Annotated in this window: 98 protein-coding genes and 4 tRNA genes (1 of these 102 cut by a window edge); 69 read left to right on the top strand and 33 right to left on the bottom strand. The window is 62.1% G+C overall.

The window, feature by feature from the left end:
* Positions 1 to 2,145: the 3' portion of a cyanophycin synthetase gene (gene cphA, locus IGW03_RS10185; RefSeq protein WP_194722443.1), read on the top strand. It extends 423 nt beyond the left edge of the window; 2,145 of the gene's 2,568 nt are visible here — the last part of the coding sequence; the start codon falls outside the window, past its left edge; it ends in the stop codon at positions 2,143 to 2,145.
* 329 nt (positions 2,146 to 2,474) lie between these two features.
* Here cphA and IGW03_RS10180 read toward each other — a convergent pair whose 3' ends face one another.
* The 3 genes from IGW03_RS10180 to IGW03_RS10170 form a co-directional block, all read right to left on the bottom strand.
* The gene (locus IGW03_RS10180; RefSeq protein ID WP_194722442.1) at positions 2,475 to 3,629 is read right to left on the bottom strand and encodes a PQQ-dependent sugar dehydrogenase; all 1,155 of its coding nucleotides are present in this window, start codon (positions 3,627 to 3,629) and stop codon (positions 2,475 to 2,477) included.
* 67 nt (positions 3,630 to 3,696) lie between these two features.
* Entirely contained in the window at positions 3,697 to 4,008 is a 312-nt protein-coding gene (locus tag IGW03_RS10175) for a hypothetical protein (protein WP_194722441.1), read from the bottom strand.
* 30 nt (positions 4,009 to 4,038) lie between these two features.
* A complete protein-coding gene (locus tag IGW03_RS10170) occupies positions 4,039 to 4,551 on the bottom strand; it encodes a hemerythrin domain-containing protein (RefSeq protein WP_194722440.1) in 513 nt (170 codons plus the stop codon).
* Positions 4,552 to 4,706: 155 nt separating this feature from the next.
* On the opposite strand from IGW03_RS10170, the gene IGW03_RS10165 reads away from it, so the two are divergent.
* On the top strand, positions 4,707 to 5,621 hold the full coding sequence (locus IGW03_RS10165; protein ID WP_194722439.1) for a DMT family transporter: 915 nt from the start codon (positions 4,707 to 4,709) through the stop codon (positions 5,619 to 5,621).
* A gap of 110 nt (positions 5,622 to 5,731) precedes the next feature.
* Entirely contained in the window at positions 5,732 to 6,040 is a 309-nt protein-coding gene (locus tag IGW03_RS10160) for a YkvA family protein (RefSeq protein ID WP_194722438.1), read from the top strand.
* Between the two features lie 86 nt (positions 6,041 to 6,126).
* Here the strand turns inward: IGW03_RS10160 and IGW03_RS10155 are convergent, their stop codons facing one another.
* Positions 6,127 to 6,945, bottom strand: coding sequence for a metal-dependent hydrolase (locus IGW03_RS10155; protein ID WP_194722437.1), 819 nt, complete (start codon positions 6,943 to 6,945; stop codon positions 6,127 to 6,129).
* Between the two features lie 130 nt (positions 6,946 to 7,075).
* On the opposite strand from IGW03_RS10155, the gene IGW03_RS10150 reads away from it, so the two are divergent.
* Both IGW03_RS10150 and IGW03_RS39255 read left to right on the top strand, forming a co-directional pair.
* Positions 7,076 to 7,690 carry a TetR/AcrR family transcriptional regulator gene (locus tag IGW03_RS10150; protein ID WP_194722436.1) on the top strand — a complete coding sequence of 205 codons (615 nt, stop codon included), beginning with the start codon at positions 7,076 to 7,078 and terminating at the stop codon, positions 7,688 to 7,690.
* Positions 7,691 to 7,728: 38 nt separating this feature from the next.
* Positions 7,729 to 8,145, top strand: coding sequence for a DUF1294 domain-containing protein (locus tag IGW03_RS39255; protein ID WP_194722435.1), 417 nt, complete (start codon positions 7,729 to 7,731; stop codon positions 8,143 to 8,145).
* Here IGW03_RS39255 and ligD read toward each other — a convergent pair.
* Positions 8,123 to 9,688, bottom strand: coding sequence for a non-homologous end-joining DNA ligase (gene ligD / locus IGW03_RS10140; RefSeq protein ID WP_194722434.1), 1,566 nt, complete (start codon positions 9,686 to 9,688; stop codon positions 8,123 to 8,125). The two genes, IGW03_RS39255 and ligD, sit on opposite strands and share 23 nt — an antisense overlap.
* A 234-nt stretch (positions 9,689 to 9,922) precedes the next feature.
* On the opposite strand from ligD, the gene IGW03_RS10135 reads away from it, so the two are divergent.
* The 6 genes from IGW03_RS10135 to IGW03_RS10110 all read left to right on the top strand — a co-directional run bounded on the left by IGW03_RS10135 (position 9,923) and on the right by IGW03_RS10110 (position 16,688).
* Positions 9,923 to 10,888 (top strand): Tim44 domain-containing protein, encoded by a 966-nt coding sequence (locus IGW03_RS10135; protein ID WP_194722433.1) that lies wholly within the window; start codon positions 9,923 to 9,925, stop codon positions 10,886 to 10,888.
* A gap of 410 nt (positions 10,889 to 11,298) precedes the next feature.
* A complete protein-coding gene (locus tag IGW03_RS10130; protein ID WP_194722432.1) occupies positions 11,299 to 12,378 on the top strand; it encodes a porin in 1,080 nt (359 codons plus the stop codon).
* 106 nt (positions 12,379 to 12,484) lie between these two features.
* Positions 12,485 to 13,525, top strand: coding sequence for an ABC transporter substrate-binding protein (locus IGW03_RS10125; protein WP_194722431.1), 1,041 nt, complete (start codon positions 12,485 to 12,487; stop codon positions 13,523 to 13,525).
* A gap of 254 nt (positions 13,526 to 13,779) precedes the next feature.
* The gene (locus IGW03_RS10120) at positions 13,780 to 14,565 is read left to right on the top strand and encodes an ABC transporter ATP-binding protein (protein ID WP_194722430.1); all 786 of its coding nucleotides are present in this window, start codon (positions 13,780 to 13,782) and stop codon (positions 14,563 to 14,565) included.
* 61 nt (positions 14,566 to 14,626) lie between these two features.
* Entirely contained in the window at positions 14,627 to 15,382 is a 756-nt protein-coding gene (locus IGW03_RS10115) for an ABC transporter permease (RefSeq protein WP_194722429.1), read from the top strand.
* 169 nt (positions 15,383 to 15,551) lie between these two features.
* The gene (locus IGW03_RS10110; RefSeq protein WP_194722428.1) at positions 15,552 to 16,688 is read left to right on the top strand and encodes a metallophosphoesterase; all 1,137 of its coding nucleotides are present in this window, start codon (positions 15,552 to 15,554) and stop codon (positions 16,686 to 16,688) included.
* A gap of 23 nt (positions 16,689 to 16,711) precedes the next feature.
* Here IGW03_RS10110 and IGW03_RS10105 read toward each other — a convergent pair whose 3' ends face one another.
* From IGW03_RS10105 to IGW03_RS10090, 4 genes are read right to left on the bottom strand one after another with little or no spacing between them, the layout of a single operon-like run.
* Positions 16,712 to 17,143: a GFA family protein gene (locus IGW03_RS10105; protein ID WP_194722427.1), complete on the bottom strand. Its 432-nt coding sequence runs from the start codon at positions 17,141 to 17,143 to the stop codon at positions 16,712 to 16,714.
* Positions 17,144 to 17,152: 9 nt separating this feature from the next.
* Entirely contained in the window at positions 17,153 to 17,440 is a 288-nt protein-coding gene (locus IGW03_RS10100; RefSeq protein WP_194722426.1) for an AzlD domain-containing protein, read from the bottom strand.
* On the bottom strand, positions 17,437 to 18,177 hold the full coding sequence (locus IGW03_RS10095; RefSeq protein ID WP_194722425.1) for an AzlC family ABC transporter permease: 741 nt from the start codon (positions 18,175 to 18,177) through the stop codon (positions 17,437 to 17,439). Before IGW03_RS10095 ends, IGW03_RS10100 begins: the two co-directional genes overlap by 4 nt.
* The gene (locus IGW03_RS10090; RefSeq protein WP_194722424.1) at positions 18,167 to 19,258 is read right to left on the bottom strand and encodes a hypothetical protein; all 1,092 of its coding nucleotides are present in this window, start codon (positions 19,256 to 19,258) and stop codon (positions 18,167 to 18,169) included. Before IGW03_RS10090 ends, IGW03_RS10095 begins: the two co-directional genes overlap by 11 nt.
* 299 nt (positions 19,259 to 19,557) lie before the next feature.
* Between IGW03_RS10090 and IGW03_RS10085 the strand changes: the two genes are divergently transcribed.
* Together IGW03_RS10085 and IGW03_RS10080 are read left to right on the top strand one after the other, a co-directional pair.
* Positions 19,558 to 20,469, top strand: coding sequence for a LysR family transcriptional regulator (locus tag IGW03_RS10085; protein ID WP_194722423.1), 912 nt, complete (start codon positions 19,558 to 19,560; stop codon positions 20,467 to 20,469).
* Between the two features lie 231 nt (positions 20,470 to 20,700).
* Entirely contained in the window at positions 20,701 to 21,507 is an 807-nt protein-coding gene (locus IGW03_RS10080; protein WP_194722422.1) for a hypothetical protein, read from the top strand.
* 56 nt (positions 21,508 to 21,563) lie between these two features.
* Here the strand turns inward: IGW03_RS10080 and IGW03_RS10075 are convergent, their stop codons facing one another.
* Positions 21,564 to 22,670, bottom strand: coding sequence for an NADH:flavin oxidoreductase/NADH oxidase (locus tag IGW03_RS10075; protein WP_194722421.1), 1,107 nt, complete (start codon positions 22,668 to 22,670; stop codon positions 21,564 to 21,566).
* Positions 22,671 to 22,788: 118 nt separating this feature from the next.
* On the opposite strand from IGW03_RS10075, the gene IGW03_RS10070 reads away from it, so the two are divergent.
* Both IGW03_RS10070 and IGW03_RS10065 read left to right on the top strand, forming a co-directional pair.
* Entirely contained in the window at positions 22,789 to 23,802 is a 1,014-nt protein-coding gene (locus IGW03_RS10070) for an AI-2E family transporter (RefSeq protein ID WP_194722420.1), read from the top strand.
* Positions 23,803 to 23,900: 98 nt separating this feature from the next.
* The gene (locus IGW03_RS10065; RefSeq protein WP_194722594.1) at positions 23,901 to 24,179 is read left to right on the top strand and encodes a hypothetical protein; all 279 of its coding nucleotides are present in this window, start codon (positions 23,901 to 23,903) and stop codon (positions 24,177 to 24,179) included.
* A 66-nt stretch (positions 24,180 to 24,245) separates the two neighbouring features.
* Here the strand turns inward: IGW03_RS10065 and IGW03_RS10060 are convergent, their stop codons facing one another.
* Complete coding sequence (locus IGW03_RS10060) at positions 24,246 to 25,715, bottom strand: diguanylate cyclase domain-containing protein (protein WP_194722419.1); 1,470 nt, start codon at positions 25,713 to 25,715, stop codon at positions 24,246 to 24,248.
* Between the two features lie 168 nt (positions 25,716 to 25,883).
* Entirely contained in the window at positions 25,884 to 26,483 is a 600-nt protein-coding gene (locus IGW03_RS10055) for a short chain dehydrogenase (RefSeq protein WP_194722418.1), read from the bottom strand.
* A 157-nt stretch (positions 26,484 to 26,640) separates the two neighbouring features.
* On the opposite strand from IGW03_RS10055, the gene IGW03_RS10050 reads away from it, so the two are divergent.
* Together IGW03_RS10050 and IGW03_RS10045 are read left to right on the top strand one after the other, a co-directional pair.
* Positions 26,641 to 27,597: a LysR family transcriptional regulator gene (locus tag IGW03_RS10050; protein ID WP_194722583.1), complete on the top strand. Its 957-nt coding sequence runs from the start codon at positions 26,641 to 26,643 to the stop codon at positions 27,595 to 27,597.
* Positions 27,598 to 27,634: 37 nt separating this feature from the next.
* Positions 27,635 to 28,618 (top strand): 2-dehydropantoate 2-reductase, encoded by a 984-nt coding sequence (locus tag IGW03_RS10045; RefSeq protein WP_194722417.1) that lies wholly within the window; start codon positions 27,635 to 27,637, stop codon positions 28,616 to 28,618.
* Between the two features lie 18 nt (positions 28,619 to 28,636).
* Here the strand turns inward: IGW03_RS10045 and IGW03_RS10040 are convergent, their stop codons facing one another.
* Positions 28,637 to 29,104 carry a hypothetical protein gene (locus IGW03_RS10040; RefSeq protein ID WP_194722416.1) on the bottom strand — a complete coding sequence of 156 codons (468 nt, stop codon included), beginning with the start codon at positions 29,102 to 29,104 and terminating at the stop codon, positions 28,637 to 28,639.
* A 68-nt stretch (positions 29,105 to 29,172) separates the two neighbouring features.
* Positions 29,173 to 29,793 (bottom strand): 3'-5' exonuclease, encoded by a 621-nt coding sequence (locus IGW03_RS10035; RefSeq protein ID WP_194722415.1) that lies wholly within the window; start codon positions 29,791 to 29,793, stop codon positions 29,173 to 29,175.
* Between the two features lie 199 nt (positions 29,794 to 29,992).
* Between IGW03_RS10035 and IGW03_RS10030 the strand changes: the two genes are divergently transcribed.
* From IGW03_RS10030 to IGW03_RS09985, 10 genes are all read left to right on the top strand, one after another.
* On the top strand, positions 29,993 to 30,742 hold the full coding sequence (locus tag IGW03_RS10030; RefSeq protein WP_194722414.1) for a c-type cytochrome: 750 nt from the start codon (positions 29,993 to 29,995) through the stop codon (positions 30,740 to 30,742).
* Between the two features lie 10 nt (positions 30,743 to 30,752).
* Complete coding sequence (locus IGW03_RS10025) at positions 30,753 to 32,033, top strand: cytochrome c (protein WP_194722413.1); 1,281 nt, start codon at positions 30,753 to 30,755, stop codon at positions 32,031 to 32,033.
* A gap of 144 nt (positions 32,034 to 32,177) precedes the next feature.
* Entirely contained in the window at positions 32,178 to 33,251 is a 1,074-nt protein-coding gene (locus tag IGW03_RS10020; RefSeq protein WP_194722412.1) for a 3-deoxy-7-phosphoheptulonate synthase, read from the top strand.
* 282 nt (positions 33,252 to 33,533) lie between these two features.
* Positions 33,534 to 34,679, top strand: coding sequence for a sensor histidine kinase (locus tag IGW03_RS10015; RefSeq protein WP_194722411.1), 1,146 nt, complete (start codon positions 33,534 to 33,536; stop codon positions 34,677 to 34,679).
* A gap of 59 nt (positions 34,680 to 34,738) precedes the next feature.
* The gene (locus IGW03_RS10010; RefSeq protein WP_194722410.1) at positions 34,739 to 35,338 is read left to right on the top strand and encodes a DUF924 family protein; all 600 of its coding nucleotides are present in this window, start codon (positions 34,739 to 34,741) and stop codon (positions 35,336 to 35,338) included.
* Positions 35,339 to 35,442: 104 nt separating this feature from the next.
* On the top strand, positions 35,443 to 36,681 hold the full coding sequence (locus tag IGW03_RS10005; RefSeq protein ID WP_194722409.1) for a DNA topoisomerase IB: 1,239 nt from the start codon (positions 35,443 to 35,445) through the stop codon (positions 36,679 to 36,681).
* A gap of 44 nt (positions 36,682 to 36,725) precedes the next feature.
* On the top strand, positions 36,726 to 37,028 hold the full coding sequence (locus IGW03_RS10000; protein WP_194722408.1) for an antibiotic biosynthesis monooxygenase family protein: 303 nt from the start codon (positions 36,726 to 36,728) through the stop codon (positions 37,026 to 37,028).
* 193 nt (positions 37,029 to 37,221) lie between these two features.
* Complete coding sequence (locus tag IGW03_RS09995; protein ID WP_194722407.1) at positions 37,222 to 37,812, top strand: hypothetical protein; 591 nt, start codon at positions 37,222 to 37,224, stop codon at positions 37,810 to 37,812.
* A gap of 373 nt (positions 37,813 to 38,185) precedes the next feature.
* On the top strand, positions 38,186 to 39,238 hold the full coding sequence (locus IGW03_RS09990) for an SRPBCC family protein (protein ID WP_194722406.1): 1,053 nt from the start codon (positions 38,186 to 38,188) through the stop codon (positions 39,236 to 39,238).
* Positions 39,235 to 40,404, top strand: a complete 1,170-nt coding sequence (locus tag IGW03_RS09985; protein WP_194722405.1) for a zinc-dependent alcohol dehydrogenase — start codon at positions 39,235 to 39,237, stop codon at positions 40,402 to 40,404. The genes IGW03_RS09990 and IGW03_RS09985 overlap by 4 nt, the downstream gene beginning before the upstream one ends.
* 48 nt (positions 40,405 to 40,452) lie before the next feature.
* Here the strand turns inward: IGW03_RS09985 and IGW03_RS09980 are convergent, their stop codons facing one another.
* On the bottom strand, positions 40,453 to 42,744 hold the full coding sequence (locus IGW03_RS09980) for a putative bifunctional diguanylate cyclase/phosphodiesterase (RefSeq protein WP_228535307.1): 2,292 nt from the start codon (positions 42,742 to 42,744) through the stop codon (positions 40,453 to 40,455).
* A gap of 110 nt (positions 42,745 to 42,854) precedes the next feature.
* Positions 42,855 to 43,448, bottom strand: coding sequence for a putative pterin-binding protein (locus IGW03_RS09975; RefSeq protein ID WP_194722404.1), 594 nt, complete (start codon positions 43,446 to 43,448; stop codon positions 42,855 to 42,857).
* Between IGW03_RS09975 and IGW03_RS09970 the strand changes: the two genes are divergently transcribed.
* Complete coding sequence (locus IGW03_RS09970; RefSeq protein WP_194722403.1) at positions 43,441 to 43,659, top strand: hypothetical protein; 219 nt, start codon at positions 43,441 to 43,443, stop codon at positions 43,657 to 43,659. The genes IGW03_RS09975 and IGW03_RS09970 overlap by 8 nt on opposite strands.
* 13 nt (positions 43,660 to 43,672) lie before the next feature.
* A complete protein-coding gene (locus tag IGW03_RS09965) occupies positions 43,673 to 44,212 on the top strand; it encodes a superoxide dismutase family protein (protein WP_194722402.1) in 540 nt (179 codons plus the stop codon).
* Between the two features lie 121 nt (positions 44,213 to 44,333).
* Here the strand turns inward: IGW03_RS09965 and lpxO are convergent, their stop codons facing one another.
* From lpxO to IGW03_RS09950, 3 genes are all read right to left on the bottom strand, one after another.
* Entirely contained in the window at positions 44,334 to 45,233 is a 900-nt protein-coding gene (lpxO, locus tag IGW03_RS09960; protein ID WP_194722401.1) for a lipid A hydroxylase LpxO, read from the bottom strand.
* Between the two features lie 111 nt (positions 45,234 to 45,344).
* A complete protein-coding gene (locus IGW03_RS09955; protein ID WP_194722400.1) occupies positions 45,345 to 46,160 on the bottom strand; it encodes a substrate-binding periplasmic protein in 816 nt (271 codons plus the stop codon).
* A gap of 111 nt (positions 46,161 to 46,271) precedes the next feature.
* Positions 46,272 to 46,595: a hypothetical protein gene (locus IGW03_RS09950; protein WP_194722399.1), complete on the bottom strand. Its 324-nt coding sequence runs from the start codon at positions 46,593 to 46,595 to the stop codon at positions 46,272 to 46,274.
* Between the two features lie 33 nt (positions 46,596 to 46,628).
* Here IGW03_RS09950 and IGW03_RS09945 point away from each other — a divergent pair, with 33 nt between their 5' ends.
* Genes IGW03_RS09945 through IGW03_RS09935 form a run of 3 tightly spaced genes read left to right on the top strand, consistent with a single transcriptional unit; the run spans position 46,629 to position 48,456 of the window.
* Positions 46,629 to 46,838 (top strand): hypothetical protein, encoded by a 210-nt coding sequence (locus IGW03_RS09945; RefSeq protein ID WP_194722398.1) that lies wholly within the window; start codon positions 46,629 to 46,631, stop codon positions 46,836 to 46,838.
* Positions 46,839 to 46,869: 31 nt separating this feature from the next.
* The gene (locus IGW03_RS09940; protein ID WP_194722397.1) at positions 46,870 to 47,565 is read left to right on the top strand and encodes a class I SAM-dependent methyltransferase; all 696 of its coding nucleotides are present in this window, start codon (positions 46,870 to 46,872) and stop codon (positions 47,563 to 47,565) included.
* 39 nt (positions 47,566 to 47,604) lie between these two features.
* Complete coding sequence (locus tag IGW03_RS09935; RefSeq protein WP_194722396.1) at positions 47,605 to 48,456, top strand: DUF4198 domain-containing protein; 852 nt, start codon at positions 47,605 to 47,607, stop codon at positions 48,454 to 48,456.
* 75 nt (positions 48,457 to 48,531) lie between these two features.
* Here IGW03_RS09935 and ettA read toward each other — a convergent pair whose 3' ends face one another.
* The 6 genes from ettA to IGW03_RS09905 all read right to left on the bottom strand — a co-directional run bounded on the left by ettA (position 48,532) and on the right by IGW03_RS09905 (position 64,100).
* Positions 48,532 to 50,199: an energy-dependent translational throttle protein EttA gene (gene ettA, locus IGW03_RS09930; RefSeq protein ID WP_194722395.1), complete on the bottom strand. Its 1,668-nt coding sequence runs from the start codon at positions 50,197 to 50,199 to the stop codon at positions 48,532 to 48,534.
* A gap of 245 nt (positions 50,200 to 50,444) precedes the next feature.
* Entirely contained in the window at positions 50,445 to 51,347 is a 903-nt protein-coding gene (rarD, locus tag IGW03_RS09925) for an EamA family transporter RarD (RefSeq protein WP_194722394.1), read from the bottom strand.
* A 315-nt stretch (positions 51,348 to 51,662) separates the two neighbouring features.
* A complete protein-coding gene (locus IGW03_RS09920) occupies positions 51,663 to 55,244 on the bottom strand; it encodes an indolepyruvate ferredoxin oxidoreductase family protein (RefSeq protein WP_194722393.1) in 3,582 nt (1,193 codons plus the stop codon).
* A 379-nt stretch (positions 55,245 to 55,623) separates the two neighbouring features.
* Positions 55,624 to 62,310, bottom strand: a complete 6,687-nt coding sequence (locus tag IGW03_RS09915) for a hypothetical protein (protein WP_194722392.1) — start codon at positions 62,308 to 62,310, stop codon at positions 55,624 to 55,626.
* A 376-nt stretch (positions 62,311 to 62,686) separates the two neighbouring features.
* Positions 62,687 to 63,634: a LysR substrate-binding domain-containing protein gene (locus tag IGW03_RS09910; protein WP_194722391.1), complete on the bottom strand. Its 948-nt coding sequence runs from the start codon at positions 63,632 to 63,634 to the stop codon at positions 62,687 to 62,689.
* Between the two features lie 19 nt (positions 63,635 to 63,653).
* A complete protein-coding gene (locus IGW03_RS09905) occupies positions 63,654 to 64,100 on the bottom strand; it encodes an Lrp/AsnC family transcriptional regulator (protein WP_194722390.1) in 447 nt (148 codons plus the stop codon).
* A gap of 131 nt (positions 64,101 to 64,231) precedes the next feature.
* Between IGW03_RS09905 and IGW03_RS09900 the strand changes: the two genes are divergently transcribed.
* From IGW03_RS09900 to IGW03_RS09890, 3 genes are all read left to right on the top strand, one after another.
* Entirely contained in the window at positions 64,232 to 64,861 is a 630-nt protein-coding gene (locus IGW03_RS09900; RefSeq protein WP_194722389.1) for a LysE family translocator, read from the top strand.
* Positions 64,862 to 65,017: 156 nt separating this feature from the next.
* Entirely contained in the window at positions 65,018 to 65,584 is a 567-nt protein-coding gene (locus IGW03_RS09895; protein WP_194722388.1) for a hypothetical protein, read from the top strand.
* Between the two features lie 81 nt (positions 65,585 to 65,665).
* On the top strand, positions 65,666 to 66,289 hold the full coding sequence (locus IGW03_RS09890; protein ID WP_194722387.1) for an SEN1982 family lipoprotein: 624 nt from the start codon (positions 65,666 to 65,668) through the stop codon (positions 66,287 to 66,289).
* Between the two features lie 30 nt (positions 66,290 to 66,319).
* Here IGW03_RS09890 and IGW03_RS09885 read toward each other — a convergent pair whose 3' ends face one another.
* Positions 66,320 to 67,351: a GGDEF domain-containing protein gene (locus tag IGW03_RS09885; protein ID WP_194722386.1), complete on the bottom strand. Its 1,032-nt coding sequence runs from the start codon at positions 67,349 to 67,351 to the stop codon at positions 66,320 to 66,322.
* A 371-nt stretch (positions 67,352 to 67,722) separates the two neighbouring features.
* Between IGW03_RS09885 and IGW03_RS09880 the strand changes: the two genes are divergently transcribed.
* The 9 genes from IGW03_RS09880 (at position 67,723) to IGW03_RS09840 (ending at position 79,504) form a co-directional block, all read left to right on the top strand.
* Complete coding sequence (locus IGW03_RS09880; RefSeq protein ID WP_194722385.1) at positions 67,723 to 68,355, top strand: ANTAR domain-containing response regulator; 633 nt, start codon at positions 67,723 to 67,725, stop codon at positions 68,353 to 68,355.
* A 203-nt stretch (positions 68,356 to 68,558) separates the two neighbouring features.
* Complete coding sequence (locus IGW03_RS09875; protein WP_194722384.1) at positions 68,559 to 69,224, top strand: hypothetical protein; 666 nt, start codon at positions 68,559 to 68,561, stop codon at positions 69,222 to 69,224.
* 217 nt (positions 69,225 to 69,441) lie between these two features.
* The gene (locus IGW03_RS09870) at positions 69,442 to 72,363 is read left to right on the top strand and encodes a sensor domain-containing protein (RefSeq protein ID WP_194722383.1); all 2,922 of its coding nucleotides are present in this window, start codon (positions 69,442 to 69,444) and stop codon (positions 72,361 to 72,363) included.
* 101 nt (positions 72,364 to 72,464) lie between these two features.
* On the top strand, positions 72,465 to 73,505 hold the full coding sequence (locus IGW03_RS09865) for a Bug family tripartite tricarboxylate transporter substrate binding protein (RefSeq protein WP_194722382.1): 1,041 nt from the start codon (positions 72,465 to 72,467) through the stop codon (positions 73,503 to 73,505).
* Between the two features lie 18 nt (positions 73,506 to 73,523).
* A complete protein-coding gene (locus IGW03_RS09860) occupies positions 73,524 to 74,645 on the top strand; it encodes a PAS domain-containing sensor histidine kinase (RefSeq protein WP_194722381.1) in 1,122 nt (373 codons plus the stop codon).
* A complete protein-coding gene (locus tag IGW03_RS09855) occupies positions 74,638 to 75,276 on the top strand; it encodes a response regulator (RefSeq protein ID WP_194722380.1) in 639 nt (212 codons plus the stop codon). Before IGW03_RS09860 ends, IGW03_RS09855 begins: the two co-directional genes overlap by 8 nt.
* A 303-nt stretch (positions 75,277 to 75,579) precedes the next feature.
* Complete coding sequence (locus IGW03_RS09850; RefSeq protein WP_194722379.1) at positions 75,580 to 77,964, top strand: DUF6351 family protein; 2,385 nt, start codon at positions 75,580 to 75,582, stop codon at positions 77,962 to 77,964.
* Between the two features lie 140 nt (positions 77,965 to 78,104).
* Entirely contained in the window at positions 78,105 to 79,091 is a 987-nt protein-coding gene (locus tag IGW03_RS09845; RefSeq protein WP_194722378.1) for a tripartite tricarboxylate transporter substrate binding protein, read from the top strand.
* A 242-nt stretch (positions 79,092 to 79,333) separates the two neighbouring features.
* The gene (locus tag IGW03_RS09840) at positions 79,334 to 79,504 is read left to right on the top strand and encodes a hypothetical protein (RefSeq protein WP_194722377.1); all 171 of its coding nucleotides are present in this window, start codon (positions 79,334 to 79,336) and stop codon (positions 79,502 to 79,504) included.
* 191 nt (positions 79,505 to 79,695) lie between these two features.
* Here IGW03_RS09840 and glmS read toward each other — a convergent pair whose 3' ends face one another.
* The gene (gene glmS / locus IGW03_RS09835; RefSeq protein ID WP_194722376.1) at positions 79,696 to 81,513 is read right to left on the bottom strand and encodes a glutamine--fructose-6-phosphate transaminase (isomerizing); all 1,818 of its coding nucleotides are present in this window, start codon (positions 81,511 to 81,513) and stop codon (positions 79,696 to 79,698) included.
* A gap of 153 nt (positions 81,514 to 81,666) precedes the next feature.
* Between glmS and IGW03_RS09830 the strand changes: the two genes are divergently transcribed.
* Positions 81,667 to 82,131, top strand: coding sequence for an Lrp/AsnC family transcriptional regulator (locus IGW03_RS09830; RefSeq protein WP_194722375.1), 465 nt, complete (start codon positions 81,667 to 81,669; stop codon positions 82,129 to 82,131).
* Positions 82,132 to 82,238: 107 nt separating this feature from the next.
* On the opposite strand, the gene glmU is transcribed toward IGW03_RS09830, so the two are convergent.
* Positions 82,239 to 83,597 (bottom strand): bifunctional UDP-N-acetylglucosamine diphosphorylase/glucosamine-1-phosphate N-acetyltransferase GlmU, encoded by a 1,359-nt coding sequence (glmU, locus tag IGW03_RS09825; RefSeq protein ID WP_194722374.1) that lies wholly within the window; start codon positions 83,595 to 83,597, stop codon positions 82,239 to 82,241.
* Positions 83,598 to 83,615: 18 nt separating this feature from the next.
* Between glmU and IGW03_RS09820 the strand changes: the two genes are divergently transcribed.
* Entirely contained in the window at positions 83,616 to 84,503 is an 888-nt protein-coding gene (locus IGW03_RS09820; RefSeq protein ID WP_228535304.1) for a DUF6279 family lipoprotein, read from the top strand.
* 62 nt (positions 84,504 to 84,565) lie between these two features.
* On the opposite strand, the gene ttcA is transcribed toward IGW03_RS09820, so the two are convergent.
* From ttcA to IGW03_RS09805, 3 genes are read right to left on the bottom strand one after another with little or no spacing between them, the layout of a single operon-like run.
* Positions 84,566 to 85,486 (bottom strand): tRNA 2-thiocytidine(32) synthetase TtcA, encoded by a 921-nt coding sequence (gene ttcA / locus IGW03_RS09815; protein WP_228535302.1) that lies wholly within the window; start codon positions 85,484 to 85,486, stop codon positions 84,566 to 84,568.
* A gap of 14 nt (positions 85,487 to 85,500) precedes the next feature.
* A complete protein-coding gene (locus IGW03_RS09810) occupies positions 85,501 to 85,893 on the bottom strand; it encodes a dihydroneopterin aldolase (RefSeq protein WP_194722372.1) in 393 nt (130 codons plus the stop codon).
* Positions 85,894 to 85,905: 12 nt separating this feature from the next.
* Positions 85,906 to 86,691: an SDR family oxidoreductase gene (locus tag IGW03_RS09805; RefSeq protein WP_194722580.1), complete on the bottom strand. Its 786-nt coding sequence runs from the start codon at positions 86,689 to 86,691 to the stop codon at positions 85,906 to 85,908.
* 145 nt (positions 86,692 to 86,836) lie between these two features.
* Between IGW03_RS09805 and IGW03_RS09800 the strand changes: the two genes are divergently transcribed.
* From IGW03_RS09800 to IGW03_RS09780, 5 genes are all read left to right on the top strand, one after another.
* Positions 86,837 to 87,988 carry a class I SAM-dependent methyltransferase gene (locus IGW03_RS09800; protein ID WP_194722371.1) on the top strand — a complete coding sequence of 384 codons (1,152 nt, stop codon included), beginning with the start codon at positions 86,837 to 86,839 and terminating at the stop codon, positions 87,986 to 87,988.
* Between the two features lie 63 nt (positions 87,989 to 88,051).
* A complete protein-coding gene (locus tag IGW03_RS09795) occupies positions 88,052 to 88,246 on the top strand; it encodes a DUF2905 domain-containing protein (RefSeq protein ID WP_194722370.1) in 195 nt (64 codons plus the stop codon).
* A 13-nt stretch (positions 88,247 to 88,259) separates the two neighbouring features.
* Positions 88,260 to 88,475, top strand: a complete 216-nt coding sequence (locus tag IGW03_RS09790) for a DUF2905 domain-containing protein (protein WP_194722369.1) — start codon at positions 88,260 to 88,262, stop codon at positions 88,473 to 88,475.
* A 131-nt stretch (positions 88,476 to 88,606) separates the two neighbouring features.
* Positions 88,607 to 90,052: a DHA2 family efflux MFS transporter permease subunit gene (locus IGW03_RS09785; protein WP_194722368.1), complete on the top strand. Its 1,446-nt coding sequence runs from the start codon at positions 88,607 to 88,609 to the stop codon at positions 90,050 to 90,052.
* Positions 90,053 to 90,227: 175 nt separating this feature from the next.
* The gene (locus IGW03_RS09780) at positions 90,228 to 91,856 is read left to right on the top strand and encodes a tetratricopeptide repeat-containing response regulator (RefSeq protein ID WP_194722367.1); all 1,629 of its coding nucleotides are present in this window, start codon (positions 90,228 to 90,230) and stop codon (positions 91,854 to 91,856) included.
* Positions 91,857 to 92,040: 184 nt separating this feature from the next.
* Here the strand turns inward: IGW03_RS09780 and arsC are convergent, their stop codons facing one another.
* Positions 92,041 to 92,397: an arsenate reductase (glutaredoxin) gene (gene arsC / locus IGW03_RS09775; RefSeq protein WP_194722579.1), complete on the bottom strand. Its 357-nt coding sequence runs from the start codon at positions 92,395 to 92,397 to the stop codon at positions 92,041 to 92,043.
* A gap of 166 nt (positions 92,398 to 92,563) precedes the next feature.
* On the opposite strand from arsC, the gene IGW03_RS09770 reads away from it, so the two are divergent.
* From IGW03_RS09770 to rpoC, 14 genes are all read left to right on the top strand, one after another.
* Complete coding sequence (locus IGW03_RS09770) at positions 92,564 to 93,547, top strand: gamma-glutamyl-gamma-aminobutyrate hydrolase family protein (RefSeq protein WP_194722366.1); 984 nt, start codon at positions 92,564 to 92,566, stop codon at positions 93,545 to 93,547.
* A 146-nt stretch (positions 93,548 to 93,693) separates the two neighbouring features.
* Positions 93,694 to 93,779 (top strand) — tRNA-Tyr (locus tag IGW03_RS09765).
* 55 nt (positions 93,780 to 93,834) lie between these two features.
* Positions 93,835 to 93,908: transfer RNA gene (locus IGW03_RS09760), tRNA-Gly, on the top strand.
* Between the two features lie 83 nt (positions 93,909 to 93,991).
* Positions 93,992 to 94,066: transfer RNA gene (locus IGW03_RS09755), tRNA-Thr, on the top strand.
* A 75-nt stretch (positions 94,067 to 94,141) separates the two neighbouring features.
* Positions 94,142 to 95,332: an elongation factor Tu gene (gene tuf, locus IGW03_RS09750; protein ID WP_194722355.1), complete on the top strand. Its 1,191-nt coding sequence runs from the start codon at positions 94,142 to 94,144 to the stop codon at positions 95,330 to 95,332.
* Positions 95,333 to 95,410: 78 nt separating this feature from the next.
* Positions 95,411 to 95,486 (top strand) — tRNA-Trp (locus IGW03_RS09745).
* Positions 95,487 to 95,525: 39 nt separating this feature from the next.
* Positions 95,526 to 95,909, top strand: a complete 384-nt coding sequence (secE, locus tag IGW03_RS09740) for a preprotein translocase subunit SecE (protein ID WP_194722365.1) — start codon at positions 95,526 to 95,528, stop codon at positions 95,907 to 95,909.
* Positions 95,910 to 96,488, top strand: coding sequence for a transcription termination/antitermination protein NusG (gene nusG / locus IGW03_RS09735; protein ID WP_194722364.1), 579 nt, complete (start codon positions 95,910 to 95,912; stop codon positions 96,486 to 96,488).
* A gap of 160 nt (positions 96,489 to 96,648) precedes the next feature.
* Positions 96,649 to 97,080 carry a 50S ribosomal protein L11 gene (gene rplK / locus IGW03_RS09730; RefSeq protein ID WP_194722363.1) on the top strand — a complete coding sequence of 144 codons (432 nt, stop codon included), beginning with the start codon at positions 96,649 to 96,651 and terminating at the stop codon, positions 97,078 to 97,080.
* A complete protein-coding gene (gene rplA / locus IGW03_RS09725) occupies positions 97,080 to 97,775 on the top strand; it encodes a 50S ribosomal protein L1 (RefSeq protein ID WP_194722362.1) in 696 nt (231 codons plus the stop codon). Before rplK ends, rplA begins: the two co-directional genes overlap by 1 nt.
* A gap of 296 nt (positions 97,776 to 98,071) precedes the next feature.
* Entirely contained in the window at positions 98,072 to 98,569 is a 498-nt protein-coding gene (gene rplJ, locus IGW03_RS09720) for a 50S ribosomal protein L10 (protein ID WP_194722361.1), read from the top strand.
* A 68-nt stretch (positions 98,570 to 98,637) separates the two neighbouring features.
* Positions 98,638 to 99,018, top strand: a complete 381-nt coding sequence (gene rplL / locus IGW03_RS09715; protein WP_194722360.1) for a 50S ribosomal protein L7/L12 — start codon at positions 98,638 to 98,640, stop codon at positions 99,016 to 99,018.
* A 411-nt stretch (positions 99,019 to 99,429) separates the two neighbouring features.
* On the top strand, positions 99,430 to 103,536 hold the full coding sequence (gene rpoB, locus IGW03_RS09710; RefSeq protein ID WP_194722359.1) for a DNA-directed RNA polymerase subunit beta: 4,107 nt from the start codon (positions 99,430 to 99,432) through the stop codon (positions 103,534 to 103,536).
* Positions 103,537 to 103,767: 231 nt separating this feature from the next.
* Positions 103,768 to 108,015, top strand: coding sequence for a DNA-directed RNA polymerase subunit beta' (gene rpoC, locus IGW03_RS09705; protein WP_194722358.1), 4,248 nt, complete (start codon positions 103,768 to 103,770; stop codon positions 108,013 to 108,015).
* Positions 108,016 to 108,122: 107 nt separating this feature from the next.
* On the opposite strand, the gene IGW03_RS09700 is transcribed toward rpoC, so the two are convergent.
* Entirely contained in the window at positions 108,123 to 109,916 is a 1,794-nt protein-coding gene (locus IGW03_RS09700; protein WP_194722357.1) for a phosphoethanolamine transferase, read from the bottom strand.
* Positions 109,917 to 110,343: 427 nt separating this feature from the next.
* Here IGW03_RS09700 and rpsL point away from each other — a divergent pair, with 427 nt between their 5' ends.
* The 4 genes from rpsL to tuf (IGW03_RS09680) all read left to right on the top strand — a co-directional run bounded on the left by rpsL (position 110,344) and on the right by tuf (IGW03_RS09680) (position 114,865).
* Entirely contained in the window at positions 110,344 to 110,727 is a 384-nt protein-coding gene (rpsL, locus tag IGW03_RS09695; protein WP_151632679.1) for a 30S ribosomal protein S12, read from the top strand.
* Between the two features lie 159 nt (positions 110,728 to 110,886).
* Positions 110,887 to 111,357, top strand: a complete 471-nt coding sequence (rpsG, locus tag IGW03_RS09690) for a 30S ribosomal protein S7 (protein ID WP_119769701.1) — start codon at positions 110,887 to 110,889, stop codon at positions 111,355 to 111,357.
* 125 nt (positions 111,358 to 111,482) lie between these two features.
* Positions 111,483 to 113,585, top strand: coding sequence for an elongation factor G (gene fusA / locus IGW03_RS09685; RefSeq protein ID WP_194722356.1), 2,103 nt, complete (start codon positions 111,483 to 111,485; stop codon positions 113,583 to 113,585).
* Between the two features lie 89 nt (positions 113,586 to 113,674).
* The gene (gene tuf / locus IGW03_RS09680) at positions 113,675 to 114,865 is read left to right on the top strand and encodes an elongation factor Tu (RefSeq protein ID WP_194722355.1); all 1,191 of its coding nucleotides are present in this window, start codon (positions 113,675 to 113,677) and stop codon (positions 114,863 to 114,865) included.
* The last annotated feature ends 3 nt before the right edge of the window (positions 114,866 to 114,868 follow it).

The raw sequence follows: 114,868 nt of genomic DNA, 5'->3' as shown, positions 1-114,868 counted from the left end.
CTCGATGAAGACATCCGGCTCGGCCCCAGCACAGGTTCCATCGTGCAGGCCGCAGTGGCCCGCGGCATTCCCTACCGCCGCCTGACCGAGGGCAGCATGGTGCAGTTCGGCTGGGGCAGCCGCCAGCGCCGCATCCAGGCCGCCGAAACCAGCCGCACCAGCGCAATCGCCGAATCCATCGCCCAGGACAAGGAGCTGACCAAGATGCTGCTGCATGCGGCCGGCGTTCCCGTGCCCAACGGCCGCTCGGTCACCGACGCGGAAGATGCCTGGAAGGCCGCCTGCGAGATCGACGGTCCGGTCGTGGTCAAGCCGCGCGACGGCAACCAGGGCAAGGGCGTGGCAGTCAACATCCGCACCCGCGAGGAAGTGCTGGCTGCCTTCGATGTCGCGTATGCGATCAGCACCGACGTCATCGTCGAGCGCTACATCACCGGCCACGACTTCCGCCTGCTGGTGGTCGGCGACCAGCTGGTCGCCGCCGCGCGCCGCGCGCCGCCGCAGGTCACCGGCGACGGCAAGCACACCATCGGCCAGCTGATCGAGCAGGTCAACAAGGACCCGCGCCGCGGCGACGGCCATGCCACTTCGCTGACCAAGATCCGCGTCGACGACATCGCCCGCGCCACGCTCGCCAAGCAGGGTTACACCACCGACAGCGTGCCTCCCAACGGCCAGCTCATCGTGCTGCGCAACAATGCCAACCTGTCGACCGGCGGCACCGCCACCGACGTCACCGAAGATGTGCATCCCGACATGGCGGCGCGCGCCGTCGAAGCGGCGCAGATGGTCGGCCTCGACATCTGCGGCGTCGACGTGGTCTGCGAAACCGTGATCAAGCCGCTGGAAGATCAGGGCGGCGGCATCGTCGAAGTCAATGCCGCGCCCGGCCTGCGCATGCACCTGCAGCCGTCGTTCGGCAAGGGCCGCCCGGTCGGCGAGGCGATCATCTCCACGATGTTCAAAGGAGACGACGACGGCCGCATTCCGGTGGTAGCGGTGGCCGGCACCAACGGCAAGACCACGACCGTGAAGCTGACCGCGCATATCCTCGCCGAAAACAAGTACCGCGTCGGCATGACCGGCACCGACGGTGTCTACATCGGCGACCAGCGTATCGATACCGGCGACTGCAGCGGCCCGCGCAGCGCCCGCAACGTGCTGATGCACCCCGACGTCGATGCGGCCGTGTTCGAAACCGCCCGCGGCGGCGTGCTGCGCGAAGGCCTCGGCTTCGACCGCTGCAATGTCGCGGTCGTCACCAACATCGGCGCCGGCGACCACCTCGGCCTGAATTTCATCACCACGGTCGAAGACCTGGCGGTCGTCAAGCGCGTGATCGTGCAGAACGTGGCGCCGAACGGCATGGCCGTGCTCAATGCCGTCGACCCGATGGTGGCGGGCATGGCCGCCGTCTGCCCGGGCTCGGTGACCTACTTCGCCAAGGACGTGCATCATCCGATCATGACCACGCACCGCGCGCAGGGCCGCCGCGTGGTCTATGTCGACGGCAATGCGATCGTCGCCGCAGAAGGCAAGCGCATCCACCGCATTCCGCTGGCCAATATCCCGCTGACCCGCAACGGCACCATCGGCTTCCAGGTCGACAATGCGATGGCTTCCATCGGCGCGGCCTGGGGACTGGGGCTGGACTGGAAGGTGATCGAAGCCGGTCTGAAGTCATTCGTCAGCGATGCGCAGAGCGCGCCCGGACGCTTCAACCTGTTCTCCTACAACGGCGCAACGCTGATCGCCGATTACGGCCATAATCCGGATGCGATCCAGGCGCTGGTCAATGCGATCGAGAGCATGCCGGCCAAGCGCCGTTCGGTGGTCATCAGCGGCGCGGGCGACCGGCGCGACATCGACATCGTCCGCCAGACCGAAATCCTCGGCGACGCCTTCGACAGCGTGATTCTTTACGAAGACCAGTGCCAGCGCGGCCGCGAGGACGGAGAAGTCATTGCGCTGCTGCGCCAGGGGTTGGCCAATGCAAAACGCACCAAGGCAGTCCAGGAACTGCGCGGTGAATTTGTTGCCATCGATGCGGCGCTCAAGGACTTGTCGGAAGGCGATTTGTGCCTGATCCTGATCGACCAGGTCGACGAAGCGCTGGCTTATATCGGCGAGCGCGCCACGAAGTAAAACCTTGACCTGCGGCGTGCCGGGGTACGCCGCAGGCAAGTGCCGAGCCTAAGCGGGGCAGCAGAGGCTGTGTCACGCGTCGTGTCTTTCTCCCTTCTCCCGCAGGCGGGCGTAGGCAGGGTTTCGCAAACCACAGGTTTGCGCTGCTGAAGCCGACATGGCTTGCAAGCCATGTCGTGGGGCGCGCAGCGAGGGGCGGAGATAACGGGGATAGCGAAACCTTCTGCTGGCTTGGCAACCGCCCTCACCCCAACCCTCTCCCGCCTGCGGGAGAGGGGGGGCGAAATAAAAATGCGCTGAGGTCTCGTCAAAAAGTACTGCGTACTTGCTTAAGTACCCGGGCGCAGCCTGATCAGCTGGCCGTCATCATGATCTGTCAGCAGGTAGAGCAGGCCGTCCGGCCCTTCCCGCACATCCCGGATGCGCTGCTTCAGGTCCTGCAGCAGCTTTTCTTCCTTCACCACCTTGTCGCCTTTTACTTCCAGCCGCGCCAGGTATTGGAACTTCAGCGCGCCGACGAACAGGTTGCCCTGCCAGTCCTTGCCGTAGCGGTCGCTGCGCAGGAAGGTCATGCCTGAAGGTGCAATCGAAGGGTTCCAGTAATAGACCGGTTGCTCCATGCCTTCCTTCTCGGTCAGGCCTTCCCCGATCTTGCCGCCGCCGTAGTCGAGGCCCCAGGAAATCACCGGCCAGCCGTAGTTCTTGCCGGCCTGCGGAATATTGACTTCATCGCCGCCCTGAGCGGCATGTTCATGCGTCCAGAGCTTGCCGTCGGGAGCGAGGGTCGCGCCCTGAGAATTGCGGTGGCCGTAGCTCCAGATCTCGGGCAGCGCACCCGACTTGCCGACGAAGGGATTGTCCTTCGGCACCGTGCCGTCCTTGTTGATGCGCACGACCTTGCCGTGATGATTGTCCAGCGTCTGCGCATCAGCCTTGCGCTGGTAGCGATCGCCCAGCGTCAGAAACAGCTTGCCGTCCCTGGTTTCGACGATGCGGCAGCCGAAGTGCGCGTTGCTGCTGAATTTGGGTTTCTGGCTGAACAGCACCTTGACCTGTTCCAGGCGCGTCGCATCGGTCGACAATTTCGCCGACGCCAGCGCGGTGGAATTGCCGGAGCCGCGCTGCGCCGGCTCGGAGAAGCAGAAGTAGACCGTGCGGTTGCGGGTGAAATCGCTGTCGACCTGCACATCCAGCAGACCGCCCTGGCCGCCCGCATCGATCTTCGGCAGGCCGGCAAGAGGAGCGCCGAGCTTGCCGTCGGCCTGCACCACGCGCATGCGTCCCGGGCGCTCGGTGACCAGCATGCGGCCGTCGTCGATGAAGGCCAGTCCCCACGGATGCTCGAGACCGCGCGCAACGACTTCGGTCTGCAGCTTCGGTGACTGCGCCAGGCTGGCAGCGACGGCGGTCAGGCCGGTGATGCCGGTCAACAGCAGCAGGCCGGCGCGAAGCGGCGCCGGCCGGGCCGGGTTTGCTTTTTTCATGAATTCCCCTTGTGAGCAAGAACGCCGGAGCGGCATGCCGGCAGCGGGGCAATGCACTCCTGGGCGTTTATTTCGCATCTTTGTCTTGCGACTTCTCGGCATTCTTCTTGTCGATGTCCGGAGTCGCATCGTCGATTTTCGGGTCGACGCGCCGCGGCGGTGCGGTCACCATGGCATCGGAAGCCGTCTTCGGCGGCACCACGACGATACCGGAATTCGACGGCGCCTTCATTGATTTGTCCGGCATGCTTTTCATGCCGGGATCGGACGGCGTCCTGATCGACGGATCGGATTTGCCGCCGGTCTGCGCATGGGAAACGCCGAGGCAGCCAAGTGCTGCGAATACGGCGGCCAGTGCGGCAATCGGATGTCGGATCATGGTCATCTCCTTGGCTGCCGGCGAGGCCGGTCAGGGCAGCGGCGCAGCCGAAGCGGTCTCATCCTTGACCTCGGTGCGCGGCTTGCCCTGCATGGCCAGTTCTTCCTGCCGCGCCAGCATCTGGCCGCCGAGTTCCTTGCGCTGATCTTCGCCGATGATCTTCAGCACCGCGGGGAACAGCTTTTCCTCTTCTTCCTCGTGGTGATGTTCGGTCTGCTCCTTGAGCACCTTGAACTTCGCTTCGAAAGCCTTGTCCGCCGGATCCATCTCGAGCAGATCGGCCAGCAGGCGCTTCAGCGACAGGTGCTCTTCCAAGGACTCCAGCAGATCGTCTTCGGTACGGGCGCGATGCACCGCCGGGTAAAAGATTTCCTCCTCCGACTTGATATGCATGGTGAGCTTGTCCGCTGCTGCGGCGAACAGGGATTTCCTTTGCGCATCGTCTGACTCCTTCACCTGCTTCAGCATGGCTTCCATCTCCCTGTGCTGGGCGGTCAGCATTTCTACGGCATCGGTTGCATTATTGCTTGTTTGATCGCTCATGGCCTTATGCTCCGGTATGTTTAACTGACAAGCTTAGAGAAACTGCAAGGGCACAGGTTCAGGATGCTTGGCATAAACCTGATGCCACGCAAAAAGGCGACCGACATGAAAAAGTTGCCGCGCTTAAAATAAGCGTTTGCTTTGCTATGAGGATCATGATGGCCGACCGCAAACCGCTCGATGCCTTCGCCGTTACCGTGATGCTGACGCTCTGCGTGCTGTGGGGACTGCAGCAGGTGGCCGTCAAGCTCGCCGCGCCGCACATGGGACCGATCATGCAGATCGGCCTGCGCTCGGTGGTCGCTGCGGCGCTGGTCTATCTGCTGGTCGCCGTTCGCGGCGGCAAGATGTCGTTCCGCGACGGAACGCTGGCTCCCGGACTGGCCGCCGGCGTGCTGTTCGCGCTTGAATTCCTTTGCGTGGCAGTCGGCCTGCAGTACACGACGGCTTCGCACATCTCGGTATTCCTCTATACCGCACCCATCTTCACCGTACTCGGCCTGCACTGGTCGATCGCCGGGGAGCGGCTGGGCAAAGTGCAATGGGCAGGCATTTTTGCAGCCTTCGCAGGCATTGCCTTGGCATTTTCAAACGGCTTTGCGGTGCAGGGGCGCGACTGGGCCGACATGCTGATCGGCGATGCATTGGGCGTGCTGGGCGGCATACTCTGGGCGGCGACTACGGTGCTGATCCGGCGCTCCACACTGTCCGAAGCGCCGCCCGCGACCACTCTGTTCTACCAGCTCGGCGTATGCGGACTGATTCTCGTGGTGATCGCCGCCGCAGCAGGCCAGGGACACGGCATCGAGATGACCGGCATTGCCTGGGGCAGCCTGGTTTTCCAGGCGGTGATCGTTGCCTTTCTCAGTTACCTGGTGTGGTTTTGGATGCTGCGCAATTACCTAGCTTCGCGGCTGTCGGTGTTTTCCTTCCTTACGCCACTGTTCGGCGTTGCGTTCGGCGTACTGCTGCTGCACGATCCTCTTGATCCCCGCTTTGTCGCAGGCGCTGCGCTGGTCATGCTCGGCGTGGTGATGGTCAATGTCTCGCCGCGCCGGAAACATGCCTGATAAATGCAGTGCATTGGCCTGCATGAAAGTTTCTATGGCACTTTCCGCCCATGTTGCAGCCTAAGTCTGCTGGCACGATGATGTGCTTAGCCTATTGATGGAGTGTTGCCATGTTCTTACGTTTGGGTCGCCTGTTCCGTACCGTTGGCCGTGAAATTCTGGTGTTGTGGTACGCATGCCGCAATCCTGCAACACCCGCAGTGTTTAAGTTCGCTGCACTGCTGCTCGGACTCTACGTGCTTAGCCCGATCGACATCCTGCCCGACTGGCTCGCATTGCTTGGCCTGACCGATGACGTGGCGTTGCTGGCCCTGGGCGTTCCCGCGTTGCTGCGCATGATGCCTGCGCATGTGGTGCAGCAGGCGCAAGCTGCAGCAGATGGCTTGATGTCGCGCTCCCGCGCCGGTTCGCGCGGCTGATACCGCAAGTATACGATTCGCAAAGCAACAGGTCCTGATGCGGCGCCATGCCGCTCAGGACCTGTTGTCGTTTCAGGGAGATAATTTCATGCGCCGACCGGCGTGAATTCGCGGACATTGTCTTCCAGCCAGCGCTGCGACAAGTCGCTTTCCTGCTGGCTCGGGTGAAAGTCGCGGCGCAGATAATCCTTCCACGGCTTGTAGCTTTGCCGGATCAGGCCGCGCTTGCCGAACAGGTATTCACCGGCGCTCTTCCAGGTGCTCCATTTCCACAAGGTGCCGTCGCGCCGCAGGTTGTTGACGGTCTGGCGCATCGTGTCGCCGAGGAAGATCAGCGTCACGCGGCGGAACCAGATGATTCTCCATGCATGCGAGCCGCCGAGCGCCTGGTACAGGTCGAACGCCGTGCTCTTGTGTTCGGACTCTTCCGCACTGTGCCACAGCCACATGGTCTTGAGGCGCGCCTCGCTGCCGTCGAGCCAGTCATGATTGCGCAGCATCCATTCCGCGAAGATCGCGGTGAAATGTTCATTGGCCGCGGTAATCGCCAGCCAATGCCGGGGATCGGCCCCTTCCAGCAGTTTCAGCCGCTTCAATGCGCGCGGCGCCCATGCATTGACCAGACCCTGCTTTTCCAGATGCCCGTTGAACAAGGCATGGATGCGGCGGTGCGTAGCTTCCTGCCCGACGAAGCCCTGCACTTCGCGCTTGAAGCTTTCCTGGCGGTCGGCCGGCAGCGCCTTGAATCCGTTGCGCACCGAGTCGATGAAGAACTGTTCGCCCACAGGGAAGCTCATCGACAAGGCATTGAACAGGGCGGTGCGGAAGGCATCGCCGCCGCACCAGTGACGGGCGAAGGGCGTTTCCAGATCGATCAGCAAGCGGCGCACGACGAGTTCGGTCATCAGCAGGCTCCAGCAAAAAGTTAACTAGGTACCAAAATGTACCGTTACCATCATGGTGGAACAGGAGTTTGGTACTGTCAAGTACCGATTCTTCAAATCAGGCACCTCCTCAGCGTAAAAGAAAAATCAGATGGTTTTTGCATTGAAAGAACAGCAACGAGAACCGCAAGGCAGTCCGCCGACGCACCGCCATCGCCTGCTCGAGGGCATGGCGCAGGCCGTGGCGGTCAAGGGCTATGCGGCCACCACCATTGCCGATATCGTGCGCGAAGCCGCCGTATCGCGCCGTACCTTTTATGAGTACTTCAGCACCAAGGGAGACTGCCTGGTCGCCCTGTACACCGCCGCCAGCCACAATGCACTGGACGTGCTGCGCAACGCCATCGATCCGGCGCGCGACTGGCATGAACAGGTGGAAAGTGCGATGCAGGCCTATTTCGACTGCCTCGCGCAGAATCCGGTCCTGATGCGCACGCTGTTCATTGAAATCCTCGGTCTGGGTGCAGGCGGACTGGCTGCCCGCCGGCGGGTCAATGAGGAGATTGCCGCCTTCATGCTCAAGGTCATCAACGAGCATGCCTCCGCACCGCGCCGCCGTACGCCCTTGTCCGCTGAAATGGCGATGGCCGTGGTCGGCGGCATCAATGAACTGATTCTCCAGGCAATCGAGCAGGACCGCGTCGCCGACCTGTGCAAGCTGACCGTTCCCGCCATCGAACTCGTTCACGCGGTCACCCGGGAATGAGCCGTCTCGAACGCCAATAGCCAGTCCAAAAACGCCTCTTGAAACAAGCTGCCACCAGAACACGACGCAGGCCTGCCGATCCGGCACGCCGGGAAGGCAAGGCTCCCTTGCTGTTCGCCGCGCTGTTCATCGTCTGTCTTGCCGGTGCGGCATGGTTCGCCTATCTTCCGCCGGTGGTGCCGGCGGCCTACGGCATCTTCAGCATCAGCGCTTTTGCCGTGTATGCAATCGACAAGTCGGCGGCGCGCCACGGCCGCTGGCGCACGCCGGAAAAAACCCTGCATCTGCTGGCGCTGATTGGCGGCTGGCCCGGCGCATTGCTGGCGCAGAGGACCCTGCGCCACAAGTCGCAGAAACCCGCCTTCCAGACGGTTTTCCTGCTGACCGTGCTGGCCAACTGTGCACTGCTGGGCTGGTATGCCTATGCGAGTTTCATGCTGCCCGCGTCTTCCTGATGCCCAGCCTGTCCTTCATCGCCGCGGTCAGGTTCTGGCGCGTGCCGAAATAGTCCTGCCAGGGGTCGCTCTTCAACGTGTCCAGCCTTGCCGGCAATGTGCGTATCGTCCATTCGGCCGCGCCGCCGATACTGTCCAGTTCATCCCAGCCTATCGGCACGGCGACGCCCAGCCCCGGCCGCGCGCGCAGGGAATAGAGCGCAACCGTGCTGGCATGGCGCCGGTTGCGCATGTAGTCGATGAAGATCTTGCGCACGCGGTTCTGCTCGCCCATCTTTGCGCTGAATAGCTCGGGCTGCGTGCTCGCCAGCTGCTCGGCGACCGCCTGCGAAAATGCGGTCACGTCATCCCAGGCATGGCGGCGCGACAGCGGCACCACAATATGCAACCCCTTGCCGCCGCTGGTTTTCAGAAAGCTGGCCAAGCCGAGCTCGTCGAGCAGCGCTTTGACCAGTCGTGCTCCTTCCGCGACCCTGGCCCAAGGCAGGCCCGGATCGGGGTCGAGATCGAAGACCATGCAGTCCGGCCGGTCGATGCGGTCGGCAGCCGCATTGCAGGCATGCAGTTCGACCGTGCCCATCTGGGCGGCACCGACCAGCGCGTGTGCGTCCTCGATCGCCATCAGCGGACCATGGCCGGGGTCGAGCGAAGGATCGAGCTTGCGGATGCCGGCAATCGCCAGCCTGTTAATGTGCTTCTGGAAGAAATGCTCTCCCGCGATACCTTCCGGGCAGCGCAGCAGGTACACCGGGCGCTTGCGCAGAAACGGGAGCAGGCAAGGTGCAACGCGCTGGTAGTAGCGGGCGACGTCGAGCTTGGTAGCTCCGCTTTCCGTATCCATGACGCGGTCGGGATGGGTGATGTCGACATCCTCGATGCGCTCCCGCCGCTTTTCCTCTTTCCGCGGGGAAGCCTTGCGGGTTCTGGCTGCCGGTGCCGGTTTGCTGCGGGCAGGGGTTTCATGCGGGGCATGCCGCCGGCTGTTGCCGGAGCGGACATCCTGCAACACGCTGTCAGGCAGCGCCTCGGTGATGTCGTATTCCTGCGCCGAACGCGCAACGCCGTCCCTTTCCTTGATCAGCAGCCATTGCTCCTTGCCGCCGCTGCCGCCGAGACGGGTACGCACCAGCGTCCAGCCGCCCTGCAGCTTCTCGCCGTCCAGGCGAAACTTCAGCTTGCCCGCTTCATAGTCCCGCTGCGGATCGCCTTGCGGCTCCCAATGGCCGATATCCCAGACCTCGACCCGGCCTGCGCCGTACTGCCGCTCCGGTATGTCACCTTCGAAATCGATATAGCCGAGAGGATGGTCTTCCACGTGCACCGCGAGGCGCTTGTCGGCGGGATCAAGGCTGGGACCTTTCGGTATGGCCCAGCTTTTCAACGTGCCGCCGATCTCGAGCCGGAAATCGTAATGCAGGCGTCGTGCATCATGTTTCTGCACCACGAATCGCAAGCGTTCCCCCGGCATGGCAATTTCACCTGCCGGCTCCGGCGTGAGGCGGAAATTACGCTTGGCATGGTAGGCGGAAAGTTTATCGGGCATGGCTTCCTCGGATGGCTAGGGCTGACCGTGTTGTCTTGCAATGTTAATGGTTCGACATCTCCTGATATGTCGAGTTCGACCGACCGTTCAAGGCATAAGTATCAGTTTTTATCGAAGAAAAAATCAAGATTAATTCGCTTTTTCTAATTTCTGACCTTGCGTAACATGGCATGCGTTGTGAAGGGTGTGGAAATGCCTCCGCCTCTCGCACAATGACTAACTTCTGGAGGAAACATGAAAAAGTTCTTGGCCACAGTGATGATTGCTGTGAGCGCGCTGTCGATGGTGGTGTCCGAAGCCCAGGCCAAGCGTCTCGGCAGCGGCAACTCCGTCGGCAAGCAGTCTTCGCAGCCATACAGCCGTCAGTCCACAACTCCCGCGCAGAACCAGGCGCCGGCCGCATCGCAGGCCGCCGCGCCTGCAGCCGCCGGCTCCGCCGCTGCCGCGGCAGCCAAACCGTCCAGCCCGTGGAAGGGCATCCTGGGCGGCGCCCTGCTCGGTCTGGGTCTTGGCGCACTGCTCTCGCACTTCGGTCTAGGCGGCGCACTCGCCAGCGCAATCAGCACCATGCTGATGATCGCCCTGCTGGCCGGCGCGGCGTTCTTCATCTACCGCATGGTGACACGCAACAAGCGCAACGGCGCGGCGCAGGCGCACGGCGGCATGCAGCCTGCCTACGCGGGCGCGGCTTCCGACAACGGCATGGCACGCACGGCCACGCCTGAAATCGGTTCGCGCATCGAGCCCGCGCAGCCTTCGGCACTGCAGTCGCCGGTGAGCTCGGCCTCGGCGTTCTCGGCGGTGAACGATGCGCCGCAGGGAAGCATTCCTGCCGACTTCGATACGGCCGGTTTCCTGCGCCATGCGAAGACCTACTTCATCCGCCTGCAGGCGGCATGGGACAAGGGCGACGCCAACGACCTGCGCGAATTCACTTCGCCCGAGATGTACGCGGAGCTGAAGATGCAGCTGCAGGAACGCGGCGCATCGGCCAACCACACCGACGTGGTCTCGCTCAATGCCGAGCTGCTGGGCATTGAAGACGCAGGCAGCGATCACCTGGCCAGCGTGAAGTTCAGCGGCATGATCCGCGAGTCGGAGAACGTGCCGGCCGAACCCTTCACCGAGATCTGGAACCTGTCCAAGCCGAGGGCCGGCGAGGGCGGTTGGGTACTGGCAGGCATTCAGCAAGTAGCATAACGAGGCGCATGATGCGCTTCGCCTGAAGCGCATCGCGTCTCTTCAAGAGAAGAGGAAAGGGCCGGGAAACCGGCCCTTTTTTCATCCGTATCAAGCCGCAGCGGATAGCGCATCAAAGCCGCGCCGGCCCAAGCGCTGTTTTGGTGCGCGTCTGCATCGTCGTTTTCAAGCTTGCACCAGAATCAGGCGCGGCCTGCTCCCTTACCTCATTTTGTGTACAAAAAAAGCGTACTAAAAACGTGCCCAAAGCAGGCACGAGATTTGCTGTCCGGAAAGGATGTCGTCGTCAGCACTGCCCGCAATCATGCGCGGCGCGCTGCCACGTCGCTGTTTATCGCGCTGCAGAGATAGAGACGGCGCAACAGATAAAACAGACAAAACAGACAATCATCCATCATCGAAGGACAGAAATGAAAAAAGCGCAAGTAGCAATGGGACTGATCGCATGCATGACCGCCGGAGGCGCCCTTGCCCAAAGCAATGTCACGGTCGGCGGGCTGGTCGACAGCTTCGCAGGATCGCTGAAATACAGCGGCGACGCCGGCCGCCGCGCGGTGGTCGGAAGCGGCGGCATGACGACTTCCTGGTTCGGTTTCAAGGGCGTGGAAGACTTGGGCGGCGGCCTGCGCGCCGAATTTGCGCTCACCGGTTTCTACCGCGCCGACACCGGCGAAAGCGGACGCTTCGGCGGCGACAACCTGTTCTCGCGCGACGCCAATGTCGGCATCGCCGGCGGCTTCGGCAAGATCCAGCTGGGACGCGGCCTGGCGCCCAACTTCCTGCCCACCGTGCTGTTCAATCCCTTTGGCGATTCCTTCAACTTCTCGCCGCTGGTGGTACACATGAACGTGCCGTCCGGCGCTTTCGGCGCGCGCACCTGGACAGCTTCCAACGCCGGCGATACCGGCTGGAGCAACCAGATCATCTATACCACGCCGAAGCTGGGCGGCCTGACCGCCAACGTGCACTACCAGTTCGGCGAGGTCGCAGGTTCCACCGGCCGCAACAACATCGGCATCAATGCGCTGTACTTCAGCGGTCCGTTCGCCGCGACGGCCTTCTACCATGACGTGCAGATCGCCAATCCGAATCCGGGCGCGATCATCGACACCACCGCGCCGATCGCCGCGATCAACCGGCAGAAAGCCTACTTCGTCGGCGCCAGCTACAACTTCGAAGTGGTCAAGCTGTTCGCCACCTACCAGCGCAACAAGAACGACACGGCGACCGCCGCCGAGCTGACCGACAAGGTCTACAGCGTCGGCGCCAGCGCCCCGGTCGGACCGGGTGCCGTGCTGTTCAGCTATGCACGTACCGACCGCTCCGGCTCGCTGATCGGCGGTGCCGAGCGCGAGCGCGACACCTTCTCGATCGGCTACGACTATCCGTTCTCCAAGCGCACCGATCTCTACACCGTGGCGATGAACGACAAGATCACCGGCGCCTCGCGCGCGACGAGCTACGGCATCGGCCTGCGCCACAAGTTCTAATTTCTATCCAGGTGCAATGCGGCGCGCACGGCTCTTGCATGCGCGCCCCTCATGACGTCGCCGTGGTGCGGCAGTCGCGCACAAAAACGCACAGAAAGGAATCCACATGCGTTCATCACGCCCATCCCTCATTTCGCGCTGGGCAGCCGGCCTGCTGGCCGGTGCGCTGGCCTTGCCCGCACTGGCCCAGGAAACCAAGGTCAAATTCCAGCTCGACTGGCGCTTCGAAGGGCCGGCCGCGCTGTTCCTGGTCGCCAAATCGAAGGGCTACTTCGCACAGGAAAAGCTGGACGTGACCATCGACGCCGGCAACGGCTCCGGCAATGCCGTCAACCGCGTCGCCTCCGGTTCCTACGACATGGGCTTCGCAGATCTCGCGGCGCTCATGGAGTTCACCGCCAACAACCCGACCGCGCCGAGCAAGCCGGTCGGCGTGATGATGGTCTACAACGACACCCCGGCCGCCGTGCTCGCGCTGAAGAAATCCGGCATCAAGTCGCCCGCCGACCTGACGGGCAAGAAGCTGGGCGCGCCGGTATTCGACGCCGGCCGCCGCGCTTTTCCCATTTTTGCCAAGGCCAACCAGCTCGACGCCGCCAAGGCCAACTGGATCAGCATGGACCCGCCGCTGCGCGAAACCATGCTGGTGCGCGGCGATGTCGACGCCATCACCGGCTTCACCTTCACCTCGCTGCTCAACCTGAACGCGCGCGGCATCAAGGACGAGGACGTGGTCGTCATGCCTCTGCCGCAATACGGCGTCAAGCTGTACGGCAATGCCATCATTGCCTCCGACGCATTCGTCAAGCAGAAACCGGAAGCGATCAAGGGCTTCCTGCGCGCCTTCGCCAAGGCGGCCAAGGATGTGATGGCCAATCCGGAAGAGGCGATCAAGAGCGTGAAGGAACGCGACGGCCTGATCGACGAGAAGCTGGAGCTGCGCCGCCTCAAGCTCGCCATCGGGAGTTCGATCGCGACCGCCAATGCGAAGGCGGAGGGTTTCGGCCAGGTTTCCGCACCGCGCATGTCGCTGATGGCGTCGCAGGTATCGGATGCGTACAACACCAAGACGCGCGTCGATCCGAATGCGATCTGGAATGCTTCGTTCCTGCCGAATAAGTCCGAGCTGAATGTCTTTCCGAAGTAAGAGTATTGATCTACGTATCCTGGAGTCTTGACTCAGGAAGAACCCCTCTCCCGCAGGCGGGAGAGGGGCAGGGGTGAGGGCGGTTGCAAAACCGCAGTAGGTCTTGCCATACTCCCTCATCCCCAACCCTTCTCCCGCTTGCGGGAGAAGGGAGCCGGTCACATCGGCGAAATGTTTAAAGGTTTTTATTAGTCAAAAACCTCACCCGCCCCCGCAATGAAGCGCGGGCGTTTTCACGAATACACAAGCCAACCATGTCCGCCACTTTTGTCGATTTCAACCATGTCTTCCTCGCCTATGACGGCTCATCCGAGTTCGCGGTGGAGGACATCAACCTGCAGACGCGGCAGGGTGAATTCATTGCCATCGTCGGCCCTTCCGGCTGCGGCAAGTCCACCTTCATGAAACTGGCTACCGGCCTGAAGCCGCCGACCCGCGGAAAGGTCGCCATCGACGGCGCACCGGTGACCGGCCCACTCAAGATCGTCGGCATGGCTTTCCAGGCGCCGACGCTGCTGCCCTGGCGCACCACGCTGGACAATGTGCTGCTGCCGCTGGAAATCGTCGAGCCCTACCGCAGCAACTTCAAGCGAGACAAGGCCAAGTACGTCGAGCGCGCGCTGGCGCTGCTCAAGACCGTCGGCCTCGACGGCTATGCCGACAAGTTTCCCTGGCAGCTGTCGGGCGGCATGCAGCAGCGCGCATCGATCTGCCGGGCGCTGATCCACGAGCCGAAGATGCTGCTGCTCGACGAACCCTTCGGCGCACTCGACGCCTTTACCCGCGAGGAGCTGTGGTGCGTGCTGCGCGATTTGTGGACCGAGCGCAGGTTCAATGTCATTCTCGTCACCCACGACCTGCGCGAAGCCGCCTTCCTCGCCGACACGATCTACGTGATGAGCAAGCGCCCCGGCCGCATCGTCGCGCGCAAGGAAAATCCGCTGCCGCAGCCGCGCGATCTCGAGATCACCTATACCGAGCCGTTTTCCGAGCTGGTGCACGAGCTGCGCACCCATATCGGCCGCGTGCGCAGCTCGTAAGCTCGCAATCATCGGTCTGCCTCGCAGGTACAACGCAATATTGCAATACGAGTAAACATCCATGACTTCCAAATCCATCAAGACCTTCGCCCCCTGGATACTGCTGATCGCCATCCTGATTCTCTGGCAGGTCATCTGCAGCGCCTTCTCGGTGTCCGAGTTCATCTTTCCCAGTCCGTATGCCATCGGCCAGTCGATGGTCGAATTCGCCGGCCCGATCGCCGGCCATGCGCTGAGCACCTTCTGGGTCACCATGGCCGGCTTTGCGATCGCGGTGGTGGTCGGCGTCGTGCTCGGCTTCGTCATCGGTTCCTCGCCGGTGATGTACGCCGCCTTCTATCCGCTGATGACCGCCTTCAACGCGCTGCCCAAGGCGGCCTTCGTGCCCATCCTCGTGGTCTGGTTCGGCATCGGCGCCGGTCCCGCGATCCTCACCGCCTTCCTGATCTCTTTCTTCCCCATCATGGTCAATATCGCTACCGGCCTGGCGACGCTGGAGCCGGAACTGGAAGACGTGCTGCGGGTCCTCGGCGCCAAGCGCATGGATGTGCTGCTGAAAGTCGGCCTGCCGCGCTCGATGCCGTATTTCTTCGCCTCGCTCAAGGTGGCAATCACGCTGGCCTTCGTCGGCTCGACGGTGTCGGAAATGAATGCCGCCAACGAGGGCATCGGCTACCTGCTGGTGTCGGCCGGTTCCTCAATGAAGATGCCGCTGGCCTTCGCCGGACTGGTCGTGATCGGCGCCATGGCGATGGCCATGTATGAACTGTTTGCCATCATCGAAAAGCGCACGACCGCCTGGGCGCACCGCGGATAACGCAGGGCAATGTGCCGTCAAGGAGAGACGCCCGTTCTTTCCTCAAGTTGTTTTGCTGCCATTGAAGCGGCAGCTTTGATCCCAAGATAGGAAGACACTCTGCAGCCGGACTCGGACGGGCCGGCTGCGGCCCCGTTTCCGATTTCTTGACATCAACTGCTCAGCCACCATGCGCATACGCGGTTCCACACTCTTCGTGCTGGCCTTGCTCGGCCTGCTGCACTTCTACATCGGCTGGCGCATCCTGCCGGTGCTCCCGGTTGCCATCGGCTGGAAGGCGCTCGGCGCCGCATGGCTGGCAGTGTCCTGGTTCCTGATTCCCGCCAGCATGATGGCCCATGCCATCACCAACCGCGAAAAGGCCGATCACCTGTCCTGGGCGGGCATGCTGGCGCTCGGCCTGTTTTCCTCGCTGTTCGTCTCGACCCTGCTGCGCGACATCCTGCTGGCCGCGCTGGGCATGCTCGGCTTGTACAGCGCGGACGCGGTGCTGTGGTCGGCGGCCGCGGCGCCCGCGCTTGCCGGCATGGCAACGCTGATCGGCTTCTTCAATGCCCGCCGCGTTGCGCGCGTGGTGCAGGTGGATGTGCCGATCGCCGGATTGCCCCTTGAACTGGACGGCTTCACCATCGCGCAGATCAGCGATATCCACGTCGGTCCCACCATCAAGCGCGGCTATCTTGATGCCATCGTCGATCGCGTCAATGCGCTCAAGCCCGACGTGGTGGCCGTCACCGGCGACCTGGTGGACGGCAGCGTGCGCCATCTCGCGCCGCATACCGCGCCGCTGGCGCGCCTGCAGGGCAAACATGGCGCCTACTTTGTCACCGGCAACCACGAGTACTACTCCAACGCCCATGCCTGGATCGAGGAAGTACGCCGGCTCGGCTTGAAGGTACTGATGAACGAACATGTCGTACTGCCGCACGGCGGCGCTTTCCTGCTGCTGGCGGGCGTCACCGATTACACCGCGCATCACTTCGACCCTTCGCACCGCAGCGACCCGCATGCGGCGATCGCGGGCGCGCCAAGCGATGTCGGCGTCAAGGTCCTGCTCGCGCATCAGCCGCGCACGTCCACGGCAGCGGCGGATGCCGGATTCGACCTGCAGCTGTCTGGCCACACGCACGGCGGCCAGTTCTTCCCCTGGAATTTCTTCGTGCCGATGCAGCAGCCGTATGTCGCCGGCCTGAAGCGGCTGCGCAACATGTGGGTGTATGTGAGCCGCGGCACCGGCTACTGGGGACCGCCGAAGCGCTTCGGCGCGCCGTCGGAAATCACCCGGGTGCGTCTGACGCGGGCTTGAGTTCGGATCCGGGCGCTTTATGTTCAGTCGGCGTCGATGATTACGTTGCCGAACCACATCTGCCGCCAGCGCTCCATCTTTTCTTCCACTGACAGCATCTTCGGCGACACCCTAGCCGGATCGCCGAAGGCGGCCATCTCGTCGAGCGTCCGGCTGTTGAGCGTGCCGCGCAGGCGGCCATCGATGCGGCAGACCATGCTCGCCAGCACGCCGCATCTTCCGCAGAAAAGACATTCCGCATTGCCGCTGCCCTGGCGATAACGCCTGAGGCTGTCGTGCCCCTCCGCCCGGATGACCAGGCGGCCTTCCGCATCGGACAGGTAGGCTGCGCCATGCCTGGTGCAGAACGAGCAGTCGCAGGCGCGCGGACGATAGCGGCTTGCGTCATTGCACAAGGCGGCTTCGACGGAAATGGCGCCGCAGCCGCATCCGCCGCGATAGGTGAACAATGACATGAAGTGTGGTCAGCCGCGCAGAAGATGTGCGGAAAGGATGAAGGCCGCCGACGACAGCAGGATGTTCAGCAGCAGGTTCTGGCGCAGCAGGGCGATGATCACCAGGAAAGCCAGCGCCGCGGGTATCGTTTCCTTCAGCGCTTCGGAAAAGAAGCAGTACACGAACATGTTGATGAATACCGCGATCGAAATGATCTCGATGGCGCGCGGCGGGATATCGATGCGCGTTCCGACCAGCGAAGGAAAGACGCGCACGATCAGGCTGATCAGCAGCAGCAAGGCAATGCCTTCCATCATGGCATGACTCCATGGTTTTCATTGCTTCTCTCCTCGCCCCAGCGGCACAGGTAGAGGATCAGGCAGACGCCGACTATGCCGGGAATCCAGAACGCATCCTTGCCGAGGAAATGGATCGTGGCGGCGGAAAATGCGGCGCAGGCCGACATCAGCACCAGCTTGGCGGCAAGTCCAAGCTGCAGGTTGCCGGCAATCGCGCCGTCGATGCGCTTGACGGCGAGAATTGCGAGAATGGCCGTGGCCGGAAACAGCAGGTACTGCGAGAATGAACCTATCCATGCAGCGGGAATGAGCCGGCCCGCCACCACGCCGCATACCGTCGACAGCACCCAGCTGGCATAGATGATAGCCCTCACCGTGGCCCGCAGTTCCAGGCGGCCGTAACGGGGCTCGATGGCGAACGATTCGTCGCTGATGAAATGCGACAGCACCAGGCGCAGCAGCCGCCTGCCGTTGTCGGCCGCATTCCATGCGGCGAGCGACATCGGCACGTAGCGGATATTGAGCATCAGGATCACGAAGAACATCGACAGCAGGCTGGCCTGCTCGTTGGCCAGTTTCAGGTAGAAGAACTGTCCGCTGGCCGAGAAACCGAACATGCTCAGCAGCAGCACGTCGCTCCAGCTCCAGTGATTCTGCTGGGCGACCACGCCGAACAGCACGCCGATCGGGAACAGGCCCAGCGCCACCGCCGCGGCCTGCATCAGCAGCTTGCGGTTGATAGTCTCAGGCTGCATGGCAACCGCATCCGAGCTCGCGTTCGCGGCGCATCCTGGGCTGCGCTTCTCCGAAGATGATGTCATTGCGATGGTTGTGGATCACGGTTCCCGGCGTAATGATGTCGAGGTGGTACTGGGTATAAGGCGTCAGGCCCAGGCCCCAATGCATGGCGCCGTTGCGCCCGCCGTAGACTTCATTCATCGCATGGTTGCCGCGCCGTATCTGCAAGCCGCAGTTGACCGCAAAACCGATTTCCCAGATGACGCTGTAGCGGGAATCGACTTCGAACATCGCTTCGAGCATCTTCCGCGCAGGCAGGGCGCCGGGATGCGTTTCCCGCAGCGCGGTGATCTGTCCCTTGTTCACGTCCGCGATCAGCGCATGTTCATGAATGGCGTCGAGCGCTTCGAAGATGCGCTGCTGGTCGCTGCGCAGGTACGACGGCGTGCCGTTGTGGAGCACGCACTGGCCCTGCAGGGCCAGCCTGCCGTTGATATCCAGCCTCAGGTCTTCATTGAATTGCTGGATGTCCAGGGGAAGCACGCTGATTTCCCCGGCCGGCGCAATCTGCTGTTCGCCCCAGTCGATGTAGCCGGTCTGTTCATTCCACAGATAGCTGTCGTCCAGATGACGGAAAACGGCTTCGGTATCGTGCTGGCTGTTCCGGAACAGGAAATGCTCGCTCGCCTCGCCTTCCTCGAAGAAGCGGTCGGTTCTGCGCTTCTGGTCTTCCGGATCGGTGTCCTCCTCCATCGTCTTGATGAAGTAGGCGATCGTATCGATCGATGTCGGCGTGGAATTGCAGGCCATGACCATCAGCTTGCGATGCGGGCCGAGCAGCTCGGGGCGGGGCGACTGGAAGAATACGTCCGGCGCAATCACCAGGATATGAGAGCGCTCGGGAATCACCGACGATGCGAGCAGGACTTGAAAGTCTTCCATGCTGCCGATGATGTTGACTTCACGCGATGCATAGGCATCGTCTCCGGCGATGACGATATGCGATGCGATGGAGGCCGAGGTCACTACGCGGAAATGCAGGCCCTTCGTGTCGCCGAACTGTCGCAGGCGGCCGGGATTCAATTTGATCTCGCTCATGGTCTCGTGTGGTGAGAGGTCTTCGTGAAGATTGGGTCCGGACTATGCGGACTGCCGCGTCCTTCCGGAGAAGGGCGGCGAACCGCCTTCCCCGGAAGGGCTCGATCAACCCAGCAGGGTGCCGAGGTACTGTGCGTTTTTCTTGCGCTGTTTCATGATGTTCTCCCATGAAGACATTGAAAGACCACTGACGTGGGCGGAGTCGCTTGCCGTTTCGGCAATCGACGGAGCCCATGCTAATATCGTCACGCCTCGCCGGTAACCACCATTCCGGCACTACAGTCCTTCCTTCTTCGCACATGGCGACAAACTCTCTCGACGATCTGATGGTCTTTGTGCGCGTCGTTGAACTGCGGTCCTTCGCCGCAGTGGGGGAGAGCCTCGGCATGCCGGGCTCGGCTATCAGCAAGCAGATCAAGCGGCTGGAGAAGAACATCGGTGCGCGCCTCCTGAACAGGACCACCCATGGCGTGAGCCCGACCGAAGTGGGACGCGCCATCTTTGACCACGCCTACAACATTTTGCTGGAGGCGAAATCAATCGATGGCGTGGTGAGCGGCTTCCAGAATGAGCCGCTCGGACTGCTGCATGTCGCCGCGCCGGTGGCGTTCGGTAACGACCACATCGTTCCGCTGCTTCCCGAATTCCAGCTGCGCTATCCCGATGTAAGAATTTCTCTCGACTTGAGTAACCAGTATGTCGATGTCGCGGAAAACGGCATCGACCTGGTGATCCGCATCGCCAACGATCTCAAGCCCAACCTGATGGCCAGGCCGCTGGCGGCGGTGCGCTATCTGCTGTGCGCGTCGCCCGCCTATCTCGGCGCGAACGGCAAGCCCCGGTCTCCCGCCGACCTGCAGCAGCATCGCTGCCTGATCTACGGCCGGCTGCGCACCCAGGACACCTGGCATTTCACCGATGCCGCCGGGGACAGGCTCAGCGTCAGGGTCAGCGGCCCTGTCGTGGTCAACAGCACCCAGTCGCTGCGGCAGCTGGCGCTGCAGGATCAGGGCATTGCGCTGCTGCCGTCGTTTTCGGTGGCAGCCGACCTGAACGAAGGAAGGCTGCTGCAGGTTCTGCCGGAGGTGGAAGCCCAGGGGCAATTCGGCGATACGCTGTATGCGGCCTATCTGCCGAATCCTTTTCTGTCGCCGAAAGTCAGGGTCTTCATTGATTACCTGGTGGAAAAGTTCGCAGTGGAAAAGGTTTAGCACTCTTTCGAATACGCAACGGCTGTTGCCGCCGCTTGCATTTGCCGCCGCTTTTTACTGCGCTGCAACAAATCGATACATATCGACAGGAAAAAGGTTTTTGAGAAACGAACCTGAGGTTACGCATCGGGTCGAAATCCAGCAAGCCAATGACATTGACATGCATCGCTGCGATGGCGGCATGATCGGCATTGGCGCATGTGGAAACTGGGAACCTGTAAGGAGATTGACGTGGGCATACTTGGCACCCTCATGGGAAAGCGCGAACCGGAAGTCAACTATCGCACCATCGACGGCGGCCATCCGGCACCTTATCCCGACATGACCGACGAGCAGCTGTACAACTATGAAATGACATTCAACGTGCCGCGGCGCACATTCGACAAGCCTCCGATGCCCTCCAGGCCGAGGGAAGACGAAGTCACCATCCGCCGTGAACCCCGCTTGACGGCGAGGCCTTTTCCGGATGAAGCGACGGTGGCTCCTTCGCCGCCGTTGTCACCTTCACCTTCGCCCGCGCCCGGCAGAAACTTCGACGCGCCGCGCTATACCGCGCGTCCAGCGCGGGAAGCCCAGGCTGCCCCTGACGCCGCTTACACCGCGGGCACCACCACTGCTGAAGCCGCCGGCAGCGCAGCCGCCGTGCAGGAGCAGGCACAGCTGCAGCCGACGCAAATCCCGCCCACCCAGATGCCGCCGCCGCTGGACTTCAGCAAGCCGGTGCGCCTGATCACGACCAAGCAGCCGGTGGAAATCATCACCACCCGCGCACGCCACCCGGTCTACAAGGTGCACGGCTACATCGGCGACGATGACGTGGTGACGGTGTTTACGATCGACGGCCGCCTGTCCGAGACCGGGCTGCGCTACCTGGAAAACGTGCCGCAGCAGGCGCGGCTGTATGTGAACGTGTATGCCAACACCGATCCGCTGAGCCGGGAACGTTACCTGCTGACCCAGCACGAGAGCCGGGAGGATGCGGATGCGGCGCAGCACCCGGGCAGGCTGGCCTGCGTCGCGGTGGAACTCGACAAATAGCAGCCGGTATCGGCGCAGCGGACAGGGCGCCCGGCGCCGGCCCGCTCCCCCGCAAGTCAGCCCAGCTTCGCCCCGGCGAACAAGTCCTTGAACTCCCTCGGCTGCGAGCGCCAGTACTGCGGCGGCGCATCGACCTGCGCGCCCAGCTTCGCCGCCGCATGCCAGGGCCAGCGCGGGTCGTACAGCATCGCGCGCGCCAGCGCCACCATGTCGGCGCGGCCGGAGGCGAGAATCTCTTCCGCCTGTTCCGCTTCCGTGATCAGGCCGACGGCGATGGTCGGAATGCCGGTTTCCGCCTTGATGCGTTCGGCGAAGTGCACCTGGTAGCCGGGCCCGAGCGCGATCTTCTGGTGCGGCGACACGCCGCCGCTCGACACGTCGATGAAGGCCGCGCCGCGCTTCTTCACTTCGTGCGCGAAGGCCACCGTCTGCTCGAGATCCCAGCCTCCCTCCACCCAGTCGGTGGCCGACACGCGTATGCCGACCGGCCTGTCGGCGGGAAAGGCGGCCCTGACGGCATCGAAGACTTCCAGCGGAAAGCGCATGCGGTTCTCGAGCGAACCGCCGTAGGCGTCATTGCGCCGGTTTGACAGCGGCGACAGGAACTGGTGCAGCAGGTAGCCGTGCGCCGCATGCACTTCCACCGCATCGATGCCCAGGCGCGCCGCGCGCTGCGCCGCCGAGACGAAACCGTCGCGAATGCGCTTGAGGCCGGCGGCATCCAGTTCCTGCGGCGTGTCGTCCTGTTCGGCATGCGGCAGCGGCGAGGGCGCGCAGGTGCGCCAGCCGCCCTCGGCCGCCGGTATCGAGTGGCCGCCCTGCCAGGGCACATGCACCGAGGCCTTGCGTCCGGCATGGCTGAGCTGGATGCCGATGCGGATGGGCGAATGCTTGCGCACCGCCTGCAGCACCTGGGCCAGCGCGGTTTCGGTGCGGTCCGACCACAGGCCCAGGTCCTGGGCCGAGATGCGTCCCTCGGGTTCCACCGCGGTGGCTTCGAGAATCATCAGGCCGGCGCCCGACAGTGCAAGGTGGCCCAAGTGCATCATGTGCCAAGCGGTGGCTTCGCCTTCTTCGGCGGAGTACTGGCACATCGGTGCGATTACAATGCGGTTCTTCAACGTCAATGATCCCAGCGCGATGGGAGAAAAAAGTGTGCTCATCGATGGCGTCCTGTTTCGGGGAAAATCGGGGTTCGTCGCAGCCTGATTCCGGAAGGCATGGTTCGCAGGGTGTTCGTCGGCGTCTTTTTCTTATCGATCGCGCAGTCCGGACAAGCTCATGGCATTTCAAAACAAGACCCATTTAACCATCATTGCCTCCTACCTGCTGGCCGCCGCCGCGCTTCTGATCGTGCTGTACAAGGGCTTGCTGGCCGCGCTGTTCTCGGGGCTGCTGGTGTATTCGCTGGTGCATGTGCTGGCGCCGCCGCTGGCGCGCAATATCAGCGACCACCGCGCGCGCATGGTGGCCGCCATCCTTCTCGGATCGCTGATCGTGCTGCTGCTCTCGCTCGGCATCTGGGGCGCCGTGACCTTCTTCCAGAGCGATGCGGGCAGCATCAGCACTCTCCTGAAAAAGATGGCCGACATCATCGAGGAGTCCCGCGCGCAGATGCCGCCCTGGCTCAAGGAGCATGTGCCGGCCAGCGCCGAAGGCATCCGCGCCATCATCACCGCCTGGCTGCGCGACCATGCGTCGCAGGCGCAAACCATCGGCCAGCAGGCGGGGCGCACCATCGCGCACCTGCTGATCGGCATGGTGATCGGTGCACTGGCGGCGCTGTACGACGCCACCGTACCGGACAACAACAAGCCGCTGGCCGCAGCCCTGCAGACGCGCGTGGTCAACCTGCAGGACGCCTTCCGCCAGATCGTGTTCGCGCAGGTGCGCATCGCCGGCATCAATGCCATCTTCACCGGCCTCTATCTGGCCGTGGTGCTGCCGCTGGCCGGCGTTCGCCTGCCGCTGACCAAGAGCATGATCGCCATCACCTTCGTCGCCGGCCTGCTGCCGGTGGTCGGCAACCTGATCTCCAATACCGTCATCGTGGTGGTCAGCCTGTCGCATTCGCTCGGCGTGGCGCTTGCATCGCTGGTTTTCCTCATCGTCGTGCACAAGCTCGAATACTTCCTCAATGCAAGAATCATCGGCGCCCACATCAATGCGCGCGCCTGGGAACTGCTGGTCGCGATGCTGGCGATGGAAGCGGTATTCGGCTTGCCCGGCGTCATTGCCGCGCCGGTGTTCTATGCCTACGTCAAGAAGGAACTGGCGGACCACGATCTGGTTTGAGGCAGCAACAAAAAGGAAACTTTCGACATCTCCCGGCATCGCATGGATACGGGCATCGACGATGATGTCCGCGATCCGAATTTAACTGGAGAAATGCAATGTCGAATTCGAAGAGAACTTCCGCCGAAGACGAAGACAAGAAGCAGCCGGCCTCATCTAAAGGCGACAATTCCAAGTCGGTGACGCCGAAGGATGTCTCTGCCCAGGATGCGACGTCGCGCGATGTGAAGGAGCGCAAGATCCATTCTGCCGACCAGAAGGAAAAGGAGGAGGAGCAGCTTGACGATGCGGTGGACATGACCTTCCCGGCGAGCGACCCGATTGCCATCCCGACGCCGGAGGATGTTCAAAAGCGCAGCCCGGGCCGCGGCGCCTGAGCGGGCCGTTAGCAACCCCTCCTGAAATTTCCGCCGCAAGCACGGGCTGATGCGGCACCGTCCGCCTCAGCCCGGCACCCGCATGCCTTCCCTGAAAATCTGCCAGTTTCCCCTGCCTTGCCCTTTTGCGTAATACATCGCGCAGTCGGCCGCGGTCAGCAGCCGTTCGGCGGTGTGCGCGTCGCGCGGGTAGAGGCTCACGCCGATGCTCGGCGTGACCACCATCCGGTGGCCGTCGATATCGTAGGGCTGCGACAGCGCCGCCAGCACCTTCTGCGCGGTCTCGGCGGCGGCGTCTTCCTCATGCATTTCCGGCAGGACGATGACGAACTCGTCGCCGCCGACCCGCGCCACGGTATCGACCGCGCGCAGCAGGCCGCGCAGCCGGGCCGCCACCGCCTGCAGCAGCAGGTCGCCGACATGATGGCCGAGGCGGTCGTTGATCGGCTTGAAGCAGTCGAGGTCGACATACTGCACCGCCACCAGATGCCGCTGGCGGCGCGCCATCTCCAGCGCCTGTCCCAGCCGGTCCTGCAGCAGCCGGCGGTTGGGCAGGCCGGTCAGCGCGTCATGATGGGCGAGATAGCGGATGCGCTCCTCGGCCAGCTGCCGCTCCTTGATTTCGGCCTGCAGCATCTCGTTGGCGCGCGCCAGTTCGGCGGTGCGCTCCTGCACCCGCAGCTCCAGTTCGTCGTGGGCGCGCCTGAGCGCTTCCTGCGCGCCGCGGCGCTCGGTGATGTCTTCGGTCAGGTAGATCGCGCCCTTGCCCGGGTCGGACGAGTCGATCGACTTGGCCAGCACGCGGCACCAGAACAATGTGCCGTCACGCCGCTTCATCTGCACTTCCAGGTCCAGCCGCCGGCCGCTGGCCAGGATGGGGCGCGCCGTCTGCACCAGTTCTTCATAGGCCTCGGGCGAGGAATACAGGACATGGGTGGGCTGGTCCATCAGCTCCTCGCTGGTCCAGCCGAACATCTCCGAAAAGCGCCGGTTGCAATGCAGGAAGCGGCGCTTGCGGGTGAAGGTCACGCCCAGCGACGCGTTGTCGAGCATGGCCTGGTATTCCAGCAGCAGCTGGTGCTGCGCTTCGGCCGCTTCCTTGCGTTCGGTGATGTCCTCGGTGATGAAGATGGCGCCCTTGCTGGCATCGCGGGGGTCGATCAGCCGGCCCAGCATGCGGCACCAGAAGATGGAGCCGTCGCGCCTGGCCATCTGCACCTCGGTATCGAGGCGGCGGCCGGAACGCAGCACCGGCGCGGCCATGCGCAGCCAGCGGTCGTAGGCCGCCTGTGAAGGATAGGTCAGGTTGGCAGGCTGGCCGACGAGTTCATTGCTCTCCCAGCCGAACATTTCCGAGAAGCGCTGGTTGCAGTGCAGGAAAGTGCGGCGGCGGGTGAAGGTAATGCCGAGCGAGGCGTTGTCGAGGATCGCCTGATACTCCAGGAGCTTGTGCTCAAGCCCGGATTCGGATGCATCGCATGACGGCAGCGCATAGCTGGTAGGTGCGGAAAAGATAACGCCTCCTGAAGTCTCCATGCCTGGTTGCCGCGCCGGCGGTGCAATAACGGCAGCTGCGGCAACAAGCTTTTTGTTCTGGAAATCGGCCAACCCGCTATGGTACCTTTTCCGTACGGAAATAGCGTTGACAATTGGTTATGCATCTCCGGAACATTGCAGAGGCAGACAGAGGAGGCGTCCGCCGCTTTACCAGACCCGATACACCTTGCCTGTCTGCAAGCCATCCACGCTGCGGACATAGGCCTGCGCCACCCGGCTGGCAGGAACGGCTTCGAAGCCGTGGAAATACGGACCATAGGCGTCCATCGATTCCTGCAGCACCGAGGGATTGACGGAGTTGATGCGCAGGCCGCGCGGTAGTTCGATCGCCGCCGCCTGGACGAAGCCGTCCACCGCCGCATTGACCACCGTGGCGTTGACTCCGTAGCGAATGGGCTCGGCACCGACGATGCCGCTGGTCAGCGTGATCGAGCCGCCGTCGTTCAAGTGGCGCTGGGCGGCCAGGGCCACATTCACCTGACCCATCAGCTTGTGCTGCAGGCCGACATTCATTTTCTGAGCATTGAGCTCGGCCAGCGGACCGAAATGCAGGTCGCCGGCGGCAACCACCACCGCATCCGCCGGACCGAGCTTCGCAAACAGTGCGTCCACGCCGGCCGGATCGGCGATATCGACCTGATACTGGCCGCCGCTGCGGCCGACCCGGATCACTTCATGGCGGGCGGCGAGCTGTTCCGATACGGCGCGGCCGATGGTGCCGGTGGCACCGATGACGATGACTTTCATGACATTTCTCCTGGTGATTGTTGATGGCTGAACGGGCTGCCGGCCTGAACTTTCGTCGAACGGTCTGCTGCAGCGGTCAGTGCAGCCATTATCAATTTCGTCATCAAAGGAATAAATACGCTAGCATGAACAACATTGCTAACTCATGGTTTGGAATATGGACAAGCTGCGCAGCATGGAAATCTTCGTCGAGGTGATCGATTCCGGCAGCTTCACGGCGGCGGCCGAGCGTTTCGGCCTTTCGCCGGTCATGATCGGCAAGCATATCCGGGAGCTGGAGGAGCGGCTCGGCGCCCGGCTCTTGACGCGCACCACCCGCCGCCAGAGCCTGACCGAGATCGGCCGCCAGTACGGCGAGCGCTGCCGCCAGATACTGGCCGACATCGCCGCCGCCGAAACCGGGGCCGAAGCCATGCGCGCCGCGCCGCGCGGCCTGCTCAAGGTCAGCGCGCCGGTGACCTTCGGCTCCCAGCTGCTGGCGCCGGCGGTGGCCGACTATCTGGCGCAGCATGCGGAAGTTAGCATCGAACTGGTGCTCAACGACCGCGTGGTGGACATGGTGGAGGAGGGCATCGATGCGGCCGTGCGCATCGGCGACCTCGACGATTCCAGCCTGGTGGCGCGGCCGCTGATGCCTTACCGGATGCAGATCTGCGCCTCGCCGGACTACCTGGCCCGCGCCGGCGTGCCGCAGTCCCCGTCAGATCTGATGCGGCATCAGTGCCTGGATTACCTGCACTGGAGCCGGCACCTGCGCTGGAAGCTCCGCCGCGGCGATGGCGAAGGCGGGGCAGCCCAGGCCGATGTGCCCGCCAGCCGATTCCGCTCCAACAACGGCCAGGCACTGCGCATGGCGGCACTGCGCGGCTACGGCATCGTGATGCAGGCCGAAATGCTGCTCGACGAAGACATCGCCACCGGCCGCTTGCAGCCCCTGCTGCAGGACTACCTGCCGCAGCCGCGCGCGATGCACCTTCTCTATCCGCGCGACCGCCGGCCCACGCCCAAGCTCACCAGCTTCGTCGATTTCATGCTGGCGCGTTTCGGCGCCCGGCCCGCAGTTCAACCCGCAGTTCAACCCGCAGTTCAACCCGCAGCTCAGCCTGCAGCCTGAATCTGCTCTACACTCGCCGGATTCATGCGGAGGGCTTATGAAAGTTGCAGTCTACGGTTTCGGCGCCATCGGCGGATTGATCGGCGCGCGCCTGGCATCGGCGGGATGCGAGGTCACCGCCATCGCCAGAGGGCAAACGCTGGACGCACTGCGCCGGCACGGCGCGCGGGTGCAGACGGAAAAGGGGCTTGAGCAGGCAGCGCTGCGGGCGGAGCAGGACCCGGCGGCGGCCGGCGTGCAGGACCTGGTGATCGTCGCCGTCAAGGCGACCGGCCTGGCCGACGTCGCCGCGCGCATCGGGCCGCTGATCGGTCCGGATACCCTGATCCTGACCGCGATGAACGGCGTGCCCTGGTGGTTCTTTGCCGCCGGCGACGTTCCCCATGCCGGCACCCGGCTGGTCTCACTCGATCCGGACGGCGCGCTGCTGCGGACCATGCCGGCGAGCCAGGTGATCGGCTGCGTGGTGCACCTGTCGAGCTCCTGTCCCGAGCCGGGATTGGTCAAGCTCGGCTTCGGCAACCGGCTCATCATCGGCGAACCGGCGGGCGGCGTCTCGGCACGTGTCGAGCGGCTGGCCGCGCTGCTGACGAAGGCCGGTTTCGATACCGAGGCCAGCGCCGATATCCGCGCCGACATCTGGTACAAGCTGTGGGGCAACATGACGATGAATCCGATCTCGGCCATCACCGGCGCCACCGCCGACAAGGTGCTGGACGATCCGCTGGTGCGGGAATTCTGCCTGGTGGCGATGCAGGAAGCCGCCGCCATCGGCGAGCGCATCGGCTGCCCGATCGGCCAGAGCGGCGCCGACCGCATGGACGTCACGCGCAAGCTGGGGGCGTTCAAGACATCGATGCTGCAGGACGCGGAAGCCGGCAAGGCGCTGGAAATCGATGCGCTGGTCGCTGCCGTGCACGAGATCGGCGGGCTGGTCGGCGTGCCGACGCCGGCCATCGGCGGATTGCTGGGGCTGGTGCGCCTGTTCGGCCGCACCCACGGGCTGTATCCGCAGGCTTGACCTGAGAAATCGGAGAAGTCAGAAGCACTGCATGAAGCCGCCGTTGTTCTGGCACACCTTGCCGCCGCGGTCGGTGTAGATGCCGCCGCTGCCCTGATAGCGCACGCCTCCGCTCCAGCAGCCGCCGGCATCGCAGCCGGTCACCGGGGCGGGCGCCGGCGGACCGACCGGGGTCGGCGCCGGAATTGCCGGGGCGGGCGGGTTGGCAGCAGGGGCCGGCGGTGCCGGCATTCTGGCAATGGTGGCCGGCACCGCGCGGCGCGGCGGTACATGCTTCGGTGCTGCCTGTTCGGTGCTTTCCCGCTGCTGCTGTTTCTGCTGCTGTTGTTGCTGCTGTTGTTGCTGATGCTGTTGGGATTGCCTGGGTTGCTGCGGCTCCAGCCGGGCGGCCCAGGAGTTGCGCGGCTCTGCAGCGTCATCGGCCTTCGCCGCACCGGCCGAGACCGCCAGCAGCAATGCCAGCAGGCATGGTGTCAGGTTGTTCATCGCGGCACTCCGTCGTCGGACCGATATCATGGATCGACAACGGCAGGCAGCCGGCGTTCAGCCACGCATCAATGCACGGCCTGCGATCTCAGGAAAGCCGGCACTTTTGCCGCGCTCAGTCCGGCCACGCGCGCCAGCAGCGCCGCGTCGACCTGCGGCACGCCGTAATGGGTCTTCAGATGCGAGCCGATCTGCAGCAGCACCTGGGCGCTGACCTCGGCATCGGCCTCGGCGCGGTGGGCATTGCCGCTGAAGCGGATGCCTAGCGACGACGACAGCATGCCCAGCTTGTAGCTCGGCAAGCCGGGAAACACGCGGCGCGAGAGTTTCAGCGAGCACAGCAGATGGCGGTGGCGCGGCATGAGGCCGAGATCGCGGCTTTCTGCAATCAGGAATTTTTCATCGAAGCTGGCGTTGTGCGCAGACAGCGGATGTTCGCCGATGAAGCGCAGCAGCTCCGGCACCACCTTCGACACGCACGGCGCGCTGTCGACCATCTGCTGCGTGATGCCGGTCAGGCTGGTGATGAAGGGCGGAATGCGTACATGGCAATTTACCAGCGAGACGAAGCGGTCGACGATGCGGTCGCCCTCGATCTTGAGCGCCGCCACTTCGGTAATGCGGGCGCCCATCGCCGGCGACAGGCCGGTGGTTTCGAAGTCGAGCATCACGATGGGTTGCTGGTACATGGACATGGCCGGGCAGATGAATCAGAAAAGAGGAAGAGCGGGAATCAAGCCGGCGATTCTACGCGAGGCGCCAGCCGGAAGCGATGGCGGAATGGCCAGATTGCCGCCGACGGCACCCGGCTTGCGTTAGCCCCGCGTGCAATTTTGCCAATCACTTAAAATCCCGGCATCTCTGACTTTGCGCATCCCGCCCATTGCGATGTTCCATCATTCCCCTGTTGAAATTCCGCGCCGCGCAGCCGGGCTCGCCGCGGTAACCGCGGTGGCCGCAGCCGCCTCGCTTTCCCTGCTCGCGCCGGCCGCCCATGCCCAGCAAGTCGCCGATGCCATGGCCAAGCGCGTCGCCCCCTGCATGGCCTGCCACGGCAAGGAAGGCCGGGCTGCGGCCGACGGCTACTATCCGCGCATCGCCGGCAAGCCGGAAGGCTACCTCTACAACCAGCTGCGCAATTTCCGCGACGGCCGCCGCCAGCAGTATCCGCTGATGGTCTACATGGTGCAGCACCTGTCGGACGACTATCTGAAGGAAATGGCCGGATTCTTTGCTTCCCAGCACCTGCCGTATCCGCCGCCGCAAACCGTGGATGCCCCCGCCGCAACGCTGGAACGCGGCCGGCTGCTGGTGCAGAACGGCGATCCGTCGAGGAAGATTCCGGCCTGCGCCGCCTGCCACGGCGAGGCGCTGACCGGCGTGTCGCCAGCCATCCCCGGCCTGCTGGGCCTGCCGCGCGATTACATCAATTCCCAGTTCGGCGCCTGGCGCGAAGGCACGCGCCGCGCCGCCGAACCGGACTGCATGGGGCAGATTACCCGCCAGCTCACGCCCGAGGATGTGGCGGCGGTGTCGACCTGGCTGTCCAGCCGCAGCGTGCCGGCCGATGCCAGGCCGGCTGCCTCCCTGCCGGCGAAGCTGCCGGTCGCCTGCGGCAGCGTCCCGGAAACGAAATAAGGGGATATAGATGAAACGTTTCTTCCTCGGCGTGCTGTTCCTCCTGCTGGTTGCGCTCGGCATTACCGCATGGCTGGGCCTGCGCGAAGACAATACCGATGCCACCGCCAATACGCCTGCCAATACCGCCGACTTCGTCGCCCGCGGTGCCTACCTGGCCCGCGCCGGCAACTGCATGGGCTGCCACACCGCGCGCGGCGGCGCCGAGTATGCGGGCGGCCGGGCGATCCAGACGCCGTTCGGCGCCATTCCCGCGCCCAATATCACGCCCGACCGCGACACCGGCATCGGCAGCTGGAGCGCCGACGATTTCTGGCGCGCGCTGCACAACGGCAAGTCCAAGGACGGCAAGCTGCTCTACCCGGCCTTTCCCTATCCGAACTACACCCGCGTCACCCGGGCCGATTCGGATGCGATGTATGCCTACTTCCGCACAGTGGCGCCGGTACGCCAGGAAAACCGCGAGCCGGAGCTGCGCTTCCCGTTCAACCACCGCGTGCTGCTGGTCGGCTGGCGCGCACTGTATTTCCGGCCGGGCGTACACGTGGACGAGCCGAAGCAGAACGCCGAATGGAACCGCGGCGCCTACCTGGTGCAGGGGCTGGGCCACTGCAGCGCCTGCCATGCGCCGCGCAACTTCCTGGGCGCCACCACCGGGGACAAGGACCTGAGCGGCGCAATGATCCCGATGCTCAACTGGTATGCGGCATCGCTTTCCGGCGACAGCGGCGCCGGCCTCGGCGGCTGGGAAGTGCAGCACATCGTGGACCTGCTGAAGACCGGCGTCTCGGCACGCGGCGCGGCATCTGGGCCGATGGCCGAGGTGGTGCGCGGCAGCCTGCAATACCTGGAGGAAAAGGATGTGCGGGCGATGGCGGTATACCTGAAATCGCTGCCGCAGAATGGGGAGGCCGAAGCCAGCGCGCCGCCGAGTTCCAGGCCGGAAACCGAACAGTTCCTCCGCACTGGCGCCGAGCTCTATGAAAAACATTGCGTCGAATGTCACAAGGCCGACGGCAAGGGCGAGCCGCCCGCCTATCCGTCGCTGGCCGGCAACCGCGCCCTGACCCTGGCTTCGCCGGTCAATCCGATCCGCGCGGTGCTGCACGGCGGCTATCCGCCCAGCACCCAGGGCAACCCCCGGCCCTACGGCATGCCGCCGTTCAGCGCACTGCTCAACGACGAAGAGATTGCCGCGGTCGTTTCCTACGTCCGCAACAGCTGGGGCAACCAGGGGGCGCTGGTCTCGGGCGGGCAGGTCAACAATTACCGGGCAGTGACGCTGGATTGACCGCCATCGCTGCGGCCGGCGCGGGGCAGTGCCGGCCGCTCGGTTGGGTGGCCGGTTGACTGTTCGAGTTTTTGAATACGGAACGGCAAGCGCCGCGCGTTACACTATCGGCTTTTCCGCCAACCGATTCAGCCATCGCCAGCCATGACCAGCTTCCACGTAGAAAACGTCAACGTCGCCCGCTTCGATTCCATGCCCACGCCCGAGGACCTGCACGCCAGCCTGCCGCTGACCGAGCGCGCCGGAGCGTCGGTGCTCAAGGGCCGGGAAGCGCTGCGCAACATCCTCGACCGCAAGGACCCGCGCATGTTCGCCGTGGTCGGCCCGTGCTCCATCCATGATCCGGTCGCCGGGCTCGACTATGCGCGCCGCCTGAAGCAGCTGCAGGAAGAAGTGCAGGACACGCTGCTGCTGGTCATGCGGGTGTATTTCGAAAAGCCGCGTACCACGACCGGCTGGAAGGGTTACATCAACGATCCGGACATGGACGACTCCTTCCACATCGAGCGCGGCATGGCGGCCGCTCGCAAGTTTCTGCTCGACGTCTGCGAACTGGGCTTGCCCACCGCGACCGAGGCGCTCGACCCGATCTCGCCGCAATTCCTCGGCGACCTGATCACCTGGACCGCGATCGGGGCGCGCACCACCGAATCGCAGACGCACCGCGAAATGTCGTCCGGCCTGTCGACCCCGGTCGGCTTCAAGAACGGCACCGACGGCGACATCGGCATCGCCATCAACGCCATCCTGTCGGCATCGCATCCGCATTCCTTCCTCGGCATCAACGGCCAGGGCAAGGTGTCCATCGTGCGCACCAGCGGCAACCGCTACGGCCACGTAGTGCTGCGCGGCGGCGACGGCCGGCCCAACTACGACACGGTGTCGGTGGCGATGGCCGAACAGGCGCTGGCCAAGGCCAAGCTGCCGGCCAACATCGTGGTCGACTGCTCGCATGCGAACAGCTTCAAGAACCCCGACCTGCAGCCGCTGGTGATGGCCGACGTGGTCCATCAGGTGCGGCTGGGCAGCAAGTCATTGGTCGGCGTGATGATCGAGTCCAACATCGTCGGCGGCAAGCAGGCCATTCCGGCCGACCTCTCGCAGCTCAAATACGGCTGCTCCGTCACCGACGGCTGCGTCGGCTGGGAAACGACGGAAAAGATGATCCGCGACGCCGATGCGATGCTCAAGGACGTGCTGCGCACCCGCCTCGGCTGAGCACCTCAGTTGAGCGCCTCAGCCTTGTGTCTGCCTGCAGACATAAGGCAAAACGATGCATTGCCGATCGACCCGTCGGTCGAAAATGGCAAGAAGCCGGCTTGGAAACACGAAAGTATTTACACACGGAAATAAAGGCTGAAAATTTTTCACTGGCAAGCTTGCCGCCATGTTTTTTTGCGGTATTTCTAAGGCATCATGTAGTTGCTAACAACACTTGTGCCGCCATGCACTCGGCTTCGCTGCACTGACTGCAGGCATGGCAAGAACGGGGGAGGGGGCGTGAATACTGCATTTGCCGAATTCTTTTCTGTCAATAACGCGCTGCTGCAAGCTGTGTGCGCACAGGCAGGCAACAGCTGGCTGAAGGCGCACGTGCTGTCCAGCATCAGCAGCGGTCTGGCTTTCTATGCGATGTCCTGCGGCTTTCTCGTTCTGGTCAGCCGCAAGCCGCTGCGCTTCAAGGCCATCTATGTGATGCTGGCCCTGTTCTTCTTTGTTTTCGGGAGCACGCATTTCGCCTCCCTCTGGACCGTTTCCCATCCCGATGCGCAGCTCGAGGCCCTGCTCGACCTGGTGGCCGCCGTGTTTGCACTGCTGACCGCCGGCATGCTCGTGGTCGTGATCGCCAAGGCGGCCAAGATGCCGACGCATCCGGAACTGCAGTCGGCAGTGAATCAGCTCGAGCGCGAGATCGCCGAACGCAGCAAGGCGGAAGAGGCGCTGCAGCATTCGCAGTCGGTGCTGCGCGAGCTGGCCGCCTACCAGGAGCGCATCCGGGAAGATGAACGCAAGCGCATCGCCCGCGAAATCCACGACGATCTCGGCCAGAACCTGCTGGCGCTGAAGCTGGACGTGGTCAGCCTGCACCAGCGCATCGGCGCGCGCCACCGCAAGTTCAAGGAACGGGTCGCCTTGGCGCTGGACCAGCTCGACGCCACGATGAAATCGATCCGCAGCATCATGAACAATCTGCGGCCGCCGGTGCTGGACCTCGGGCTGCAGGCCGCGATCGAATGGCAGGTCAGCCAGTTCGAATCGCGCAATGCGATCCGCTGCGAACTGGTGATGGAAGGCTGCGGCGAAGGGCTGTCGGATGCGCATGCCACCGCCGTGTTCCGCATCCTGCAGGAATCGCTCAACAATATCGGCCGGCATGCGCGTGCGTCTCAGGTGCACGTCGCACTGCATATCGACCGCAGCTGCCTGAACATGACGATCCGCGACAACGGCGTCGGCATGTATCCCGGCGACCGCCGCAAGGCGCATCATTTCGGACTGATCGGCATGCAGGAGCGCGTTGCCATCCTCGGCGGCGAGCTCGACATTCAGAGCATGCCGGGGCAGGGCACCGTGCTGGCCATGTCGCTGCCGGTCAAGGCCGCGGCCAGTCCGCGCGAGCCGGCGCCGGCCTCGCTGAACGCGTGAATGAACGTCCGCCTGGACGGATGCGTCATACAGGCGAGCAAACAAGCACAAGGAACGGAATGGAAAACCCGGCAACCATCATCGAATTCTGGTTCGGTCTCGACGCCGACGACAAGCTGACGGCGGATCGCCAGGCCAAGCTGTGGTGGTCGAAGAATGAAGCGCTCGACGCCGGCATGCGCGAGCGTTTCGGTCCCTGGCTGGACCAGGCTGCCGCCCGTCGGCTCGACGGCTGGGCCGATACCGCCGCCGGCCGCCTGGCGCTGATCCTGCTCACCGACCAGTTTCCGCGCAACATCCATCGCGGCACGCCGCAATCCTTCGCCTACGACGCCCTGGCGCGGACCTGGTGCAAGGAAGGCTTGCGCGAAGGCGTGCAGGCCAAGCTGCGGCCGGTCGAGCGGGTGTTCTTCTACCTGCCGCTGGAGCACTCCGAATCGCTCGCCGACCAGGAACAGGCGGTGGCCTTGTTCGCCGAACTGCTGGACGGCGTGCCGGAGGCCCATCGCGAGACCTTCCGCGGCTATTACGATTTCGCGGTGCGCCACCGCGAAGTGATCAGCCGCTTCGGCCGCTTCCCCCACCGCAACCAGATCCTGGGCCGGGAATCCACGCCCGAAGAACTCGTATTCCTGCAGCAGAAAGGCTCTTCCTTCTAGGAGAAAGGCAGCTCCTTCCAGCGTTGTTCTGCGTTGCATCAATTGACATGGCTCATGCCGGCACGGAGCAACCCGCGTGCCGGCTGCATGTCAAACGGTGCACCATGACCACCGCCACCCCTCCCCTGCAGGAATCGCCACAGGTCGCGCGCCAGATCGGCCTGCGCTATGTCACCGACAATAGTCCCGGCCTGACGCGGCAGGCGCGCAGCGGCGGTTTCCGCTACCTGGATGCCGGCGGCAAGGAAGTGCGCGACGAAGCCACGCTCGCGCGCATCCGCTCGCTGGTGATTCCGCCGGCCTGGACCGACGTCTGGATCTGTCCCTGGGAAAACGGGCATCTGCAGGCCACCGGGCGTGACGCCCGGCAGCGCAAGCAATACCGCTATCACCCGCGCTGGCGCAATGTGCGCGACGAAGCCAAGTATGAACGCATGATCAGCTTCGGCCAGGCGCTGCCGGCTATCCGGGCGCAGGTCGACAAGGATCTGAAGCTGCCCGGCCTGCCACGCGAAAAGGTGCTTGCCACCATCGTCTATCTGCTGGAAGCGACCATGATGAGGATAGGCAATGAGCAGTACGCGAGGCAGAACAAGTCCTTCGGCCTGACCACGCTGCGCGACCGCCATGTGCGCATCGACGGCAGCGAAGTCGAATTCCGCTTTCGCGGCAAGAGCGGCGTGCAGCATGCGATCAAGGTTGACGACGCGCGCCTGTCGCGCATCATCCGCCGCACCCGCGACCTGCCCGGGCAGGAGCTGTTCCAGTACATCGACGACGAGGGCGAGCAGCGCAGCGTCGGCTCGGCCGATGTCAATGAATACCTGCGCACCGTCACCGGCGAGGATTACACCGCCAAGGACTTCCGCACCTGGTCCGGCACCGTGCTGGCGGCGCTGGCGCTGCAGGAATACGAAAAATTCGACTCCGAAGCCCAGGCCAAGAAGAACGTGGTGCGCGCGATCGAGTCGGTCGCCGAGAAGCTCGGCAATACCCCAAGCATCTGCCGCAAATGCTATGTGCATCCGGCGGTGATCGAGTCCTATCTCGACGGCACCATGCTGCAGGCGCTGCAGCAGCGGGCCCGGCAGGAATTGCAGGAAGACCTGCATGCCCTCGAACCGGAGGAAGCGGCGGTGGTGGCGCTGCTGCAGCAGCGGCTGAAGGCGTCGGCGGATAAGGCCGATGCACGTCAGGCAAAGGCCAAAACCAACGCTCAAACCAAGGCCAAGGCCAAGGCCAAGGCCGAGCCGAAGGCCGAGAAGGCCAGGCCGAAGCCGAAAGCGGCCCGGACAAAGACCGGCAAGGCGCCGCCTGCGCGTTCCCTGGGGAAGATGCAATAATTCCGTTTTGCATTTCTTTCACAACAGGACGTACAGGAACCATCATGATTCTCGAACTCGCCGACATCCGCATCCAGCCCGGCAAGCAAGCCGAATTCGACGCCGCCATCCAGCGCGGCCTCGACCAGGTGATCTCCAAGGCCAAGGGCTTCCAGGGTTATAAGGTCAACAAGGGCATCGAATCGCCGGAGCGCTACGTGCTGATGATTTTCTGGGAGACGCTGGAAAACCATACCGTCGATTTCCGCGAGTCGCCGGCCTTCCAGGAATGGCGCGGGATAGTCGGCCCCTATTTCGCCTCGATGCCGGTGGTGGAGCACTTCACGCTGCTGACGAAATCCGCCTGAGTCGACGGTAAAAGGCGCACGCTGCCGTCCGGGTTTGTCCTACGCGCCGCCCGGCGTGCAGCACAAAACCGGACGGCGGCCACACTCCGGCCTCACATTTGCACCGATTCAATTCCATCCGTGTTTTCCGGTGATATGATCGTGTTCAATCCGCTCTGCAGCGCATCGCCATCTCCACTAAGGTCGACCCAGAATGCCATTCCAAGCTGACGCCGTTACCCTGACGCTCATCGTGCTGCTGCTCGCACTCGTCATCGGCATTCTTGCGGCGGCGGTCTCGGCGAAGTCGAAGGCCAGGCGCGCGGCGAGCGACATCAGCGCCATCAACGCCACCATCATCGATTACTTCCGCCGCAGCGGCGTCGCGGTCTCCTGCGACTCGACCCGCCTGGCCGGCGCGAAAGCCTTCATCGCCGTGGTCGAGTCCGAGCCGATGAAGCGCTTCCGCCTGTCGCATATCATCGAGATGACGCTGCGCGACCACGTGCGCAAGAGCTGCGGCCTGCAGCTGGAAAAAATCTACTGGCGCTTCCCGATCAAGGAAGCTGCGCAGGCCGGGCAGGCGGTGTCTGTCCAGGCCGGCGTCAAGCCCGCCAGCGAAGCGGCCACCGCAGCCGCAGCGGCAGCGGCCAAGGTCGACGAGACTTCCGATGAATACATCAATGAAGGCCTCGAGAACTACCGCCATATTCCCAAGCCCGAAGTCACCGAACTCGACTGGGAAACCTTCGAGCAGATGTCGACCCAGGAACGCGTCAAGAACGAACAGCCTGGCAATTCCTGAGCAGGACTCTCCCTGCATATTTCCCGCCGGCCATGCCGGCCTCCAGAACACCAAACGCTTCGCCTTCCTCCATGCCGCGATGCCGCTATGCAATGGCGAGCCGTCCATGCCCGCGGTTTTCTCCGCGGCTGCCCCGCAAGGGGAACTCCCCTTGTTGATTGTTTGACTAACCGGTCATTCAGAACTTGTTTCATCGATAACAAAGGGTGCGGTGGCCGGCAAGGCTGCTGAAGCATTGGCCCGGTCGATGCGGCGGGTGACAGAGATTTGTTCCGGCGCTTGCGCCGGCTTCGCTTTTCCTTTTCATATCCTCACGTCCTTCCCGCGCCGGCAACGGTATGCGGGCGGGGCGCGCGCAACGGAGGGAACAACCATGCAACATCAGGCAGCAGGCCCGGCGACCACGGGTGCGGCACCCTATCAGGCAGGGCATCACTTACCAAGCGCCAATGACTTTCTCGGCAGTGACCCCGACGCCTTCCAGACCGGATCGTCCTACGACCGGCAATACCCCGCGCCGAACGCGGCACGCGCCGAGCAGCTTGCCAAGGCGCTCGGCTGGTTCAGCATCGGCCTGGGCCTTGTCCAGCTGCTGGCGCCGGAAAAGGTTTCGCGCGCCATCGGCGTGGCCGACAGCCCCAAGCTCATGCGCGCCATCGGCGCCCGCGAACTGAGCGCCGGCATCGGCATTCTTAGCCAGCGCCGCCCGGCCAACTGGCTGTGGAGCCGCGTCGCCGGCGATGCGATGGACCTGATGCTGCTGGCCAACGCCGCGCGCGACCGCGGCAACGACCAGCGCCGCATCGCATGGGCGGCAGCGGCGGTCGCCGGCGTCACCGCGCTCGACATCATCGCGGGCATGGACAACCAGCAGCGCAAGCTGATGGGCCAGGGTCCGGACACGAGCGGCTACGTCAATGTGGAAAAATCCATCACCATCAACAAGACGGCCGACGAGTGCTACCGCTTCTGGCGCGACTTCGAAGCCTTCCCCCGCTTCATGACGCACCTCGAATCCGTGCAGGCCGTCACCGGCAACCGCTTCCACTGGAAAGCCAAGGGACCGGCCGGCAGCAGCGTCGAGTGGGATGCGGATGTTACCGTCGACCAGCCCGGCCGCGAACTGGCCTGGCAATCGGTGGAAGGCGCCGATGTCGACAATGCCGGCCGCGTACTGTTCGAGGCGGCGCCGGGCGGGCGCGGCACCATCGTCCGCGTCGTCATGCATTACAAGCCGCCAGGCGGCGTCGCCGGCGCGCTGATTGCAAGCATGTTCGGCGAGGAACCTTCGGTGCAGATCGATGAAGACCTGCGCCGCTTCAAGTGGCTGATCGAAACCGGCGAGATTCCGACCACCGTCGGCCAGCCGTCCGGCGAGCGCGGCGCATGGAACCGTCTACTGTTCAGGAAAGGAGCACCGGGATGAGAGCAGCTGTCTGGCATGGAAAACGCGACGTGCGGGTCGACAACGTACCCGATCCGGAGATTCTCAATCCGCGCGACGCCATCGTGAAGATCACCTCGACCGCGATCTGCGGTTCCGACCTTCACTTGTACAACGGCTTCGTCCCGACCATGGAAAAGGGCGACATCCTCGGCCATGAATTCATGGGCGAGATCGTCGAACTCGGCAGCGGCGTCACCAACCTGAAGGTCGGCGACCGCGTGGTGGTGCCGTTCCCGATCGCCTGCGGCAACTGCTTCTTCTGCAACGAGAAGCTGTATTCGGTGTGCGAAAACTCCAATCCCAACGCGGCGATGGCCGAGAAGATGTGGGGCCATTCGCCAGCCGGCATCTTCGGCTACTCGCACCTGACCGGCGGCTATGCCGGCGGCCAGGCCGAGTATGTGCGCGTGCCCTACGCCGATGTCGGCCCGATCAAGGTGCCCGACGGACTGACCGACGACCAGGTGCTATTCCTGTCCGACATCCTGCCCACCGGCTACATGGCGGCGGAAGCCTGCGACATCAAGCCGGGCTCGGTGGTGGCGGTCTGGGGCTGCGGCCCGGTCGGCCAGTTCGCCATCCAGAGCGCCTACCTGCTCGGCGCGGAACGGGTGATCGCGATCGACCGCTTCCCGGAGCGGCTGCGCATGGCGCGCGAGGTGTCCAAGGCCATCACGCTCGACTACGAGGAAGTCGATATCTCGGCAGCGCTCAAGGAGATGACCGGCGGACGCGGACCGGATGCCTGCATCGATGCGGTCGGCATGGAAGCGCACGGCATGGGCATGATGGGTGCATACGACCGCGTCAAGCAGGCGATGATGAACGAGACCGATCGCCCGGTCGCCCTGCGCCAGGCGCTCATGTCCTGCCGCAACGGCGGCGTGGTGTCGATTCCCGGCGTGTACGGCGGCTTCCTCGACAAGGTGCCCTTCGGTACGGTCATGAACCGCTCGCTCACCATCCGCACCGGCCAGACGCATGTGCAGCGCTACATGCGTCCGCTCCTGGAGCGCATCCAGAAAGGGGAAATCGATCCGGCGGTGATCATCACCCATCACATGTCGCTCGAAGATGCGCCGCATGGCTACGACATCTTCTGCAACAAGGCCGACGAGTGCATCAAGATCGTGATGAAGCCCTGACAGCTGGTCTTTCAATGAGCAGGGAGCGGCGCCGCGTGCGCCGCTTTTTCATGGGTCCCGCAGCAGCCGTTCGAATGCTTCCGGCGGCAGCGGCGGACTCCTCAGATAGCCCTGGTACATGTCGCAGCCCAGCGCATGCAGGAATGACAGCTGCTCGGGTTTTTCCACGCCTTCGGCCAGCACCCTGAAGCCGAGCGAATGGCCCATGGCGACGATGGAAGTGGCGATCGCGCCGCGGTCGGGACCGTGCGGAATCGCATCGACGAAACCCTTGTCGATCTTCAGCACATCCAGCGGAAAGCGCTGCAGGTAGGCCAGCGAGGAATAGCCGGTGCCGAAATCGTCGATCGCCAGGCGCACGCCGGTTTCGCGCAGCCGCTGCAGCAGCTCCGCCGCATCCGGCTCCATCAGTGCGCTCTCGGTCAGCTCCAGCTCCAGCCGCGTCGACGGAAAGCCGGTATGCGCCGTGACCTCGGCCACGGTGACGCTGATGTCGCGGTGGCGGAACTGGCGCGGCGACATGTTGACCGCCAGCGTCAGCGCCGGCAGACCGGCGTCCATCCACTGCCTGCCCTGGCGGCAGGTTTCCCGCAGCACCCATTCGCCGATGGCGTCGATCAGGCCGGTGCTTTCGGCTACAGGAATGAAGCGTGCCGGCGGTATCAGGCCTTCCTCGGGATGCTGCCAGCGCACCAGCGCCTCGGCGCCGACGATGCGGCCGGCGGCAACATCGACCACCGGCTGATAGTGGACGCGCAGCTCGTTCTGTTCGATCGCGCGATGCAGCCGGGCTTCGAGCCGGATACGCTCGCGCGCCGCCTGCGTCATGCCTTGCGAGAAATAGCGGAAGCGGCCGCGTCCTTCCTGCTTGGCCTGGTACAGCGCCGCGTCGGCATGCTGCAGCAATTCCTGGGTGCTGGTACCGTGGTCCGGGAAAATGCTGATCCCGATGCTGACGCCGACGCGCACCTCGGTGCCGTCGGCCAGCGTCCAGGGCTGCTTGAGCGCGCCCAGGATGCCGTTGGCGACGATGGCGGCGTCTTCCGCATGCGCCAGCTTGGGCAGCACGATGCCGAACTCGTCGCCGCCCAGCCGCGCCACCGTATCCATGTCGCGCATTCTCGAAGCCAGGCACCTCGCGACCTGCTGCAGCAATTCGTCGCCGGCATCGTGGCTGAAGCTGTCGTTGATATCCTTGAACCGGTCCAGATCGAGCATCAGCAGCGCCATGATGCTGCTGTCCCGCTGCGCCAGCCGCATGCCGTGCTCTAGGTGCGACAGCAGCAGCACCCGGTTGGGCAGATTGGTCAGCGGATCGTGCTGCGACAGGAATTCCAGCCGCGTCTCCGATGCCTTGAGCTGCGACAGGTCGGCAATCACGCCGACGTAATTGGTGATCAGCCCGGCGCTGTCGGTCACGGCGCTGATGCCGAGCAGTTCCGGATAAACTTCGCCGCTCTTGCGGCGTTGCCAGACCTCGCCGCACCAATGGCCGTCGCGCTGCACCGCCGCCCATACCTTCTGGTAGAAGTCTTCGCCGTGGCGGTTGGAGCGCAGCATCGACGGCGACTGTCCGATCACATCCTGTTCGCTGTAGCCGGTGATGTCGGTGAACGCATGGTTGACCATCAGGATGCGGCGCTCCGCATCCAGCAGCACCACGCCTTCGCGGGTGGTCTCGAAGACTGCCGCCGACTGCCGCAGGCGCTCTTCGCTGCGCTTCTGCTCGGTCATGTCCATGTTGGCGCCGGATATCATCACCGCCTTGCCCTGGGCGTCGCGCAGCACCATCAGCCGCGACAGCACGGGAATGTAGTGGCCGTCCTGATGCCTGAGCCGGACTTCCAACGTGGCGCCGGACTCCTGGCCCGACCGCAGTTCGTCGACGCGGCGCCTGGCTGTCACGGAGTCGTCGGGGTGCAGGACGGTGCTCCACATCGCAATGTCGCCGCGGGCGACGCTGGTGCCGTAGCCGAGCAGGTCCCAGCAGCGCGGCGAGAAGTAGATTTGGCCGCTGGCAAGGTCCCATTCCCACCAGCCGTCGTTGGTTCCCCTGAGGACGCGTTCCAGCCGGTCGCGGTAGAGGTCCGATGCCCGCTTGGTGCGCACCAGCGACGCATGCCATGCGCTGAGCAGCAGAAACAGCAGGCCGCTGGTGATGCCGACGAAGATCATGCCTTTCATCGTTCCGATGCGCACCAGCTGGTCCGGATCGCGGAACAGGAAGCGGATCGCACGGTCGGAGCCGGCAATCCAGGCTGCGGCAAACAGCAGATAAAGCAATACGATGCCGCCTGGGGAGCGGAGCCGTTGCCGGAGATTGCCGCGGAGGTCTTTCATGCGTGTCGGCTGAGGCATTGAAGAAGCGCTCCACTATAACAGCTAGAGCGCTTTCGGCTTGACTAAGAAGCCGTGGCCGGCTTCGTTTTCCGCCTGCCGCAGATGCGGTTTCATTGCACTTCGATGTGGTACAGGCCCCAGGGGCAAGTCGCGAAGCGCTCGCTGAGCGGCTTGGCCGCCATGTCCTTGAAGCGGTCTGCGTCATACACCGCCCACAGCGGCCCGAGTCCGCCGAGCGGCATCGGCCTGCGGTCAAGGTGGGTGGCGACGATGAAGCGGTACTTCTGCAGATCCGAAGCCGGGACGGCGACTGCGTAGCCGTCGAGTGCGCGCAGGACCAGCTTGGTCTTGTCGCCCACCATGCCGCCGGCGGCCTTGACCACATCGAGCAGCAGGGGGCCGCGCAGGGCATGGACCTGCCTGTCGTATTCCAGCGTCGGCCGTATCAGGTGCGAGGGCAGCGCGGTCAGCGCGCGGAAGTCGAAGGCATAGGCGCGTTCGAATTTGACGCCCTGCTTCTTCATCAGCTGGTCGAGCGCGGGATCGAGGCCGCTGCGGTTGCCTCTCTGGATGGCGCCGGTCACGGTGAGCAGGGCCGGTCCGCGGGAGACGTTGCGCGCCGGCCGGCCGGCCGCCGCCGCTGTTGCCGCAGGCAGCGCGAGGCCGCCGGCAATGGCGGCCGCCAGGAAATCACGTTTGTTCAAGCATTCCTCCCTGCGTCGATTCATGAAGCGCAAGATTCTACGCCCGTGCGCATCTCTGAGCCAGATCAAACCGGGGCTTGCCGGCTTGAGAAAATGCCGGAATGCATGCGATTATCCCGGGGGCGCGGGATATGCCAATCTGAGTCCGTTCCTTGGGATCGTTATCTCCCGCATCATTCAAGCCTTTAATAAAAACGAAGCAAAGCAATAGAAGGAGGTTCACCATGCGACTCGTCGCCAGCCTGCTGCTCGGCAGCATCGCCCTTGCCGGATGCGCCGGCATGTCCGGTCAGGGCGCCGGCAATCCCAAGCCGATTGCGGTATCCCAGCTCAATCCCACCCAGGGCAACAAGACCGGCGGCGCGGTCAGCTTCGTGCAGAACGGCGACCGCATCCTGGTCGATGCCCGCGTCGACGGTCTCACTCCCGGCCTGCATGGCTTCCATGTGCACGAGAAGGGCGACTGCAGTTCGCCCGACGGCATGAGCGCCGGCGGACATTTCAATCCCGGCAGCAAACCGCACGGCGGCCCCGACCACTCCGACCGCCATGCCGGCGATTTCGGCAACCTCGAAGCCGACGCCAACGGCAACGCGGTGCTCAAGCTGAGCATTCCGGCGAGCCAGGTCAGCCTGTCCAGGGATGCGTCCAACAGCATCGTCGGCAAGGCCCTGATCGTGCATGCCGATCCCGACGACTACAAGACCCAGCCTACCGGCAATGCGGGCAAGCGCCTGGCATGCGGCATCATCGCGCTTCAGTAGCGCCTATGCAAAAACACGCATGTCCCGGGAAGGGCATGCGTGTTCGAAGCGAGTGTCTTGATGCTTGCGCGAATGCGCGGGAAGAAGGGCAGGCGCCGTACGAATGCGGCGCGTTGAGGCATCAGAGGTAAATGATCAGGGCCAGCGCGGCAATGATCAATGCGCCCTTGGTCACGTGGTACACATTGCGGTTCCATGCCTTGAAGCGGCGGCGGTACTGTCCCATCAGCCAGGAGATGCGGAACACCTTGTTGACGCCGCCGAGCTGGTCGCCAGTCTCGTTGGGCGAGCTGGCCGCGGTCATCATCGTGCGGCCGAGGAAGCGGTTGATGGCCTGCGCCCAGCGGTAGCGCATCGGGCGCTCGATATCGCAGAACAGGATGATGCGGTCGCTCTCGCTTTCATTCCTCGCCCAGTGAATATAGGTCTCGTCGAAGATCACGCCCTGGCCGTCACGCCAGCTGTAGCGCTGGCCGTCGACTTCGATGAAGCAGCGGTCGTCGTTGGGCGTCGCCAGGCCGAGGTGATAGCGCATCGAGCCGGCGAAGGGGTCGCGGTGGCGGTTGAGCTGGCCGCCCGGCGGCAGCTCGGCGAACATCGCTGCCTTCACCGAGGGAATATTGCGCAGCAGGGCCACGGTCTGCGGGCAGAAGCGCTCGGCCGACGGATGGCTGGCGTCATACCATTTCAGATAGAAGCGCTTCCAGCCGGCCTTGAAGAAGGAATTGAAGCCGGCATCGTCATTCTTTTCCGCCGCCTTGATCTTTTGCAGCGTCAGCAGGTTCAGCGCCTCGGCGCGGATCACTTCCCAGTTCTTCTGCAGCGGCTCCAGCTCCTTGAAGGTGTCGACCGGCAGGTAGGGCGTGGACGGCACCCGCGAAAACGCATGCATGAACAGGTTGATCGGCGCCATGAACGACGAATGGTCGAACATCTGGCGGAAGAAGGGCAGCCGTACCCGGCCACGGAAATGAATGTGGAGGATAGACAGCAGGTAAAGGGTAACAATGGTCCATTTCATGGAGCAGCCTCGAGTAAAAATGGCGCAAGACGCGGTCTGGTGTGCCGCGGCGCCCTGATGGACGGTATTGTGCTATAGCGGCGGAAAGTGTGCAGGATCAGGGGGTTAACACTACGCCGGTTCCTGGTATTTCTTCAAGATCGCGCCGTAGACGCCGCTGCGGCGGATCGCCTGCAATCCCGCGTTGAAGGCATCCCGCACCGCCGCATCCCGGAACACCGCCATGCGCGGACTGGGCGGAAAGAGCGGATAAATGGTGATCGCCTGCCTGATATCGATCGGCGTTTCCATGTGGCGGGTTAAATGGCGAAATACCAGGCGGTCGCCGACCACCACGTCGACCCGTCCGGTGTAGAGCAGCTTGTTCTGAGTCAGTTGCTGCGGATACTCCCTGTAGTCCGGATGGCTGTCGGCGACGGCGCGGAATTCCTCGCCGAGCAGCATGCTGGCATTCTGGAAAGCCGCGAGCGACAGTCCGCGCAGGTCGTTGACGCCGCGGATGCGCAAATTCCGGCTGCTGAGCGCAATGGCCACATTCTGGTAATGCAGATAAGGTTCGGAGAAGTATTGCCTGCCGCCGATTCCTTCGGTGACGGTCAGCATGCCGTCCAGGTGACCGGCGCGCAGCAGCGCCAGCGCCCGCGACGGCGGCAGATGCTGCGCCGCCATCCTGTATCCGCCGGCTTCCAGTGCCTTTTCCGCAATTTCGTATTCCATTCCGCCGGCATCCGGGCCAAGGAAATACGGAGGCTTGAACAGTCCCACGCCGATCTGCAGCGTGGGCAAGGGTTCCGCGGCGAACGCCCGCGTCGGCAGGTACAGCACCGTTGCCGCATAGGCAGTACAAGCTGCCAGAACGGCAAGCCGGCGTCGCGGCGGCAGGGACGGCGCGGCAGTGGCAGGGAATAAGCGGCGGCGCCGTATCATGTGGTTGATCTCTTGATGAACAAGGCATGGTGCCCTGAGTTGCCTTGAAAGCCTTGCGTTGCATTGCAGCAAAGCCGGGAGCCTGGATTATAAGCCTTGCCGGTACGGCCGTTACCTACCGCTGTCCTGCCCCGCAGGTTCCGGGCTTGCGGCCTGCGGCAAGAAGCGACCTGTGCGGCCCCGGATGCCATAAGCCAGCACGACGCACTGGGCGGCAGCGTTCATGGCAGTGACACCGGCGAACAGCCTGCTCTTTTCCACGAACACGGCGTACAGCAGCGTAATCAGGGTCACTGCGATCCAGCCGCTCCAGGAGACGACCGAAATCGAACGGCGGGCTTGCGGGTCCCGGTGATAACGCAGCAGCTGGGGCAGATAGCAGCCCAACGCCGCCACACCGGAAATACCGTACAACATGCTTAATACCTGTTCCATTTTTCCGCTGCGACCTGTTGCCTATATTGCTTGTTGGAAATTACGCTCGGCAGTAGACTCCTGCCCGCGATGTTCGTTCCCTACCGGCAAGCATTTGTGGCGAAAAAGGTTGATGCGCGCACGCGGCTGGCTTCAGGCTTGTGTTTGCACAACGGCAGCACGGCCAAGGCATTGAATAATGCTCTGGCAGGAAGCGGCATGGATGGCCGGCAAGGTGCGGCAAGACTTGCCCGCCATGCATGACAACAAAACAGGATCCCGCACGGGAGAAAGAATGAAGCAGGCAATCAACGCGCAATATCATCTGACGCCGGGCGGCGCCTTCGTCGACAAGATACTGGCATCGCAGCGCCGCAAGCTGTTCGACGCCTTCCTGCAATTCAAGCAGGGCAACGCCAACGACACCACGCTCAACGTCGGCATGATGCCCGGCCCGATCTTCGAAAAGCCGGATCTTCTTGAAGCCTGGTGCGACCAGAAGGAGCGTTCGCGCATCCTGTCCTACCAGATCGAGCCGCCGTCGGCCGCCGCTTCCTCGCCGTCGTCCGCGCCGTCATCCGAATTGCAGCTGCCGTTTTCCGACGGCGCCTTCGACTGGGTTTTCTGCAACGAGGTCATCGAACACGTCGGCGGCGGCGAGCGCCAGTTCGCGCTGGTCAGGGAACTCTACCGTGTCGCGCGCAAGGGCGTGTTCGTTTCCACTTCCAACCGCAAGCATCCGATCGAATTCAACACCGGCCTGCCGCTGCTGCATCTGCTGCCGCAAGGCGTCTGGCAGCGGATGCTGCGCGCAGGAGGCAAGCGGCACTGGACTGCGCCCGGCGTGCTCAACCTGATCGACGCCCCGGCGCTCTACAACTTTGCCGAAAGGCTGCCCGGTTCGCCGCAGCATGACGTGGGCCACAAGCGCGTTTTCGGCGCCAAGGCGCATTTCTTCCTGATGGTGAACAAGCCGGCCAAAACCGCCTGAGCGCGGCGGGCGAAGGCCGCACCCTCCCGGCGCCCGCCCATGTCGACCGAATCCGCAATGCCGTACCGCCTCGCTTTCATCGCCGCCTCGCTTGCCGCGTCCCTGTCGTTTCCCCGGGCAGCCGCCGCGGACGAAGGCTGGTTGATGGCCAAGCCGTTCTCGCCCGCAGTCGGCGCGCCGACCTCGCTCAGCCTCCATGTCGGCGAGTACTTCACCGGAGAAGTTCTGCCGGTCGACGCCTCGCGCACGGCAGCCATTCTCCTGTACTCGAGGGCGGCGCCAACCGACCTCGGCGCCCAGCTGCCAGCCGATCAATCGCTGCCGGAACTGAAGCTGTCGCTGCCCGCTGCCGGCACTTACATGCTGGCCTACGACAGCAATCCAGACCAGGCCACCCTGTCGGCGGACAAATTTCATGCCTACCTGCATGAGGAAGGCCTCGATGCGGTCATTCGCCAGCGCGAAGCCGACGGCAACGCCGACCAGGCGGGACGCGAACGCTACCGCCGGCATCTCAAGACGCTGCTGCGCGTGGGCGGCAAGTCGGACGGCACCTATTCCGTCCTGACCGGACAGCGGCTGGAAATCGTGCCGGCTTCCGATCCGCTGGCGCGCAGCGCCGGCGACAAGCTGACCTTTACCCTGTTTTTCGACAGCAAGCCGCTGGCCGGCGCGCTGGTGAAGGCCTGGCACAGGCAGGAGGAACAGGTGCTGACGATACGCGCCCGCACCGGCACCGACGGCAAGGTCGGATTCAACCTGCCTTATGCCGGCGTCTGGATGATCAGCGCCGCGCATATGCTGCCGGCCAGCGACGCGCCGGATGTCGACTGGGACAGTTTCCAGGGAAGCCTGACGTTCGATCTGGCCGGGAAGCGCTTCGGGCGTTGAAAATTGTTATCCCGCGAAGAAAAAACGCCTCGAGACCGAGGCGTTTTTGGTTGTTGACGAGGCCGCAGCTCGGGACTAGCGGGTCACCGGCTTGTAGCGCACGCGCTTGGGCTTGGCGCCTTCCTCGCCGAGGCGCTTCTTCTTGTCGGCTTCGTATTCCTGGTAGTTGCCGTCGAAGAACACGACCTGGGAATCGCCTTCGAACGCCAGGATGTGCGTTGCGATGCGGTCCAGGAACCAGCGGTCGTGCGAGATCACCATCACGCTGCCGGCGAACTCGAGCAGCGCATCTTCCAGCGCGCGCAGGGTTTCCACGTCGAGGTCGTTCGACGGTTCATCGAGCAGCAGCACGTTGCCGCCCATGAGCAGCGTCTTGGCCAGGTGCAGGCGGCCGCGTTCGCCGCCGGACAGGTTGCCGACGATCTTCTGCTGGTCGCTGCCCTTGAAGTTGAAGCGGCCGAGATAGGCGCGCGACGGCATTTCGAAGCGGCCCACGGTCAGGATGTCGGCGCCGTTGGACACGTCTTCCCACACCGATTTCTTGTTGCCCAGGTCTTCGCGCGACTGGTCCACCAGCGACAGCTTGACTGTCGGTCCGATCACCACTTCGCCGCTGTCGGGCTGTTCCTTGCCGGCGATCATCTTGAACAGCGTCGATTTACCGGCGCCGTTGGGGCCGATGATGCCGACGATCGCGCCGGCCGGAATCCTGAAGCTGAGGTTGTCGATCAGCAGGCGGTCGCCGAAGGCCTTGGAGACGTTCTTGAACTCGATCACTTCATTGCCCAGGCGCTCGGCCACCGGAATGAAGATTTCCTGGGTCTCGTTGCGCTTCTGGTATTCGTGTTCGGACAGTTCATTGAAGCGGGCCAGACGCGCCTTGCTCTTGGCCTGGCGGCCCTTCGGATTCTGGCGCACCCATTCCAGTTCCTTCTGGATGGTTTTCTGGCGCGCCGATTCGGTCGCTTCTTCCTGCTTCAGGCGGTTTTCCTTTTGTTCCAGCCAGGAGCTGTAGTTGCCCTTCCAGGGAATGCCGTGGCCGCGGTCGAGTTCCAGGATCCATTCGGCGGCGTTGTCGAGGAAGTAGCGGTCGTGGGTGATGCCGACCACGGTGCCGGGGAAGCGCTGCAGGAACTGCTCCAGCCAGTCGACCGATTCCGCGTCGAGGTGGTTGGTCGGCTCGTCGAGCAGCAGCATGTCGGGCTTGGACAGCAGCAGCTTGCACAGCGCCACGCGGCGCTTCTCGCCGCCGGACAGCACGCCGACCTTCGCATCCCAGGCCGGCAGGCGCAGCGCGTCGGCCGCGATTTCCAGCTGCTGGTCGAGGTTGCCGCCGCCCGAAGTCGCGATGATCGCTTCCAGCCGCGCCTGCTCGGCGGCGAGCGCATCGAAATCGGCATCCGGCTCGGCATAGGCGGCATACACCGCATCGAGCTTGGACTGCGCCTCGGCGACCTCGCCCAGGCCGGACTCCACCGCCTGGCGCACCGTCTGTTCCGGATCGAGCTGCGGCTCCTGCGGCAGGTAGCCGATATTCAGGCCCGGCATCGGCACGGCGTCGCCGATGATGTCCTTGTCGATGCCGGCCATGATCTTGAGCAGCGTCGACTTGCCCGAGCCGTTCAGGCCGAGCACGCCGATCTTGGCGCCCGGAAAGAAGGACAGGGAAATGTCTTTGAGAATCTGGCGCTTGGGCGGGACGATCTTGCCCACCCGGTTCATGGTGTAGACGTATTGAGCCATAGAGGTAGTCGGTAGCTGGTCTGCAAAAAAGGGGAGAGGTGCAAGGATAACCGATGCGCGCGGCTGTTGGAGGCGAGCGCGCCATCGGCCGGCGCTTTCACCATCGATTCAGATGCTCACGGTCATCAGTGGCGGCTGCCCCGGCCTGCGGTTCCGGAGAATTCGTTCCCTGAAAGGAAAAGCAGGCGGCCGGCACGGCAAAACGGCGCGATGGAACACTTGAAAGATCGGCAAGCAGGAAAGGATCAAGCCCTGCTCGCACCGGCCCCGCCGGCTGCCTTCCTGCTCCACGCCTGCCACAAGCCTTCCAGCGAGTACACCGCCAGCGCGCCCCAGATCAGCGCGAAGCCTGCCAGCCGGGCGCCGCCGAAGGGTTCGTGGTACAGCCAGACGCCCAGCAGCAGCTGTATCGTCGGACCGATGTACTGCAGCAGCCCGAGCAGCGACAGCGGAATGCGGCGCGCGCCCGAGGCGAACAGCAGCAGCGGCACGGCAGTGATCGGGCCCGCGGCAGCCAGCAGCAGCTGCGTCGAGGTCGATGCGCTGGCAAAGCTGTTGTGCCCCTGCAGCGCGAGGAACACAAGATAGCCGAAGGCCACCGGAAACAGCACCAGGGTTTCCAGCGCCAGGCCTTCCAGCGCGCCGAGCGATGCGGTCTTGCGCAGCAGGCCGTAGAGGCCGAAGGTGGCCGCCAGCATCAGCGCGATCCAGGGCAGATGGCCTGCCTGCCAGGTCAGCCAGGCAACGCCGCAGGCGGCCAGCGCCACCGCGCACCACTGCACCCGGCGCAGCCGCTCGTGCAGCAGCAGCGAGCCGAGCAGCACGTTGAACAGGGGATTGATGAAGTAGCCGAGGCTGGCTTCAACCACGTTGCCGTTGTTGACGGCCCAGATATAGATGAACCAGTTCCCGGCCAGCAGCAGCGCGCTGGCGGTGAAGCCGAGCACCACCTTCGGCTTGCGCAGCACCTCGCCCAGCCAGGCCCATTGCCGCTTCCAGCCGAGCACCAGCGCGACGAACGCCAGCGACCACACCATCCGGTGCAGCAGGATTTCCAGCGGCGGCACTTCCTGCAGCGACTTGAAGTAAAGCGGGAACACGCCCCACAGCGCATAGGCCGAGGCCGCGTATAACATTCCAGTATTCATGCGGATTTGATCATTAGGCAGGTGAACTTCCAGTGCCTGGATTATCCCAGCAATGCAGGGAGTCCGTCGGCAGCGGTCGAGAATGCCGCAAGAATGGACAAGCACCCCGTGATTGACGCATGCACGGGATGCCGTGTTGCCGCAAGTAACATCCTGTATCGGGATCGACGCTTGGGTAAAAGCCTGTAACGGCTTGCCGGAAAGGCATGGCCTGACCCTAGACTGGTCTCCGGTCGGGACGTGCGGTCCCTCCTCTTCGTCCCGACCGGCCCGCCAATCGATCCCTCCCTGACTGGCGGGTTGCTTCGCTCATTTTCATGCAGCGTGCGGAATTCCTTCCCGCATCGCTGCATATTTTTTGAGCAGTGCTTGCCTGTCCTCGCGGTACTTCGCAACGGCTGCTTCCTTCACATGGCCGAAGCCCCTGACCTTTTCCGGCAGCGAAGCGATCTCCACCGCCAGCGGCAGCCGCGCGACATCCAGTCCTTCGACCAGCGACAGGATCATGTCGCGGTATTCCACGATCAATTGCCGCTCCATCCTGCGCTCGGCGGTATGGCCGAACACATCCAGCTTCGTTCCGCGCAGCTTCTTCAGCCTGGCAAGGAGCTTGAAACCCTGCCATACCCAGGAACCGTACTCGGCCTTCAGCAGATGGCCCTTCGCATCCTTCTTCGCCAGCAGCGGCGGGGCGAGGTTGAACTTGAGCGTGAAGTCGCCTTCGAACTGCTGCCTGAGCTTGTCGACGAAGCGGCCGTCGGTGTACAGACGCGCCACTTCGTATTCGTCCTTGTAGGCCAGCAGCTTGAAGTAGGACCTGGCCACGGCACGCGCCAGCTTGTCGCCCTGGCCAAGCTGTGCCTCGGCCTGGCGCACGCGTTCCACCAGTTCTTCATAGCGCGCCGCATAGGCTGCATCCTGATACTCGGCGAGGAAGGCGGCATGGCGCTTCATCAGCGTGTTCAGGCTTTCCGGCATCTGCAGCGTCACGGTCTTGGCCGGCACGGCGATGCGTTCCACGCGCGCCAGATCGACGGCGGCGCGGCGGCCCCAGAGGAAGGCCTTCTTGTTGGCGTCGACGGCCACGCCGTTGAGCTCGATCGCGCGCAGGAGCGCCGCTTCCGATACCGGCAGCGCCCCTTTCTGGTAGGCGAAGCCGAGCATGAACAGGTTGGTCGCGATCGAGTCGCCCATCAAGGCGGTTGCCAGGCGCGTCGCATCGATGTAATCGGCGCGGTCGGCCACCGATTCATTGATCAGCGCGCGCACTTCCTCGAACGGGAACTGCCAGTCGGGCTGCTTGGCGAAATGCCCGGTCGGCTGCTGGTGGATGTTGAGCACCGCGCGGGTGCGGCCGGCGCGCATCTTGGCGATCGCATCCTGTGCGCCGGCGGTCAGCATGTCGCAGCCCAGCACCAGGTCGGCCTCGCCGGTGGCGATGCGCTGCGCGCGTATCGTGCCCGGCACGCGCGCGATGCGGATATGCGAAGTCACCGAGCCGTTCTTCTGCGACATGCCGGTCATGTCCAGCACCGACACGCCCTTGCCTTCGAGGTGAGCGGCCATGCCGATCAGGGCGCCGATGGTGATCACGCCGGTGCCGCCGATGCCGTTCAGCAGGATGTTGTAGACCGAGTCGCAGGAAGGCAATACCGGTTCCGGCAGCGGGCCGAAATCGTCCTGTTCGGTGTTGGCCTGGGCGCCAGTCTTCGACTTCCTCAGCTTGCCGCCCTCGACCGTCACGAAGCTCGGGCAGAAGCCCTTGACGCAGGAATAGTCCTTGTTGCACGACGACTGGTCGATCACGCGCTTGCGGCCGAGTTCGGTTTCCAGCGGCAGGATGGACGTGCAGTTCGACTGCACGCCGCAGTCGCCGCAGCCTTCGCAGACCGCATCGTTGATGAAGAGGCGCTTGTCCGGATCGGGGAATTCACCCTTCTTGCGGCGGCGCCGCTTCTCGGCCGCACAGGTCTGGTCGTAGATCAGCACCGACACGCCTTCGATTTCGCGCAATTCGCGCTGCACCGCATCCATGTCCTTGCGGTCGTGCAGCGTGACCTGCGCCGGCAGCGAAGAACGGTCGGCATAGCGCGACAGGTCCTCGGTAACCAGCGCGATGCGCTTGACGCCTTCGGCCGCCATCTGCTGCGCGATCAGCGGCACCGACACCGTGCCGTCCACCGGCTGGCCGCCGGTCATTGCCACCGCATCGTTGTACAGGATCTTGTAGGTCATGTTGACCTTGGCCGCCACGGCGGCGCGAATCGCCAGGTAACCCGAATGGAAATAGGTGCCGTCGCCCAGGTTCTGGAACACATGCGGCACCTTGGAAAATGCCGCCTGGCCGATCCAGGGCGCGCCTTCGCCGCCCATGTGGGTGGTCAGCTTGTTGAATTCCGGGTAGATGGCCGTGGCCATTACATGGCAGCCGATGCCGGCCAGCGCGAAGCTGCCTTCGGGCACCTTGGTCGAGGTATTGTGCGGACAGCCGGAGCAGTAATAAGCGGGCCGCGGCGGCGTGTTCACCGCCTTGGTCAGCACCTTGTCCTTGGCTTCGAGGAAGGCCAGTCTTGCCTTGATCAGGTCGTTGGTCTGCGCCGGCAATTGCAGGCGGGCGATGCGCTGCGAAATCACGCGCGCGATCTGCGCCACCGAAAAGTCGGCCTTGGAGGTGAGCAGCCACTCGCCGCGCGGATGCACCCATTCGCCCTTTTCGTCGAACTTGCCGATCACGCGCGGGCGTACGTCGTCGCGCCAGTTGTAGAGCTGTTCCTTCAACTGGTATTCGACGATCTGGCGCTTTTCCTCCACCACCAGGATCTCGTCGAGCCCCTGCGCGAACTCGCGCACGCCGTCCGGCTCCAGCGGCCAGGGCATGGCCACCTTGAACAGGCGGATGCCGATCTCGGCTGCCAGGCGCTCGTCGATGCCGAGTTCTTCCATCGCTTCCAGCACGTCGAGATAGGACTTGCCGGAGGCGATGATGCCCAGGCGCGCCTGCGGGCTGTCGATGGTGGTGTGGTTGAGCTTGTTGGCGCGCGCATAGGCGAGCGCCGCATAGATCTTGTAATCCTGCATCAGCGCTTCCTGCTTGCGCGCCTGCACGCCCAGCGTGTCGGTCGACAGCCGCGTGTTCAGGCCGCCCTCCGGCATCACGAAGTCGTCGGGGTAGGCGATCTGCAGGCGGAACGGGTCGGCATCGACCGATGCCGTCGATTCCACGGTATCGGCCAATGCCTTGAAGCCGACCGCGCAGCCGGAATACCTCGACATCGCCCAGGCATGGAGACCAAGGTCGAGGTATTCCTGCACGTTGCAGGGATACAGCATCGGGATCATGCAGGCGGAAAAGATATGGTCGGACTGGTGCGGCAGGGTGGAAGAATAGGCGCCGTGGTCGTCGCCCGCCACCAGCAGCACGCCGCCGTGCTTCGCCGTGCCGGCATGGTTCATGTGCTTGAACACGTCGCCGCAGCGGTCCACGCCCGGACCCTTGCCGTACCACATGGCGAACACGCCGTCGTACCTGGCCGGGCCGATCAGGTCGACCGTCTGCGTGCCCCAGACGGCGGTCGCCGCCAGGTCTTCATTGACGCCGGGCACGAACTTGATATGGTTTTCCTCGAGCAGCTTCTGGGTTTTCCAGAGCGTCTCGTCGAGGCCGCCCAGCGGCGAGCCGCGATAGCCGGAAATGAAGCCGGCGGTATGGAGCCCGGCAGCCAGGTCGCGCTGGCGCTGCATCATCGGCAGGCGCACCAGCGCCTGTATGCCGGACAGAAAGATCTTTCCCGAAGTGGAAGTGTATTTGTCGTCGAGCTTGACGGGGGCGAGGGCAGGCGTGCCAGCGTTCTTGGCATCAGCTTGCCCAGCAGTGGCCACTGCTGTGTCGGCTTGCATTGACTTGTCTCCAAAAGGTTATTTCAGATAGCGCCTGGCAAGGAGGTTCGACGGGTAAGTCGAAGTCGTTGCCAGACTGCTGCACCGCGGTAGCGGATGGCATTCACCGGTGAGTAAGTACCATGGAGGGAAGTGTAGGCGGATTGCCGAGTCACGGCAAATAGGGAATGGGGATGGGGGTATAAGGGAAAATGATACCCCTGTCGGCCACACCACTACACGATAATGCCAGTCCATGGAACATGAATGTCGATGGACATGGTGCATCCATCGACTTGGCTCAAGCATCAGATTCAAGCTATTTGCCTTGGCCCTGTCGGCGAACGCAATGATCGGCAGCGCATTGGAATCACTGCCGGTGAACCCTGACAGGTCGGCATCAGCCGAACGTTGTCAAAGGCGGGCTAGAACTTCCTGCCGTGCGTGTTGAGTCCGTTTGTCGCATTCGCCTTTTAGCAACACTGCCGGCGGTGCGTGCGGACCCGGTGCTTTGGGTGCGAACTTGCTGCTCTACGTCCGGGTAAGTGTCACCGGCATCGTCATGCACCAGCTGTTCGGTGGTGACCATAACTCCCTTGCCTTTCTTCCCAGGCACCGCCCTCGTCTCGGAAGTTTGAGCAGGATTTGCATCATCCGCCGTTGCCTGCCCGCGTGCCGCTGCCATGTGCGCCTCTGCCTGTGTCCGGCTGGTTTGTGCCGCCAGATGAAGCACACCCAGCATCTCGTATGTCCATTTATCCGATAGATTGCCTGCAACCATGGCAGCCCAGCTGTTTTCCAGGCCATTTCCCCGGCCCCGCGCAAACTGCTGCCTGATGAAATTGACGGTCTCGTCCGTATAGCTGAACTCCACATTGCTGACCTTGCCCGCCGGATTGCGGACGGGAGTATGGGCCCGGTCGTATGTCTGGTCGCCGATCCTGGCGGTCAGCAGGCGTGGCGTGTCCGAGGACAAATTCTCGTGGTCGCGCACCATTGCGATGGCATCCTTGCGCGACATGGTATCGGCGACGACGTCATGCACAATCAGGTAGCGGATCCTGAGATCGTCGAACTGGTTTTTCGTATCGGGCCTGAACCTGCGTCCCAGTTCGGTCGCGTATGCCGTCAGCTTGTCATGAAGATCGCTGCATGCCTTGTACCGTCCTTGAACGTGATTGAGTTCGTTTGCCAGCGAGCCGGCGTAGACATTCAGTTGCTCCAGCAGCGCCTCTGCCTGTGCATCGGAAGCATTTCCATTCATCCCGCTGGCTTTTGCAAACTCGCTCAATCCGCTGGTGACTTTTTCCAGTTCGCCGGACAGCTCATCGACATAGGTCTGCAGCCAGTTCAGTTCGTGCAGATTGCTGTGATACATGAATATGAACTGCTCGTCCTTGGTCTCTTCCGCATGACGGGCAATCACCTTGGCCAGTTCCTTACGATGAATATCGGGCGCCAGCCAGCGCAGCTTGCGTGTTGTCTTGAACGTCTGGCGGAACTGACGTCCTTCCGCCAGGTCGCTCGCCTGAAGCGCTCGGTCGCTGATCTTGTTGATGAGTTCGCTGGCCATTGCGGTCTTTGCGCCCAGGTGATGGAGCGCCCTGTTGCGGCGAAAATTCGTAGTGAGAGAGTTGCCTTTCAGCAGGGTGGTGTTTTCCGCCGCCAGCGTTGTGACGCCGCGCCATTCCCGCCGCGGCGGCAGATAGGCTCCCGCCGCGCCGCTGAAGATCATTGCACTGCCCACGCCGATCAGAACGGGACCGACCGGCGCTGCGGGCGTAGCCAGCAATCCAGCCCCCACGGCCGCCATTGCCCCGCCGGCTGCGAGTGTGGACTTCGCCCCAATATCCCACATCAAGGCTTGACGGCGATTCTGCAGTGCCGTATTGAGCCTGCGCCGGATTCCGCTATCGACGCCCAGCCCAGACCCGGTGATGTCAGGAGTGACCTTGCTATCCTTCAGAAGCTCATGCAGGCTTCGCGCCGCGCCCGCCGCGCCGAATCCCGCCAGCAGGGCGCCGCCGACAGGGCCGCTGGCGATTGTGGCGACGCCGGCCAGTCCCAACGCGGTGGTCGTGAGTCCCGCGGCAGCCGCCAGCGACAGCAGCGGGTTGTTCGCCATGTTGAAGGCGTGGGCATGCGACGCCTGGCGGAGAATGTTGAGTTTGTTTTCGACGGCATCCATGCGCGCGGCAACGGTATCGACAAGATTTTCGATTCTTTTCCGGTCGAGTGGCGACTGGCGCGCTGCTTCCTGTGTCGCTTCCCGAGCAGCTTCCGATCCGGTTTCCCCGAGCTCCGTCTTGATGGCATCGATCGATTCCTGCAAACTTCTTTGCAGTTGTTCCAGCTCCGTTTTCTTTGTCTCATAAGCCGGAATGGTCTTGTCGATGCGCTGTTTTCCATACATTGCGTTCTTGGTGCCTTCCACGCCGGCGAGGAAGAGCGTGGTGCTGAACAGGGTGGCGTCGGCGGCGGTCAGCGCTGTGAACGCCTGGCTGGCGGCTTCCGATACATTTCCTGCAGCTTCGTTGATGGCATTCAATGTCGAATTGAGCGGGCCGCTCGTGCCGACCGTGGCGGTCACTCCCGTCCCCAGCTGCCAGCCTCTGGCATGAAGTGCGCGGAAACGCAGCTGCGGTCCATCGGCGACCTGGTCTTTTGGCGTGCTGCCGTAGGCTTGGATCATGTCATTGAGGGATCTCACCTGCGCGGCGACGGACTCGATGACGGCGAGCCGGTGCTCGATGTCGACGTGCGCCGCTGTTTCGTTGAGCATCTCCCGATCGTTCAGCAACCGGTTGAATTGCGCGGCCCTTTCTTCCTGCGTGTTGCCGAGATGATCAAGCAAGCCCGTGCCGGCCAGGACAGTGGCGGCATGATTTTTCCATGCTTGGACGTCCTCGATCGGCTTGCCGTCGAATACAGCCTTGATCAGCTCCCGTGCATCGAGTGTCTCGGTCAGTGCACCCAGCAGTTGCTCATCCGCCTTCGGAATCGCGACAAGCTTTGTCGATGGTCCTGCATTTCTCGGCAATCCAGGTGCCCGCGGCTGAACGGCTTCGGATGCGTCCGAGTTTAAAGTCTCCCAGGCGGCAAGTACATCATTGATAAACTTCAAGTCATCCGTGGACAAGGAATTCTCGTTGGCACGACGTCTTTCCAGCTCTGCTGCCAGCGCCTCCTTTTCGGCACGATGTTTTTGAAGCTCTGCTGCCAGCGCCTCCTTGTCGGCGCGTGTCTGTCCTGTCTCGCTCCGACTGAAGTTCTGCCCAGCGAAAAGCTCGTAAGCCAACTGTCCCAGCGTCGCCTGTGCGAGTGGTGCTTGCGAATCCCGACGGAAGCGGTGATAGAGGGCGTCGTTACGTGTCTGCAGCGTTTGCAGCCGCGGCGCCTCAATGACCTCCGAGGGGTGCAAGGCGGTGGTTTCGATCGTTCGAAGACGGGTTCGCGCCGCGTCGAGAAATTCAGTCATCGTGCGGTTCAGGTTTTCGGCATCCATGGCCGAAGCCATATCGCGCAAGGACTTCAACGCCGCCTGGCAAGCGTCCGGGGCCCCCAGGCTGATATTGAAGCTGTCCGGATTGAGAACATTTACAAGCTCTGAAAGCTGGGCAATCCGCGCCTGAATTGCCGCGTCGGTAAGGTACTCCAAAGAGCGATTTTCATTGTCAAACGTTCCGATGCCGTGAATGCCGTTCAAGTGGGATTGCAGTCTCGCGCGCAATTCAGCACTAAACAAGGAATTGAAATGTTTCCCCCGTAAACCAGCAACGTCCAGCGGAGTGTCTTCGGTGTGAGAGCTGTCGGCGACCGGCTGTTGCAATGCCTGCTCCAGGGCCGTCCGATAAGTCAGGATGGCGTCATTCAGAGCCGATACCCCTGCTGGAAGCCTGTCAAGCATCGAGGCAAGCTCTGTTCCTATCTTCGTAGCGAGAGATTGGTCTTGGGGAAGGGCCAGGTTGCGCAATGCAGTGAGGCTGTCTGGATAAGCGCCGACAAGGCGGTTCATGTCAAAACCGTCCAGATAAGCAAGCGTGGCTTCATTTCCCCGGGGTTCTTGCGATCTGACCGCATCGCCCGCCGTCTTGATTTCCGCGACCGTCCTGCGAAGATTGCGCAGGTGCATGCCGGTCAGGACGCCCTCGGCATTCCCTTGCCTTTGCCCCCTGTATTCGGGACTGATTTCCGTGGAAAGTCTTCCGACGGTGTACGGATTGGCTGCAACCCGATTGCCATTGGCATCGACGCCGCCTTCTTTCTGGAGCATATCCGAATGCGGCTGATGCGAAATGACGCTGTGTCCATGTCCCAGCACATTCAGCGCCGTTTCGTTGATATAGCTTTCTCGCGGCTGGCTGGGGTTTGCGGCAATCGGATGCGGCGAAGGATTGTTCAAGCTCACGCCAAGAAGATGCCGCCTGCCGCCCGGAATATCGTTGGGCTTGACGGCGCTTCCCGTCATCTCCACAGCCCCGGCCGGGCGGTCCCATGGCGTATTGATGCCGTTCTGCGAATGGACGCAATTGATCCTTGTGTACATCGGATCCTGCAGGATGGCGACGTCAAGGTTCTGCTCTTCCACGCTCTGCACCCGCTTTTCATAGGTGCAAAGAACATGTTCGTTTTCATCGAGCCTGGCCTTGTCCTTATCGGTCGGCACCGACAGCGGAACCCGGACCCAGCGTTCAATACCGGTGATCCCGAACTGGATGACCGGCTGCCTGTCGCGCTGAAGGGCGACAGGCAGCGCCGCCGGATTGCCGCTGCCGTCAAAGAAGGCGGGAGGGGCAGTATCGGTATAGCGAGGAAAGACCCGGCTGCCGTTGCTGTCATGCCAGATGGGCTGCAACTTGCCCTTCTCGTCCGGCTCCATTCTGTACACTTCCGTCGAGCCTTCCTGCGGGACGATGCTGATCTTCTCCAGCAGTCGTACCGGCTCTCCTTGTTCGTCGAGAACCGGGCGTCCTTCGTCGTCTTTCAGGCCGTATCCTTCCGGCAGCTCATGCTTGAGTTCGATACGCTGCCATGTCGCCAGCTCCTTGGCTTCAGGGAATTTGCCGTCTTCAAGCTCGACCGTGGTTCCATTTGCGTCGATGCCGGATGCGAGTTTGAGGTTGCCGGAGGCAATCACCGGGCGGCCTTCATGATGGAAGGTGAACGGGCGCACTTCCATCACCGTTACGGGCTTGCCGCTCTCATCAAGGACCGGCTGACCGGTAAGCGGGTCGATGTCGGGTGTCCTGCTCAACAGCGGCAACGATAGCGGAGCGGCTTCGCGCGGTGCCCAGACGGCCCGCTGCTGCGCATCGGTGCCTTGATCGTCATCGCGGCTTCGGGCAACGGAAAAATTGCGTTGTTGAGCAATCGGTGTGTGCGGCGTGGCGCCCCGCAGGCGGTCCGGACCGTCATCGGCCTGGTCGATCGGCTTTTCGAAAATCGCCGCGCTTAGCGTGTTGGGCTCAATGGCCGCGTTGGACTGTTTTTCCTCGACCGTAAAGGGATCATTGGCGTGTCTGGAATCGGGCAGATACGTCTTGCCGAGCATGTCCGGAATGTTTCCGATATGCACCCCGCCGACGTTGTAAAGCAGATCCTGATGGCCGCCGCATGAGGCGATGATGGCCAGCTTGCCTTCTCCGGCAAGCTCATGCATGAGTCCCATCATGACACCGCGATCATTGACCGCCAGGTTTTCGCCGTAATGATCGTAGTTGTAGGAAAAGCCGGTCATCTGCACGCTGGTGATGTTTCTTCCGCCGATGTCGGCAATCAGTGCCTCCTTCAGCGGGCGGTACACGGACTTGCGCACCTCTGCCATCAGCGCCTGCTGTGCCTTGTACTCGCCATAGAGCTCCGCGAACCCGGATTTGCCCAATTCCGTATGGTCATTGAAAAGGCGGCCCAGATCCGTTTTGTTCATGTACTGATCCAGCACCGGACGCGCATCGGCCGGATCCTCGGGCAGGGGAATCGGCGTGGACTCTCCTTCTTCTGAAATGCGCAGCAGCTGCATCTCAAAACGGCGGGACCCTTCGGGTGCGGTGAATCTCAGTTCATAGCCCACAGGCTGAAATTCATGTTGTCCGTATGGCTGGCGCAGGCGAAAGGCGAAACCGTCTCCCTCCCTGCCCTTTTCCAGGAACAGCGAGCCGCCATTGATCACCAAGGTGGCCGCGTCTGCCTTCAGGCTGCGCGCGACGGCTGTCTGGTGCACACGTTCCTGCATGACCGCTTCGGCAATCTCGTATGTACTTCGGTTGGCCGGAAGGCCATTGTCAGGCGCGCCCCAGGGAATTTTCCGTAGCAAGGCGTTGCGGTATTCGGCAAGCACCTCCTGCTTGGCCGCGTCCGTGGCGGCATGTCGAAAATTGGCCTCAAAGCGCCTGGCTTCGTTTTTCTCCAGCGACACCTTGAAATATTTTTGGAAAAACACCTTCAATGACGACGGCGTGTCGCCACGCGGCGCTACATGCCTTCCGTCTGCAACAAACAAGTATTGCAGCTTCTCGACATCGCTCGTCAATTTGTCCTGCACGTAATCGATCACCCTTTTATCGATTGCCAAGCCTTTCTCAAAGCGTTCGCGATTCTTGCGTTCCAGATACGTCATGCTTTTCAATGTGGCGTCCGGATCGGCATGCTGCAGGTTGTAGGTACTGGTCGCGACGTTTTTCAGCGCCTCTCGGGCGCCAAACGGCAGGGAAGAGAGCTTCGAGGGAAATTTCATTCCCTGAGCCTTCAATTCCGTCTTCAATGTTCGCACCCCGGCGCGGTAGGACACGTCATAGTCGATCTCGGACATGTCGATGCCTGGACGCGGCGCTGCCGGATCGCTGGCGACGACCGGGGTGCTTCCTTTGAGTTGCCGCATGAATGCCTGATGCCGATGCATTGACTGCTGGGCCGCCTCTCTGGCCTCATTCACTACACGTCCGGTTTGGGTCGCATAGACGTTCCGCTCGGGGTCGCCTTTTTTGTCCAGAAAGGTATAGGCCGCATTGCCGACGCGGCCTTCAGGTTGCGTGGAAGGTACTGCGGGTGCTACGGAGGGAGCCGTGGACCTGAACAATGGAAGTCTCATGGATGGTTTTCCTGATGAAGATATATCTCGAAGGCAGGCCGGACTTGACATGCATATCGCGGCTCCTATGTGTCTTGTGGTTTGAAGATTTCAAAAAATCAGTGTTCGAAACCGCATCGAAAGCAGCGTTGCTTGTCTGCCGAACCTGACATGAGCAATCAAAGTCGTAGGCCATTTCCAACTTTGTAGGGTATGTGTGTTGCCTCGAACGCACATGTTCCATCGCATTTTTTTATGCGAGGTATCAGGATCGCGTGTGCTAATTCGGGGATTTTGCGGAAGGAGGAGGGAGATACGCACCCTGACGGTGCATTTTGGCCAGTTAATGGCGTTGCGGGGGGAACAGGAGAGCTTGTCTTCCTGTGCAGATTCGGTATCAGCCTTGCCTGGATGTTGCCGTGGACTTCGCCCCCAGCCAGCGCCCGCTCGTGCACAAGTCATGTGCAACATTGATCACCAGCCGCTGCACCGCATTCCCCGCATTGGTCAGCGGAATATTCCTGGAAGAGCAGAGCGTCACCGAGCGGGAGATGACCGCGCCGGTGATCGGGTAGGCCGTCATCTGCCCATGTTCGATCTCCGACAGCAGCGGGGCAACGGGCAGGATGGTCGCGCCCAAGTCGGCCAGCAGCGCCGATTTCAAGATGGCCACCGAGTTGATGTCGATGACGTTGTTGATCGACAGGCCTTCGGCGCGCACGATGTTTTCGATGCGCGGACGCACGCCGTGCTGCAGGCCGGGCAGGATCAGCGGCAGCTCCACCGCACTGGCCAGCGGAATGGATTTCTTCTTCGGTGCGAACCGCGACCCGGTGCGGGTAACGAACATCATCTCTTCCTCTACCAGCGGCGTGCCGGCGAAGGCGCCCAGCTGGCCGTCGTCGAACAGCACGGCCAGGTTGATGCGGCCGGACTTCAGCTGCTCGATCAGGGTGCCGGACAATTCCTCGGTCAGCTGCAGGGTGATGTCGGGATAGGCTTCGCGCACCGCGGTCAGGAGGGGCAGGGCGAGGGCGCTGGAGACGCTTTGCGGAATGCCGAGGGCGACCGTGCCGGTGGGTTTGTCGGAAGACTGGGCCACGGCCGACCTGGCATCTTCCACCTGCTTGAGGATGGCTTGCGCATGCTCGTAGAAGGTCTTGCCGGCATCGGTGGAGATCACGCCCTGGGCGGAGCGGTGCAGCAGCTGCGCGCCGAGCTCCTCCTCCAGCTGCTGCACCTGCTGCGTCAGCGCCGGCTGCGCGATATGCAGCACGCGCGCCGCGCGAGACAGCGAGCCGTGGTCGACGATGGCGACAAAGTAGCGGAGTTGGCGCAGTTCCATATGCGAATGATAGCCCGACTTACCGCGCCGGCTTGATGGCCTTGCGTTCGATGGATGACGACAGGATGAGCGAGGTGGATGTCACGCCGCAGCGGGTCAGCTCGACGATGACCTTTTCCAGCTCGCTCACCGAGGAAACCACGACTTTCACGATGCTGCAGTCGTCGCCGGTGATCGAATGGCATTCGATGATCTGCGGCACCTGGGCGGCGACCACTTCCACCGGCGTTTCATGGCTGCGCTTGGAAACCCGGATGAAGGCGGTGATGCCGTAGCCCAGCGCGGCGGGGTTGACCTTTGCGTGGTATCCGGAGATCACACCGGAAGCTTCCATGCGGCGCACCCGCTCGGCGACCGCCGGCTGGCTCATGTGGATGCGCCGCCCGATTTCTGCCAGCGTGGTGCGCGCGTCCGCCTGCAGGATGTCCAGAATCCTGGCATCCATGGTGTCGAAGTCAATGTTCATGGAAAACCCGCTTCATTTCGATGAGATTCAAGGTGCAAGGCCGTCATTGCCTTGCATTATCCATTCATTCTGCGCTTTTTGGTAACTACACTAGATCTCCGTACAAAGCCAAACCAACCGGGGAGAACGATATGAGCTGGGATACTTATCTGATTTTTGTCATTACCACGGCGGTGGTCTGCCTGACGCCAGGGCCGGCCGCCTTGCTGGTGGTGGCGCAGGGGATGTCGCGGGGCTTCCGGCCGTCCTACTGGGCGATTGCCGGCATCGCGCTGGGCAATGCCGTGTATTTCGGCCTGTCGGCGACCGGGGTGGCGGCGCTGATCGTCGCCAGCGGCACGCTGTTCTCGGTGATCAAATGGATAGGCGTGGCCTACCTGTTCTATCTCGGCCTGTCGGCGCTGCGCAGCAAGGCCAGCGCCCTGACCGTCAGCGGCGACGCCCGGCAGGCGGCCAGCGGTCCGCGCGCCTTCTGGCAGGCGATGGTGGTGGAACTCTCCAATCCCAAGGCGCTGCTGTATTTCGTCGCGCTGCTGCCCCAGTTCATCGATCCCGCGCGTCCCGTCGGCATGCAGATGCTGGTCTTCGGCGTCACCTGCATCGGCCTGGATACCGCTGCCTACAGCCTGTACGCCTGGCTGGGCAGCAAGACCCAGCGTTTCACCGCCAACGAGCGCTTCGTCCGCACCAGCAACCGTGCGGCAGGCAGCCTGCTGATGCTGGCGGGGGCGATGATGGCGACGGTCAAGCGGGTGGTGTAATGTCATTGCCCGAAGTGACGCTGCAATCAGTTCGATGAAGCTCATGTTGAAGAAATGAGACGACCGAAAATACCACTTTGACAATTGCAATATCGGCAATAAAATTGCCTGCTCAACAATTCCTGCGTTTGGCTTTTCTCGCATCAGGAGTCCAACTTGAGCAGTGCAATCTACAAACTTCTTCCGTTTCTGCTGCTTGCCGGCTGCACCGAAACCCTGCAGCAAGTCAATCGCGATCTGTCTTCAATCAACAGAGGCATGGCGAATGCGGCGGGTGCGCCACGCGCCGCGAGGCCTGCCGGCAGCGCTCCAGGGGTCGTCCCGATCTCGGCCCGGCAGCTTGAACAAATTGACGCCGCCTTACGTGCGAAAGACCAGAATCAGGCAATCGCTCAGGCTATCACCGAGGCTGCTCCCGTCATCAGGGACTTCGTCAAGATCCATGGCTGCCTGAACGGATATAACGGCACGTTTCTCAATCCCTACTTCGTGCCCGGAAAAAGCGAGGCTGCATTCAACTACATCGGTGCGCCCATGCAGCAGATGAGGTACCACGACAAATCGAGCTGCGTGACGGTGCTTCGTTTCGGCGGCTGGACCATGCCCGCCCGGAACGCACTCCAGTTTGAAGTGGTGTATCAGGCGGAAGACAGTGGCGAAACGGTGAAGTCGCACCATGAACTTCGCAAACAGCCCGGCAACGAGTGGCTGTTCTCCCGCTGATTCTTTAGCCAGCCAAGGCCGCAGCAGCCTTTTCCGCTCTACCGCCGTCGAAACGGATGACCCATCTTTAGAAAATGACCCATGCTGAAACTTACCTGTACAGCCGTACTGATTGTCGCCCTGACGGGATGCTCGGACCCGAAACAAGCCAGTGACAAGAACTTCAAGGCTGCCATCCAGGAGTACTTGAATACCGCTTATCCCAAGTGCTACTTCAATGAGAAGTTTCCCGTGCAGATTGATACCGATTCCTTCGGACGGCGCGCCGCACTGCAAAGCCTCGCGAAGGCGGGCTTGTTGTCGGAGACGGAATTGTCACGAAGAGAGTTCAAGGATTGGAACGGTAACGTCAAGTTGATCATCAAGTCCGAATATGCGCTTACCGATACCGGACGAAAATTCTATAACCCGAATGCGCGGCAAGTCATGAACAGGGAGATCGGCGGCTTCTGCATCGGCAAGGCGAAAGTCAGGGAGATCAACCGCTTCACCGAACCCGCCGACATGCTCGGCCACCGCATCACCAAGGTGAATTACTCCTACAGCATCGACGAGCTTCCTGAGTGGGCAACGATGCTTGAAGTGAAAGCGGCGATTCCTGGGCTGAAGGAGGCGGCAGATTCGACGGCGACGCCAATCAAGGAGACGGATACCCTGGTGCTGACCAATAACGGCTGGGTGCATGAGCGCCTGTTCGCCAAGTAAGAACAGGCCAAGAAAAAGCAGCCGTCGATTTCAGAAAAATTCGACCGTGTCGTTGGAGATTTCCGAATGCAGCTCGCCGCTGCTGACGAGTTCGTCGTAGAAGCAGACGCGGTTGCGGCCGTTGGCCTTTGCATAGTAGAGCGCCTGGTCCGCATGACCGAGAATCATCACCGGGGATTCGGTGGAGATGCTGGCGAAGCCGACGCTGACGGTGACGCGCCCCACCTGGGGAAAGTCGTGCTGCTCCACGTTCGCCCGGAAGCGGTCGAAGATCTTGCGGGCGTCTTCCAGCGTGGTCGAGCGCAGCAGCACGACGAATTCCTCGCCGCCGAAGCGGAACACCCGGTCTTGCGAACGAAAGGACTGGCGCAGCAGATTGGCGACCAGGATCAGCACCTCGTCGCCGTAGAGATGGCCGAACTGGTCGTTGACGCGCTTGAAGTGGTCGATGTCGACGACTGCCAGCCACTGGCCGATTGCGGGAGAAGACTGCAGGCGCCGCTCCTCCTGATCCTGAGGCGTGGCGTCGGGTACGTTGGCGGCCAGCAGCCGGGAAAATTTCTCGTCGAAGGTCTTGCGGTTGAGCAGTCCGGTCAGTGAGTCACGCTCGCTGTAATCCAGGATGTTCTGGAAATTCCGGTAGACGCACAGGATGCCTTCGATCATGCGCAGCGTATCGCCGCTGTAAGGCACCGGCGAGCTGACCTCAAGGCAGGTATTGACCTTGTCGTTCAGCCAGACCGGCAGCCAGAGCACGTGACCGCCGTCCGGACCGGACTCTTCCGCATGGTTCTGGCGCTGCTTGATGCATTCGACCAGCGCCGCATAATGCGTGATCGGTTCGCCATGGCTGTCCGGTCCTTCTTCCTGGGAGACGATCTTGTCGTCCCTGATCCATGCGCGCGGACGGACGAACAGTTCATCGCGATAGCGGAACAACTCGTGCACGCGCACCTGGGAGGCGCCGGCCAGTTCCCGCAAGGCGGAAACGATCGAGGTGTCGAGCAGGGTGTGGTCGCGTTGGCAGGTGATGTCCACCAGGTGCTTGAGCAGGGCCTGCATCGTCAAGCTCCGAAGTCACCGGCGGCAGAGACAGGAATCAGGGTCGGCCGGACATGTGCGCAGAAATGGTTCAGCATGAAGCGGATGGTCCTGATTCTTGTGAGCGGTGGCAAAAATGCGGGAAGCGTTCGTCACGCTGCAAACTTAAACGGTGTAAATCGACGCATTCCTTGATAATTGTTCATACGACCTTGGGCTATTCTATCCCGAATCCGGGGAAGTGTAGACGCTTGTCGCATTTATGTCATCCGGGCCGGACCCGTCTCTCGGCGCAAGACGGACGGCGTCGGACAATATCTCGGGCAAACAGGCGGACAAGCGCGGGAACTGGTTAAAATAGCACCGGACATGCCTATCCGGAGTGCCTGCTAATGACCACGAAAACCCCCGCCAGCCGACGCCTGCTTGTTGTCGACGACGACCCGCTTATCCTGTCCTTCGTAGCCTCGATACTGAAGCATGCCGGCTATGACGTGGCCCAGGCCGGTACCGCGGAAGAGGCGCTGCCGCTGGCGCTGGAGAATCCGCCGGACCTGGCTCTGCTCGACGTGACGATGCCGGGCATGTCCGGCATCGAACTGGCGCAGCGGCTGCAGCAGGAGGGCGCCATTCCGGCGATGTTCCTGTCGGCCCACGGCGAGACGGATATCGTCAAGGAGGCCACGGCCTATGGTGCGGTCGGCTACCTGGTCAAGCCGGTGGAGGCTGCGCAGATCGTGCCGGCGGTGGAGGCCGCGCTGGCGCGTGCCGACGACATCCGGCGCCTGCGCCGCAGCGAAATCAATCTGACCGCCGCGCTGGCGGCAGGCCGGGAAACCAGCATGGCGGTCGGGCTGCTGATGGCCCGCTACCAGACCGACCGCGATACCGCATTCGAAGTGCTGCGCGACCATGCGCGTTCCCATCGCCGCAAGATCAACGAGGTGGCGAATGAACTGCTCAAGGCGGAGGAAACCCTGAACGCCTTCCGTCCCAGCTTCCTGGAGCATGGACGCAGCAAGTAGCGCAAAGGCCGGCGTTGAAAAAGGCCGGCCGGCATTCAGGGTTGGGCATTTCTCGAATGAAATGGTTGCTTTGGTACAAGATATTGCGGTATCGTTGTCCGGTCTGCCCATTGTCTTGCCCCGTCGGCCGCTCTTCGGAGCAACAGCTTTGAAGCAAAAGCTCCGAAGCAGCAGGAATGCAACAGGATCCCCATCCCGATCCTTTGCGTGACACCAGCAAGTCTCTTCAAGGTCGCCCGTTCCCGCGTCCGACAATTGTTTCTCGGCCTCGCTTTGCCGATCTGCCGTTCCGGCATGTTGAATCGCACGAGGCCGCCATGTTTCCGTTTCCTGATTTTCATACCAATTCCCACCTGACCGTCCGCCACCGCATGGCGGAGCTTGAAGCCATCTTCGGCAGTGCCGAGCTTGGCGGCGCGTCCCGGGCACAGTGTGCCGACGCCTTCATCCACCGTATCGGGCGGACCGACTTCTGGCAGGACAGCAGCAGCTTCGGTCCGGGCATCACCTACAGCCCGGCAGCCTTGGCGTACCTGGAAGCGCGTTTCGGCATCAACGGCGCAATGAACTTCGAAGAGTACATGCGCGTCTGGGCACAGGGCTTCTTCAATGCCAGGCAGGATCCCGACACCGCCGCAGTCGTGCTGACGCTGTTTCTCCACGAGAACCTGGCGGCGCTGCGCGATATTTACGTCCTGAGCGAAATCGGATGCCAGCACGCGGGCAGCGAAGACATGCAGCACTGCCTCAAGGACAGCAGCAATGCCGAGCTGCTGAATGGCCCGGAATTCGCGAACTGGGTGCTGTGGGCCTGGCTCCCTTATCATTTGCGTCAAGCCTGCGCCGGCTGGACCGCCCTGGCGGCCTGATTCGTCCTGCTCGATCGGCCGGTCCGCCGCTCCGGGAAGCGGACAGGCCGTCTCGGCGCCGCGCTCGGCATCCCTGGCATGCCGGGCGGCAGTATGCCGGCGCAGGCGCAGGCCGCGCCGTTGCGTTTCCTCACTTTTCACCGCATTACAAGAAACCCCGAGGTTGGACATATTGTCAGAATGACGTGTGTATTTATTGCGTCACTGAAAAACCTTAATGAAACTCTTGTTCCAGGAGCCGATTCAAGCCGAACAGCTCTATCGACTCATCATCGACAATGCACTCGATGCCTTCATTGCGATCGACGGGGACAGCCGCATCCTCGACTGGAGCAGCAAGGCCGAAGAGGTCTTCGGCTGGAGCAAGGAAGAAGCGGTGGGCCAAAGCCTGACCGATACCCTGGTGCCGGCGCGCTACGCCGAGGCACACCGGGCCGGCATGCGCCGCTACATCGAAACCGGCCAGGCGCAGGTGTTCAACAAGCGCATGGAAATGCCCGCCCGGCGCAAGGACGGCAGCGAAATCCTGGTCGAGCTGACCGTGACGGTGATCGCATCGACGGACCGCCCGGTGTTTCTTGCCTCGCTCAAGGACATGACGCAGCGCGAGGAGCTCGAAAAGGAAATCCATCGCCAGACCAACATCACGCACTCCATTTTGCACAGCATGGCCGGCGCTGTCGTCGTCGCCGATCTGCAGGAGCGTCTCATCCTGATCAATCCCGCAGCGCAAAGCCTGTTCGGCCTCGATCCGGCCGTCGTCATCGGGCAGGGCTATCTCAGCGTGATCAGCCTGTTCCGGCCCGACCGGACGACGGCCTACCTTCCCGAGGAGCGGCCGATGCTGCGCGCGCTGCGCGGCGAGCATGTCGATGGCCTGATCGCCTTCGTGCCTGCGGCCGACGGGAGCGGCGGCACCTGGGTCAGCGCCAATGCCAGACCGATGCTCGACGGCGCAGGCGCTCCGGTGGGCGGCGTGGTGGTCTTCCATGACATCACGGAACTGCGCCGCCGCGACGAAGAGTCCGCCCGCCAGGCGCGCCTGCTCCAGAAGCAGGCCAGCCTGCTCGACCTGGCCCGCGATGCCATTCTCTCGCGCACGACCGACGATGTGATCACTTACTGGAACCGCAGCGCGGAAAGGCTTTACGGCTACAGCCGCAGCGAAGCGCTCGGCAAGGTCGGCCATGAACTGCTGCGCACCCGCTTTTCCGTCCCCCTGGAACAGATCCGCGATACCGTGCAGCGCGAACACTACTGGGAAGGCGAAGTCATCCATACCACCAAGGACGGACGGGAACTGACGATCTTCAGCCGCTGGGCGCTCGAATTCCATGACGGCGAGCCCTACCGCTACCTGGAAACCAATGCCGACATCACCCAGCAGGTGCAGACCGAGCGGGCGCTGAAACGGTCGCAGCAGGATTTCCGCATGCTGGTCGAGGCGTCCACCGATCATGCGATCATGATGCTCGACACCGCCGGCCTGATCGTCAGCTGGAACAGCGGCGCCGAGCGCATTTTCGGCTACGGCGTGGAAGAAGCGCTCGGACAGCATGTGGAACGACTGTTCACCAGCGAAGACCGCGGCGCCGGCGAGCCGTGGAAGGAAATGGAAGAAGCCAGGAGCCGCGGCCGTTCCGACGACGACCGCTGGCATCTGCGCAAGGACGGCACGCGCTTCTGGGCCACCGGCGCCGTCACCCCGCTGCTGGACACCGACGGCAGCCTGCGCGGCTTCGTGAAAATCATGCGCGACCACACCTCTCACCGTCTGGCGGAGGAACAGACACATTTCCTGGCCAACCACGACGTGCTCACCGGCCTGCCCAACCGCGTGTATTTCAGCAACCAGCTGCACCAGTCGATCGCGCTGTCGCAGCGCAACGACCTGCCGATGGCGCTGCTGCTGCTCGATCTCGACCGTTTCAAGCATGTCAACGATACCTTCGGCCACCATACCGGCGACCTGCTGCTCAAGGAAGTGGCGCTGCGCATCCGCTCGTCGCTGCGCGAAACCGATTTCGTCGCGCGTCTCGGCGGCGACGAATTCGTCATCATCCAGAGCGACGTCTCGCAGCCGCATGCTTCCGAGACCCTGGCGCGCAAGCTGGTGCTGGAACTCGGCCGGCCCTATGAGCTGGAAGGGCAGGAAGTGCTGAGCGGCACCAGCATCGGGCTCTGCGTCTATCCGAAGGACGGCAAGAATTCGGTGGAACTGCTCAAGCGCGCCGACCTCGCGCTGTACCGTGCGAAAAACAGCGGGCGCCACAATTTCCAGTTCTACACCTCAGATCTGTTCTCGGAGCAAACCTGGAAGCGCGACCGCGAAGCCGCGCTGCGCGCTGCGCTGAAGAACCATCAGTTCGAACTGTATTACCAGCCGCTGATCGATCTCAGCAGCTGGAAGATCACGGCGGTGGAGGCGCTGCTGCGCTGGAATGCGACCGAACTGGAGACGGTCCTGCCCAATGATTTCCTGGAAATCGCCGAACAGACCGGCCTGATCATCGATATCGGCGAATGGGCATTGCGCGAGTCCTGCCACCAGGTGCGCCGCTGGCAGGCCGACGGGCTTTCCGAGCTGCGGCTGTCAGTCAACTGCTCGGCGCGCCAGTTCAGCGATCCGAAATTCGTCACCATGATCCCCTTCGTCCTGGCCGATGCCGGCATTGCGCCGTCCAGCCTGGAACTGGAAGTGCCGGAATCGATGCTGGCCCAGCATCCCGAGATCAAGGAGCAGCTGTCGCACCTGCGCACGCTGGGCATACGCCTGACCATCGACAATTTCGGCACCGGCGCGACCGCCCTGAGCGACCTGGTCGACTTCGAAATCGATTCCCTCAAGATCGACAAGGCTTTCGTGCGGCATCTGCCGCACCGGCGCGAAGACTCGGCGATCACGTCGGCCATCATCAGCCTGGCGCACAACCTCGGCATTGCCGTGGTCGCCGGCGGCGTCGAGACGGCGGAGCAGCTCGCTTACCTGAAGGCGCGCGACTGCACCAGCGCGCAAGGCTTTATCTTCAGCCCGCCGGTGCCGGCGCAGGAATTCGAGGACTTGATGCAGAACGGCAACTGGTCGCGGATGAACCGCTTTCCCGGAGGCAGCGAGGCCGCAGCCGGCAGTCTGCATTGACGTTGCATCGGCCCCGTTCATCCCGCGCTCCGGGCATTCCTGCCGGCCGGGAATGCACTCGCTATACTGTCGGCTCCTTATTGACTTGATCACAGAGTTTCATGAACCGCAAGCCGACCTTCCTGGCACGCCGCCGCAAGCTGGCGCTGGCAAGTATCTCGACGCTGGCCGCACTGGCAACCGGCGCCCACATCCCGTCCGCCCTGGCGCAAGGCGCCGATTTCGCTCCGGGCGGCAAGCCCGTCAATCTGGTTGTTCCGTTCCCGCCGGGCGGGCCGCTCGACGCGGTCGCCCGCATCGTCGGCGACGCGGTACGGCCGACCCTGGGCAATGTCCTGATCGAGAACCGCTCCGGCGCCGGCGGCAACATCGGCATGGATGCGGTGGCCAAGGCCGCGCCGGACGGCCATACCCTCGGCATCGGCGCGCTGTCGACGCATGCGATCAATCCCTGGCTCTATCCGCGCATGCCCTTCGATCCGATCAAGGATTTCGCGCCCGTCACGCTATTGGCCGACCTGCCCAATGTGCTGGTGCTCAACAACGAATTCGCCAGCCAGAACCGAATCGCCAATGTGGCCGACCTGATCGCCTACCTCAAGCGCAATCCCGGCAAGGTCAATTTCGCCTCCGGCGGCAACGGCAGCGGCGGGCATCTGGCGGCGGAGCTGTTCAAGCAGCTGGCCGGCGTCTACATGGTGCACATTCCCTACCGCGGCGCGGCGCCTGCCCAGACCGCCCTGCTGAGCGGCGACGTGCAGCTGATGTTCGACAATCTCGGTTCGGCGGCGCCGCGCATCCGCGAGGGTCGCATCAAGGCCATCGGGGTGACGACGCAGAAGCGCAGCGCATCCTATCCCGACATGCCGACCATCGCGGAAAGCGGCGTGTCCGGCTTCAAGGACTTTGAAATCACGACCTGGTTCGGCATTTTCGCGCCGGCCGGCACGCCGGCGACGGTGATAGACCGGCTCAACCGGGAATTCACGGCCGCGCTGCGCTCGCCGGCGGTGCGCGAACGCATGCTCAAGCTGGCGGCCGAGCCGGCGCCCACCACCCCGGCGCAGTTCGCCGAGCTGGTGCGGCGGGAGAACAAGCGCTATCAGGACGTGGTCAAGCGCTCCGGCGCCAAGCTCGACTGACACCCATCCCGACCCTTCATGACCGAACCGGCAAGCGACTTCGACATCAGCAGCATCCCTTTTCGGGGCCTGGTGGAGCAGGCGCTGGCCGGGGTCTACATCATCCAGGATGAAGTCTTCCAGTATGCCAATGCCACCTGGGCGGCGATGACCGGGCATACGCCGGAACAGCTGATCGGCCAGCCGGTCAGCCGTTTCGTGCCGCCGGACGATGTGGAAGAAGTCAGCGCCCGCTATCACCGGCGGGTGTCGGGTGTCGAGCCCAGCATGCGTTTCGTGGTGCGCGGGCTGCACCGCGACGGCAGCATCGTCTTCATCGACGTGCACGGCATGGCCCTCGAATTCCGGGGCCGGCCTGCGGTCGTCGGGGTGGGCATCGAAGTGACCGAGCAGCTGGAGCGCAACCGCCAGCTGGAACGTTCGCAGCAGCAGTACCAGGAGCTGGCCGCCTACCTGATCGCCGTGCGCGAACGCCAGCGCTCGGCCTATGCGCGCGAGGTGCACGACGTGCTGGGCGGATTGCTGACTTCCATGAAGCTCAATGTCGGCCGCATCCTGCGCCGCGCCGCGCCCGGCGAGATCCGCGAGATCGCCGACGACCTGAACGGCCTTCTGCAGGAAGCCATCAACAGCGTGCGCGAAATTTCGGAGTCGCTGCATCCGCAGGCGCTCGAATACCTCGGCCTGGCGGCGGCGATGGCGTCCTACCTGGAGCGTTTCGAGAAGCGTTCCGGCGTCCATGCCGCCATGTCGCCGAAGGAGCTTGCCCTGCCGCTCGACAGCTCGCGCGCCACCATGGTCTACCGAATCTTCCAGGAGGCGCTGACCAATGTGGCGCGCCATGCGCAGGCGACGGAAGTGGAGGTGCGCCTGGCGGCGGAGCAGGGCGTGCTGCACCTGCATATCGAAGACAACGGCCGAGGCATGCCGGCGGCCATCGCCGAGGCGCCCGAGTCGGCGGGCCACTGCTTCGGCCTGCTGTCGATGAAGGAGCGCGCCCGCGAACTCGGCGGTGCGCTGGCAATTGCATCCACCGAAGGGCTGGGCACGCGCATCGTGCTGCGCGTGCCGCTGCAGGGGCCGATCGAACCGCACGGGCACGGCGGGCAGGGCGAGCGAAGGGAATCACCGCATGATTAAGCTGATGATCATCGACGACCATCCGATGTTCCGATCGGGCCTCAAGAAAATGCTGCACGACGAGCCGGACTTTGCCGTGGTCGACGAGGCCGGGGACTGGGCGGACGGACTGGCGCGGCTGCGCAGCCATGCCGACCTCGATATCGTGCTGCTGGATATCAATCTGCCGGCCCGCAGCGGCTTCGATCTGCTCGAGGCGATACAGGCGGAGCTTCCCGAACTGAAAGTCATCATGCTCAGCATGTACTCGCAGCAGCAGTACGCGCTGCGTGCGCTGCGCGCCGGCGCCCATGGCTACGTGGCCAAGGACATGGAAGCCGCCGACCTGATCGGCGCCGTGCGCCTGGTCGCCAAGGGGCAGAAATACATGACGCCTGCGGTCACCGAGATGCTGATCTCCTCGCTGCACGGCCCCGACGACAATCCGGGCGAACAGAAAAAGCTGTCGATCCGAGAATCCCAGATCTTCGACATGCTGGTGCGCGGCGAATCCCTCACCATGATCGCCGCCAAGCTGTCCATCAGCGTCAAGACGGTCAGCACCTACCGCAGCCGCATCCTCGAAAAACGCGGCGTCAGCAGCAATGCCGAATTGATCCAGTACGCGGTGCGCAACAAGCTGATCGACTGAGCTCTACTCGATCACGCAGCGGCTTCCGTTTGATCCGCCGCAATCTCCCATCAAGCCGAAAGGCGTGCCGCCTGCCTGCCGGTATCTCCACTTGCAGCGCGTACGCTGACGTTGCGGGAAGATCGCAGTGCAGCATGCGAGCGATGCCGGCAGCTGTCAGAACATTCTGACAGCCGCACCTGCGCTTTCCGACTTGTCTGCCCCTCCAAGGCTTCCTATCATTTTTTTCGCCGTCTTGCGCCCGATAAGACGCGGGACGCGGTGCGTCGACGACGCATACAACAACAGACAGGAGACAAACAGATGGTTGACATCAAGCCGTGGTCGCGGGTCGTTCCCGTGACTGCAATCAGCATGATCCTGGCGGCATGCGGCGGCGGCAACAGCACCGCGCCCGCGCCTGAAATCAAGGTCTTGTCCAGCCGGGCCGACTTCGTCAGCGGCGGCGACGCGCTGGTGGAAGTCAGCGTTCCGGCCGGCGTGAATGCCTCGGACATCAAGGTCGATGTCGGCGGCCGCGACGTCAGCAGCGCCTTCGCCCTGCGCAACGGCCGCTACACCGGCCTGGTCACCGGCCTGGCCAACGGCGACAACACCATCACCGCCCAGGGCAGCGGCATCGCCGCCTCCACGCTGAAAGTCACCAATTACCCGATCGGCGGCCCCATCATTTCCGGACCCCAGGTCCAGCCCTGGGTATGCGCGACGCCGACCGCCCAGGCCGAATCCGGCACCACGCCGTCGACCAATGCCAGCGGCCTGTCGACCACCGCGACCGATGCCCAGTGTAACATCCGCACCGAAGTCGCCTATTTCTACAAGACCACCGCCGCCGGCTGCGCCAGCGTGCTGCCCGACCCGGCCGCGCCCGCGACTGCGCCGGCGAATGCCTGCTTCAAGCCCTACGATCCTGCCGCAGCCAGACCGGCCGATCTCGCCAACACCACCACTGATACCGGCCAGACCGTGCCTTACATCGTGCGCCGCGAGCGCGGCACGGTCAACCGCGGCATCTATGACATCGCGGTGCTCGCCGACCCGACCAAGCCATGGACCGCAGCCGCGCCGCAGTCGACCTGGAACGGCAAGGTGCTGTACCAGTTCGGTTCCAGCACCGGCCAGCCGCGCAAGCAGTTCCGCCCGCAAGGCTCCTGGGCCGACGACAAGTCGCTGTCGCGCGGCTTCATGGTGGTGCAGAACAGCCTGACCGACTCGCAGTACAACTCGAACCGCGTACTGATGACCGAAACCCTGATGATGATGAAGGAGCGCATCACCGAGAACTACGGCCCCATCAAGTTCACCATGGGCACAGGCTGCTCGGGCGGCTCGATCAACCAGTACACCGCCTCGTCCATCATGCCCGGCCTGCTCGACGGCATCCAGCCGAGCTGCACCTATCCGGATTCGGAAACCACCACCATGGAGGTCCAGGATTGCGTATTGCTGGTCGAGATGTACCAGCAGCCGGCCTGGCTGAACCTGATGACCGGTTCCGGCTACACCCAGGCGCAGGTCAATGCGAAGAAAGCGGCGATCAACGGCCACGTCGACCAGACCGCCTGCCATGCCTGGAACAACCTGTTCGGCAACAACGGCAAGCCCGGCAACTTCTTCGCCCGCGTCGTCGCTCCTGCGGACAATGCCACCGGTGCCATCACCCAGTCGCCGACCTCGGCCAACAACTGCGGCCTGCCGGCCAGCGCGGTCTACGATCCGGTCACCAATCCGACCGGTCCCCGCTGCGGCGCGCTCGACAGCGCCGTGTCGATCTTCGGCAAGGTGCCCGGCACCAACTTCCCGCGCGATACTCGCGACAACATCGGCGTGCAGTACGGCCTGAAAGCCTTCACCAGCGGTGCGATCACTGCGGAAGAGTTCGTCACGCTCAACGAGCAGGTCGGCGGCATCAGCCGTGATTCCGTCCGTACGGCCACCCGTACCACGGCCGACCAAGAAGGGCTGGAAATCGCCTACCGCGCAGGCATCGTCACCAGCGGCAAGCAGCTGGCCAAGACGGCCATCATCGACATGCGCGGCTGGGATGATTCCTTGATCGTTCCGCTGGCCACCGGTGCCGCCGGTTCGGCTGCCGGACTGACGGGCATCCACCATGTCTGGCGCAGCTTCGAGCTGCGCGACCGCCTCGACAAGGCCAACGGCAACCACGACAACCATGTGATGTGGCGTTTCGGACGGACCGGCTTTGTGCCGTTCCCGGCCATCACGCTGGACTCCTTCCTGACCATGGACAAGTGGCTGACCAACCTGAGCGCCGACACCAGCACGCTGCCGATCGAACAGAAGATCGTGCGCGCCAAGCCGGCCGAGGCCAGGGACTTCTGCTACCTCAGCAGCGATGCCGCGCAGTCGACCAAGGTCACCGACCAGGCCGCCTGCAATGCCGATCCCTTCCTGCGCCCGGCCAGCTCGCCGCGCCAGGTGGCCGGCGGACCGCTGTCGGAAGACATCCTGAAGTGTCAGCTCAAGCCGCTCAACGTGGCCGACTATGCGCCGCAGACCCTGAGCGCCGCTCAGCTGCAGCGCCTGCAGGCCGTGTTCCCGAGCGGCGTCTGCGACTGGAGCAAGCCGGGCGTGGGCCAGCAGGCAGCCGTCTCGCCGCTGAGCTATGCCGCCGGCTCGGGCGGCCAGCCTATCCCGGCGGCACCGGTATCGGCGGCTCGCTGATCCGCCTGTTTCACCCGTTCCGGCCGTTCCGGCTGTTGCAACGGGCATGAAGCATGGTCCGCACCCTGTCCGGGTGCGGACCATTTTGCTATTCTGAGCACTGCATACCTGCCCATAACAAGGAAACTAGGAGACATCCCATGGCGCAATACAAAGTGAATCGCAGGCAATTCATCAAGGCATCGGCTGCCGCAGGCGCCGCCATTGCCTTTCCGGCCCTGGCTCAGGCCCAGAGCAACTATCCGAGCCGGCCGATACGCCTGATCTGCCCCTGGCCGGCCGGCGGCTCCACCGACGTGGTCATGCGCGCCTTCGGCGACAGCTTCTCCAAGCAGATCGGCGGCACGGTCATCATCGAGAACAAGCCGGGCGCCGGCGGCATCCTCGGCGCAGGCGAGCTGGCCAATGCCCAGCCCGACGGCTATACCCTGTCGCAGCTGCCGCTGGGCATCTTCCGCCTGCCGCACATGCAGAAAGTGTCCTTCGATCCGATGAAGGACCTGACCTACATCGCCTGCCTGACCGGCTACACCTTCGGCATGGTGGTGCGCTCGGACTCGCCGATCAAGAACATCAAGGATTTCGTGGATTACGCCAAGGCCAATCCCGAAGCGTTGAGCTACGGCTCCACCGGCACCGGCACCACGCCGCACCTGGTGGTCGAGCAGTTCGCCAAGCGCGCCGGCATCAAGCTGCTGCACGTGCCGTTCAAGGGCAATGCCGACGGCATGCAGGCCTTGCTCGGCGGCCATGTGATGGCGCACAGCGACGCCACCGGCTGGGCTTCGGCCGTCGAAGCCGGCCGCGCCCGCCTGCTGGTGACCTACGGCAGCAAGCGCACCAAGCGCTGGCCGAACGTGCCGACCCTGCTGGAACTCGGCTACCAGACCGTGTCCGATTCGCCGTTCGGCATCGGCGGACCCAAAGGCATGGATCCGGCGCTGGTCAAGCGGCTCCAGGATGCATTCAAGAAAACGCTGGAAGATCCTGTGGTGATCGCCACGCTGGAAAAGTTCGACCAGCCGATCATTTACATGGATAGCGCCGCCTATACCAAGTTTGCACAGACCACCTTCAAGGAAGAGAAGGACATGATCGAAAGCATGGGGCTGGCGAAGAAGGCCTGATGCAGCCGAAACCGACTGCCGGCGCGAGGCCGGCGGTTGTCGGAAGCTGACTTGGGCGGCATGGCGTTACCTGCCGTGCCGCCCGGATTTTTTCTGCGCATGCCACCTTTGTAGTTTGCGTTGGATCAGCCGTGTAACAGGAGGATTCAATAATTGACTCTGTGCAACATCTTGCTTAGCCTGATGCGAAAGGATCGCGCTTCTACTCGCGATTCCGCTCATTTTTCATTCGGGACATCATCATGCAAGCATCGAAAATTACTGCACTGTTCATTGCCGCCGTAACGCTTACCCTATCCGGCTGCGTGGTCGTACCTGACGTGCCGTCCGCGCAAGTCGTCATCACCGGAGGAGGGGGCGGCGGAGGCGGCTATCATTGCCCGCCCGGACAGGCGAAAAAGGGGCGTTGCTGAGTTTTCCGCAGGAGTCTTCATGACAGCAACTGCTGTCACCGGTGGTCAAACAGAAAACAGGAAAGCCGACATGCAGTTGCCTGCATGTCGGCTTTTTCATTGCGGCCGGATTGCACGCCGCTTGCGAAGCAGAGAAATCGGAGCGCCTCCGCGAAACGTCGCAGAGGCTCGGCTTGGTTCGCGCCGGCCGATTACTCGACCGTCACCGACTTGGCCAGGTTGCGCGGCTTGTCGACGTCGGTGCCGCGCGCCAGCGCGGTGTGATACGCCAGCAGCTGCAGCGGCACCACGTGCAGGATCGGCGACAGGGCGCCGTAGTGTTCCGGCATGCGGATCACATGCACGCCCTCGCTGGGCATGATGCGGGAATCGGCATCGGCAAAGACATACAGCTCGCCGCCGCGGGCGCGCACTTCCTGCATGTTGGATTTCAGTTTTTCGATCAGCGTATCGTTGGGCGCCACGGTGACCACCGGCATTTCCTTGGTCACCAGCGCCAGCGGACCATGCTTGAGTTCGCCGGCCGGATAGGCCTCGGCATGGATGTAAGAGATTTCCTTGAGCTTGAGCGCGCCTTCGAGCGCGATCGGATAATGCAGGCCGCGTCCGAGGAAGAGGGCGTTTTCCTTGCGTGCGAATTCCTCGGCCCAGGCAATGATCTGCGGTTCCAAGGCCAGCACCGCGCTGATCGATACCGGCAGATGGCGCATCGCCTTCAGATGCGCGGCTTCTTGGTCTTCGCTGAGATGGCCGCGCACCTGCGCCAGCGACAGCGCCAGCAGGAACAGCGCCGTCAGCTGCGTGGTGAAGGCCTTGGTGGACGCCACGCCGACTTCGACGCCGGCCCGGGTGATGTAGGACAGCATGCATTCGCGCACCATCGCGCTGGTCGAGACATTGCAGATGGTCAGGGTGTTGACCATGTCCATCGACCGTGCATGCTTGAGCGCAGCCAGCGTGTCGGCGGTTTCGCCGCTCTGGGAAATGGTGACGACCAGCGCATTCGGATTCGGCACGCTGTCGCGGTAGCGGTATTCGCTGGCGATCTCGACGTTGACCGGGATGTGGGCGATCGATTCGATCCAGTACTTCGCGGTCAGGCCGGCATAGTAGCTGGTGCCGCAGGCAAGGATTAGCACCGAGTCGATCTTCTTGAAGACGCCGTAGGCCTTGTCGCCGAACAGCTCGGGCATCACGGCGGAAACGCCTTCGAGCGTGTCGCCGATGGCGCGCGGCTGTTCGAAGATTTCCTTCTGCATGTAATGGCGGTAGGGGCCGAGTTCGGCGGCGCCGGTATGCGCATGCACGGTGCGCACTTCGCGCTCCACCGGCTTGCCGGCGGCGTCGACGATCCAGTAGCGCTGCAGTTGCAGGTCGACCACGTCGCCTTCTTCCAGGTAGATGATCTGGTCGGTGGTGCCGGCCAATGCCATCGCATCGGAAGCGAGGAAGTTCTCGCCCTTACCGACGCCCACGATCAGCGGCGAGCCCTGGCGCGCGCCGATCACGCGGTGCGGCTCGTCGCGGCTGAAGACGGCGATCGCATAGGCGCCCTGCAGGCGGCGCACGGCCTGCTGCACGGTCTCGAACAGGTCACCGGTGTACATGTGGTCGACGAGGTGGGCGATGACTTCGGTGTCGGTCTGGCTTTCGAACACATAGCCGGCTGCCGTCAGTTCGGCACGCAGCTCGTCATGGTTCTCGATGATGCCGTTGTGGACCAGCGCAATGCGCTCGCGCGAAAAATGCGGGTGCGCATTGTGCGAGGCGGGGGCGCCATGGGTCGCCCAGCGGGTATGCGCAATTCCGGTAAAGCCTTCCAGGCTGGCCTTTTCGACCTGCGATTCGAGGTCGGCCACGCGCGAGGTGCTGCGCGAACGCTGCAGCTTTCCGTCCACATGCAAGGCGACGCCGCAGGAATCGTAGCCGCGGTATTCAAGCCGTTTCAGGCCTTGAAGAAGAATCGGGGTGATATTGCGCTGCGCTACTGCGCCGACGATGCCGCACATGACTTGCTCCCTTGGTGATGATGGTGACGGTGTTATCGTAGAAGACTGAGGGTGAAATAAGCAGTCTAAATTTAGCTGAATGTGAATTTTTATTTCAATGATTGATATATGTGAAATATAATTTCACCTATCACAGGATTTTAAAATTTTTATATGTCAATTGAACTGGACGATCTGGACAGGCGCATTCTGAACGCGCTTCAAATGAATGCCGCACAGACAAATAATGACCTTGCAGCAAGTGTGCATGCTTCGCCGCCAACATGCTTGCGGCGAGTCAAGCGTTTGATTGAGGCAGGCGTGATCCAGCGGCAGGTGGCCATTCTGGCGCCGGACACCGTCGGCAAGACCCTGACCGCCATCGTTGAAATCACGCTCGAACGGCAGGGAGCGGAATATCTGGCTGAATTCGAGGCGCTTGTCGCCAGGGAAGAAGAAGTCCAGCAATGCTACCGGGTTTCGCAGGGACCCGACTTCGTGCTGATCGTCCAGGTGGCCGACATGCAGGCCTACCATGCGCTGGCGCATCGGGTGTTTGCCGGCCATGCGAATGTGCGCAACGTTCGCAGTTTCTTTTCGGTTCACCGCAGCAAGTTCGAGACGCGCATCGCCGTTTGACGCGGCGGGAAAGTGCCGGGAACGTGGTGAGGGCTTCAAACGCAGACGATCCGCCATCCCGTGAATGAGATGGCGGATCGTCATGGATACATCGGAGAAAGGAAAGCTTACTTCTTGACCTTGACCGGGCGCTGCCAGTTTTCGATCGTCAGCTGCTTGGGCCGCGACACGGTCAGCTTGCCTTCCGGCGCATCCTTGGTCAGCGTCGTGCCGGCGCCCAGGGTGGCGCCCTTGCCGACGCGCACCGGAGCAACCAGCTGGGTATCGCTGCCGATGAAGGCATCGTCCTCGATGATGGTGCGGAACTTGTTGGCGCCGTCATAGTTGCAGGTGATGGTGCCGGCGCCGATATTGACGCGGGACCCCACGGTGGCATCGCCCACATAGGCCAGGTGATTGGCCTTGCTGTGCGCCGCGATCTGGCTGTTCTTCACCTCGACGAAGTTGCCGATATGGACATCCTCGGCCAGTTCCGTGCCGGGACGCAGCCGGGCGTAGGGGCCGATCTGCGAAGCGGCGCCCACCACCGCATCCTCGATATGGCAGAACGGCTTGATCTGCGCGCCCTTGCCGATGCGCGCATTGCGGATCACGCTGTGGGCGCCGATGATGGCGCCGTCCTCGATTTCCACCTTGCCTTCGAACACGCAACCCACGTCGATGGTGACGTCGCGTCCGCAGCGCAGTTCGCCGCGCACATCGATGCGTGCCGGATCCGCCAGCGTGACGCCCTGCTCCAGCAGCGCATTGGCGAGGTTGCGCTGGTGGATGCGTTCCAGTTCGGCAAGCTGGACCTTGCTGTTGACGCCCAAGGTTTCCCAGACGGCAGCGGGATGGGCCGATACCACTTCCACATCGTCGGCCACGGCGCGGGCGACGATATCGGTCAGGTAGTATTCCTTCTGGGCATTGTTGTTCGACAGCGTGCTTAGCCAGGATTTCAGTTTCGCGGTCGGCACCACCATGATGCCGGTGTTGACTTCCGTGATTGCCCGCTGCTCTTCGGTTGCATCTTTCTGTTCGACGATGCCGACGATCTTGCCGTTTTCCCGGACGATGCGGCCGTAGCCGGTCGGGTCTTCGAGCTCGACAGTGAGTATCGCCAACTTATTGCTGCCGGCACTGTCCAACAATTGCCGAAGCGATTCCCCGGTCGTCAGCGGAACGTCGCCGTAGAGCACCAGCGTCGGCACATCGTCGCGCAGATGCGGCACCGCCTGCATCACCGCATGGCCTGTTCCCAGCTGCGGTTCCTGCTTGGCGAAACTGACGTCCGGCGCCTGCACCGCCTGCGGCACGACATCGCCGCCGTGGCCGTAGATGATGCAGAGCGAGCTCGGCGAAAGCGTGCGCGCGGTATCGATGACATGGGACAGAAGCGGTTTGCCCGCGAGAGGGTGCAGAACCTTCGGCAACGCGGATTGCATGCGCTTTCCCATGCCGGCGGCGAGGATGACAACGTTCATAGAACACCAATGAAAATAATGCAAAAGTTTATCATGCAGCCCTATCGTGCCCTTGTGCTCCGATACGGCATTTTCCTGTTCGCCTGCGTGCTGGCCGGCTGCAGCGCGCTGCGGCTGGGCTATGCCAACGGCGATACCGTAACCTACTGGTGGCTCAATTCCTATATCGACATCAATGAGGAGCAGAAGCCCTGGGTCAGGCAGGATATAGAACGCCTGTTCACCTGGCACCGCAAGACGCAGCTTGGCGACTATGCGCAATACCTCGAACAGGTACAGCAGCGCCTGCATCATCCGGTCAAGCCGGATGATGTAATGCAGGATTACGCCGGCATCAAGAAACGCTCCCTGGTCTTCATCGACAAGGCCCTGCCGGAGTTGACCCGTCTTGCGATGGATCTGCAGCCTGAACAGATTGCCCATCTGGAAAAGAAATTCGCCTCCAACAACGAGGCTTATCGTAAAGAGTACCTGAAGGGTAACCTTGAGGACCGTCAACTCTTCCGTTTCAAGAAAGTGCTGAAGCAGGCCGAATACTGGTTCGGCAATTTCACTTCCGAACAGGAGGCGCAGATCCGCAAGGCGTCCGATGCGCGGCCTCTGGACAATGAACTGTGGGCGGAAGAGCGGCGCCAGCGCCAGCAGGAACTGCTGCGCATCCTGCGCAAGATCCAGTCCGACAAGCCGTCAAAGGAGGCGGTGTCGGCCATGCTGCGCCAGTATGTCGAGCGGAGCTTCGACAACTTCACCTATGCCGAGCACAAGGACTTCTTCGACGGCATGCGCAACGGTTCGGCGAACATGGTGGCTGTCATTGCCAATGTCGCCACGCAGGAGCAGCGCGAGCATGCCCGCGAGCGGCTGCAGAAATGGATCGATGACTGCCGCGCGCTCGCGGCGAAATGAAGACAAAAGGATAAAGCGCCGCAGCCGGCCCCGTCCAGGGTGCCGGCTGCGAACTTGCCTGCTTAGTCGTCCAGCCCGGAAAACTTCACCACATTGACGCCGGTGGAGCAGGGCTCCTCATCGAAGGCGATATCGCCGTTGGGCACCGATTCTCCGGTGGCCTGCAGGCCGGAGAAGCCGAACAGGTCGCGGTCCATCAAGTGCGAAGGCACCACGGTCGACAATGCGGAGAAGGTGTTCTCCACGCGGCCGGGATGCTTCCTTTCCCACTCCCGCAGCATCGCCTTGATCTGCTTGCGCTGCAGGTTTTCCTGGCTGCCGCACAGGTCGCAGGGGATGATGGGGAATTGCTTGACCTCGGCATAACGCTCCATGTCGGCTTCCTTCACATACGCCAGCGGCCTGATCACGATGTGCTTGCCGTCGTCCGACTGCAGCTTGGGCGGCATGCCCTTGAGCTTGGCGCCGAAGAACATGTTGAGGAAGAAGGTCTCGAGGATGTCGTCGCGATGGTGGCCGAGCGCGATCTTGGTCGCGCCGAGTTCATCGGCGACCCGGTAGAGAATGCCGCGCCGCAGGCGCGAGCAGAGCGAGCAGGTGGTCTTGCCTTCCGGGATCACGCGCTTGACGATGCTGTAGGTGTCCTGGTTTTCGATATGGAAGGGTACGCCGATCTTGGTCAGGTATTCCGGCAGCACATGCGCCGGGAAATTCGGCTGTTTCTGGTCGAGGTTGACGGCAATGATGTCGAAATGGATGGGCGCCCGCTCGCGCAATGTCAGCAGGATGTCGAGCAGGCCGTAGCTGTCCTTGCCGCCCGACAGGCAGACCATCACCTTGTCGCCTTCCTCGATCATGTTGAAGTCGCCGATCGCCTGGCCTACCTGCCGGCACAGGCGCTTGTGCAGCTTGTTGTTTTCATAGGCGAGCTTTTCCGCCTTCTTCGCGCTGATCGCGGCATCGTCATGCAGGACGTCGTTCATGTTCCGTTCCATCCTTATTGCTTGATGTGAATGACTTCCACGCCGACGCTGTCGCAGTCGGGATAGACATCCGGCTTCTCGGTCGACACCCGCACCGCCCGCACCTTGGGATGGGTCAGCATGGCGCGCGCGACGTCGTCGCACAGGGTTTCCTGCAGATGAATATGGCCCTGCGCCATGCGCTTGGCGATCGTGTCGCGCATGAAGTCGTAATCCACCACTTCATCCAGGTGGTCGCCCTTGGGCGTGGATTCCGCCAACGGAATGAAGAGATCGACATTGACCAGCACGCGCTGCTCGCCTTTCTTTTCAAATTCATGGACGCCGATATTGATCATGACTTCATAGTTGCGCAGGAACAGGCGGCGGCAGTCGGCAAGGCTGGGATGCGAAAGAGTGGAAAGCATAGGTATGAACGGTTATTTGGCGATGAACATCACATCGCGCTGAAGGGGAATCAAATGCTGGCCGCCGTCGACGACCAGCGTGGTGCCGGTGATCGCCGGCGACTCGGCAACAAAGCAAACGGTGGAGGCGATATCCTCGGTCGTGCTGGAGCGGCCCAGCGGCGTGACCTTGTGCGCCTTGGCAAAGCCGTCCTGCGACTGCTCGCCCGACACCAATGTAATGCCCGGCGCCACGCCGACGACGCGCAGCTTCGGCGCCAGCGTCTGGGCCAGCATCACTGTGGCCGTCTGCAGCGATGCCTTCGACAGGGTATAGGACAGGAAATCGGGGTTCAGGTTGAACAGTTTCTGGTCCAGGATATTGATGACGACGGACTGTCCGCCTTCGGGCGTCATCTCGTGCAAGGTCTGCGCCAGCAGGATGGGGGCGGCAAGATTGGCATGCATGTGCCGGTCCAGGGTGGCTTGGGAAAACGTGGCCGCGTCGTCGAAGGCGAACAGCGAGGCATTGTTGACAACGCACGACACCTGTCCCAGCCGCGCCGCCGCCTGCGGCAGCAGTTTCCGGACGGCCTCTTCGTCGGCCAGGTCGCATTGAAACGCGGCGGCGCGCCGTCCGATCGCCTCGACGTCGCGCACGGTCGCCTCGGCTTCCCGTTCCGACGTGCCGAAGTGGATGGCGATGTCCCAGCCGCGCCGGGCCATCTCCAGCGCGATCTCACGGCCGATGCGCTTGGCCGCGCCGGTGACCAGAGCCACTTTCGCGGCGTTGGCGACCTTGTCGTTTCCTGTTGTCATCGTCATGTCTGTTGTCGATTATTTGATCAGTCGGTTATCCGGGATGGCGGTCGATGCGTTCGAATTTTCGGCCGGGAAGCGCCGGCATGGATTAATTTCCGCGTGCCGCGCCGTTTTCAAACCAGATTTCAATACAATACGGGGCATGCAACTGCAACTCCCCGCACCTTCTCCCGACGCCCTGGCCGCGTCGCATTCACTGCACCGGCTGATTGCCGACGACATTGACCGCAATTCCGGCTGGATTTCCTTCGCCCGCTACATGGAACTGGCGCTGTATGCGCCCGGGCTCGGCTATTACAGCGGCGGCGCGGCGAAACTGGGCAAAGACGGTGATTTTACAACCGCACCCGAAATCACGCCGCTTTTCGGCGCCGCATTGGCGCAGGTCGCGGCCGGCCTGATGGCGCAGACCCGGCCGCAGATTCTCGAATTCGGCGCCGGCACCGGCAAGCTGGCCTTCGACATGCTGACCGAAATGCAGGCCATGGGCGTTGCCGTGGAGCGCTATGCGATAGTCGAATTGTCAGGCGAGCTGCGCGCCAGGCAGCAGGAAACGCTGCGCGCCTTTCCGCAAGTCGTCTGGCTCGACAGTCTGCCCGAGGCATTTTCGGGTGTCGTTTTCGGCAACGAGGTTCTCGATGCGATGCCGGTCAACCTGGTGGTCAAGACCGCCGGCGGCTGGCTGGAGCGCGGTGTTGCGCTGGATGAGAGTAACAAGTTCGTATTCCGCGACCAGCCCTGCAGCAACGATCTTGCGCGCCAGATTCCGGAAGCCGGCGCCTTGCCGGAGGGGTATGTCACCGAGGTGCACGCGCAGGCTGTCGGCTTCATGCATTCGCTGGGCGCCATGCTCGCCCGGGACGGAAACGCAGGCGCCGCCATCCTGATCGACTACGGTTTTCCCGCGCACGAGTATTACCATCCGCAGCGCAGCCAGGGCACGCTGATGTGCCATTACCGGCATCACGCGCATCCCGATCCTTTCTACCTGCCGGGTCTGCAGGACATTACCGCCCATGTCGATTTCACCGCAATGGCGCAGGCCGCCGTCGACAGCGGCCTGGAGATGATGTCCTATACCGGCCAGGCCGCCTTCCTGCTCGATGCCGGGATCGGCGACCTGCTGCTGCGCACGCCGCCGGACGACGCGCAGCGCTACCTGCCTCAGGCCAATGCCTTGCAGAAGCTGGTATCGCCGGCCGAAATGGGTGAACTGTTCAAGGTGCTGGCGGTCGGCAGGGGAGCGGCCCTGCCCGGCAGGTTCGCCCGCCATGACCGCAGCCATCGGCTCTGACGGGCTTGCCATGTCCGCCACCGCCGCAATGTCCAACCCGCCCTCTAACCCGCGAGGTCGCGAATGATTCGATGGATCCTGACCATTTTCCTCGGCCTCATCGTCTTTTCGGCGGCGCTGCCGTGGCTGGAAAAGCTGGGCATCGGCCGCCTGCCCGGCGACATCCGTTTCACCCTGTTCGGCCGCAAGATCCTGCTGCCTTTCGCCTCCACCATCCTGCTGTCGCTGGGTTTCGTGGTCTTGGCCCGCCTGTTTTGATGGGGTTCCGCTCATGATTCGCTGGGTCGCCGCCATCTTCATCGCCTTGCTGGTCTTCTATCCGTTGCTGCCTTTCCTCGACAGGCTGCGGGTCGGGCGGCTGCCGGCGGACATCCGCTTCCGCCTGCGCGGCGTGGTCATGTGCCTGCCCTTCGGCTCGACCGTGGTCTGGTCGTTCATCGTTTTTCTCATCGCCGAGATCGTCAGCTACACCTGCATTTTCTGCTGATACGGTTGCAATACCTCTGTTGCGCGGATGGCTGCATGGGACGTGCGCATGAGCATGTCTTTGCCCGCCGGCAAACGGCCGGGTTGGCAAACCCATATACTATCCGGCTGTTACCACCCTCCCACCCCTCAATGCAACCAACCCTGGAACAACTGCGGCAGCGCTATGGGCAGCGCTACAAATGGCTGGTGCTGATGACCGTGATGATCGGCACCATGGCGTCGATCCTATCGTCGACCATCGTCAATGTGGCCGTGCCGGACCTGAGCCGGCATTTCACGCTGGGCCAGGAACGCGCGCAGTGGGTGTCGGCCGGCTTCATGCTGGCCATGACGCTGTCGATGCTGACCACGCCCTGGCTGCTGCTGCGCTTCGGGCTGCGCCGCACCTACAGCGGCGCCATCCTGCTGCTGCTGGCCGGCGGCATCATCGGCGGTTTCAGCGTGAATTACCCGATGCTGCTGTCCATGCGCGTGGCGGAGGGACTGGCCGCCGGCGTCCTTCAGCCCATTCCCTCCATCGTCGTGCTGCGCGCCTTCGAGCAGCACGAGCAGGGCAAGGCCATGGGCCTGTTCGGCTTCGGCGTGGTGCTGGCGCCGGCGCTCGGGCCGAGCGTGGGCGGCTTTCTGGTGGAGCATTTCGGCTGGCGTTCCATCTTTTTCGTCGTCGTGCCGTTCTGCCTGCTGGTGCTGTTTCTGGTGCAGCGCCTGCTTGCAGTGAACTCGCCGATGATGGGCGAACGCCGTCCGCTCGACTGGAAAGGCTTGGTGCTGGCCAGCGTGGGCGTGACCAGTCTGCTGAACGGCCTGGTGCACCTGCACGACAGCCTGACCCAGGCTCTGGCCATGCTGTCGATCGGCATCGGCGCCGTGGCAGGCTTTGTCTACTATCAGGTCAACACCTCGAACGGACTGATCAACATGAGCCTGTTCCGGCATCGCCAGTTCGCCATGGGCGCGCTGGTGGCCTTCATCTATGGCGCCGGATTGTTCGGCTCGACCTACCTGCTGCCGGTGTACATGCAGATGGCCCTGCATTATGCGCCGTCGCAGGCCGGACTCGTTCTCCTGCCGGCCGGCATGGTGCTGGCGGTCACCATCATCCTGGCCGGAAAGCTGGCGGACCGTTTTCCCCCTCATGTGCTGGTGTCCATTGGCCTGGTCCTGCTGGCGCTGTCCTTTGTGCTGATGGCCGCCGGTTCGACGGCGTCCAGCTACTTCGCCCTCGTCCTGTGGGCCATCGTCGGCCGCATCGGGCTAGGATTCGTTCTGCCCGCCCTCAGCTTGGGCGCCATGCGCGGCATCGAGTCCGCAATGATCGCGCAGGGCGCCAGCACCATCAATTTCCTGCGCCAGCTGGGCGGCGCCATCGGCGTCAGCCTGGTCGGCATCGTGCTGCAATGGCGGCTCCTGGTGCACCAGGCCGCGCCGCCGGGTCAGCAGAACGCGCAGATACCCGCTTTTCATGAAACCTTCCTGCTGGTGGCATTCCTTTGCGCTGCAGCAGTGCTGGCCGCATGGCGTATGCGCCCGGCCATGACAGCGCCATTGGACGGAAACCGGCTTCCAGACAATTGACCGCGGGTTCGCCGGCTATTTCCGGTTTTCTTTTCCTGGTGACAATGGTATTTTGGCGTACTGGCGCCTGAGGCGCTGCTGCCCGGCATTTGCCGTATCCGCGCCGATTCGCGCGCTGCATGCGTTGGCCGGCCTTCTTCCCAGAACAACTTGCGATGCATGGAAGTCCCAGAGAATGACCTCGCTTCGAAGTTTGACCGCATTGATCATCGAGCCGCAGTCCGGCATGCGCGCCAGCATGCACAACATGCTGAATCTCTGCGGCGTCACGAAAATCGACCATGCGGTCAGCTCGGGAACGGCGATCAGGCCGCTCAAGAACCGTTCCTACGACCTCATTCTCTGCGAATATGATCTCGGCGACGGCCAGGACGGCCAGCAGCTGCTGGAAGACCTGCGGCACAACAAGCTGATTCCGCTGTGGACCGTCTTCATCATCGTGACCGCCGAACGCGCCTACGAAAAAGTCGTGAGCGCGGCCGAACTGGCGCCCACGGACTACATCCTCAAGCCGTTCACGGCCGACACCCTGCTTGAGCGCATCGCCCGCGCCATCGAGAAACGCGCCGCATTCCTGCCTGCGTATCACCTGATGGAGCACGGCAACCTGCACGAAGCTATCGAGATCTGCCTGCTCGGCGAAGAAAAATACCGCCGCTATGCGGTCGACTTCATGCGCCTGCGGGCCGAATTGCATGTCATCCTCGGCGAAGCCGAAGCGGCGGAAAAGATATACCAGGACCTGCTCACGACCAAGGCTGTCGCCTGGGCGCGTCTGGGCCTTGCGAAGACCCTGTTCATGCAGAACAAGTTCGGCGAGGCGGAAATGCTGCTCAAGTCGCTGGTCGAGGAAAACAGCAAGTACATGGATGCCTACGACTGGCTGGCCAAGACCCATGAAGCGGCCAACAACCTGGATGAGGCAAAGGGTGTGCTGGCCGATGCCGTCAGCGTATCGCCCCATGCCGTGCGCCGCCTGCGCAAGCTGGGTGACGTAGCGCTTGAAGTCGGCGACATCGATACCGCGGAAAAATCATTCCAGAAAGTCATCTCCAAGGCCAAGTATTCCGAATTCCGCGATCCCGAAGACCATGTCCGCCTGGTGCGGACCCTGGTGAAAAAAGGCGATACCCAGACTGCCGCATCGGTCATCCGGGACATGGAGAAATCCCTGAGCAATCTCGACAAGACGCCGGCCTGCAAGGCGTTTTCCGCAGCCCTGGTGCATATCGAGCTCGGCAATTCCGACCAGGCATCCGACGCATTGACCGCGGCGGTCACCGCATGCCGCGACACGCACGGCATTTCCAATGACATGAAGATGGAACTGGCAAGAAATTGCCTGGAACGCAATATGGACAAGGGCGCGTCCGAAGTGATGCGCGATGTCATGAGCAATGCGTCCGACGAAACCGCCTTTGCCAAGGCCATGAAAGTGTTCGAACAGACCGGCAAGATGCAGCTGGCCGAGACGGTCGTCAAGGAAAGCCGGCGCCAGGTGGTTGAGCTGGTTTCCTCGGGGGCGGAGAAGGCAAAGCAGGGCGATTTCGAGGGCGCGGTGGAATTGATGACCGCGGCCGTGCGCAAATTGCCGGAGAACCCGCAAGTCGTCTTCAACGCCGCCGTCGCCGTTCTAAAGTACCTGGAAAACCTGGGTTGGGACAACAGACTTGGCGATCAGGCGCGCGGGTATATCGAATCGGCCCGGCGGCTCGACCCGAGCAATCCCCGGCTGGTTCCGCTCAAGGAGCTGTATCAGTCCATCATGAAAAAATACGGGATCCGACCGGTCGGCATGGAGTAATACCAATCCCAAGGCATACTATGCCATGAGATCGCGTCTTTTTTCGCCTGCCCGCGTTGTGCTCGTCGTCCATAGCCCCGCTATGTATTCCCGAGTTGCCACCTCGGCCTTGCCTGACGAAAAAATCCACCGATCTCATCTGACACGTTACACCTTGGGACTGGTATGAGACGCTGCCGCGCCTTTACCGCAAGAAGTCGTGCAGCAGTTCCGGCGGACGCGCAATAAGAGCCTTTTCCCGATAAACCACGATCGGCCGCTGCAGCAGTTTGGGGCAGGCCGCAATTGCATCCAGCACCTTGTCCTTGCTGTCAGCCGGCGAGAGGCCCATGGCCTTGTACTCGTCTTCGCCCTGGCGCACCATCGCCTCCGGCGGCGTGCCCAGTTGCTCAAGCAGAAGAGCAAGCTCCCCTTTCGTGGGGGAATTTTCCAGATATTTGATGATTTCCAGAGGCATTCCGTGCCGCTGGCAGTACTGCTCCACCACCGCTAGCGCTTCCCGGGACTTGGAACATCGCGGATTGTGATAAATCTTGACCATTTTGCAACCCTGCATCGATGTCAGGCAAAATCCCATTTTATCCCGCAATTGATCAGCGGAATTGAACCGGTCAAATCCGTTCATGTCAGAAACATTTTTCTGAAAAAACCGCTTCGCAATACGAAGCAGCGGTCCGCCAACAGCCGTTCACCAGCTTTCATTTTCTATGTCAGACGAAATCAAGCCTGAAACCGACGCCGCGGGCATCGCGGCACATGACCAGCCTTCTTCCCTGCGCAACAGCGACAGCGGTGACCGCACCTCTTCCTACAATGACAATATGCGGCGAAACGAGCAGCCTTGGGCGCAGGCACAACGGTTGTTCGGCGCACGCATGCGCTCGCTGTCCGACCGGTTCTTCCGCCGTATTACGCACCGAACTCTGAAAATCGGCATCTCGGCGCGCATCTTTCATCCGGAAGCCGGTGCCAAAGGCTTGAAAAGCAAGACCTTGCAGTACCTTGAGGAGTCGATCGCACACTGGGTCATGTCGCGCAACGTACTTGTTTTCATGATTCCCACCGTCAATGCATCCGGCTTGCTTCATCCCAGCAATATCCGTCTGCGGGACTATGCCAAGCACCTTGACGGACTTGTGCTGCAAGGCGGCGCCGATGTCTCGCCGCAGACCTATGCGGAAGTGGCAACCAGGCCCGAGTGGAGCGGGGACCGCGCCCGCGACATGTACGAGCTTGAACTGCTTCATGAATTCGTCGAGGCGGGAAAGCCCGTGCTCGGCATTTGCCGGGGCTGTCAGTTGATCAACGTCGCTTTCGGCGGCACGCTTTACCAGGACATCGCCTCCGACGTTCCCGCCGCCATCGAGCATGTCAACGATCTTTACGACAGCCACTACCACATGATCCACTTCCCGCAGGGTTCGGCGCTGGGCAGGCTGTTTTCATCCCGTCCGGATGCACTGGTCAATTCGATTCATCACCAGGCAGTGAAAGACCTTGGAAAAGACCTGGTAGTCGAAGCCGTATCCGGCAAGGACAACATCGTCGAAGCCATCCGCTACCGGCGCGCACGCTTTGTCATGGGACTGCAGTGGCACCCGGAATTTCATCGCGGCGGCAGTTCCGAACTGCTCGACTGCACACCGATCCTCGACGACTTTCTCAGCGCAGCCCGCGAAACCCGATTCTAGAATTGTGAGCAAATCGATAACGCAAAACGCGGCTCCTCATGACAGAACCGCCACGGAATTTTTCGTCTAGACGAAAAATTACTCGCCAAACAGATTTTGGAGTTGACGAGGGTGGGTGATTAGCCTATAGTTTGGGGTTCCCCGACGGAGGGGTGGCCGAGTGGTTAATGGCAGCAGACTGTAAATCTGCCCTCTTACGAGTACGCTGGTTCGAATCCAGCCCCCTCCACCAGTGGTACCGCGGGAATTGCAGTAGAAATGAAGTGCGGCTGAAGTTGAAGGTCCTTGCGGGTGTAGCTCAATGGTAGAGCTGAAGCCTTCCAAGCTTATGACGAGGGTTCGATTCCCTTCACCCGCTCCAGTTTTTGAATTGGACGTATGCCAATACGGACAATAAAGATCTTCGGGGAATTTTGCTTTGCGAATTCTCGAACGATCCTGAAAGCCCTTGTAGCTCAGTGGTAGAGCACTCCCTTGGTAAGGGAGAGGCCACGTGTTCAATCCACGTCAAGGGCACCAGTTTTCTGGTTTTATCCAATGCAAGACAGTCAGGCACGTGCCTAGACATTCTCATCAAATCGTTAGGAGTCTAAAATGGCAAAAGGCAAGTTTGAGCGGACGAAGCCGCACGTGAATGTGGGCACGATTGGTCACGTTGACCACGGCAAGACCACGCTGACTGCAGCAATCGCAACCGTGCTGTCGGCCAAGTTCGGCGGCGAAGCGAAGAAATACGACGAAATCGACGCAGCACCCGAAGAAAAGGCACGCGGCATCACCATCAACACCGCTCACGTCGAGTACGAGACGGCTGCCCGTCACTACGCGCACGTTGACTGCCCCGGCCACGCCGACTACGTCAAGAACATGATCACCGGCGCAGCCCAGATGGACGGCGCGATCCTGGTGTGCTCGGCTGCTGACGGCCCGATGCCGCAGACCCGCGAACACATCCTGCTGGCCCGTCAGGTCGGCGTGCCGTACATCATCGTGTTCCTCAACAAGTGCGACATGGTCGACGACGCCGAGCTGCTCGAGCTGGTCGAAATGGAAGTGCGCGAACTGCTCTCGAAGTACGAGTTCCCCGGCGACGATCTGCCGATCGTGCGCGGTTCGGCCAAGCTGGCACTCGAAGGCGACAAGAGCGATCTGGGCGAAGGCGCGATCATGAAGCTGGCCGAAGCGCTGGACACCTACATCCCGACTCCGGAGCGTGCCATCGACGGCGCCTTCCTGATGCCTGTGGAAGACGTATTCTCGATCTCCGGCCGCGGTACTGTCGTGACCGGTCGTGTCGAGCGCGGCATCATCAAGGTTGGCGAGTCGATCGAGATCGTCGGCATCCGCGATACGCAAACCACAACCTGCACCGGCGTGGAAATGTTCCGCAAGCTGCTGGACCAGGGTCAGGCAGGCGACAACGTTGGCGTGCTGCTGCGCGGTACCAAGCGTGAAGAAGTCGAGCGCGGCCAGGTTCTGGCCAAGCCGGGTTCGATCAAGCCGCACAAGCACTTCACCGGCGAGATCTACGTGCTGTCGAAGGATGAGGGTGGCCGTCATACACCGTTCTTCAACAACTACCGTCCGCAGTTCTACTTCCGTACCACGGACGTGACCGGCGCGATCGAGCTGCCGGCGGACAAAGAGATGGTCATGCCTGGCGACAACGTGTCGATCACTGTGAAGCTGATCAACCCGATCGCGATGGAAGAAGGTCTGCGCTTCGCGATCCGCGAAGGCGGCCGTACCGTCGGTGCCGGCGTCGTTGCCAAGATCATCGAGTAATATCTGAACTGTTGCGCTGCATGTCCTTGAATCAAGTTCGAAACTGCAGCGCAATCAATTCACGCAAGTTTTACGCGTAGGGGTATAGCTCAACTGGCAGAGCGTCGGTCTCCAAAACCGAAGGTTGGGGGTTCGATTCCCTCTGCCCCTGCCACCGATATCAAGGTGCAGGGCACCGAAAGAAATCACTAGTATGTCTAACCAACCCGTAGAAACCGTTGGTACATCGAGCGACAAAGCAAAGGTCGCTCTTGCTATTTGTGCCGTCATCGCGGGTATCGTCGGTTTTTATTTTTTATCGGATAAACCCACGGTCGTTCGTGCCGTCGCATTGGTCGCTGGTCTGCTGGTGGCGGTCGGTGTGGCATGGACTTCCCAGCCCGGTCGCGACTTCCTGAATTTTTCCAGGGAATCCGTGCGTGAGGCGAAGAAGGTCGTTTGGCCGACACGCAAGGAAGCTGTGCAGATTACTGCAGTCGTGTTCGGTTTTGTGCTGGTCATGGCGATCTTCCTTTGGGGTACCGATAAGATTCTTGAATTTGTGTTGTACGACCTGATACTGGGCTGGAAAAGATAAATGAGCGAAAACGTACAAGAGAACGCAGTGGCTCAGCCATCGGGTGGCAGCAAGCGCTGGTACGTTGTGCACGCCTATTCCGGCATGGAGAAAAGCGTCCAGCGTGCATTGGTCGAGCGCATCGAACGCGCCGGCATGCAAGATAAATTCGGACAGATTCTTGTCCCGACTGAAGAAGTCATTGAAGTCAAAAACGGTCAGAAGTCCGTGACCGAGCGTCGCTTCTTTCCAGGCTACGTTCTGGTCGAAATGGAAATGACCGACGAAACTTGGCATCTCGTCAAAAACACCAGCAAGGTTACCGGCTTCATTGGTGGAAAATCCAACAAGCCCACCCCGATTCCACCGCACGAAGTTGACAAAATTCTGCACCAGATGCAGGAAGGCGTTGAAAAGCCGCGGCCGAAAGTGCTGTATGAAGTCGGCGAAATGGTCCGCATCAAAGACGGTCCCTTTACAGACTTCAACGGCAACGTGGAAGAGGTCAATTACGAAAAATCGCGGGTTCGCGTCTCCGTCACGATTTTTGGCCGCGCCACTCCAGTCGAGCTGGAATTCGGCCAGGTCGAAAAGGTCTAAAAGCCCCCTCCGAATCAAGATTACAATTTGCGCCCTTGGAGCGTTGCGGGTGGTTTGCCCGCAAAATCCAGTCAGTTGTACCAGCAGTAAAGAGGAGCCCCAGTAGTTCATTGTCAAGTGAACGAGCAGGCGCTATCACTCAATCAATGTAGGAGCCATCATGGCAAAGAAAATTATCGGTTTTATCAAGCTGCAAGTGCCGGCTGGTAAAGCCAATCCGTCTCCCCCGATCGGTCCGGCGCTGGGTCAGCGCGGCCTGAACATCATGGAATTCTGCAAAGCCTTCAACGCGCAAACACAGGGTGTTGAGCCGGGCCTGCCGATTCCCGTCGTGATCACAGCATTTGCCGACAAGTCCTTCACATTCGTGATGAAGACGCCGCCGGCAACGATTCTGATCAAGAAGGCTGCCGGCATTCAAAAGGGTTCTTCCAAGCCGCATACCGACAAGGTCGGCAAGATTACCCGCAAGCAGGCAGAAGAGATTGCAACAACAAAGATGCCGGATCTCACGGCAGCTGACATGGAAGCCGCCGTGCGTACAATCGCCGGTTCCGCTCGTTCCATGGGTATCACGGTGGAGGGTCTGTAATGGCTAAGCTTTCCAAGCGCGCTCAGGCAATCAAGGCAAAAGTTGATCGTACCAAGCAGTACGCATACGACAATGCCATCGCACTGATCAAAGAATGTGCAACTGCCAAGTTTGACGAGTCGATCGACGTCTCCGTGCAACTCGGCGTCGACGCAAAGAAATCCGATCAGGTTGTTCGTGGTTCCGTCGTTCTGCCGGCAGGCACAGGCAAGACCGTTCGTGTCGCCGTGTTTGCTTCCGGCGACAAGGCTGAAGCAGCAAAAGCAGCCGGTGCCGATATCGTCGGCATGGAAGACCTGGCAGACCGTATCAAGGCTGGCGACATGCCCTTCGATATCGTCATCGCATCGCCGGACACCATGCGTATCGTCGGTACACTGGGCCAGATCCTCGGTCCGCGCGGCATGATGCCGAACCCGAAGGTAGGTACAGTGACACCGGACGTCGCGACTGCAGTGAAGAATGCCAAGGCTGGTCAGGTTCAGTACCGTACCGACAAGGCCGGTATCATCCACGCAACGATCGGCCGCAAGTCCTTCAGCGACGCAGACCTGAAATCCAACCTGCTGGCACTGATCGACGCACTGAACAAGGCAAAGCCTGCAACCAGCAAGGGTGTGTACCTGCGCAAGGTCGCCATCTCCTCGACCATGGGCGCAGGCGTCCGTGTCGATCAGACAACGCTGGCTGCCTAAGCAAGAATCAAGTCCTCGTACGCAACAAGTGCGAGGCGAATCTTTGGGCTGGTTCCGTTCCGATGTATTCAAGTCCGGAATCAGATTATCAAAGACCGTTGGGCGGCGTGCATTGCATCTGGATGCACAAAGTTAAAAGCCGGCAGCGCAATCTCCGGCACCCAACGCAGATGGTGACCCGAACAAGTTTTTGTAGTCTCAAACTGGATGCATGCCAGTACTGAACTCCTGAACTTCGGACGCCGTGTTCGAACCGATGTAAGGCATTCGCCGAACATCATTTTTGGAGGTTGATCTTGAGTCTCAATCTGAATGACAAGAAGGCCGTCGTCGCCGAAGTCTCCGCAAAAGTAGCAACTGCGCAGACTATCGTCGTGGCCGAATACCGTGGCATCCAGGTTGGTCACTTGACGCAACTGCGCGCCAAAGCGCGTGCCCAGGGTGTGTACATGCGCGTGTTGAAAAACACGCTCGCACGTCGCGCCGTCGAAGGCACGCCGTTTGAAGGCCTTGCCTCCGAAATGACCGGCCCGTTGATCTACTCGATCTCCGAGGACGCCGTTGCAGCCGCTAAAGTCGTTTTCGACTTTGCGAAAACCAACGACAAGCTGGTTGTTAAGGCAGGCAGTTACGCAGGCAAGTCGCTTGATAAAGCAGGCGTTGCCGCGTTGGCCAGCATTCCGAGCCGTGAAGTCCTCATCGCCCAGCTGCTGGGCGTCATGCAGGCTCCGGTTTCCGGCTTCGCCCGCGCCTTGGCTGCTCTCGCAGCGAAGAAGGAAGCCGAAGGCGCGTAACCGCCTTTTGCACTTCTTGCGTCAGTACCGATTAGATGTAATTACCGAATCAAATTTAGGAGTTTCAAATGGCAATTAGCAAAGACGATATCCTGGAAGCAGTAGGTCAGATGTCCGTGATGGACCTGAACGATCTGGTCAAGGCTTTTGAAGAGAAGTTCGGCGTTTCCGCAGCTGCAATGGCAGTTGCTGGCCCGGCAGCAGGCGGCGGCGGTGCAGCTGCAGCAGCTGAAGAGCAGACCGAGTTCACCGTTGTTCTGGCCGAAGTGGGCGCAAACAAGGTTGGCGTCATTAAGGCAGTCCGTGAAATCACCGGTCTGGGTCTGAAAGAAGCGAAGGATCTCGTTGACGGTGCACCGAAGCCCGTCAAGGAAGGCATCGCCAAGGCAGACGCTGAAGCCGCCAAGAAGAAGCTGGAAGAAGCTGGCGCGAAAGCTGACCTCAAGTAATATCGGCTTGTCAGGGCAACCTGAATATCGCCGGAGCCAAGGCCCGGAACTCTCTCGAAAGGGCGAGTTCGGCCTTGGCTCCTTTGTCGTTTTCGAGTTTTGAAGAGCCAACCCCGGGCTCGATGCGGCAAAGGCAACAAAAGCGGTCTATAAGGACAGCAGGTGTTGCAAGTCGTATCAGGGGAAGAGCAGTCGGGCAAAGGCGGCGTGCAGTTTCGGAAGGCGCCGGTGATGCAAAGGAGTCCAGTCGGCCGGGGACGATATGCGTCTTGCGGCGTATTGGGCAGCAAGCAGTCTAGTTAAGTCAGAAGAAGGGCAGAGACTTGAGGTTTCGCAGGTGGGAGCCATGTAGCATTTCCATCCGCAGCGAATCCTGAATTCTCAATCCTTCCTGTCACTCACGGAGTGTCCATGCACTACTCATTTACTGAGAAGAAGCGCATTCGCAAATCGTTTGCAAAGCGCGCTAACGTTCACAACGTTCCGTTCCTGCTGGCGACTCAGCTCGAGTCCTATACGAGCTTCCTGCAGGCCGATAAAGTTACATCGCAACGTAAGAACGAAGGTCTTCAGTCCGCCTTCACATCAATTTTCCCAATCGTATCGCACAATGGTTTTGCACGGCTAGAGTTTCTCTCGTATGTGTTGGGCGACCCTCCGTTTGACGTAAAAGAGTGCCAACAGCGCGGCCTGACATTCGCGTCCCCGCTGCGTGCAAAGGTCCGCCTTGTCATTCTGGACAAGGAATCTCCGACCAAGCCGGTCGTCAAGGAGATGAAGGAACAGGAAGTGTACATGGGTGAACTGCCGCTCATGACTGCAAACGGCTCCTTTGTGATCAACGGTACTGAGCGTGTGATCGTTTCTCAGCTGCATCGTTCCCCGGGTGTGTTCTTCGAGCATGACCGCGGCAAGACGCACTCGTCCGGAAAACTGCTGTTCTCGGCTCGCATCATTCCTTACCGCGGCTCCTGGCTGGATTTCGAATTCGATCCGAAGGACATCCTGTTCTTCCGCGTCGACCGCCGCCGCAAGATGCCGGTAACGATCCTGCTCAAGGCCATCGGCATGACGCCGGAACAGATCCTGGCGAACTTCTTCGTGTTCGACAATTTCACCGTCCGCTCCGAAGGCGGCGAGATGGAATTCGTCGCCGAGCGCCTGCGCGGTGAAGTTGCCCGTTTCGACATTACGGACAAATCCGGCAAGGTCATCGTCGCCAAGGACAAGCGCATCAACGCCAAGCACGTCCGTGAAATCGACGCGGCCGGCATCAAGCATATCTCCGTGCCGGAAGACTACCTGCTGGGCCGCGTGCTGGCGAAGAACATCGTCGATGCCGACACCGGTGAAGTCATTGCCAACGCCAACGACGAGTTGACGGAAGAAGTGCTCGCGCGCTTGCGCGACGCCGGCGTCACCGACATCCAGACGCTGTACACCAACGACCTGGACCAGGGCGCCTACATCTCGCAGACCCTGCGCATGGACGACACCGCCGACCAGATGGCCGCGCGCGTTGCCATCTACCGCATGATGCGTCCGGGCGAACCGCCGACGGAAGATTCCGTCGAGGCACTGTTCAACGGCCTGTTCTACAGCGAAGAGCGCTACGACCTGTCGGCCGTCGGCCGCATGAAGTTCAACCGCCGCATCGGCCGCGATGAACTGACCGGCGCAATGACGCTGTCGAACGACGACATCCTGGCTGTCATCAAGATCCTGGTCGAGCTGCGCAACGGCCGCGGCGAAGTCGACGATATCGACCACCTCGGTAACCGCCGCGTGCGCTGCGTCGGCGAACTGGCGGAAAACCAGTTCCGCGCCGGCCTGGTCCGTGTCGAGCGCGCCGTCAAGGAACGTCTCGGTCAGGCCGAAGCCGACAACCTGATGCCGCACGACCTGATCAACTCGAAGCCGATCTCGGCAGCGATCCGCGAGTTCTTCGGTTCCTCGCAGCTGTCGCAGTTCATGGACCAGACCAACCCGCTGTCGGAAATCACCCACAAGCGCCGCGTCTCCGCACTCGGCCCGGGCGGTCTGACCCGCGAACGTGCCGGCTTCGAAGTGCGCGACGTGCACCCGACCCACTACGGCCGCGTGTGCCCGATCGAAACACCGGAAGGTCCGAACATTGGTCTGATCAACTCGCTGGCGCTGTATGCCCGCCTGAACGAGTACGGCTTCCTCGAGACGCCATACCGCAAGGTCGAAGCGAGCGGCGTGACCAACCAGATCGATTACCTGTCCGCGATCGAAGAAGGCCGCTACGTGATCGCCCAGGCGAACGCCACGATCAACAACGAAGGCAAGCTGTCCGATGAGCTGGTCTCCGCCCGTCAAGCCGGCGAAACCATTCTTGTGTCGCCCGAGCGCGTCCAGTACATGGACGTGGCGCCTGGCCAGGTCGTCTCGGTTGCGGCATCGCTGATTCCGTTCCTCGAGCACGATGATGCGAACCGTGCGTTGATGGGCGCCAACATGCAGCGTCAGGCGGTTCCCTGCTTGCGCCCGGAAAAGGCGTTCGTCGGTACCGGCATCGAGCGTACCGTTGCGGTCGATTCCGGCACGACAGTGCAGGCGCTGCGCGGCGGCGTGGTGGACTATGTCGACGCGGGCCGTATCGTGATTCGCGTCAACGATGACGAAGCGGCGGCAGGCGAGGTCGGTGTTGATATCTACAACCTGATCAAATACACCCGCTCGAACCAGAACACCAACATCAACCAGCGCCCGATCGTCAAGGTCGGTGACCGCGTGGCCAAGCATGACGTGATCGCCGACGGCGCATCGACCGACCTCGGCGAACTCGCGCTCGGCCAGAACATGCTGGTGGCGTTCATGCCCTGGAACGGCTACAACTTCGAGGATTCGATCCTGATCTCGGAGCGCGTGGTTGCGGACGACCGCTACACTTCGATCCACATCGAAGAGCTGTCCGTCGTAGCCCGCGACACCAAGCTCGGCGCGGAAGAAATCACCCGCGACATCTCGAACCTGGCGGAAAACCAGCTCGCCCGTCTGGACGAGTCGGGCATCGTCTACATCGGCGCTGAAGTCGAAGCCGGCGATACGCTGGTCGGCAAGGTGACGCCGAAGGGCGAAACCCAGCTGACGCCGGAAGAGAAGCTGCTGCGCGCGATCTTCGGCGAGAAGGCATCCGATGTGAAGGACACCTCGCTGCGCGTGCCGTCCGGCATGGTCGGCACCGTCATCGACGTGCAGGTGTTCACTCGTGAAGGCATCCCGCGCGACAAGCGCGCCCAGCAGATCATCGACGATGAACTCAAGCGCTATCGCCTCGACCTGAACGACCAGCTGCGTATCGTGGAAGGCGATGCCTTCCAGCGTCTGGAAAAGATGCTGATCGGCAAAGTCGTCAACGGCGGTCCGAAGAAGCTGGCCAAGGGTGCGCAGATCACCAAGGAGTACCTGGACGATCTGGACAAGTACCACTGGTTCGACATCCGTCCGGCTGAGGACGATCTGGCCGCCGCCCTCGAAGCGATCAAGGAATCGATCGCCGAGAAGCGCCACCAGTTCGACCTCGCGTTCGAGGAAAAGCGCAAGAAACTCACCCAGGGCGATGAACTGCCGCCGGGCGTGCAGAAGATGGTCAAGGTCTACCTCGCCGTCAAGCGTCGCCTGCAGCCCGGCGACAAGATGGCGGGCCGCCACGGCAACAAGGGTGTGGTTTCCCGCATCGTTCCAGTGGAAGACATGCCTTACATGGCCGACGGTACGCCGGCCGACATCGTGCTGAACCCGCTGGGCGTTCCGTCGCGTATGAACGTCGGCCAGGTGCTGGAAGTTCACCTCGGCTGGGCATCGAAGGGCCTGGGCCTGCGTATCGGTGAAATGCTCAAGGCGCAAGCCAAGGCGGCCGAACTGCGCAAGTTCCTGACCACGATCTACAACGAGTCGGGCAAGTCGGAAGACCTGGACAGCTTCAGCGATGACGAGATCCTCGCGCTGGCCGCCAACCTGAAGCACGGCGTGCCGTTCGCGACACCGGTGTTCGACGGCGCGCATGAAGACGAAATCCGCCGCATGCTCGACCTCGCCTATCCGGACGAGATCGCCAAGCAGCTCGGCATGACGCCGTCGAAGAACCAGGTCACGATGTACGACGGCCGTACCGGCGAAGCTTTCGAGCGCACCGTCACCGTCGGCTACATGCACGTGCTCAAGCTGCACCACCTGGTCGACGACAAGATGCACGCGCGTTCGACCGGCCCGTACTCGCTGGTTACCCAGCAGCCGCTGGGCGGCAAGGCGCAGTTCGGCGGCCAGCGTTTCGGTGAGATGGAAGTCTGGGCGCTGGAAGCCTACGGCGCGTCCTACGTGCTGCAGGAAATGCTGACCGTGAAGTCCGACGACGTGACCGGCCGTACCAAGGTGTACGAGAACCTGGTCAAGGGCGACCACGTCATCGACGCCGGCATGCCGGAGTCCTTCAACGTGCTGGTGAAGGAAATCCGCTCCCTCGGTATCGACATCGATCTGGAACGGGACTGATCCGAAAAGGATCATGCAGTAAACCCTGCCGGCGGCGCCGGCAGGTCGCAGGAAGCAACAGCTACGTAACAGCAGCAAGCAGTTTGGGAAGTCGCGTTTGTTCCCGGTATCGGCGGAACTTGTGCCACAAGCGGTGGCAAGGCCCGCCCGCCGATGCGAACAGGGTTGCAGCAAATCACGCTTCCTCGCAATACCGCGAAATGATTTTCACGCCTGACTGGAGTGATACAAATGAAAGCACTGCTCGATCTATTCAAGCAAGTACAGCAAAGCGAACAATTCGACGCGATCAAGATCGGCCTCGCGTCGCCTGAAAAAATCCGTTCCTGGTCCTACGGCGAAGTCAAGAAGCCGGAAACCATCAACTACCGTACCTTCAAGCCCGAGCGCGACGGCCTGTTCTGCGCCAAGATCTTCGGCCCGATCAAGGATTACGAGTGCCTGTGCGGCAAGTACAAGCGCCTGAAGCACCGCGGCGTCATCTGCGAAAAGTGCGGCGTCGAAGTCACGCTGGCCAAGGTGCGCCGCGAGCGCATGGGCCACATCGAACTGGCTTCCCCGACCGCGCACATCTGGTTCCTGAAATCGCTGCCGTCGCGTCTGGGCATGGTGCTCGACATGACGCTGCGCGACATCGAACGCGTTCTCTACTTCGAAGCCTACGTCGTGACCGATCCCGGCATGACCCCGCTGAAGAAGTGCCAGATCATGTCCGAGGACGACTACGCCTCCAAGTACGAAGAGTACGGCGACGACTTCACCGCATTCATGGGCGCCGAGGGCATCCGTGAACTGCTGCGCTCGATCGACATCGACCGCGAAGTCGAGACCCTGCGCCAGGAACTGAAGGATTCCAAGTCCGAAGCCAAGATCAAGAAATACGCGAAGCGCCTGAAAGTGCTCGAGGCATTCCAGCGTTCCGGCATCAAGCCGGACTGGATGATCATGGAAGTGCTGCCCGTGCTGCCGCCGGAACTGCGTCCGCTGGTACCGCTGGACGGCGGCCGCTTTGCGACCTCCGACCTGAACGACCTGTACCGCCGCGTCATCAACCGCAACAACCGTCTGAAGCGCCTGATGGAACTGCGCGCACCGGAAATCATCACCCGCAACGAAAAGCGCATGCTGCAGGAAGCCGTCGACTCCCTGCTGGACAACGGCCGTCGCGGCAAGGCGATGACCGGCGCCAACAAGCGTCCGCTGAAGTCGCTGGCCGAAATGATCAAGGGCAAGGGCGGCCGTTTCCGTCAGAACCTGCTGGGCAAGCGCGTCGACTACTCCGGCCGTTCGGTCATCGTGGTGGGTCCGCAGCTCAAGCTGCACCAGTGCGGCCTGCCGAAGCTGATGGCGCTCGAACTGTTCAAGCCCTTCATCTTCAACAAGCTGGAACTGATGGGTCTCGCAACCACCATCAAGGCTGCGAAGAAGCTGGTCGAAGTGCAGGAACCGGTGGTCTGGGACATCCTGGAAGAAGTCATCCGCGAACATCCGGTCATGCTGAACCGTGCGCCGACGCTGCACCGCCTCGGCATCCAGGCGTTCGAGCCGGTCCTGATCGAAGGCAAGGCGATCCAGCTGCACCCGCTGGTCTGCGCGGCGTTCAACGCCGACTTCGACGGCGACCAGATGGCTGTCCACGTTCCGCTGTCGATCGAAGCACAGATGGAAGCCCGCACCCTGATGCTGGCCTCCAACAACATCCTGTTCCCGTCGAACGGCGAACCGTCGATCGTGCCGTCGCAGGATATCGTGCTGGGCCTGTACTACGCGACCCGCGAAAAGATCAACGGCAAGAACGAAGGCATGATGTTCCCTGACGTGGCCGAAGTCATCCGCGCCTACGACAACAAGGAAGTCGAGCTGACCACACGGATCACCGTGCGCATCACCGAGTATCCGAAGGATGCCGCCACCGGCGAATTCGTGAAGACCGTCAAGCGCTACGAGACCACCGTCGGCCGTGCCATCCTGTCGGAAATCCTGCCGAAGGGCCTGCCCTTCACCGTGCTCAACCGCGCGCTGAAGAAGAAGGAAATCTCGAAGCTGATCAACACCTCGTTCCGCAAGTGCGGCCTGCGTGCGACCGTAGTCTTCGCCGACCAGCTGATGCAGTCCGGCTTCCGTCTCGCGACCCGCGCCGGCATCTCCATCTGCGTGGATGACATGCTGGTGCCGCCGCAGAAGCACACCATCATTGCCCAGGCCGAGCATGAAGTGAAGCAGATCGAGCAGCAGTACGCATCCGGTCTGGTCACCGCAGGCGAGCGCTACAACAAGGTGGTCGACATCTGGGGCAAGGCCGGCGACGAAGTCGGCAAGGCCATGATGGAACAGCTCAAGGTCGAGGAAGTGACCAAGCGCGACGGCAGCAAGGGTACCCAGGAATCGTTCAACGCCATCTACATGATGGCCGACTCCGGCGCCCGCGGTTCCGCAGCGCAGATTCGCCAGCTCGCCGGTATGCGAGGCCTGATGGCCAAGCCGGACGGCTCGATCATCGAGACGCCGATTACCGCGAACTTCCGCGAAGGCCTGAACGTGTTGCAGTACTTCATCTCGACGCACGGTGCACGTAAGGGTCTGGCCGATACCGCGCTGAAGACAGCGAACTCCGGTTACCTGACACGCCGTCTGGTCGACGTCACCCAGGATCTGGTGGTGATCGAAGACGACTGCGGCACGGCCAACGGCGCGTCCATGAAGGCGCTGGTCGAAGGCGGTGAAGTCATCGAAGCGCTGCGCGACCGTATTCTCGGCCGCGTCGCTGCGACCGATGTCGTCAATCCTGAAACTCAGGAAACCGCATACGAAGCCGGCACCTTGCTGGATGAGGATGCAGTGGAAGACATCGAGCGCCTCGGCATTGACGAGGTGAAGGTCCGCACGCCGCTGACCTGCGACACTCGCTATGGCCTGTGCGCCAAGTGCTACGGCCGCGATCTCGGCCGCGGCATGCTGGTCAACTCCGGCGAAGCGGTCGGTGTGGTTGCAGCGCAGTCGATCGGCGAACCGGGTACCCAGCTGACAATGCGTACCTTCCACATCGGTGGTGCGGCATCGCGTGCGGCGGTTGCTTCTTCCGTGGAAGCCAAGTCGAACGGCACGGTCCGCTTCACCGCGACCATGCGTTACGTCACCAACGGCAAGGGCGAGCAGATCGTCATTTCCCGTTCCGGCGAAGTGCTGATCACCGACGACCACGGCCGCGAGCGCGAGCGTCACAAGGTGCCGTACGGCGCGACCCTGCTGGTCAAGGATGGTCTCACCATCAAGGCCGGCACCGCGCTGGCGACATGGGATCCGCTGACTCGTCCGATCATCACCGAATACTCCGGTACGGTGAAGTTCGAGAACGTCGAGGAAGGCGTGACCGTGGCCAAGCAGATCGACGAAGTCACCGGTCTGTCCACGCTCGTCGTCATCGACGCGAAGCGCCGCGGTCCTAGCACCAAGGTGGTTCGTCCGCAGGTCAAGCTGCTCAACGAAAAGGGCGAGGAAGTGAAGATCGCCGGCACCGAGCACGCAGTGACGATCGGCTTCCAGGTCGGCGCGCTGATCACGGTGAAGGACGGTCAGCAGGTTTCCGTCGGTGAAGTTCTGGCGCGTATCCCGACCGAGTCGCAGAAGACCCGTGACATTACCGGCGGTCTGCCGCGCGTGGCTGAACTGTTCGAGGCGCGCTCGCCGAAGGACGCCGGCATGCTGGCGGAAGTCACCGGTACGGTTGCGTTCGGCAAGGAGACCAAGGGCAAGCAGCGCCTGGAAATCACCGACATGGACGGCAACAAGCACGAGTTCCTGATCACCAAGGACAAGCAGGTGCTGGTGCACGACGGCCAGGTGGTGAACAAGGGCGAGATGATCGTGGACGGCCCGGCCGATCCGCAGGACATCCTGCGTCTCCTGGGTATCGAAGCGCTGGCTCGCTATATCGTCGACGAAGTTCAGGACGTGTACCGCTTGCAGGGCGTGAAGATCAACGACAAGCACATTGAAGTGATCGTGCGTCAGATGCTGCGCCGCGTACAGGTGGTCAGCGCCGGCGATACCGGCTACATCCCGGGAGAGCAGGTCGAGCGCTCCGAGCTGCTGGACGAAAACGATCGCGTCATCGCCGAAGGCAAGCTGCCGGCCACGTACGAGAACGTGCTGCTCGGTATCACCAAGGCATCGCTGTCGACCGACTCCTTCATCTCGGCCGCATCCTTCCAGGAAACCACTCGGGTGCTGACCGAAGCCGCGATCATGGGCAAGAAGGACGGCCTGCGCGGTCTGAAGGAAAACGTCATCGTCGGCCGCCTGATCCCCGCCGGTACCGGTCTGGCTTACCACCGTGCCCGCAAGGAAAAGGAAACATGGGAAGCGGAAGAGCGCAGCGCTCTGCTGCAGGCCGAAGAAACAGCCCGCGCAGCGGAAACCGAAGCGACGACCGAAGCGACCATCACGACCGACGGCAATCAGGACAACAACGAAGCCTGATTTAGTCAGCCTTACGGCCCCAATGAAAACGGCACCGGAAACGGTGCCGTTTTTTTTACGCTGACGGAATGCAGCCGCTCCCAAGCCGGCATCGGACTGGCTGCTGCTTACTTTACCTGTGGCAACGGCTTGTCCTTTGCAATGACTTCACGGCAGTCGCCCCGAAAGCTTGCGTTGTCGTAATCGGTCCAGCCATAGCTGTCGACATACCTCTTGTGCCGCTTGAATCGGGAGCTGAAAAAGCTCCATTCCAGTCGCTCTGTCTCGTAGCGTATGTCTGCCATGTCGAGCAGAGAGTGAAAGACGTTTTCCGTGGACAGCTTCGCATGGCGGTTCCGGACCAGTACCTTCACCTTTTCCGCGTGACGCTCGCGATAGGCGTCGGAATACCAGACCAGTGCAGGCACGTGAAATTCATGCTGGTTGTTGTGTCCATGAAAAGCCAGTCTGCAAGTGCCGTCATACAGCGTCTGGCCGTGATCGGCAACATACATCATGCCGGCCACCTGCCCCAGCGCCTTGAGCTCGCCAAGCACCCGGGAAAGAAACCAGTCGGTATAGAGAATGGAGTTGTCATAGCTGTTGTTCAGCCGCGCTTTCATTGCCGGGTCGGTATGAACGGGATTGTCCAGGTCGAACAGCGAAGGCTGCCATTTGTCGAACTCCCGGGGATGGCGATGACTGTAATTCCAATGGCTGCCAAGCGTATGCAGGACGATCAGCTTCTTCGGCGCCGGATCCTGCAACGCGGCAACCAAGGGCTTCAGCAGAACCTCGTCATAACTCGACCGCTGTTTGTAACTGCCGAGATTCTGGAATTGAACGACATCCGCTTCCTTGGCAAACACCGATACCGGGGTGTCGAATTTGCCGAAAGACATCTGGTTGGACACCCACCATGTCTTGTATCCCGCCTCGCGGAACGCGCTGACAAAAGATTTTTCGGAGAAGCCGGCCTTGAGGCTGTCAAGGGCGGGCTTGCGCGACACCAGCACGGGAACCGACAAGCGGGTGGCTGAAACCGAGGTGACCACATCGGAAAGCGAGACAAGGTTGGGCTCCGATCTCAACAGGGGAGTGGTATCGCGAACATATCCGTTCAAGCCCCATCGGTCATAGCGTGATGACTCACCGATGACCAGCACGATCGTGCGGCGCGCATCGCCTTCTCCTCCCTGAACCGCGCCGAACCGGAATGCGCGGTTCGTATCCGCAAGCGCGGCAAGATGATTGCGCTCGCTCCTGAACTCATGTGCCGCAATGGCCAGTCCGAGCGGACGACTACGCCCGAAACGCTCCGCATCAAGGGAAATCGCGAGCCAGCGAGGCAGGGCCGGCAACTCTGCTCCAAGAGCCGACAACCAGTTCCGGTCCGCGGTGCGCAGCGCATCTTTTTTGCCCAGGTCGTATGCCGATTGATACAACATCAGTCCGGCCGCCAGTCCGAACACCGCCAGAAGGACAGTACGGGAGCTATCCGTCCAGTCCAGGCCGTTATATCGGCGGCACAGCTGCCAGCATGCGCACCACCAGGCCGATGTACCAATCAGCACCAGTACGAACAGCCAGCCAAGATGCCCAAGAAACTCGCGCGCCTCGCCGGGAGACGTTTCAGCAAGGATCGCCAGATGATGCGCAGACAGACTCTGGCCATAGTACGCCTGCAAATACAGCTCGGCGGGCAGGGCGAGGAAAGCAGGCAGCAAAAGCAGATGGAAGTAGAGCGGGCGCTTGAACACGGCCCAAAGCGCCATCCAGGCAATCACTTCCGTACCGAGAAGCGGCACCCAATCCGAGATCTCCCTTCCGAACAGCAGAGGGAGGAAAGGCGTTGAGGAGACTAGCAGATAGCTGAACAGAACAAACAGCTCGGCTCTGGAGAGCGGGACGGACTGACGCACGGCAATGTGCTGCGGCAAGGCAACATTCCAGTAAGAAATACCATAGTGTATTCGGAAGTGCCGCCACCGTCGTTGCTGTCTGCCGAGGCGAAACTATTCGGCAACTGCAGATTCTCAATCCTCCCTGCAGCCGGATTCAGTCCGTGACGGTATCGAGGAAAATATCGTGTGCACGCGACTGATTCTCCTGACAATACAAGCACATAGCACGGTTGACTCGATTCGGCAATGGGCATATACTCGCGAGTTCTCGATTTTAAGCTCTTCGGGCTTAAGCGTTCTTTGGTCAAAGTTTCCCGCCTCCGCGACGCTTGTTCCCTTTTCAGTTTCGAATCGACGCGCCTAGCGCAATGGTTTCCCCTCAGCTTCGGGCAATCGATTTCGAAGCTGTATTTATCAACGTTTCATTTTGTTGGATTAAAGACCGATGCCAACCATCAATCAACTTATTCGCAAGCCCCGGACTTCCGGCGCTGTGAAGAGCAAATCGCCGGCGCTGGAAAACAGCCCCCAGAAGCGCGGTGTTTGCACTCGTGTGTACACCACCACTCCGAAAAAGCCGAACTCCGCGCTCCGTAAGGTTGCCAAGGTTCGCCTGACCAACGGTTTCGAAGTCATTTCGTACATCGGCGGTGAAGGCCACAACCTGCAAGAGCACAGCGTCGTGCTGATCCGCGGCGGCCGTGTCAAGGACTTGCCGGGTGTGCGTTACCACATGGTTCGCGGTGCACTGGATACCCAGGGCGTCAAGGATCGTAAGCAGGCACGTTCGAAGTACGGTGCCAAGCGCGCGAAAGCTGCCAAGAAGTAATTGAATCTTCCGCATGGAGGTGTGCCTCCCGGTGCTTCACCGCGCGGAATGTGAGTCGGCCCCGACTGGGTCGAGTAAGTGGATGGTCATGATGGCCACCGCGAGCGAACGGTAAATCACTCAGTGCCGTCGCTCAACTGAAGAGTGAAAGGAATAGAAATGCCACGTCGTCGTGAAGTCCCGAAACGGGAAATTCTGCCGGATCCGAAGTTCGGCAATGTTGAAGTTGCGAAATTCGTCAACGTCCTGATGCTGTCCGGTAAAAAATCGGTCGCCGAAAACATCATCTATGGCGCGTTTGACCATATCAAGCAAAAGTCCGGCAAGGATCCGCTGGAAGTGTTCACCGCAGCACTCAACAACTGCAAGCCGATGGTCGAAGTCAAATCCCGTCGCGTCGGTGGTGCAAACTACCAGGTGCCGGTTGAAGTGCGTCCGGTCCGCCGCATGGCTCTCTCCATGCGCTGGCTGCGCGAAGCTGCCAACAAGCGCAGCGAAAAGTCCATGCCGCAGCGTCTGGGCGGCGAGTTGATGGAGGCTGCGGAAGGCCGCGGCGGTGCGATGAAGAAGCGTGACGAAGTGCACCGCATGGCAGAAGCCAACAAGGCGTTCTCCCACTTCCGTTTCTAATAGCAACAACACAATAGTTGCCTTCGCATCGTTGAAGGCTCTGCAATGTAACTTGGTTAAAACCGGGCGCATCCCTTGAAAAAGTGGCGCTCGGTTTTCTACCATTAAAAGACTTAGGATTGAATATGGCTCGCAAGACCCCTATTGAGCGCTACCGCAATATCGGTATTTCCGCTCACATCGATGCCGGTAAGACAACCACTACCGAACGTATCCTGTACTACACCGGTGTTAACCACAAGATCGGTGAAGTGCATGACGGCGCAGCGACCATGGACTGGATGGAGCAGGAGCAAGAGCGCGGTATCACCATTACCTCCGCTGCAACGACCTGCTTCTGGAAAGGCATGGCCAACAACTTCCCTGAGCACCGCATCAACATCATCGACACCCCGGGCCACGTGGACTTCACCATCGAGGTGGAGCGTTCCATGCGCGTCCTGGACGGCGCCTGCATGGTGTACTGCGCAGTGGGTGGCGTGCAGCCGCAATCCGAAACCGTATGGCGTCAGGCCAACAAGTATGGCGTACCCCGTCTGGCATTCGTCAACAAGATGGACCGTACCGGCGCCAACTTCTTCAAGGTCTATGAGCAGATGCGCGCTCGCCTGAAGGCCAACCCGATCCCGATGCAAGTGCCGATCGGCGCCGAAGAAAACTTCGAAGGCGTGGTCGACCTCGTCAAGATGAAGGCCATCTATTGGGACGACGCTTCCCAGGGCATGAAGTTCGACTACCGCGACATTCCGGCCGAACTGAAGGCGACTTGCGACGAGTGGCGCGAGAAGCTGGTGGAAACCGCTGCCGAAGCCAGCGAAGAACTGATGAACAAGTACCTTGAAGAAGGCGAGCTGTCGGAAGCCGAAATCAAGAAGGCAATCCGTCAGCGCACCATCGCCGGCGAGATCGTCCCGATGATGTGCGGCACAGCGTTCAAGAACAAGGGCGTGCAGGCCATGCTCGACGCCGTGATCGAATACCTGCCGGCACCGACCGACATTCCGCCGGTTGAAGGCACCGACGAGAACGAGCAGCCTGCACTGCGCAAGGCTGACGACAACGAGAAATTCTCGGCGCTCGCGTTCAAGATCATGACTGACCCGTTCGTCGGCCAGCTGATCTTCTTCCGCGTGTATTCCGGCGTCGTGAATTCGGGCGATACCGTCTACAACCCGGTCAAGGGCAAGAAAGAGCGTATCGGCCGTCTGCTGCAGATGCACGCCAATCAGCGCGAGGAAATCAAGGAAGTTCGCGCAGGCGACATCGCCGCTGCGGTCGGTCTGAAGGAAGCTACCACCGGTGAAACCCTGTGCGATCCGGAAGCTGTCATCACGCTCGAGCGCATGGTCTTCCCTGAGCCGGTTATCTCCCAGGCCGTCGAGCCGAAGACAAAGGCCGACCAGGAAAAGATGGGCTTGGCGCTCAACCGTCTGTCCCAGGAAGATCCGTCGTTCCGCGTCAAGACAGACGAAGAATCCGGCCAGACCATCATTTCCGGTATGGGCGAGCTGCACCTGGAGATTATCGTCGACCGTATGCGCCGTGAGTTCAGCGTGGAAGCGACCGTCGGCAAGCCGCAGGTGGCCTATCGCGAAACCATCCGCAAGACATGCGAAGAAATCGAAGGCAAGTTCGTCAAGCAGTCCGGCGGCCGCGGCCAGTACGGTCACGTGGTTCTGAAGATCGAGCCGCAGGAACCGGGCAAGGGCTTCGAATTCGTCGACGCGATCAAGGGCGGCGTGGTTCCTCGCGAATACATCCCTGCAGTTGAAAAGGGTATTCTCGAAACACTGCCCTCCGGCGTGATGGCGGGCTACCCGGTTGTTGACGTCAAGGTTACGCTGTTCTTCGGCTCCTACCACGATGTTGACTCCAACGAAAACGCCTTCCGCATGGCGGCTTCGATGGCATTCAAGGACGGTTGCCGCAAGGCCAGCCCTGTCCTGCTCGAACCGATGATGGCAGTCGAAGTCGAAACACCGGAAGAAAAAATGGGTGACGTGATGGGTGACCTCTCCTCACGCCGCGGCATGATCCAGGGTATGGACGACATTCCGGGCGGCGGCAAGATCGTCCGCGCCGAAGTGCCGCTCTCCGAGATGTTCGGCTATTCCACGACGTTGCGCTCCCTGACTCAGGGCCGTGCAACTTACACGATGGAGTTCAAGCACTATGCCGAAGCACCGAAGAACGTCGCTGACGCGGTGATCACTGCCAAGGGCAAGTAAGACCAGGCTGCATCAAGCCATGACGTTCATGGATTGATGCACCGTATCAAAAACACTTAACAAATCGTTCTTTTTGAAGGAAAAGTAAAATGGCAAAAGGCAAGTTTGAGCGGACGAAGCCGCACGTGAATGTGGGCACGATTGGTCACGTTGACCACGGCAAGACCACGCTGACTGCAGCAATCGCAACCGTGCTGTCGGCCAAGTTCGGCGGCGAAGCGAAGAAATACGACGAAATCGACGCAGCACCCGAAGAAAAGGCACGCGGCATCACCATCAACACCGCTCACGTCGAGTACGAGACGGCTGCCCGTCACTACGCGCACGTTGACTGCCCCGGCCACGCCGACTACGTCAAGAACATGATCACCGGCGCAGCCCAGATGGACGGCGCGATCCTGGTGTGCTCGGCTGCTGACGGCCCGATGCCGCAGACCCGCGAACACATCCTGCTGGCCCGTCAGGTCGGCGTGCCGTACATCATCGTGTTCCTCAACAAGTGCGACATGGTCGACGACGCCGAGCTGCTCGAGCTGGTCGAAATGGAAGTGCGCGAACTGCTCTCGAAGTACGAGTTCCCCGGCGACGATCTGCCGATCGTGCGCGGTTCGGCCAAGCTGGCACTCGAAGGCGACAAGAGCGATCTGGGCGAAGGCGCGATCATGAAGCTGGCCGAAGCGCTGGACACCTACATCCCGACTCCGGAGCGTGCCATCGACGGCGCCTTCCTGATGCCTGTGGAAGACGTATTCTCGATCTCCGGCCGCGGTACTGTCGTGACCGGTCGTGTCGAGCGCGGCATCATCAAGGTTGGCGAGTCGATCGAGATCGTCGGCATCCGCGATACGCAAACCACAACCTGCACCGGCGTGGAAATGTTCCGCAAGCTGCTGGACCAGGGTCAGGCAGGCGACAACGTTGGCGTGCTGCTGCGCGGTACCAAGCGTGAAGAAGTCGAGCGCGGCCAGGTTCTGGCCAAGCCGGGTTCGATCAAGCCGCACAAGCACTTCACCGGCGAGATCTACGTGCTGTCGAAGGATGAGGGTGGCCGTCATACACCGTTCTTCAACAACTACCGTCCGCAGTTCTACTTCCGTACCACGGACGTGACCGGCGCGATCGAGCTGCCGGCGGACAAAGAGATGGTCATGCCTGGCGACAACGTGTCGATCACTGTGAAGCTGATCAACCCGATCGCGATGGAAGAAGGTCTGCGCTTCGCGATCCGCGAAGGCGGCCGTACCGTCGGTGCCGGCGTCGTTGCCAAGATCATCGAGTAATAT

It is taken from the genome of Noviherbaspirillum malthae (assembly GCF_015352985.1).
Taxonomy (GTDB): domain Bacteria; phylum Pseudomonadota; class Gammaproteobacteria; order Burkholderiales; family Burkholderiaceae_D; genus Noviherbaspirillum; species Noviherbaspirillum malthae.
The sequence above is the reverse complement of the archived record's forward strand: the minus strand, read 5'-3'. Positions and strand labels throughout refer to the sequence as shown.

What these genes read in the sequence shown, in the direction of transcription:
- IGW03_RS09860 (WP_194722381.1), top strand. Translation starts at nt 73,524, where the DNA reads ATGACCGAACCGGCAAGCGACTTCGACATCAGCAGCATCCCTTTTCGG.
- nusG (WP_194722364.1), top strand. Translation starts at nt 95,910, where the DNA reads ATGAGCGAAAACGTACAAGAGAACGCAGTGGCTCAGCCATCGGGTGGC.
- secE (WP_194722365.1), top strand. Translation starts at nt 95,526, where the DNA reads ATGTCTAACCAACCCGTAGAAACCGTTGGTACATCGAGCGACAAAGCA.
- IGW03_RS10020 (WP_194722412.1), top strand. Translation starts at nt 32,178, where the DNA reads ATGACCAGCTTCCACGTAGAAAACGTCAACGTCGCCCGCTTCGATTCC.
- IGW03_RS09820 (WP_228535304.1), top strand. Translation starts at nt 83,616, where the DNA reads ATGCAAAAGTTTATCATGCAGCCCTATCGTGCCCTTGTGCTCCGATAC.
- IGW03_RS09920 (WP_194722393.1), bottom strand. Translation starts at nt 55,244, where the DNA reads ATGCAAGCCGACACAGCAGTGGCCACTGCTGGGCAAGCTGATGCCAAG.
- IGW03_RS09990 (WP_194722406.1), top strand. Translation starts at nt 38,186, where the DNA reads ATGCAACATCAGGCAGCAGGCCCGGCGACCACGGGTGCGGCACCCTAT.
- IGW03_RS09905 (WP_194722390.1), bottom strand. Translation starts at nt 64,100, where the DNA reads ATGAACATTGACTTCGACACCATGGATGCCAGGATTCTGGACATCCTG.
- IGW03_RS10010 (WP_194722410.1), top strand. Translation starts at nt 34,739, where the DNA reads ATGGAAAACCCGGCAACCATCATCGAATTCTGGTTCGGTCTCGACGCC.
- rpoC (WP_194722358.1), top strand. Translation starts at nt 103,768, where the DNA reads ATGAAAGCACTGCTCGATCTATTCAAGCAAGTACAGCAAAGCGAACAA.
- rpsG (WP_119769701.1), top strand. Translation starts at nt 110,887, where the DNA reads ATGCCACGTCGTCGTGAAGTCCCGAAACGGGAAATTCTGCCGGATCCG.
- IGW03_RS09810 (WP_194722372.1), bottom strand. Translation starts at nt 85,893, where the DNA reads ATGCTTTCCACTCTTTCGCATCCCAGCCTTGCCGACTGCCGCCGCCTG.
- IGW03_RS10085 (WP_194722423.1), top strand. Translation starts at nt 19,558, where the DNA reads ATGGCGACAAACTCTCTCGACGATCTGATGGTCTTTGTGCGCGTCGTT.
- IGW03_RS09885 (WP_194722386.1), bottom strand. Translation starts at nt 67,351, where the DNA reads ATGCAGGCCCTGCTCAAGCACCTGGTGGACATCACCTGCCAACGCGAC.
- IGW03_RS10135 (WP_194722433.1), top strand. Translation starts at nt 9,923, where the DNA reads ATGAAAAAGTTCTTGGCCACAGTGATGATTGCTGTGAGCGCGCTGTCG.
- IGW03_RS09910 (WP_194722391.1), bottom strand. Translation starts at nt 63,634, where the DNA reads ATGGAACTGCGCCAACTCCGCTACTTTGTCGCCATCGTCGACCACGGC.
- rpoB (WP_194722359.1), top strand. Translation starts at nt 99,430, where the DNA reads ATGCACTACTCATTTACTGAGAAGAAGCGCATTCGCAAATCGTTTGCA.
- IGW03_RS10090 (WP_194722424.1), bottom strand. Translation starts at nt 19,258, where the DNA reads ATGAGCGAGATCAAATTGAATCCCGGCCGCCTGCGACAGTTCGGCGAC.
- IGW03_RS09965 (WP_194722402.1), top strand. Translation starts at nt 43,673, where the DNA reads ATGCGACTCGTCGCCAGCCTGCTGCTCGGCAGCATCGCCCTTGCCGGA.
- IGW03_RS10150 (WP_194722436.1), top strand. Translation starts at nt 7,076, where the DNA reads ATGGTTTTTGCATTGAAAGAACAGCAACGAGAACCGCAAGGCAGTCCG.
- IGW03_RS09780 (WP_194722367.1), top strand. Translation starts at nt 90,228, where the DNA reads ATGACCTCGCTTCGAAGTTTGACCGCATTGATCATCGAGCCGCAGTCC.
- glmU (WP_194722374.1), bottom strand. Translation starts at nt 83,597, where the DNA reads ATGAACGTTGTCATCCTCGCCGCCGGCATGGGAAAGCGCATGCAATCC.
- IGW03_RS09795 (WP_194722370.1), top strand. Translation starts at nt 88,052, where the DNA reads ATGATTCGATGGATCCTGACCATTTTCCTCGGCCTCATCGTCTTTTCG.
- IGW03_RS10075 (WP_194722421.1), bottom strand. Translation starts at nt 22,670, where the DNA reads ATGAGCACACTTTTTTCTCCCATCGCGCTGGGATCATTGACGTTGAAG.
- IGW03_RS09950 (WP_194722399.1), bottom strand. Translation starts at nt 46,595, where the DNA reads ATGGAACAGGTATTAAGCATGTTGTACGGTATTTCCGGTGTGGCGGCG.
- IGW03_RS10105 (WP_194722427.1), bottom strand. Translation starts at nt 17,143, where the DNA reads ATGTCATTGTTCACCTATCGCGGCGGATGCGGCTGCGGCGCCATTTCC.
- tuf (WP_194722355.1), top strand. Translation starts at nt 94,142, where the DNA reads ATGGCAAAAGGCAAGTTTGAGCGGACGAAGCCGCACGTGAATGTGGGC.
- ligD (WP_194722434.1), bottom strand. Translation starts at nt 9,688, where the DNA reads ATGCCCGATAAACTTTCCGCCTACCATGCCAAGCGTAATTTCCGCCTC.
- IGW03_RS09845 (WP_194722378.1), top strand. Translation starts at nt 78,105, where the DNA reads ATGGCGCAATACAAAGTGAATCGCAGGCAATTCATCAAGGCATCGGCT.
- IGW03_RS09995 (WP_194722407.1), top strand. Translation starts at nt 37,222, where the DNA reads ATGCCATTCCAAGCTGACGCCGTTACCCTGACGCTCATCGTGCTGCTG.
- rpsL (WP_151632679.1), top strand. Translation starts at nt 110,344, where the DNA reads ATGCCAACCATCAATCAACTTATTCGCAAGCCCCGGACTTCCGGCGCT.
- IGW03_RS10160 (WP_194722438.1), top strand. Translation starts at nt 5,732, where the DNA reads ATGTTCTTACGTTTGGGTCGCCTGTTCCGTACCGTTGGCCGTGAAATT.
- IGW03_RS09880 (WP_194722385.1), top strand. Translation starts at nt 67,723, where the DNA reads ATGACCACGAAAACCCCCGCCAGCCGACGCCTGCTTGTTGTCGACGAC.
- IGW03_RS09900 (WP_194722389.1), top strand. Translation starts at nt 64,232, where the DNA reads ATGAGCTGGGATACTTATCTGATTTTTGTCATTACCACGGCGGTGGTC.
- rplA (WP_194722362.1), top strand. Translation starts at nt 97,080, where the DNA reads ATGGCTAAGCTTTCCAAGCGCGCTCAGGCAATCAAGGCAAAAGTTGAT.
- IGW03_RS09800 (WP_194722371.1), top strand. Translation starts at nt 86,837, where the DNA reads ATGCAACTGCAACTCCCCGCACCTTCTCCCGACGCCCTGGCCGCGTCG.
- IGW03_RS09785 (WP_194722368.1), top strand. Translation starts at nt 88,607, where the DNA reads ATGCAACCAACCCTGGAACAACTGCGGCAGCGCTATGGGCAGCGCTAC.
- IGW03_RS09805 (WP_194722580.1), bottom strand. Translation starts at nt 86,691, where the DNA reads ATGACAACAGGAAACGACAAGGTCGCCAACGCCGCGAAAGTGGCTCTG.
- IGW03_RS10070 (WP_194722420.1), top strand. Translation starts at nt 22,789, where the DNA reads ATGGCATTTCAAAACAAGACCCATTTAACCATCATTGCCTCCTACCTG.
- IGW03_RS10095 (WP_194722425.1), bottom strand. Translation starts at nt 18,177, where the DNA reads ATGCAGCCTGAGACTATCAACCGCAAGCTGCTGATGCAGGCCGCGGCG.
- IGW03_RS10045 (WP_194722417.1), top strand. Translation starts at nt 27,635, where the DNA reads ATGAAAGTTGCAGTCTACGGTTTCGGCGCCATCGGCGGATTGATCGGC.
- IGW03_RS09830 (WP_194722375.1), top strand. Translation starts at nt 81,667, where the DNA reads ATGTCAATTGAACTGGACGATCTGGACAGGCGCATTCTGAACGCGCTT.
- IGW03_RS10000 (WP_194722408.1), top strand. Translation starts at nt 36,726, where the DNA reads ATGATTCTCGAACTCGCCGACATCCGCATCCAGCCCGGCAAGCAAGCC.
- IGW03_RS09935 (WP_194722396.1), top strand. Translation starts at nt 47,605, where the DNA reads ATGTCGACCGAATCCGCAATGCCGTACCGCCTCGCTTTCATCGCCGCC.
- IGW03_RS10165 (WP_194722439.1), top strand. Translation starts at nt 4,707, where the DNA reads ATGATGGCCGACCGCAAACCGCTCGATGCCTTCGCCGTTACCGTGATG.
- IGW03_RS10125 (WP_194722431.1), top strand. Translation starts at nt 12,485, where the DNA reads ATGCGTTCATCACGCCCATCCCTCATTTCGCGCTGGGCAGCCGGCCTG.
- IGW03_RS10155 (WP_194722437.1), bottom strand. Translation starts at nt 6,945, where the DNA reads ATGACCGAACTCGTCGTGCGCCGCTTGCTGATCGATCTGGAAACGCCC.
- rplL (WP_194722360.1), top strand. Translation starts at nt 98,638, where the DNA reads ATGGCAATTAGCAAAGACGATATCCTGGAAGCAGTAGGTCAGATGTCC.
- IGW03_RS10030 (WP_194722414.1), top strand. Translation starts at nt 29,993, where the DNA reads ATGTTCCATCATTCCCCTGTTGAAATTCCGCGCCGCGCAGCCGGGCTC.
- lpxO (WP_194722401.1), bottom strand. Translation starts at nt 45,233, where the DNA reads ATGAAATGGACCATTGTTACCCTTTACCTGCTGTCTATCCTCCACATT.
- IGW03_RS09915 (WP_194722392.1), bottom strand. Translation starts at nt 62,310, where the DNA reads ATGAGACTTCCATTGTTCAGGTCCACGGCTCCCTCCGTAGCACCCGCA.
- IGW03_RS09855 (WP_194722380.1), top strand. Translation starts at nt 74,638, where the DNA reads ATGATTAAGCTGATGATCATCGACGACCATCCGATGTTCCGATCGGGC.
- ettA (WP_194722395.1), bottom strand. Translation starts at nt 50,199, where the DNA reads ATGGCTCAATACGTCTACACCATGAACCGGGTGGGCAAGATCGTCCCG.
- tuf (WP_194722355.1), top strand. Translation starts at nt 113,675, where the DNA reads ATGGCAAAAGGCAAGTTTGAGCGGACGAAGCCGCACGTGAATGTGGGC.
- IGW03_RS09980 (WP_228535307.1), bottom strand. Translation starts at nt 42,744, where the DNA reads ATGAAAGACCTCCGCGGCAATCTCCGGCAACGGCTCCGCTCCCCAGGC.
- IGW03_RS10130 (WP_194722432.1), top strand. Translation starts at nt 11,299, where the DNA reads ATGAAAAAAGCGCAAGTAGCAATGGGACTGATCGCATGCATGACCGCC.
- IGW03_RS10100 (WP_194722426.1), bottom strand. Translation starts at nt 17,440, where the DNA reads ATGATGGAAGGCATTGCCTTGCTGCTGCTGATCAGCCTGATCGTGCGC.
- rarD (WP_194722394.1), bottom strand. Translation starts at nt 51,347, where the DNA reads ATGAATACTGGAATGTTATACGCGGCCTCGGCCTATGCGCTGTGGGGC.
- IGW03_RS09865 (WP_194722382.1), top strand. Translation starts at nt 72,465, where the DNA reads ATGAACCGCAAGCCGACCTTCCTGGCACGCCGCCGCAAGCTGGCGCTG.
- IGW03_RS10175 (WP_194722441.1), bottom strand. Translation starts at nt 4,008, where the DNA reads ATGATCCGACATCCGATTGCCGCACTGGCCGCCGTATTCGCAGCACTT.
- IGW03_RS10180 (WP_194722442.1), bottom strand. Translation starts at nt 3,629, where the DNA reads ATGAAAAAAGCAAACCCGGCCCGGCCGGCGCCGCTTCGCGCCGGCCTG.
- IGW03_RS10035 (WP_194722415.1), bottom strand. Translation starts at nt 29,793, where the DNA reads ATGTACCAGCAACCCATCGTGATGCTCGACTTCGAAACCACCGGCCTG.
- IGW03_RS09770 (WP_194722366.1), top strand. Translation starts at nt 92,564, where the DNA reads ATGTCAGACGAAATCAAGCCTGAAACCGACGCCGCGGGCATCGCGGCA.
- rplK (WP_194722363.1), top strand. Translation starts at nt 96,649, where the DNA reads ATGGCAAAGAAAATTATCGGTTTTATCAAGCTGCAAGTGCCGGCTGGT.
- fusA (WP_194722356.1), top strand. Translation starts at nt 111,483, where the DNA reads ATGGCTCGCAAGACCCCTATTGAGCGCTACCGCAATATCGGTATTTCC.
- IGW03_RS10060 (WP_194722419.1), bottom strand. Translation starts at nt 25,715, where the DNA reads ATGGAGACTTCAGGAGGCGTTATCTTTTCCGCACCTACCAGCTATGCG.
- IGW03_RS09890 (WP_194722387.1), top strand. Translation starts at nt 65,666, where the DNA reads ATGCTGAAACTTACCTGTACAGCCGTACTGATTGTCGCCCTGACGGGA.
- IGW03_RS09940 (WP_194722397.1), top strand. Translation starts at nt 46,870, where the DNA reads ATGAAGCAGGCAATCAACGCGCAATATCATCTGACGCCGGGCGGCGCC.
- ttcA (WP_228535302.1), bottom strand. Translation starts at nt 85,486, where the DNA reads ATGAACGACGTCCTGCATGACGATGCCGCGATCAGCGCGAAGAAGGCG.
- IGW03_RS10110 (WP_194722428.1), top strand. Translation starts at nt 15,552, where the DNA reads ATGCGCATACGCGGTTCCACACTCTTCGTGCTGGCCTTGCTCGGCCTG.
- IGW03_RS09985 (WP_194722405.1), top strand. Translation starts at nt 39,235, where the DNA reads ATGAGAGCAGCTGTCTGGCATGGAAAACGCGACGTGCGGGTCGACAAC.
- arsC (WP_194722579.1), bottom strand. Translation starts at nt 92,397, where the DNA reads ATGGTCAAGATTTATCACAATCCGCGATGTTCCAAGTCCCGGGAAGCG.
- IGW03_RS10065 (WP_194722594.1), top strand. Translation starts at nt 23,901, where the DNA reads ATGTCGAATTCGAAGAGAACTTCCGCCGAAGACGAAGACAAGAAGCAG.
- IGW03_RS10005 (WP_194722409.1), top strand. Translation starts at nt 35,443, where the DNA reads ATGACCACCGCCACCCCTCCCCTGCAGGAATCGCCACAGGTCGCGCGC.
- IGW03_RS10055 (WP_194722418.1), bottom strand. Translation starts at nt 26,483, where the DNA reads ATGAAAGTCATCGTCATCGGTGCCACCGGCACCATCGGCCGCGCCGTA.
- IGW03_RS09850 (WP_194722379.1), top strand. Translation starts at nt 75,580, where the DNA reads ATGGTTGACATCAAGCCGTGGTCGCGGGTCGTTCCCGTGACTGCAATC.
- IGW03_RS10040 (WP_194722416.1), bottom strand. Translation starts at nt 29,104, where the DNA reads ATGAACAACCTGACACCATGCCTGCTGGCATTGCTGCTGGCGGTCTCG.
- IGW03_RS10170 (WP_194722440.1), bottom strand. Translation starts at nt 4,551, where the DNA reads ATGAGCGATCAAACAAGCAATAATGCAACCGATGCCGTAGAAATGCTG.
- IGW03_RS10025 (WP_194722413.1), top strand. Translation starts at nt 30,753, where the DNA reads ATGAAACGTTTCTTCCTCGGCGTGCTGTTCCTCCTGCTGGTTGCGCTC.
- IGW03_RS09840 (WP_194722377.1), top strand. Translation starts at nt 79,334, where the DNA reads ATGCAAGCATCGAAAATTACTGCACTGTTCATTGCCGCCGTAACGCTT.
- IGW03_RS09870 (WP_194722383.1), top strand. Translation starts at nt 69,442, where the DNA reads ATGAAACTCTTGTTCCAGGAGCCGATTCAAGCCGAACAGCTCTATCGA.
- IGW03_RS10115 (WP_194722429.1), top strand. Translation starts at nt 14,627, where the DNA reads ATGACTTCCAAATCCATCAAGACCTTCGCCCCCTGGATACTGCTGATC.
- IGW03_RS09955 (WP_194722400.1), bottom strand. Translation starts at nt 46,160, where the DNA reads ATGATACGGCGCCGCCGCTTATTCCCTGCCACTGCCGCGCCGTCCCTG.
- IGW03_RS09790 (WP_194722369.1), top strand. Translation starts at nt 88,260, where the DNA reads ATGATTCGCTGGGTCGCCGCCATCTTCATCGCCTTGCTGGTCTTCTAT.
- IGW03_RS10050 (WP_194722583.1), top strand. Translation starts at nt 26,641, where the DNA reads ATGGACAAGCTGCGCAGCATGGAAATCTTCGTCGAGGTGATCGATTCC.
- glmS (WP_194722376.1), bottom strand. Translation starts at nt 81,513, where the DNA reads ATGTGCGGCATCGTCGGCGCAGTAGCGCAGCGCAATATCACCCCGATT.
- IGW03_RS10120 (WP_194722430.1), top strand. Translation starts at nt 13,780, where the DNA reads ATGTCCGCCACTTTTGTCGATTTCAACCATGTCTTCCTCGCCTATGAC.